This is a genomic window from Arthrobacter pascens, assembly GCF_017052465.1.
GTDB classification, from domain to species: Bacteria; Actinomycetota; Actinomycetes; order Actinomycetales; family Micrococcaceae; genus Arthrobacter; species Arthrobacter pascens.
On the sequence record NZ_JAFHKT010000148.1, the window covers coordinates 171,989 to 287,331 of the forward strand.

The window sequence follows — 115,343 nt, forward strand, 5'->3', positions numbered from 1 at the left end:
CAGCATGACCACGGCACCGGTGGTGCCGGCCGTGGCCGCCGATCCGAGGACCGACACGAGGGCGATCAGCACGTACTGGCTGAAGTCCAGCTGGATGCCGAAGAACTGGGCCACAAAGATGGCGGCGATGGCCGGGTAGATCGCGGCGCAGCCGTCCATCTTGGTGGTGGCGCCCAGCGGAACGGCGAAGGAGGCATAACCGCGGGGAACGCCGAGGTTCCGTTCGGTGACGCGCTGGGTCAGCGGCAGCGTGCCGATGGAGGAGCGGGAGACGAATGCCAGCTGCACGGCCGGCCACACGCCGGAGAAGTACTGCTTGACGGAGAGCCCGTGGGCACGCACCAGCGCGGGGTAGACACCGAAGACCACCAGGGCCAGGCCGATGTAGATCGCAACGGTGAACTTACCCAGGGAACCGATGGTGTCCCAGCCGTAGACGGCCACGGCGTTGCCGATCAGGCCGACGGTGCCGAGGGGAGCGATGCGGATGATCCACCACAGCACCTTCTGGATGACGGCCAGCGCCGAGGCATTGAGTGCCAGGAACGGTTCAGCCTGCTTGCCCACCTTGAGGGCCGCGATTCCGACGGCGATCGCGATCACCAGGATCTGCAGCACGTTGAAGCTGACGGCGGTGGTGACGGCACCGGATTCGGCCACCGTGGAGGTGGCGCCCAGGCCCAGGAAGTTCTTCGGGAAGAGGCCTGTCAGGAACGCCCACCAATCACCCGACTTGCCTGCATACTCCTTCGCCTCGCCCGCAAGGCCGGTGTTGGCGCCGGGCTGCAGCAGCACGCCCAGTCCGATGCCGATCAGCACGGCGATGAGGGACGTGATGGCGAACCACAGCAGGGTGTTCCAGGCCAGCCTTGCCGCATTGGAGACTTCGCGGAGGTTGGAAATGGAACTCACCACGGCGGTGAAAATCAGGGGCACGACGGCGGTCTGCAGCAGCGAGACATAGCTCGAGCCGATGGTCTGCAGCGTTGCGCCAAGCCCGTTCGGGCTGGCCTTGGTGCTGCCGGTGTACTTGGCCAGCAGGCCCAGTCCGAGCCCAACGATGAGGGCGGCGATGATCTGGAAGCCGAAGGAACCTGCCCACCGGGGCAGCTGGAAGCCGGTGCGCCCGGCCGAAGGAGAAGTGCTGGTTTGATTGCTCACCGAAACAAGCTAGGCCGCGCAAAATACAGCTTCCAGCTGGCATTGAGAAATATTACGCGGGAGTAGCAGGGTCCCACCGTCCACATGCCCTGAAATCCGGCTAAGAACCAGCCTTTTGTGAAGTTATTCCCGTAGCGCGTGTGGCAAAGATCTCCCCGGGTACGGCAGGGGAGACCTAGCCGAGCATCGCGCGCTTGAGGGTGTCGAGGCCCACGGAGCCGATGTCCAATGCCTTCGTGTGGAACGCCTTGAGGTCAAAGCCGGGCCTGGCTTCGAGCTCGGCACGGATCTGCTCCCAGAGCCGCTGGCCCACCTTGTAGGACGGCGCCTGGCCGGGCCAGCCGAGATAGCGTGCGAACTCAAACTGCAGCTGCCCCTCGCTGATGTCGAGGTTTTGCTTGAGGAAGCCGTAGCCCTTCTCCGGTGTCCAGCTGCCCGACCCCCACCGGGCGGGCATCTCAAGCTCGAGGTGGATGCCGATGTCGAAGACCACCCGCGCAGCCCGCATCCGCTGCATGTCCAGCATGCCCATGTGGTCGCCGGGGTCCTTGAGGTAGCCGAGTTCCTCCATGAGCTTTTCGGCGTAGAGTGCCCAGCCCTCGCCGTGTCCCGAAGTCCAGCAGACGTTCCGGCGCCAGCTGTTCAGGAGTTCGCGCCGGTACACGGCCGTGGCGATCTGCAGGTGGTGCCCGGGCACGCCCTCGTGGAAAACGGTGGTGGTTTCCGCCCACGTGGTGAAGGTGTCCTCGCCCGCCGGTACGGACCACCACATGCGTCCGGGCCGGCTGAAGTCATCGGACGGGCCCGTGTAGTAGATGCCGCCCTCGTCGGTCGGCGCGATAAGGCACTCGAGGGTTTTCATCACGTCCGGGATGTCAAAGTGCACGCCGGCCAGGTCGGAGATGGCCCGGTCCGAAAGCTCCTGCATCCACGCCTTCAGGGCTTCGGTTCCCTTGAGCTGCCGGTCGGGATCGCTGTTCAGGATCCGCTTGGCCTCCGCGACGGACGATCCGGGCCGGATCTCCCCGGCTACGGCCTCCTGGGCGGCGATGATCCGCTCCAGTTCACCGATGCCCCAGACGTAGGTTTCCTCCAGGTCCACCTCTGCCCCGAGGAAACCACGGGAGGCCAGGGCATAGCGTTCGCGGCCCACGGCATCCTTCGCGGGCGCCACAGGCAGCAGCTCGTCCCTAAGGAACGCGGCCAGCCCGGAGTAGGCGTTCCGGGCTGCGGCAGCACCGGCGTCGAGCCGTTCCTGAACGGCTGCAGGCAGCGGGCCGTCAGCCGTCTTGGCCCCGGCGGCGAGCTTCGCGAAGAAGCCGTCCGCTGCCGCGTACTTGGTGGTCTGCTCTATGACGATGGACACCTGGCGGACGGCCGAAACCCGGCCGGCTTCCTTGGCAGCACGCAGGGACTCGATGTAGCCGCTGATGGCGCCGGGGACGCTGTGCATGCGGCCGGCGATGTTCGCCCAGTGCTCCTCGGTGTCCGTGGGCATGAGGTCGAAGATGGAGCGGATGTTCTGTGCCGGCGATTCGATGTTGTTCAGCTCTGCCAAATCCCAGCCCGTGTCGTGGAACTCCAGCTCCAGCCCGAGGCGTTCGCGCATGGCGTCGAGGGTGACGGCGTCGACGTCGTCCACGGGCTCAAGCCCGTCGAGCGCGGCAAGGGTTTCGCGTGCCGCGGCAGCGAATTCCACGATGCCGGCGGGCGAGAAGTCCTGGAATTCCGTGTCGTGCCCCGGGATGCCGAGTGTGGTGGCCAGGCTGGGATCCAGGGCGACCAGGGTGTCCGTGTAGGCGTCGGCGACGGCGTCGATGGCAGTCCGGGGGCGCGATGGGGCGGCAGATTCAGTAGTCACCCCACGAGACTAACGGGGCGGTTCCGGTTATGAAAGACTCACTGAATTATTCAGCGCGTGCCACCGGCTTTTCAGCCGCGGCTGCGCTTCCAGGCTCCGGGCCCGGGCGTCGGGGCGAGACGCAGCTGCTGGCGCCGCACCCAGTGGCGGACGCTGGGCTTCCCGGCTTCAGCCGCTTCGGCTGTCCCGAGCGAAAGCACGACGGCGGTCAGCGCCGCCAGTTCTTCGGTCGTCGGGTCCCCCTTGACGACGGAGAAGAGCGGGGCTTCGTCGGTGTCAGCGGCCTTGGTTTCGACAGGCTCAACCACCGGCTGGGCGGCAGGCTTGGGCTGCGGGTCTTTCGGGTTCACAGTGGGATGTTTCCGTGCTTCTTGGTGGGGAGGCTGGCGCGCTTGTCACGCAGCGCCCGCAATCCCTTGATGATCTGGAGGCGGGTGTCGGACGGGGCGATGACCGCGTCCACGTAGCCCAGCTGAGCGGCCTGGTACGGGTTGAGCAGCTCCTCCTCGTACTGGCGGATGACCTCGGCACGCTTGGCCTCGACGTCGCCGCCGTTCTCTGACACCGCAGCGAGATCGCGCCGGTAGAGGATGTTGACGGCACCCTGTGCCCCCATGACGCCGATCTGGGCGGTGGGCCAGGCCAGGTTGAGGTCCGCGCCGAGCTTCTTGGAGCCCATCACGATGTAGGCGCCGCCGTAGGCCTTCCGGGTGATCACGGTCAGCTTGGGCACCGTGGCCTCCGCGTAGGCGTAGAGAAGTTTCGCGCCGCGGCGGATGATGCCCTGGAATTCCTGGTCCTTGCCGGGGAGGAAGCCCGGAACGTCCACCAGGGTGATGATCGGAACGTTGAAGGCATCGCAGTGCCGCACGAAACGGGCTGCCTTTTCGGATGCGGAGATGTCCAGCGTTCCGGCGAACTGCATGGGCTGGTTGGCCACGATCCCGACGGTGTGGCCCTCGACCCGGCCGTAGCCGATGATCACGTTCGGCGCATACAGGGACTGCATTTCGAGGAAGTGGGCGTCGTCGACGATCTGTTCGATGACTTTCCGCATGTCGTACGGCTGGTTGGCGGAGTCAGGGATGAGGGTATCCAGGGCGAGGTCGTCGTCGTCGAGTTCCAGCTCCTGCTGGTGATCCAGGACGGGAGCCTCGGAGAGGTTGTTGGAGGGGAGGAAGTCCAGCAGTTCCCGGACAAACTCAATCGCGTCGGCCTCGTCCGCGGCCAGGTATGTGGACGTGCCCGTTGTGGCGTTGTGCTGCCGGGCTCCGCCGAGGGTCTCCATGTCCACGTCCTCGCCCGTGACGGTCTTGATGACGTCGGGGCCGGTGATGAACATGTGCGAGGTTTTGTCCACCATCACGACGTAGTCCGTGAGGGCGGGGGAGTAGGCGGCACCGCCGGCGCACGGGCCCATGATGAGGGAGATCTGGGGGACGACGCCGGAGGCGTGCACGTTGTTGCGGAAGATGTCCGCGAACATGGCCAGCGAGGCGACGCCTTCCTGGATGCGGGCGCCGCCGCCGTCGTTGATGCCCACCACCGGGCAGCCGTTGCGCAGCGCGAATTCCTGGACCTTGACGATCTTTTCGCCGTTGACCTGGCTCAGCGAGCCGCCGTAAACACTGAAGTCCTGGCTGTACAGCGCAACGAGCCGGCCGTCCACGGTGCCGTAACCGGACACCACGCCGTCACCCAGCGGCTTCTTCTTCTCCATGCCGAATGCCGTGGAACGGTGCACGGCCAGGGCATCGAACTCCACGAAGGATCCCTCGTCCACGAGCAGGTCGATGCGCTCGCGGGCCGTGTTCTTGCCGCGGGCGTGCTGCTTCTCGATCGCTTCCGGGCCGGAGGGCTGCTCTGCGCTGGCCTGGCGGTCGCGGAAATCGGCAATCTTTCCCGCCGTCGTGGTCAGATCGTGGCTCATGAAGTGTCTCCGGCTCTGTAGCTGTTGTGTAGCTGATGCATGCTGTGGCAGCGTAATGCTGGGCGTCTGGCGTGGCGTGGCGAGCTGCCTTAAGTAGCTTCCACACAAATCAAAGGCCCTGATGGCTAGTCTAGTGACGCATATTCCGTGCGCTGCTGTAGGGATCCTACAATTTTCGCCGATCGTGTCGGCAGGGACGTCTATGTTACTCGTCGGTAACATTGAGCAGTTAGAGTGTCCCTATGACTTCAAGCAACGACGCTTTCCCTCCCTCCGCGACCCCCTACCACGCCACCGGATCGCTCCGCGGCCGGACGCTTTTGATGTCCGGCGGCAGTCGCGGCATCGGCCTCGCCATTGCCTTGCGCGCCGCCCAGGACGGCGCCAACATCGTCCTGCTGGCCAAAACCGGCGAGCCGCACGCTAAGCTCCAGGGCACCGTGTTCAGCGCCGCGGATGAGCTGCAGGCGGCCGGCGGAAACGCGCTTCCCCTGGTGGGGGACGTCCGCAATGACGACGACGTCGCCCACGCCGTCGATGCCGCCGTCGAACGCTTTGGCGGGATCGACATTGTCATCAACAATGCCTCGGCCATCGATCTGTCCCGCACCGACGACGTCGACATGAAGCGGTACGACCTGATGCAGGATGTCAACGTCCGCGGGACTTTCCTGCTGTCCAAGCTCGCCCTGCCTGCCCTGCGGAAGTCCGACGGCGGACACATCCTCACGCTCTCGCCGCCGCTGAATCTCGATCCCACGTGGGCGGGCAAGCACCTGGCCTACACGATGGCCAAATACGGCATGAGCCTCACCACGCTGGGCCTGGCCGAGGAACTCAAGGCGGACGGCATCCGCGTCAACTCCCTCTGGCCGTGCACCCTGATTGATACCGCGGCCATCCGGAACATGCCGGGTGGCGAATCGATGGTCCGTGCCGCCCGCGGCCCGCGGATCATGGCGGATGCGGCCCACGCCGTGCTCACCGGAGCCAACCTCACGGACGCCGCCGCACCGTCCGGAAACTTCTACACGGACGAACAAGTGCTCGCCGCCGCCGGAGTGCGGGACTTCCGGCCCTACAGCCTGGGTGCAGCCGAGGACCAGCTGGTACCTGATATCTTCCTCTGACTTCCCTGAGTGCCCGCCCGGATCGGCCGCGCCGGCCCGGCAACTCGATAGGATTCAAGCATGGATGCCGCACGCCCTGATGAAAGCCCTGAAGTGCAGGAAAACCTGTCCGGATCTAAGGGACTGCCGGAGCGGCCAGCGCTGGACCGCGAAGCGCTGTGCAGCGCCGAATTCCTGTCAGCGCACGGCATTTCGCAGCTGAAGGTCGTGGATGCCACCGGTTCCACCAACGCCGACCTCCTGCGCGCCGTCACTGTCGAGCCCAAGGCCTGGCAGGACCTCGCCGTCCTGACCGCCGAGCACCAGACCGCTGCCCGCGGCAGGCTGGACCGCACCTGGGAGGCGCCCGAGCGCAGCTCTGTCCTGGTCTCCATCGTCCTGCGCCCCGTCAACGCCGACGGGCGGCCGCTCCCCACCCAGACCTACTCCTGGCTCTCGCTGCTGGCTGCCCTCGCGCTCCGCGACGCGCTGCTGGAAACGGCCGGGCTGCGGGCGGACGTCAAATGGCCCAACGACGTCCTGGTCAAAGGCCGGAAGATCGCCGGCATCCTGGCCCAGCTCGGCCCGATGGGGGACGGCTCCGTGCCGCCGGTGATCCTTGGCACGGGGCTGAACGTCACCCTGACCGAGGCCGAACTGCCCGTCCCCACTGCCACCTCGGTGCAGCTCGAGGGCGCCGAAACGGTGGACCGCACCGCCCTCCTGAAGAGCTACCTGTCCAGGTTTTGCACCCTTTACCGCAGTTTCTGCAACGCCGACGGCGACCCCACCGCGGGTCTCGCGGGCGGCCCGTCCCTGCACAAGCGGGTGGAAGCCGTCATGGTCACGCTGGGGCAGCAGGTGCGTGCCCACCTGCCCGGCGACCACGAAATCATCGGGCACGCCTCGCGGCTGGACGACTCCGGCTCCCTCCTGGTGGTGGATTCCTCGGCCCGCGAGCATGTGGTGACGGCCGGGGACGTCGTCCACCTGCGCCCATGGACTCCGCCGGGGCAGTCCGCGGAAAGTGGCAATGCGTAAAGACCTCCTGCCGGGGGAGCAGGTCATCGTGATGACCCGCCCACAGCCCAGGATGCTGTTCATTCCGGCGGTGGTGTTTGTTGTGGCACCTGCGCTGGCCGCCTTCGCCAGCGCGTGGATCATCCGGGGCGGGCTGCGGGACATGTACCCGGCAGTTTCCGCTGACTGGACCTTCTGGCTGGTGGCGGGCTGCGTGCTTGCGGCCCTCTGGGCGCTGTGCGGATTTTGCCTGCCGCGGCTGTTGCGGTGGCAGGCCACCCGGTACTTCCTGACGAGCCGCAGGATTATGGCCCGCTACGGCATCCTCCGGCGGCGGGACCAGCAGGTCTTTCTGGCGTCCGTGCGTAACGTCACGGTCACCCAGACCCTGCTCCAGCGGATGTTGCGCTCCGGGACTATATCCTTGGATGCCGGGCACCAGTTCAGCGCCGTACTACGGGATGTGCCCGAAGTCGCCACGTTCCACAGGTTTGTGTTGGACGCGCTGGACGAACTTCCGAAGGATGAGTTTTTTGAATGGGGCCATGCGCAGGACGGATCCGACGCCGGATTTCCGCGGGATGTGAGAGAAGGTGGAAGAGATGAACGATGAGGATCACCGCGTGAGCCAGGAAAGCAGCGATGAGATGGCCGACGCCGCCGTCGAGGCTCCTTCCACCGGCACGATGTCCGCCGAAAGGATCGCCATCAAGGCCCTTGAAGCCAGGCTCCTCGGCGGCGAACGAAAGCTGCGCCGCCGCGAGGTGGCAGCCGGTGCGGGCCTGTCGCTGCTGTCGGCACGGAAGCTGTGGCGTGCCCTCGGGTTCCCCAACCTCGGGGACGACGAGGTCGCCTTCACCGAGCGCGACCAGGCCGCGCTGAACACCGCGGTGGACCTGGTCCGGACCGGCAAGCTCACCGAAGAGGCAGCCATTTCGGTCACCCGTGCCATCGGCCAGATGACCGACCGTATGGTGGTCTGGCAGATTGAGGCGCTCGTGGAGGACATGGTCCATGAGCAGGGAGTCACGGACCCGGTCGCCCGAAAACGGCTCGTGAATGAACTGCCCGCGCTGGTTGACCCGCTCGAGGAGATGCTTGTCTACTCGTGGCGTCGCCAGTTGAACGCCGCGGTGCAGCGCCTTGCCGTCCGGGCAGAGGCGGGACTCCAGGCCAGCGAGGAAGGCCGGGAAGGCGACGAGGATGACGCGCCGCTTCCCCTGGCCCGGGCCGTGGGTTTCGCCGACCTCGTGTCCTATACGAGCCTTTCCCGGCGGATGAACGAAAAGACCCTGGCCAAGCTGGTGCAGAGGTTCGAAAACAAGTGCGCGGAGATCATCTCCGTGGGTGGCGGCCGGCTGGTGAAGACAGTGGGCGACGAAGTCCTGTACATCGCCGAGACACCGGCCGCGGGCGCGGAGATTTCGCTGGCTCTGGCCGAGGCCTTTACCCGGGACGAGATCCTTCCGGAGGCGCGTGTGGCCATGGTGTGGGGACGGATTCTGTCCCGGCTGGGGGACATTTACGGTCCCACCGTCAACTTGGCAGCCCGCCTGACCACGCTGGCTGACCCCGGCACCGTGCTGGTGGACTCCATGACCGCCGCAGCCCTTGACCAGGACGAGCGCTTTGTGCTGATTCCGAAGGATGCGGAGAATGTCCGCGGCTTTGGCGAGATCATGCCGGTGATGCTCGCCCGGGGCCAGGGCAAGGGGCTCGTGCTGGACTGACGTTGGCAGTGCAACTCGTCCCGCCAGGGCGTGGGGGACTCCTCCCCATCGCCCATTGCACGTCAGGTGGGTAGTCTTGCACGGTAACGGAGGGCCCTGTGCGGGCTCTTCTTGGACAAGCCGTCCGAGCCCATGTAATAGTCGAAACTCAGAATTGTTCCGGCGTCTCTATGGGGGAGTGGCGGAATGTCACAGCCTCTGGTGCTCACCAGGGGCTTATAGGCTGCGCTCAGGCGGCTGTGATTTCAGGGGAATAATAACGCTGTGTCAACTTTGTTCGGCAGGCTGGGGCTAAGGAACCGCCGCAACAAGCTCATCACCGGTACCGCTTTTTCTGCGGCCGCCCTCGCACTCGTGGCAGGTGCGATCATCTACCCGGGCTTCAAGACCACCGAGGTGGACCTGAACGACGGCGGCGTGTGGGTGGTCAGCAAGTCCCGGAACGCAGTGGGCCGGCTGAACTATCCCTCACGCGTGCTTGACGGAGCAGTGACGCCCGCCAGCACCACCTTCGACGTGCTGCAGAACGCCGGCAAGGTCTTCGTCGACGACGAATCCGGCTCCACCCTGAACCAGGTTTCCGCCGCCAACATGCGGCTGGGCGGGGACAAACAACTGCCGGGCGCCGCCCAGGTCAGCTTCGGCTCCGAGGTCATCTCCGTCACGGACCCCGCCGCCGGCAAGATGTGGGCGATGTCGCCGTCGACAGTCAACGCCTTCGATGAGGAATCGAGCGAGCCGGCCGTAGACGGCTCGGAGGGCCTGGTGTCCGCCGTCGGCTCCGACGACCGGGTCTATTCGGCGGATCCGAAGACGGGCCAGGTGACGGTCACCGCCGTGGACGCCAACGGTGAGCCCACCGACACGGAGTCCAGCACCTGGGACGGGCTGAAGGGTGCCGGTGACCTGCAGCTGGCCGTGGTGGGGGACCAGCCCGTGGTCCTGGACCCGGCCCGGGGCCGGCTGTTCCTTCCCGGCGGCCGGGAAGTGGCGGTGCCGGACGCCCGGGAAGCGAAGCTCCAGCAGCCCGGTCCGGCGTCGGACGCCGTGGCAGTGGCCACGCCCAAGGCGCTGCTGAGGCAGCCGCTGGACGGTTCGACGGCGCGGCAGGTCACCACTGGTGGTCAGGGCGTACCCGCCGCGCCTGTCCAGCTGGGCGGCTGTATCCATGCAGCCTGGTCCGGGGTGAACAAGTACGTCCGCGACTGCGTCACCGACGGTGACGACAAAAACGTCGCAGTTCCGAAAGCCAGCGCCTCACCGAGCTATGTGTTCCGCGTCAACCGCGACCTCGTGGTGCTGAACGATGTGAACTCCGGAAATGTGTGGCTGGTCAACCAGAACATGCAGCTGGTCAACAACTGGGACGACGTGGTTCCGCCGAAGAACCAGGCGGATGACCAGGACGAGGAATCCGCGGACGACAACACCATCAACGTCCTGCCGGACCGCACCAAACCGAACCGTCCGCCGGAAACCAAGCCGGACGTCGTCGGCGTCCGGCCCGGCCGAACCACCGTGCTGAGCGTCCTGGACAACGACTCCGACCCCGACGGGGACGTCCTCACCGCCACCACTGCGGGCGAGGGCCTCCGGTCAGGAGGCCTCGAGAGCATCTATGGCGGATCGGCCTTCCAGGTCACGGTTCCGGCCGACGCCACCCCGGGCACCGAGTCGTTCGACTACAGCGCTGCCGACGGCCGGGGCCTGTCCGCAGGCGGCAAGGTCACGCTGAACGTCGTTGGACCGGACGAGAACCGGCCGCCCGCCTTCAAGCGGGGCGATCCCACCACGCTGCTCGTGGAGCAGGGGAAAACCGTCAGCCAGAACATCCTCACCGACTGGGCGGACCCGGACGGCGACGACCTCGTCCTCATGTCGGCGACTGCCGACAACCAGCAGGACCAGGTGAAAGTCCGCCGTGACGGGCTCCTGACGTTCCAGGACTCCGGCGCCACCGCGGGCAAGAAGAACGTTACCGTCACCGTCTGGGACGGACGCGCCACCACGACGGGCAAAGTGGTGGTCAACGTCCAGCCCCCCGGCGCCCTGGCTCCGGTTGTCAACGCGGACCACGTGACCGCCGTCGCCGGCCAGGACCTGGTGATCGCCCCGTTGAAGAACGACGTCGACCCGAACGGCGGCGCGCTGCGGCTCGCCCAGGTGGAGGCCAGCGGGCCGGCCGAACTCGGGCCCGTCACCGACGGCGGCACCTTCACCTTCCGTAGCCGGACTCCGGGGCCCGTCTACCTGACGTACATCGCCAGCAACGGCCCGCAGAGCAGCCAGGGCCTGATCCGCGTGGACGTCGAGTCAGGCAAGGACGCCGGCAAACCCGTTGCCGTCCACGACGTCGCCCTTTTGCCGGTCGGCGGCAGCGTCCTCCTGGACCCCCTGGCCAACGACTCGGATCCGTCCGGCGGCGTGCTGGTGCTTCAGTCCGTTTCCCTTCCGGAAAACGCCACGGCCTCGGTCAGCGTCCTCAACCACAGCGTCCTGCGGATCACGGACATCGCCGGAACCAAGGATCCGTTCCTCTTCCGGTACACCATGTCCAACGGCAAGGATTCCGCCACGGGCAGCGTTTCGGTGGTCCCGGTCCCGGCCCCGCCCGTCGTGGAGGCGCCGCAGCCGAAACCGGATGAAGTCAACGTCCGCGTCAACGACGTGGTCACCATCCCCGTGCTGGACAACGACACCCATCCGCAGGGCGAAAAGCTGACCGTTGATCCGGTCCTTCCCCAGCCGGTGGAGGCGGGGAACGGCACAAGCTTTGTTTCGGAGAACACGCTGCGCTTCATCGCCGGCAGCGAGCCTAAAACCGTGCGAGCCATCTACAACGCCGTGGACCCGCAGGGGCAGAAGAGTGCCGCGGCCGTCACCATCCACATCCTGCCCCTCGAGGGCGCCGAGAATTCCCGTCCGCAGCCCAGGAACCTGACGGCCCGGGTGGTGGCCGCCGGCACGGTGCGGATCCCGGTTCCGCTGGACGGCATAGATCCCGACGGCGACTCCGTCCAGTTGACCGGCATCGACAGCACTCCGGCCATGGGAACCGCGACGGTTGGAAGCAACTTCATCGACTTTGTCGCCGCCGGAGACGGCGCCGGAACGGATTCCTTCCGCTACAAGGTAGTGGACCGGCAGGGCGCCGTGAACACCGGCACGGTCACGGTGGGGATCGCGCCCCGCGGCGACACCAACCAGAAGCCCACGCCCGTGGACGACGAGGTCAAGGTCCGTCCCGGGCGGCAGATCGCCGTCGACGCCGCAGGCAACGACTCCGACCCCGACGGTGACCCGATCCGCATCCTGACCGACGGCATCGAGGCGGACGCCGCCCTGAAGGCCGAAGTCAGCAAGCACAGCGGCCGCATCCTCCTCCTCGCCCCGGCTGCCGAAGGCACCGTCAACGTCCGCTACGCCGTTGCCGACGAGCGGGGCGCCTCCGCCCAGGCCGCCATCAAAATGGTCGTGGACAGCCAGGTCCCGCTCCAGGCTCCCATCGCACGGGACGACCGCGTGACGTCCGCCCAGACCCTCGGCAAAACTGCCGTCGACGTTCCCGTTCTCAAGAACGACGAGGACCCCGACGGCGTCGGCGAGAACCTGAAGGTCACCAGCGGAAGCGAGACGGCTCGCCCTGGTCCGGACGGCAACGTGATCGTCGAACTGGCGGAGCAGCCGCAACTGGTGCCGTACACGGTGGAGGACGTGGACGGAAAGAAGTCCACCGCGATCATCTGGGTGCCGGGCCTCGGGCAGCAGGTCCCGACGCTCGCCAAGGACGAGGTCCTGGAAGTTGTGGCCGGCCAGTCCGTTACAGCCAACCTGGCCGAATGGGTGAAGGTCCGGGAAGGACGCTCACCCCGGCTGACCCAGACCGACCGGATCAAGCTCATTGGCGCCGACGGCGGCGACCCCGTGGCCGGCAACGGCACCGCGATCAAGTACACGGCCGGCAAGGATTACGTGGGGCCGGGTTCCATCACCTTCGAAGTAACCGACGGTACCGGCCCGGATGACGCGGCAGGACTGAAGTCCACGTTGAGCATCCGGACCAAGGTCCTGCCGGATCCGAACCGCAACAACCCGCCCACACTGCTGGGTGCCGCCGTCGACGTGCCGCAGGGGGAGTCCGCCGAGACGGATCTGGCCAGGCTGGCCTCCGACCCCGACGGCGACGATGCAGAGAACATGAAATACGAGCTCGTCGGCGGTGCTCCGGCAGGCTTCGACGCCAGGATCGAGGGCGCCTCGCTCAAAGTCTCGGCCAAGGACGGCGTGCGGCCGGGCAACGACGGGGCCGTGCAGGTGAAGGCCAGGGACCCCCGGGGACTGGAAGCTACCGCCACGTACCGGCTCTCCGTCACCGCCTCGAGCCGGCCCAAGCCGGTGGCCAACGACGACCTGGAACCCAGCGCCGCGGCCGGAAAGCCCGTGAGCGTACCGGTCCTGGCGAACGATGCCAACCCGTTCCCGGAGACTGCGCTGAAGATTGTGGCGGCGACGGCCGAGACCGGAACCGGGAACGTCGCCGTGGACGGGGACAACGTGGTGGTCACCCCCGCCTCCGGCTTCACGGGGACCATGGTGGTTGCCTACACCATTGCGGACAAGACCGGGGAAGCCTCACGGCAGGCTACGGCCAGGGTCCGGCTGACGGTCAAGGACGAGCCGCTGGCGCCCACGACGCCGCAGGCCCAAAGCGTGGGCGACAGCACTGCCTTGCTGAACTGGACAGCACCTGCGGACCGCGGGTCGCCCATCACCCACTACACGGTCTACGGCGAAGGCGGATTCAAACAGCAGTGCCCGGCCAACTCGTGCACGCTCAACAACCTGGTGAACAACTCCAAGTACCACTTCCAGGTGACGGCCACGAACGAATTCGGCGAGTCCGACCGTTCGCCGGCCTCGGCGGAGGTCCGCCCCGACGTCAAGCCGGACACTCCGTTCGCTCCGGCGCTGAAGTTCGGCGACAAGCAGCTGTCCGTCGCCTGGAAGGCCCCGGCCAGCAAGGGCTCGCCGGTCAAGTCCTATGATCTCGAAATCTCACCGGCTCCGAGCGGGCAGAATGCGCAGATCCAAAACCTGACATCCACCAGCTACCTCTGGAAGGGCCTCACCAACGGCGTGGCGTACAAGGTGCGCGTCCTGGCACGCAACGATGCCAAGGACCCGTCCGAGTGGAGCCAGTACCCGGCCGCGGAGATCCCGGCCGGAGTGCCGGTGACTCCTGCCGCGCCGAGCGTGGCCGGCGCCTCCCCGGTGGGAGCCCAGAGCCAGCTGCAGGTGAACTGGACCGCGCCGAACAACAACGGCGACGCCGTTTCCGCCTACACGCTGACCACGCTGCGCGGAGGCACGGTGGTGAAGAGCCAGCAGGTTTCGGGAACCTCCCAGAACGTCACAGTGTCCAACTCCGAGGCCGACTACGCGTTCACCGTTTCGGCCACAAACAAGGCCGGCACGTCCGGAACCAGCGCCCAGTCCGCCCCCATTCGGGCCGCCGGAAAGCCCGGGACGGTGAACGGCGGCACGGTGGCGGCGCCGGGAAACACCGGCCAGCTGAAGATCACCTTCACCCCGCTGACGCAGGCCCAGCGGAACGGATCGCAGGCATCGGAGATCGGCTACCGCTGGTCCACCGCGTACGGGTCCGGCCCGATCAACGCGCCGGGAGGCACCATCTACGGACAGCCGAACGGCAAGAACGTGACAGTAAACATCATTGCGTTCTCCACGAAAAACAACATCTCGGGGGATGCCAAGGCCATCGGCTCGGCGGTGCCCTACGGGGCGCCCGCTTCTCCGGTGGTTACCGGCGGCACGTCAGCCAAGGGAGACCCCCAAGTCCACTGGACCTGGAACCAGCCCTACGACAACGGCCGCGTCATCAACCGGTACGAGGTCAACTACGACGGCACCGGCTTCAGGTCCGTGGGCCTGGACCGGCAGTTCAGCCGCAACGCCGGAGGCTGGGACAGCAGGCACACCCTGGCGGTCCGTGCCTGCAACGGAACGGATGGCGACAAGGACTGCGGACAGCCGGATTCGGCAGTTGCCACTTCGGGTGCTGACCCCACCCCGCCGCCGCCCACGTCCTGGAGTATCCGGTCCACTCCCGTCCGCTCCTGCACCGAGCCGAACCGGACCACCGACAGCTACCGGAACTCCAACCCTGACCAGTGCATCAGCCCGGGACGGTGGTTCGATACCGGCATCACCGCACAGAGCGACCACTATGTGGTGTGGAGCAGGTCGACAAACAATCCCACGGGCGTGTGGTACCACCTGACGTCCGGTCCTGCTGCGGGCAACTACGTACGAAGTGACACCACGTCACTCGGCGGAAATCCGCCGCCTGGAATGCCGCGCCGGTAGGCCGCGTGTTTTCCGCACGCGCTGGGCACACGGCCCGGGCACACCGCATTGGGCACACCGCCTGAGCACAACAAAGACTCCACACAACGGAAGAGGAACCTCCCATGACCATGACAACCGAGCAGGCCGCCTGGTTTGCGGGCACGTTCGAAAAACTCGTCGCCAACGTGGGCCAGGCGGTGCTGGGCAAGGCCCACGTCATCCGGCTGACGTTCACGGCCATGCTTGCCGAAGGCCACGTCCTCTTCGAGGATGCCCCCGGCACCGGTAAAACATCACTGGCGCGGGCCTTGGCCGCCACGGTCCAGGGATCCAACAGCCGCATCCAGTTCACCCCGGACCTGCTGCCCTCCGATGTCACCGGCGTGACCATCTACGACCAGAAGACGCAGAAGTTCGAGTTCCACAAGGGGCCGATCTTCAGCAACATCGTCCTCGCCGACGAAATCAACCGTGCATCGCCGAAGACGCAGTCGGCCCTGCTCGAGGTCATGGAGGAATCCCGGGTCACGGTGGACGGCACCACCTATGAGGCGGGCCGCCCGTTCATGGTGATGGCCACCCAGAACCCGATCGAGCAGGCAGGCACCTACCGGCTCCCCGAGGCACAGCTGGACCGCTTCCTCATCAAAACGTCCATCGGGTACCCGGACCACGCCTCCACCGTTCAGCTGCTGGGCGGCAGCAACCTGAAGGACCGTTCGAAAGACCTGCAGCCGGTCATCACCACCCAGGCCGTGGCGGACATGGCCGACCTTGCAGCCACCACCCACGTGGACACCGCTGTGCTCGAGTACATCTCACGGCTGTGCGAAGAGACCCGCAACGCCCCCGAAAGCCGGCTGGGGGTATCCGTCCGCGGAGCCTTGGCCATGGTCCGGGCAGCCAAGGTCTGGGCGGCCGCGCAGGGACGGAATTTTGTCCTGCCGGATGACGTCAAGGACCTGGCCGCAGTTGTCTGGACGCACCGCTTTGTCATGGACCCCGAGGCGGAGTTCTCCGGTGCCACGGCGGAGGCTGTCCTGGCCCGTGTCCTGGCCGACGTCGCCGCTCCCCAGCAGCGCGCAGCCGTCTAGACCGCGGGCTTCCGCCTAGACTTCGGGCCCCGGCCCCGCATTTACGATTCCAGCGCCAACAAAAGGTTCCAAACATGTCCACCGGCTCTCCCTTTACCCGGCTTGCTGGCCGCCTTCGCCGGCCACTTTTCACGGATGGGCCGTTCCGCAAGCGCGGACTGCCTCTTGGCAGGAACAGCCGGCTTCACCCGTCGGCGGTGTGGACCGAAGCCGGCAAAACCGCCGGACAGGCTATTGCTCCGGCCTGGGATGCCGTCCGCGGCGCCTGGTCACGCCGCGTCCAGCCCGTGCTGGGCGTGGTGAGCGTCCTCGGCTGGTCTGTCCTCGGGGCGGCCGTGCTGCTGTGGGCAGCCGGAGAAGCCTACGGCTGGCAGGAGGCCAAAGCCGCGGCCGTCGCGGCGCTGGTTCTGTTTCTCATTGCCGTCGGCTTTATCCTTGGCAGGTCCTCCTATGGTGTCCTGCTGGACCTGGCCCGGACCCGTGTTGCGGTGGGGGACAGCGCGGTGGGAAGCATCGCCGTGTCCAACACTTCGGCGCGTCCGCTGCTGCCCGCAGACCTTGAGCTGCCGGTGGGGGCTTCCACGGCTGTCTTCCACCTGCCGCGCATGAAACCGCAGCAGGTGCATGAGGATCTTTTCACCATTCCCACCGCACGCCGTGCGGTGATCGCCGTCGGGCCGGTGCGTTCCGTCCGGGCCGATCCGCTGCGCCTCCTGCGCCGCCAGGTGCTCTGGACGAAGCCCCAGGACCTTTACGTCCACCCGAAGACGGTGGCGCTGGCAGGATCCGCCGCCGGCTTCATCCGTGACCTGGAGGGCATGCCCACCACCGACCTCTCCAGCGCGGATGTCTCGTTCCACGCGCTGCGCGACTACGTACCGGGCGATGACCGGCGCCATATCCACTGGAAGACCACGGCCCGGACCAACAAGCTCATGGTGCGCCAGTTCGAGGAGACCCGGCGCGCCCACCTCGCAATATCGCTGTCCGTCAACACCGATGAGTACGCCTCCGAACACGAATTTGAAATGGCCATCTCCGCTGCCGCCTCCATCGGCCGCCAGGCCATCCGTGAACAGCGCGAGCTGGACGTCCTCACCCAGGCCGGGCCGCTGCGCTGCGAGACCGGCCGCACCATGCTGGACGGCATGACCCGGATCGCCGGCACCCCCCTGCGGAAGACCGCCGTGGACCTAGCCCGGACGCTGGCCGACACCGTCCCCAACGCCTCGGTGGTCTTCTTCGTGGTGGGCAGCCAGGTGACGCCCACGCAGCTGCGGTCAGCAGGTGCTTCGGTGCCGCCGGGGGTCCGCAGCCTGGCAGTACGCGTCGACGCCGGTGCTGCACCCGCCCGCGCGAACATCGGAGACCTCACCGTGCTCACCCTCGGTGAACTCTCCGACCTTCCCGCTGTCCTGAGAAAGGCAGCCGCATGAGCCAGGCAACCAGTCTCCGTCCGCGCCGGCAGGCTCCGCCGCCGTCGGCCTTCTCCAGCGGCCAGCCGCCGTGGCACTTTCTGCTCGACGCCGGAGCGCTCACCGTCCTGCTGGGGCTGGGGGTCCTGGGCTTCAGTCTCAGCTTCGGAGGCGACCCGTACTATCTGGCCGCAGGGTTCGGCGGAGTCGTCCTCGGCCTCGCCATCGCCGCCTCAAATGCACACTTCCGCTTGGGGCTCCTGATCACCACCGCCCTGGCGCTCGGCGCATACCTGGTCCTCGGCACCGCGCTCGCAGTGCCCGGGGCGGCCATCGCCGGGGTCATCCCGAGCCTCGAGTCACTGCGTACGCTTCTGCTCGGCGTCGTGTTCGCATGGAAGGACATGCTTACGGTCGGTGTTCCGGTGGGTACCGCCGGGGGAGTGCTCATCGTTCCCTTCCTCAGCTCGCTCATTGCCGGACTTGTCGCCGGAATCCTGACCTGGCGGACGCGCAGCCCCTACTGGCCGTTGCTGCCCGTGCTGGCCCTGTTCGTCACCGGGATCGCCTTCAGCACCAACGCAGGGTTCCTGACCGTTGAAAGGGGCATTGCGCTGACTGTTGTGGGCATCGCCTGGGCCACCTTCCGCCGGGACTGCCTCCGGCGCAGCAACACCCTGAAGGTGTCCGTCAACCGTCCGCAGCACGACGCCGACACGGCCCGCCGCGCCAGAATGCGCAGGCTGGCCGCCGGGGCAGCGGTCATCGCGGTGACTGTCGGCATCACGGCCGCTGTTTCGCCCCTCATCTCCGCGGGCGACGAACGGAGGGTTTTGCGCAACGTCATTGTGCCGCCGTTCGACCCAAAGGACTACGTCACGCCCCTGGCGAGCTTCCGCAACTTGGTCAAGGACAAGAAGGACGACCCGCTGTTTGCGGTCAAGGGCCTTCCCAAGGACGCACGCGTGCGGCTCGGAGCGCTGGACGCCTTCAACGGGACGAACTACACCATGGATCCGAACGGGTCCGGCAACTTCAGCAAGGTGGGCGATGCTAAGTCCATCAATACGCTGGCGGATTCCGCCGGACCGGTTCCGACGAACGAGTACACCCTGGACATCACCGTCGAGGACTATCAGGGCTACTTCGTTCCCGGCGGCAGGAGGACCACCGGCCTCAGCTTCGCGCCGGGTTCCTCCGCCCCGGCCACAGGGCTGTACTTCAACTCCGGAACGGACACGGCTGTCACCACCCAGGGCCTGTCCACGGGGGATTCGTACAGCGTTCAGGTCTCGGAACCGGTGAAGCTCGAACACGGGCAGCTGACGCAGTATGACTTCGCCAAGATGACGCTCCCGGACGTCGCGGACATCCCTCCCGTTGTCGGTGCGCAGGCCAACGATCTGACAGCCGACGCCCCCACCGCCGTCGACCAGGTGCGCCAAATCGAAGCCCACTTCCAAAAGAAGGGCGCCTTCAGCAACGGGCTCATCGCCGACGGCCAGCTGCCGAGCCTCTCCGGCCACAGCGCGGCCCGCATCCGCGACCTGCTGACAGCCAAGCAGATGCTCGGCGACGACGAACAGTACGCCGTGGCCATGTCCCTCATGCTGCGCCACCTGGGCATCCCGTCCCGGGTGGTCATGGGCTTCTATCCAGACCCGAAGAGCCCCGAAAACGGCGCCGGGGAAATCAAGATCATGGGCAAGGATGTCCACGCGTGGGTCGAGGTCGCGTTCGACCGTGTCGGCTGGGTGCCGTTCGACCCCACGCCGCCCAAGGACAACATTCCCATTCCGCCGGACCCTGAAAACAAGTCGAAACCGAAGCCGCAGGTGCTTCAGCCGCCGCCCCCGCCGCAGGAGCCGGCCGACCTTCCGCCGGACTCTTCTCCGGACGCGCTGGACGCCGATGAGAAGAAGAACAACCCCTGGCTGTTTTGGGGACCCATCCTCAGCGCGGTCGGCATTGCCATGATTCCGCTTGGAATCCTGGCGCTCCCGCTGCTGCTCATCGCGCTTCTGAAGTCGCGGCGGCGCAAGTCCCGGTTCACGGACGGACATCCCGCGCAGCGCGTGGGTGGCGGGTGGAACGAGGTCCTCAGCCTTGCCACCGACATGGGCGCGGCCGTTGACACCCGCGCGACGCGGAGGGAATCCGCCGCCGTCGTCGCCGAGGCCTTCCCCGCCGCCAGCACTGCCACCACACAGCTGGCCCACAGGGCCGACGCGTCCATTTTCGGGGCCGGCCAGCCCAGTGAGGAAGAAGTCCGGGAGTACTGGACCATTGTGGACGGTTCGCTGAAGGACATGACGGCGACGGTCGGCTTCTGGCGACGCCAGCAGGCACGGTTCTCGCCGCGGTCCCTGCTGGCTGACGCCCGGGCCGCCCTCAGCCGCCGCGGCGCAGGATGGCGAGGGCCGAAGCGACCATGACTGACCCGAAGACTGAGGGCATGAAGACTGCCGGCGGCAGGCGCTGCGGCCACTGCGGACAGCCGCTTCGCGCCGGGGCGAGCTACTGTGGCGCCTGCGGGGCGGCAACGCAGCCCGTGAGGTTTCCCGGTAGCATCAAGCCCACGGGGCAGGGGGAGCGGCGGGGGGAGCCGCAGGGGGAAGGAACGGACATGGGAACGAAACTGGAGCTGGTCCCGGCGGCGCCCGGAAAACGCCTCGGGGCCGCAGTGCTGGACTGGCTTGCACCGGCGGTTGTCCTGGTGGTCCTTTTCTCCCTCGGCTTCGCCAGCGTCACAAGTTCCCGCAGCGCCGGCTTCATCGTCTACGACACCGGAACACTTGCCCTGTTGGGAGGCATCGCTGTCGGCCTGACGCTCGTCTACCTTTTCGTCCTCGCCGGCGTCGAGGGCCGTTCCGGGAGCACCATTGGCAGCCGGGCGATGGGCATCCGCACGACCGACAAGGACGGCTACGCGCCGGGGACGGGCGCCGTCGTCCTGCGCGGAACCGTCACGGGCGCCGGGGTGCTGCTGGCCGTTGCGGCCGCCGTCGCCGTGGTGATTTTCCGGTGGTTCGACGCCGCACTGTGGATCCTGGGCCCGCTGGCGCTGTTGGCCGCCGCGTGGGCCTTCCTCGTCGTCGTCTCCAGCTCCTGGGACAGGGACGGCGGGCTCCAGGGATGGCAGGACCGGGCCGCCAAGACGCTCGTGTTTGATGTTCATGCCGGGCGAAACCCGGTGACGTCAGGCGGCATCCAGGGGCCGTACAGCTTCGCCCCGCTGGACCTCCCTCCTGTCCAGCCGGTTTCTTCACCGGTGGCCGTCGCCGCCAGTGCCGCAAGCCTGCCCGTCGTCGATCGGCCGGAACCCAACCCATCCGACGCCGGCCACCCGGACGATGTCCTCGACCGCACGCAGCTGCGCGGTTCCGGGCAGGAGGCACCGCCCGTGGCGGTGCTCAGGATACGGCTCGACGACGGCCGCGACTTCCGTCTGGAGCGCAGCGTGCTGATCGGGCGTAACCCCGCCGCCGGTGCCGGAGAGTCCCAGGCGCAGCTGCTGGCCGTGCCGGATCCCGGACGGACCATTTCAAAAACGCACCTGCACCTGCTCACCGACGGCGCCGGCGTGTGGGTCACAGACCGCAACTCGACCAACGGCAGCGCCGTCACCACACCGGACGGCGTCCGCACTGCGTTAGTGCCCGGCGTCCCTTCATTTGTCAGCCCCGGGACCACCGTTCATTTCGGGGACCGCACCTTCAACGTAGGACAGGCATGAATTCACAGCAGGCGGCCCGCACCGAATCGGCCGGCGGAAGGCCAGGCCTCAACCTGAGCTACGGCTACGGAACGGACCGCGGCCTTCGCCGCGAGCTCAACGAGGACTCCTTTATAGCGTCCGACCCGATCTTCGCCGTCGCGGACGGCATGGGAGGCCATGAGGCCGGCGAAGTCGCCAGCGGCATGTGCGTGCGCGCCCTGGCAACGTTGCCCCAGCTGGCCACCGGAGAGCGGACAGCCACGGCCTCGGTGGTGCAGCAGTACCTGGCCATCGCGGACGACTCCATCCGCGCCGCCACAGGATCGCGCGCGGGTACCACGCTGACGGGCGTGGTGGTGGTGGAACAGATGGGCATCCCCTACTGGCTGGTCATGAACATCGGTGATTCCCGGACCTACCGGCTGAGCCAGGGCAGGCTCGCCCAGATCAGCGTGGACCACTCGGAAGTCCAGGAGCTGGTGGACACCGGAGAAATCACGGCGGAGGAGGCCACGGTCCATCCCCGGCGCCACGTGGTCACCCGGGCGCTGGGCACGGGCGATGAGACGGAGGCTGATTACTGGCTGCTTCCCATCGAGGAGGGCGACCGCATGATGGTCTGCTCCGACGGGCTCAACGGCGAACTCACGGACGACCAGATGTTTGACATCCTCAACACGGTGCCGGACCCCCAGGAAGCCGTTGACCTGCTGATCCAGGCGGCACTGAGGAGCGGCGGCCGGGACAACGTCACGGTGATTGTCGTCGACGCCAGGAATGTCCTGAACGAGGATGGCGTCTCCACCACGGCACCGAGGACTGCGGCTGCGGCGGAGGACGAGGATACGCTGCCGCGCCACGCGGGAAACGGGGAAACTGCACATGACGGCAGCTAGCTACGCTCCAGGCAGCTGGTTCGGGATCCTCCGCTCGGGGACGGCCGTCATTTTGGGCCCGGAGTCTCAGCCTGCCCTCGTCCGGAAGGTCTGGGACCTGCTGCAGGGCGCGCCGGAGGTCCACGAGGTACTGCACGCAGTAACGGGGGGTCTGGGTGTGCCGCTGTCCCGGTGCCCGCAGTTTGGCATCATCGGCTTCCGCGAATCCTTGCGGGTCTTCCTGCGCGGCGAGCTCGAGCTGAGTGTCCAGCTGCCGACCGGCACGGTGAAGCTGGACGGCCGGAACGTCACCACGTGGACGGAGCGGTGGCTTGACTCTCCGGAGTGGTTCAGCCTGGCCGTCCCCGGAGTGCCGGACAAGAACGGCAAGACCGATGAAACCGGCCGGCCGGCTGCAACGGACCTTGAGCTGCCCGTGGCTGAAGGCGTGGTTCTACTTCAGTCGCTGCGGCTGGCCGTGGCCGGAACAGGAACTGCGGGAACCGGAACTGCCGCCGCGGCCTTAGCGGCGGCGGAAACGTCAGCGGAAACCCTGGCTGCAATGCCGGCGGGGGCCGGTGAGACGGTGTCTGATGAGACGCGGGTGGATGCGGTGGTTCCTGAGGAGCCGTTGCTTGAAGAACCGCAGCCTGACGAACCGCAGGCTGACGAGCCGGTGCGGGAAGACGACGGCAATCCTGGGGACCTGCCGCAGCCGGCCAGCGAACTGACCAGTTCGTATGACCATCTGTGGGACAAGACCGTGGTGCGCAGCATCGAGGGTGCGGCGGTGCGGACCGGGGAAGACGCCGAGGAAGCACCAATGCACGGGGCTGCAGCCGCATCACAAGGTGCTGCAGACATTCCGGATGCGGCTGAATCTCCAGAAGCCGCGGCTCAAGATGCCGGGGCTGAACAGGCCGCAGCATCAGAAACCGGGCTTCCGGCAGCAGGCCCGGAAGCCGGCCCGCCGGCGGTCCCGGCGTCAGGCCCCGCGGCGGGCGGGCTGATCGATTCCGTGCCGTGGGCAACGCGCAGTGACAACGGCCAGCGTCCTCCTGCACCGCCGTCGTTCATCCCGTTGCCGGATCTCGGCACCACGGCGGCGCCCGAGCCGCAGCCCGGGCAGGGCCAGCCGGAGACGCCGGCCCGTCCCGCCGAGGGCGACCACGACGGCCAGACGGTTTTGAAGAGTGAACTCAGGGCCGCGCCCGACCAGCCCCCGGCGGCATCCGGCGCCGCGCCCGGCGGCGGTCCGCTGGCCGGCGGTCCCCTGGTACTGGCGCGGGTGTGCGCAGCGGGCCACGCGAACCCTCCCACCAACGGGCAGTGTTCCACGTGCGGTTCGCCGCTCCCCGACGTCGCTGTGCAGGTGCCCCGTCCCCGGCTGGGACAGGTGCGGCTCTCCACCGGCGAAGTGATTGGGCTGGAGGAGTCGCTCGTCATCGGCCGGCAGCCGTCCGTCTCCAGGGTCCAGGGCGGTGCCATGCCGCGGCTGGTCCAGGTGGCCAGCCCCGGCGGCGACATCTCGCGGTCCCACATCGAGGTCAGGCTCGAGGGCTGGCATGTGATGCTGTGCGACCTCAAGGCGACCAATGGCACGGTGCTGGTCCGCGAGGGCCAGCCGCCGCGACGCCTGGCCCAGAATGAAATGGCGATCGTCCTGGACGGGGACGTCGCAGAACTTGGCGACGACGTTTCGTTGCGTTTTGAGGAGATTCTTTGAGTTCCAAGCGGCCGGCAGCCCCGCCGCCCCACATCCCCGGTTTCACCTATGTCAGCCTGCTCGGATCGGGCGGGTTCTCCGACGTCTACCTGTATGAACAGGACCGTCCGCGCCGCAAGGTGGCCGTGAAGGTCCTGCTTTCCGGCCTCAAGACGGAGGGCGCCCGGCGGAGGTTTGAGTCCGAGGCCAACCTCATGGCCCAGCTGTCCTCGCACCCGTTCATCGTCACCATCTTCGAAGCCGAGGTCACGGATGACGGGCACTCCTACCTCGCGATGGAATACTGCTCACGGCCCAGTTTGGATGTCCGGTACCGGCGGCAGCGCTTCAGCGTCGATGAGGTCCTGGCCATCGGCATCCAGGTTGCCTCCGCCGTCGAGACCGCCCACCGGGCAGGCATAGCGCACCGCGACATCAAGCCCGCCAACATCCTGGTCACCGACTACAACCGCCCCGCGCTCACGGACTTCGGCATCTCCGGCACGCTCGGCGGCGCCGCGGACGAGGACGCGGGGATGTCCATCCCGTGGTCCCCGCCGGAACAGTTCCACGACGGAAACGTCGACGGCGTCCTGGTGGATGTCTGGGCGCTGGGCGCCACCCTGTACACGCTGCTGGCCGGCCGGTCACCGTTTGTCCTGCCGGGCGCGGACAACTCGCAACGCGAACTGATCTCGCGGATCACCAGCATGCCTGTGCCGCGCCTTGGCAGGGCGGACGTGCCCGAATCACTTGAGCTCGCCCTGGCAACGGCCATGGCAAAATCGGCGACCTCCCGCTATTCGTCGGCCCACGCCTTCGCCCTCGCGCTGCAGCGCATCCAGGCGGAGCTGAACCTGTCGGTCACACCGTTCGAAGTCCTCGAGGAGCGGCAGCAGGAGGACGACCACGCCGACGACGGCGTCGAGGAGACCCGGGTCCGCAACGTTGCTTCCATCGACCCGGAGAAAACGGGCAGCGCCCCGACCTTTCCGGCGCGGACGTGGCCGCTGATTGGCGGGCAGCAGAGTCCGTCTCCTGCGGCACAGCCAGCAGCGCCGCCGTCGGCCGTTCCGTGGACGTCGCCGTCGAAACCTTCTGCGGCGCCGGGCGCCCTGCCGGCGGCATTTCCGGCGCCGGCAGCGGACGACGGCGGTGACTGGGCTCAGGCCACCGTCCTCCGGAGCAGCCGGCCAGAGCCCGCACCGGGACCGGAGAACCCGGAGCCCGCACAGGACCACGGCAAACGGAACCTCTGGCTGGCCATTGCCGGAGGGACGCTCCTGGTGCTGGCCATTGTCGTGGGCATCATTGTCGCGTCCACCGCGCCGCAGCCCCAGGCGCTGCCGAGTGAGCAGCCCAGCAAGCCGCCGGCCGACGCCCTGGATGACGGCTCCGTGCCGGACGTCGCCAAACTCGCGGGCAGCGTCGGGGCCGGTGGCAAGGTGCGGTTCACCTGGACCAACCCGCAGCCAAAACAGGGTGACACGTACAAGTGGCGGATCAAGACCGTCAAGGGCGGCGGGAACTACCTGTCAACGACCGCGCCGCGCGTGGACGTCAGCGCCAATCCCGATGAACCCACATGCGTGCAGGTGATCATCGTGCGCAATGACGGCTCGGCATCTCCTGCCGGGGAAGATTCCATCGCGTGCGTCTGACGCCCGGCCCCGGACGCCCCGCGGGGCACGCCGGAGGCCCCGGGGCAAGACAGCCTGAACAGCTAACAAGGAGACACGGAAAAAATGGGAGATCTTGCGGTAGATTTCTGCGGCGAGTGGTACGAGCCATCGGACGACGACGTCTTCAGCATCGGCCGTGAAGGCGACTTGGAGGTGGACGACAACCCCTACCTCCACCGCCGCTTCCTCCAGATTGCCAGGTACGACGGCATCTGGTGGCTCAGCAACGTCGGCAGCATGCTCTCGGCCACCGTGGCCGACGCCTCCGGCGGCATGCAGGCGTGGCTTTCGCCGGGCGCCCGGCTGCCCCTGGTCTTCAGCCACACCAACATCATCTTCACGGCGGGTCCCACCACCTATGAATTCAGCGTTCACGTGAAAACGCCCACCTTCCGGCAGGAAACCCGCGGGGACGACACCGCCGGGGACACCACCATCGGCCCGGTCGTGTTCACCGACTCCCAAAAGGCACTGATCGTCGCCCTCGCCGAGCCCATGCTGCGCAGGGACGGCACGGGATTCAGCGCCATACCGTCGTCCGCGGCGGCCGCGAAGACCCTCGGCTGGGCACTGACCAGGTTCAACCGGAAGCTCGACAACGTGTGCGACAAGCTGGACCGGGTGGGCGTGGCCGGCCTCAGGGGAGGGGGCGGCAAACTGGCCACCAACCGGCGTGCCCGGCTGGTGGAGCATGCCGTGACCTCGCACCTGGTGACCCCCGATGACCTGTACCTGATCGACAAGATGAGAGGGGTCGACGAAGGATGAGAATCCGACTGACGCTGCGCCGTGATCCCGCCGAAGCCAAAGACCTTGCCGTCACAGTGGACGGCCTCGCCACCGTGGCCGACATCGCGGCGGAACTCTGGACCGCTGATCCGGGGCGGCGGAACGACCCCGCACCGCCGAACCTCTCGCTCCGCATCGACGAGGCGTTCGTGGCCGGTGGCATGCGCGGCCTCGTGCTCAACCGCGGCGACCACCTGCTGGAATCGGGCCTGCGGCCCGGATCGGTCGTATCCCTGACGCAGGTCAGCGAGCAGTTCGGCATCCCGGGAGCAGGCCAGGCGGCCGGCCGCGGCCCTGCCGCCGCGACGCTCCGCATCCTGTCGGGGCCCGACGTCGGGCGGGAGTTCTCGTTGCCGTCGGGCGCCAGCTACATCGGCCGGGACCGGGACGCGGACATCCGGCTCACGGACCCTCTCACGTCGAAGCGGCACGCACGCATCAGCGTGGGCGAGAGCGTGGAGATTGTGGACACGAACTCCGCCAACGGACTGCAGATGGGCGGGCTGCCCATCACCCGGGCCACGCTCAGCTCCTCGGACACCGTGACGCTGGGGGACACCGAGATCACGGTGGTGCCGCTGGCCCGCAGCGGCGCGGCAGCACCGACGTCGCCCCTGGTGGACTTCAACCGTTCGCCGCGGGTGGTGCCCCGGTTCGCTCCGGCCCGGCGGATGCCGCCGGCAGGACCGAAGCGCCCGGACCACCACGCCTTCCCCTACATCATGCTGATTGCCCCGCTGATCATGGGCGCCGTCCTCTTCACCGTGACGCAGAGCCTGCTGTCGATGCTCTTCGTGCTGATGATGCCGCTGTTCATCGTGGGGCACTACGTGGACCAGAAACTGCAGAGCAAGCGGGAACGAAAGGAACAGCTCAAGGAGTACCGGGAGTCCATGGCGGCGTTCCGGCAGGATCTCACCGCCCTGCAGCAGGTGGAACGGGCCGTCCGGCTGCAGGAGGCTCCATCGGTCAGCGACACAGTGGACTCGATTTACAAGCTCGGACCGCTGCTCTGGACCCATCGTCCTGAGCACCCCGGCTTCCTGGGCCTTCGCTTCGGGCTCGGGACCGCGCCGTCGCGGATTCCGATTGAGGAGCCGAACACCTCGGCGACGGACGCGGAGTACCGGCTCGAGATCCAGGCGTGCCTGGACCAGTTCCGGGAGATCGAGGGCGTGCCCGTGGTGTCCCAGCTGCGCTCGTCCGGCGCCTTCGGACTGGCCGGCCCGCGCGGGCTGGTGGACGATGTGGCCCGCGGCATGGTGCTGCAGCTGGTGGGACTCCATTCGCCCGCCGAGGTTGCCGTGGCGGCCATCACCTCCACCCGTTCGCGGGAACGCTGGAACTGGCTGCAGTGGCTTCCGCACGTCGGCTCGAGCCACAGCCCGCTCCCCGGCGACCACCTGGCCACGGGATCGGCCAGCGGGGCGAGCCTGCTGGCACGCCTCGAGGAACTGGTGGAATCCCGCGAATCCAAGCTGCAGTCGCCGGGCCCGGCTCCCAGGCCCGGCATCCACGGCGACGACGGGGAAATTCCGGCCCCGGTGCTGCCCTCGGTCCTGGTCATCATCGAGGATGACGCCCCTGTGGACCGTGGACGGCTCACCCGGCTGGTGGAACGCGGGCCCGACTCCGGAGTGCACGTTCTGTGGGTGGCCACCGGTGTGGAAGCGCTTCCCGCCGCGTGCCGCGACTTCATGGAGGTCGACGGCGAACACGGCACCACCACCGGGCAGGTGAGGCTGGGACGCCATACGTACCCCGTCAGCTGCGAAAGCCTCGACGCCGAACTCGCGGGCCAGCTGGCCCGCATGCTTTCGCCCGTGGTCGACGCCGGGAAGCCCCTGGAGGACGACTCGAACCTGCCGCGGGCCGTGTCCTACGCGGCGCTGATCGGCAAGGACTTCCTGGACAACCCCGACGCGGTGGTTGAACGCTGGCAGGAGAATAACTCCGTCCGGTCCACCGCTGTCGCGAACCGCAAGGACAACGGATCCCTGCGCGCCCTGGTGGGATCCAAGGGCGTCGAGCCGCTGTACCTGGACCTCAAGAACGAAGGGCCCCACGCGCTGGTCGGCGGCACCACCGGCGCCGGCAAGTCCGAGTTCCTGCAGTCCTGGGTGCTGGGCATGGCCACCGCCTACAGTCCGGACCGGGTCAGTTTTCTGTTCGTGGACTACAAGGGCGGCGCCGCCTTCGCGGACTGCCTGCACTTGCCGCACACGGTGGGCCTGGTCACCGACCTTTCCCCGCACCTGGTGCGCCGCGCGCTGACCTCCCTCCGCGCAGAGCTTCACTATCGTGAACGCCTGCTGAACCGGAAGAAGGCCAAGGACCTGCTGGCCCTGCAGCGCGACGCCGATCCCGAGGCGCCGCCCTACCTGGTGATCGTGGTGGACGAGTTCGCTGCCCTGGCCACGGAAGTGCCGGAATTCGTGGACGGAGTGGTTGACGTCGCCGCGCGTGGCCGGTCGCTCGGGCTGCACCTGATCCTCGCGACGCAGCGCCCGGCCGGTGTCATCAAGGAGAGCCTGCGCGCCAACACCAACCTCCGGGTGGCGCTGCGGATGGCCGATGAGGACGATGCCACGGACATCCTGGGCGTGCCGGACGCCGCCTACTTCGATCCCTCCATTCCGGGGCGCGGCGCGGCGAAGACCGGTCCGGGCCGCATCCAGGGGTTCCAGACCGGCTATGCCGGCGGCTGGACCACGGAGCGGCCGCAGCGCCCGCAGATCGACATAGTGGAGATGGCCTTTGGTTCCGGCCCCGTCTGGGAAACCCCGGCTCCGGAGACTGCCGTCAGGGAAGAACCCGCAGGGCCCAACGACATTGCCAGGATGACGGCCAACGTCATCCGGGCCGCGGACATGCTGGCCATCGAACCGCCGCGGAAGCCGTGGCTCAATGAGCTGGCCATGACCTATGACTTCTCGCTGCTGCCCAACCCCCGCACCGACGAGCGGCTGCTGCTCGGCGTCGCCGACGATCCTGCCCACCAGGATCAGCCCACGGTCTTCTACGAGCCGGATCAGGACGGCAACATGGCCATCTACGGCACGGGCGGTTCGGGCAAGTCGGCGGCCCTGCGGGGCATCGCCATCGCGGCGGCCGTGACGCCGCGCGGCGGCCCGGTCCATGTGTACGGCATCGACAGCGGTTCCGCCGGCCTGACGATGCTCGAGGAGCTCCCGCACGTGGGCGAGATCATCGACGGCGACGACGCCGAGCGTGTGGGCCGGCTGCTGCGCTGGCTCCGCGACCTCGCCGAGGACCGGGCCGCCCGCTTCGCCGAAGTCCGGGCATCCACGATCGTGGAATACCGGAAGCTGGCCGGCATGCCGGACGAGAAGCGCATCTTCGTGCTCGTGGACGGCATGTCCGCCTTCCGGGAAGCCTATGAATACACGCGGCTGTCCGGGCTGTGGGACATCTTCCTGCAGCTGGCAACCGACGGCCGTCCCCTGGGCATCCACCTGGTTGTTGCCGGTGACCGGCCCAACTCCGTCCCGCCGTCGTTGCTTGCCTCCATCCAGCGCCGGCTGGTGCTGCGGCTGTCCTCCGAGGATGACTACATGACAATGGACGTCCCGAAGGATGTCCTGGGCAAGGCCTCGCCTCCCGGGCGCGGCCTCCTCGGCGGCCACGAGGTGCAGCTGGCCGTCCTGGGCGGCAACTCCAACCTGGCCCTGCAGGCCCGGGAGGTCCACAAGCTCAGCGAGGCCATGCTTCGCCAGGGCGTCGAGCGGGCTCCGCGGATTGAGCGGCTGCCGGAGCAGGTGGACCTGGATATCCTGCCCGCCGGTCGGCCGGACCAGCCCGTCGTCGGCATCGATGACGAGACGCTCCAGCCCGCCGTCCTCATGGCCAAGGGCGCCCTGCTGCTCGCCGGGCCCCCTGGATCCGGGCGGACCGTGGCGCTGGTGACCCTGGCCTACGCGCTGCGCCGGTCGAACCCGGATGCCGAACTGGTGTACATCGCCTCGCGGAGATCGGCCGTGGCGTCATTGCCCGTCTGGAACCGTTCGCTGGTGGGGGCCGACGACGTCGAGGAGGCGGTCGAGGCGCTGACGGACCATTCCTCGGCCAATCCGGGGAAGCTGGCCGTCTTCATCGAGGGGCTCACGGAGTTCACTGGCACCCTCGCGGAATCCGGCGTCGAGCGGCTCGTCACGTCCTCGATCAAGGCCGACCAGTGGGTGGTGGGCGAATCCGAGACGTCCACCTGGTCCTCTGCATGGTCACTGGCCCAGCCGTTCAAGTCCGGAAGGCGCGGACTCCTGATCAACCCGGGGGACATGGACGGCGACAGCCTGCTCAACACCTCACTCGGGAGGGTCAGTTCCGACTTCATTCCGGGAAGGGGCTACATCGTCGGCAGGGGCAAGGTGCGCAAACTCCAGATCGCCCTGCCGCCGGAAAACCGGCAGTAGGGATTTGGTGATCCGCGGGAGCGTGTAGGAAGATACCCGGGACAAATTCCGGCGCGGGGGAGCCCCGGCTCGCCCAGCAAAGGTAACCACATGATCCGATCCAACAGCCTGCGCACCACTGTGCTGCCCGGACTGGCGGCCTCAATGCTGGCGTTCACCGCGTCCGTTGCGGCCGCCGGTCCGGTGCACGCCACAGATTGCCTGCCGGGACAGTGTACGGCGTCGCCAGCTCCGCCTGCTCCGAGCACGTCCGCTCCTGCGCCTCCAACGGCCGCTCCCGCTCCCGCGCCTGCACCGGCACCCGCGCCGGCCCCCGCGCCTGCGCCGGTACCAACGCGCGCCCCGGCACCCGCGCCGGCCCCGGCACCCGCCCCGGCACCGGAAAGGCCGAAGCCCGCAGAGCCGATTCCGTCTGTTACTCCGGAACCCGCGGCAACCACGGCCCAGCCACGCCCGTTGGTGCCCGCCGCCAACGGTGGGATCGCACCTGCGGTTGCTGCGGTCCCGGTGCCGGCCGCCACGGCCTCGTCCGCATCCACCACGGGCGCCCCGACGTCCAGCGCGGCGGCGGATTCCGCGTGGACCAAGCCCATGGCATCCCCGACGGAGGGGAGCCCCGAGGCGGTGGTCAGCGTGGAAGACAACGGGCCGGGAGTCGGGATATTCGGCCTCTTCGCCCTCATGGGAGGTGTCCTGCTGGTTGGCATCGGCGGACTCGTGTTCGCCTTCTGGATCCGGAACCGCCTCGCCTCCCACTGGTAGTGGCGTCGGCGCACAATGTCCGGGGTGTAAGGCAAGATAGGTCTGTGAGCACAGCATCAGGCCCCACAGCATCAAGCACAGCGTCAGGTCCCACTGACATGGCAGCATCCGGAACTGACCAGCTCGAGCCGGAAGCGATTCCGTCCGAGTCGGTCCGCGACGAATACCAGAACCTGGCGGATCTCGTCAGGAAGTACCGGTTCGCCTACTACCAGGAGGACGAACCGCTCGTATCCGATGCGGAGTTCGACACCCTGTTCCGGCGGCTGGAGGAGCTTGAAGCGCTCCACCCCGAGCTGGTGTCCAACGACTCGCCCACGCAGGAAGTGGGCGGGGAAGTGTCGGCGGCCTTTGCCGCCGTCGAACACTTGCAGCGGATGTACAGCCTCGAGGACGTGTTTTCCCTCGAGGAGCTGGAAGCCTGGATCACCAAGGCAGAGGCGGGCATCGCCAAACTTGGAAGTCCCACTGCGGCGTGGCTGACTGAGCTGAAGATCGACGGCCTTGCCGTCAACCTGCTGTACCGGGACGGCAAGCTGGTCCGGGCGGCCACCCGCGGCGACGGGACCACGGGCGAGGACATCACACACAATGTGCTCACCATCAAGGAAATCCCGCAGCAGCTCAACGGCAGCGGGTTCCCCGCCGAGATGGAGATCCGCGGTGAGGTGTTCATACCGTCCAAAGCCTTCGCCGAGTTCAACGAGGCGCTCATCGAGGCCGGAAAGGCTCCGCTGGCCAATCCGCGGAACGCGGCGGCGGGCTCACTGCGCCAGAAGGATCCGGCCGAGACCGCCAAGCGGCCGCTGAAGATGTTCGTCCACGGGATCGGCGCCCGCAACGGCCTGCCGGGCGCCAGCCAGTCCGAGACCTACAAGCAGCTGGCGGAGTGGGGGCTGCCCGTCAGTCCGTACTTCGAGGTGCTCGGCAGCCTGGCGGAAGTATTGGAATTCATCGCCAAGTACGGGGACAAGCGTCACAGCCTCCTGCATGAGATCGACGGCATTGTGGTGAAGGTGGACGACTTCGCCACCCAGCGCGCACTGGGCTTCACCACCCGTGTTCCGCGCTGGGCCGTGGCCTACAAGTACCCGCCTGAAGAAGTGCACACCAAGCTTCTGGACATTGCCGTGAATGTCGGGCGCACCGGCCGGGTCACCCCCTTCGGGATCATGGAACCGGTCAAGGTGGCCGGATCCACCGTGGGAATGGCCACGCTGCACAACCAGGACGTGGTCAAGGCCAAAGGCGTGAAGATCGGCGACATCGTGGTTCTGCGCAAGGCCGGCGACGTCATTCCCGAGATCGTCGGCCCGGTGCTGGCCCTGCGGGACCAGCAGGACCCTCCGGTGCGCGACTTCGTCATGCCCACAGAATGCCCGTCCTGCGGAACGCCGCTTGCTCCCGGGAAGGAAGGGGACGTGGACATCCGCTGCCCCAATGCGCGGTCCTGCCCGTCCCAGCTCCGTGAGCGGGTCTTCCACCTCGCCGGCCGGGGAGGGTTCGACATCGAAGCACTGGGCTGGGAGGCCGCCATTGCCCTCACCCAGCCGGCGGAACCGGAAGTTCCGCCGCTCACCACCGAAGCCGCCCTCTTCGACCTCACCCGGGAGGATCTCGCTCCGGTGAAGATCCGGCGCGAGAAGCGGTCCAAGGGGGTCGGCACGGGGGAGTACGAGCTCGTGCCCTACTTCTTCAGCAAGGGCACGGCGAAGACACCGTCCAAGCCCACGGCAACCACCGAGAAACTCTTCAAGGAACTCGACAAGGCCAAAACCCAGCCCCTGTGGCGCGTGCTCGTGGCCCTGTCCATCCGGCACGTCGGTCCGAGGGCATCGCGTGCCCTCGCCAACCACTTCGGAACCATGGACGCCATCCGGCAGGCTTCCGAGGAGGAGCTCGCCGGCGTTGACGGCGTGGGCCCAACCATTGCCGCCGCGCTTAAGGAATGGTTTGCCGAGGACTGGCACGTCGAAATCATCGACCGCTGGGCTGCTGCCGGAGTGCGCATGGAGGATGAGCGGGATGAATCCACCCCGCGCACACTCGAAGGGCTGACCCTCGTGGTCACGGGCACGCTGGAACACTTCAGCCGCGACGAGGCGAAGGAAGCCATCCTGATCCGCGGCGGCAAGGCGGCCGGTTCGGTGTCCAAGAACACCAGCTACCTCGTCGCCGGTGATAATGCCGGGACAAAGCTGGACAAGGCGGAACAGCTGGGCGTGCCCGTCCTGGACGAGGACGGATTCCGGGAACTGCTGGCAAACGGGCAAAACACCACGGACGCCAATGGTGGCGAAGATTCAGACCACCTGGCTGCCGCAGCCGGGGAGGATGCAGAGTGAGCCAGGACCTGAACGGACTGCTTGAGGTGGCCAAGGCCGCGGCTGCCGCCGGTGCCGCAGTCCTGTCCACCCGCAGCGACCGGCCCCTGGAGTCGGGCAATGTCAGCAACAAGGGGGCCGCAGGGGACTGGGTCACCGCCTTCGACCTGGCGGCGGAGAAGGCCGTCCGGGACACCATCCGGACGGCCCGCCCGCAGGACACCATTACCGGCGAGGAACAGGGCACCACACGCCCCGAGCATCCGAGCGGTCTCCGCTGGTCCATTGATCCGCTGGACGGCACCACCAATTTCATCCGCAACATCGTCTACTACGCCACGTCCGTGGCAGTTGCCGACGCCGACGGCGTGTGGCTGGCCGGAGTGGTGAATGCCCCGGCCCTGGGCCGCGTGTACTACGCGTCCCGCGGCCACGGCGCCTGGCTCGAACAGAACGGCAGCCGGACCCAGCTCACCGGACCGGTAACCGGGCGCCCGGGGCAGATCCTTGCCACGGGCTTCAGTTATGACCCCGCCACGAGGGAGGACCAAGCCAGTGTCCTCGGCGGCCTCATGGAGGGCTTCGCCGATATCCGGAGGCTTGGCTCTGCAGCCCTGGACCTGTGCCTTGTGGCCGACGGCACGCATGACGCCTTTGGTGAACGTGGCCTCAACGAGCACGATTTTTCGGCTGGAGCGCTGATCGCCGAGGAAGCCGGCTGCTGGGTGCGCAGGCCCCGGCTGACCAGTCCGCTCGACGGCGGGCCCTCCGACGAGGAACGGCTGGCAGCCTGGACCTGCGCGGGAACCCTGGAGCTTTCCGGCAAGTTCCCGCTCTGAGCGGAACACCGGCCCCAGCCCGGCCCGGTGATACTTCCGTCACGGAAACGCCTGTTTCGCGCGGGGCACCCGGCTGGCGGACCTAGCATTGACAGGTGCAGCCGCAGATCATTGTCCGTCCAGCCGTCCCCGCCGACTACGGGGCGATAGCGCGTATTACCCGCGACTCCTACTTGGCGGCGGGATACTTTGACAGCGCAGACCACCCGTACATGAAGCAGATCCAGGACGTGGCCAGGCGGGCGGCGCAGGCAACCATCTGGGTCGCCGAGCGGGACGGGCAGGTTGTGGGCTCCGTTACGCTGGCCGTCGCCGGCGAGCCGTATGCGGACATCGCACTCGACGACGAACTCGAATTCCGGATGCTGGTGGTGGACCCGGCGGTGCAGCGCAGCGGTGCGGGCCGGGCGATGGTTGAAGCCATCATCGGGCACGCCAGGTCGCTGGACGGCATCCGCGCCGTGGCACTGACCACCGGCGGGACCTGGGAGAGCGCCCACGGACTGTACCGGAAGACAGGCTTCCATCGCGTTCCCGAGCGGGACTGGTTCGTGCCGGACACCGACATAAAGCTGCTGGTTTTCCGGCTGGACGTCTGACCGACCTAGAGTGGTGCCGACTCATTCCCCGGCCCATGCCCAGGTGCGAAACCACCAGGCCGGCATGCGGCCCCAGTGAAAGGCGCACCATGCGCAAGACCTTCGGCACCGGCTCCGTCTGGGAACAGACGCTCGGCTATTCCCGCGCAGTCCAGGTGGACAACACGCTGTACATCTCGGCCACATCGTCGAGCGGCGAGAACGGCATCGTCGGCAGCGACTTCTACGAGCAGACCAGGTATATCCTGCAGAAGCTGGAGACGGTCCTGGCCGATGCCGGCTTCGGCCTCGCCGACGTCGTGCAGTCCAAGCTCTACCTGACCGACATCAGCAAGTGGGAAGACGCCGGCCGCGCCCACGGCGAGGTCTTCGGCGAAATCCGCCCCACGCTGTCCCTGGTTCACGTGCTGCCGTTCCTCGACCCCGAGATGCTCGTGGAAATCGAACTGGTCGCGCAGAAGAGCGCCAGCTAGCACACCGGCCCCCAGCCCCCAGCCCCCAGCCCCTCCGCGAACTGGCAGCTGATGCCCTTAAATCCAGGTTTTGAGGGCATTAGCTGCCTGTTCGCGCTGCTTGGGTTAGGACGTCGGGAGGCCGTAGCGGTGTTCCGGACGGCCCGTGGTCCCGTACCGGAGCTGGATTTCGACGGCGCCGTCATCGGCCAGCGATGAAAGGTACCGCTGGGCGGTGGCCCGGGAAACACCCACCCGTCCGGCGACGTCGGCTGCGGAATACTGCTCGCCCGGCACCAGCGACTCCAGCACTGCCGCCTCGGTGGCGGAGCGCGGCTTGGCCGACGGCGAGACATCTCCCGGGATCAGGGCACGCTTGGCCCGCTCCACGGTGTCCTGATCCAACGCCCCGGGCTGGCCAAGGATCCGCCGGTACCGGGCATAGGACCGAAGCTGTTGGGACAGGGACTCGGCGGTGAACGGCTTCAGCAGGTACCCGAGGGCGCCGCGGCGGAACGCCGTCCGCAGCGACGCGGCATCGGACGCCGCGCTCAGGATCATCGTGTCCACGTCGAGCTGGTGCAGGAGATCCAGGCCCGAGGCGTCCGGCAGGTACACATCCAGCAGTACCAGGTCCGGCCGCAGGCTGTGGATGGACTGCAGCGCCAGCGAGGCCGATCCGGCCGGCGGCAGCGCCAGGAAGCCCGCTACCGAATCCACGTAGGCGGCATGGAGCTTGGCCACGTGGAAGTCGTCATCCACGATCAGCACCCTGAAATCCTCAGACATCATCGTCCTATCTCATCCGTCGTTCCGCTTGGAAGCCTGCTTGTCGCCCGTGCGGCCATGCGCGTCCTTGCTGGAATTCGTCGTCCCGGGAAGCGTCGCCATGAACACGGCGCCGGGTCCGCCCTCGCCGCCGGGCTCCAGTACCCTGACGTCGCCGCCGCGGCGCCGTGCCAGCTGCCGCGCGAGGGCCAGCCCCAGGCCCTGGCCCCCTGCCGGCCGGACCCTGCCGGACGCCGTCGTGAATCCTTCGGCGAACACGTCTTCGGGATCAGTCCCGCCGGGCAGCCCGTCGCCTGAGTCGGCGACGACGATGTGCAGGGTCCCGCCGTCGTCCGACGGTTCGTCGAGGAGCTCAAGTTCCACCCAGCGCTCGCCGGCCGAGCCGGCCACCGCCGCGTTCACCGCGTTGTCGATCAGGTTGCCCAGGACGGTGGTCACGTCCTGCGGTTCCGTGACCTGGCCGCGCACCAGGGTTTCCGGCCCGATCCGGAGCGCCACGCCGCGTTCGTCCGCCTCAACGCCCTTCGCGCCGACGAAGGCCTGCAGGTAGGGGTCCTGCAGGAGCTCGGCCTGGTCCACCGGGAATTTCAGCGGCCCGGTGGCTGCAAGCCGGGCCAGGTATTCACGTGCCTGCTGGTGCTGGCCGATGCTCATGAAGCCGGCGATGGTGTGCAGCTGGTTGGCGAACTCGTGCCGCTGTGCCCGGAGCGCCGTGGACATGGTCCCGACGGCGTCCAGCTGGCGTGTCAGGTGCTGCAGCTCGGTGCGGTCGCGGAGCATGACCACCCAGCCGAGGTCCTCCTGGCGGTGCAGGGCCTTGCGGGCGCTCGCCACCAGGACCCGGCCGCCGGCGATCAGTTCGACGGCTTCGCCCTCCCTGGCGTCGGCCTCCGTCAGGGCCTTGAGCTGCGGCGGCACCGGCGCCCCGGACCACAGCGTGCCGGACAGGTCCGGCTGCCCCAGGAGCCGCTGGGCTGCGGCATTGAAGACGCTGATGCGGCCGTCGGCGGAGACGCCCACCACACCTTCGTCCACGCCCTCCAGCACGGCCACCTGGTCGTGCACCAGGGTGCTGATCTCCTCCGGTTCCAGGCCGAGCGTGAGCCGCTGCAGCCGGCGCCGGAGCAGGAACGAGGCCAGCACCCCGGCCAGCAGCGACCCCGCCGCCGTCATGGCGATCGGCACGATGTCGCGCGCGAGGCTCTGGCCGATGGTCTCGGTGGAATAGCCCACGCTGACTTCGCCCACCACAGTGCGCGGCCCGGCGGTGCCGGAGCCGGCCCCGGAGCCCACACCCGGTGCGAAAACCGGCACCTTGGCACCGGCCGACGGCCCCAGGGTCCCGGTGTTGCGCGTCGTGACTTCACGTCCCGCCAGCGCCTCCGAGGGGTCCGTGCTGACGCGTTCGCCAAGCCGCTCGGCCTCGGGGTGGGCCAGCCGGAGTCCCGTTTCGTCCGTGATCACCACGAACAGGGCACCGGTCCGGCTGCGCGCACCTTCCGCCGCCGCCATCAGCGGGCCGGCCAGCAGCTGGTCCCGCGGGGGAGTGCCGGGCAGCCGGCTGATGGCCGCCACGTCCGCGCGCACGGAGGGGTCCGAGGCCACGGTCCGGGCCAGCGTGAGCGCCTGGTTCTCCGCCTCGCGGCCCAGGCGTTCGAAGGTCAGCCAGGCATGGACGGCTCCGCTGAGGAGCACAACAAGGAGCACCACGCCCAGCTGCAGCAGCAGGGTCTGCGTGGAGAACCGCAGCGGCAGCCGCCGGGACGGTCCGGTCATGGCGCTCCTCCTCGAGGCAGGACAAGGCAGGCAGGGCTGCCAATGGTATGGGTCAGGCAATATCGGGGAATGTCGGGGAAACAACACAGCTTGTGCGCAGGCGGTCCGGGCGGCCGTGAGCACAATGCGCAAAATGCTCCCAATAAGCAGTATGCCAATCAATTGAGCCAAAGGCACGGCGGTGACGGACGCCACTCTAACGTCTGTAGTGCGCATCACATCGGGGTGGTGCCGTTCATCAAGAAGGAGCCGGCTGTGCTGGTATTACTTGGATTCGCCATGATCGCGGTTTTCATGGTGCTGATCATGACGAAGAAGTTGACGCCAGTGCTGGCGCTCATAATTGTCCCCACCGTTTTCGGCCTGTTCGCAGGCGCAGGCCTCGGCATCGGCGACATGGTCATGGACTCGATGAAGTCCATGACCTCCACCGCCGCCCTGCTGATGTTCGCCATCATCTACTTCGGCCTGATGATCGACGTCGGGCTGTTCGATCCGCTGGTCCGGTTCATCCTGCGCAAGCTGGGCAATGACCCGGCCAAGGTTGTGCTCGGCACCGCGCTCCTGGCGGCGGCAGTTTCCCTCGACGGCGACGGCTCCACCACCTTCATCCTCACCACGGCCGCCATGCTGCCGATCTACCTGCGCCTCAAGATGAGCCCCGTGGTCCTCACCTGCGTCGCCGGTCTGGCCAACGGCACCATGAACATCGTGCCGTGGGGCGGCCCGACCGCCCGCGCCGCCACCGCCCTGAAAATCGACGTCAACGACGTCTTCGTTCCCATGATCCCGTCGCTGATCGCCGGCCTCGCCGTCGTCCTCGCCTTCGCCTGGCTGCTCGGCCTGCAGGAGCGCAACCGCCTCCGCGCCACCCAGCCGGAAATCTGGGGGACGCCGTCCACGGCAGAACCGTTCACTACCGACGCGTTCGACGGCGGAACGTCCGCCGGCGGCAGCCGCACCGGCGGCTCCGGTTCCGCACCCGTCCCCGCAGCGGGAGGCCCCGGCGGCCTCTCCCCGGAGGGATCCTCCGTTGCCGTCCTGGAACGCACCGAAACCCTCGTGGATGACAGCGACACCGCCATGGCCGACACCGCCCTGGACCCCAACCGCAAGACCCTCCGCCCCAAGCTGCAGTGGTTCAACCTGGGCCTCACCGTCGCCGTGATGGGCATGCTCATCGCCGACCTCGTCCCCCTGCCGTACGTGTTCATGGTCGGCTCGGCCATTGCCCTGCTGGTGAACTTCCCCAAGGTCAAGGACCAGGGCGCGCAGCTCGTGGCCCACGCCCCGTCCATCGTTGCCGTCGTGAGCATGGTCATGGCCGCCGCCGTCCTGACCGGCGTCCTCACCGGCACCGGAATGGTCGAGGCCATGTCCGCCTGGCTCGTGCAGATCATCCCGTCGGACATGGGTCCGCTCATGGCCGTGATCACCGGCGTCCTCAGCATCCCCATGACGTTCTTCATGAGCAACGACGCCTTCTACTTCGGCGTGCTGCCGGTTCTGGCCGAGACGGCCGGTCACTACGGCATCAGCGCCGCCGATATGGCACGTGCCTCGATCACCGGGCAGCCGTTCCACATGCAGAGCCCGCTGGTTCCGGCGATCCTGCTGCTGGTTTCGCTCGCCAAGGTGGACCTGGGCGACCACCACAAGAAAGTGCTGTGGCGCAGCGCCGTCGTCTCGCTGGTCATGCTTGGCGTCGGGATGCTGACCGGGGCGATCGGCCTCGGCTAACCTGTAGCTGCCCGCGGCCCCGCCGCGCGGCCGGAAGTGCCCGCCTGGAGCCCGCTGGGGGTCGTCAGGCGGGCACTGACGTTTGCCACGTAGACTATGGGGAAACCAACTACATTGCAGGGGAGATCCATGGCTGCGATCAACCGTGACGACGTCGCGCACCTCGCGCGGCTCGCGCACATTGAGATGAGTGCTGAAGAGCTGGACAGGATGGCCGGCGAGCTGGCCGTCATCGTAGATGCGGTGAAATCCGTCAGCGAAGCCGCCGGAGACGACGTTCCGGCCACCTCACACCCGATTCCGCTGAACAACGTGTTCCGCGAAGACGTGGTGGGGCACACCTTCACCGCCGAGCAGGCACTCTCCGGAGCTCCGGATTCCGATGACAACCGTTTCAAGGTCCCGGCAATCCTGGATGAGGCATAAACACATGACTGAAAACAACAGCACCCCGCTGATCCGCCTCTCCGCAGCCCAGCTTGCCGCCAAGCTGGCCGCCCGCGAGGTCACCGCCGTCGAGGTCGTCCAGGCGCACCTGGACCGCATCGCCGCCGTCGACGGGGGAGAGCGGGGCGTGCACGCGTTCCTGCACGTCAACGCCGAAGAAGCGCTCGCCGTGGCCGCCGAGGTGGACGCCATCCGCGCCGCCGGCGGCGCTGCCGCCGAGGAACTCCACGAGCTCGCCGGCGTCCCGATCGCCGTGAAGGACCTCATCGTCACCATCGGCCAGCCCACCACGGCCGGCTCGAAGATCCTCGAGGGCTGGCACAGCCCGTACGACGCCACGGTCGTGCAGAAGCTGCGCGCCGCAAAAATGCCCATCCTGGGCAAGACCAACCTGGATGAATTCGCCATGGGCTCTTCCACGGAGCACTCCGCGTTCGGCCCCACCCGCAACCCCTGGGACCTGGACCGCATCCCCGGCGGCTCCGGCGGCGGATCGGCAGCCGCCGTCGCCGCCTTCGAAGCACCCCTCGCGCTGGGCACCGACACCGGCGGATCCATCCGCCAGCCGGGCGCCGTCACCGGAACCGTCGGCGTGAAGCCCACGTACGGCGGTGTGTCCCGGTACGGCGCCATCGCCATGGCGTCCTCCCTGGACCAGATCGGCCCCGTGTCCCGCACCGTCCTGGACTCGGCGTTGCTGCACCAGGTCATCGGCGGCCATGACCCGCATGACTCCACCTCGCTGCCGGACCCGCTGGCCGACCTCGCGGCCGCCGCCCGGTTGGGCAACGTGGACGGCATGAAGATCGGCATCATCAAGGAACTCCACGGCGAGGGCTACCAGGCCGGCGTCGAGAACCGCTTCAACGAGTCCCTCGAGCTGCTCAGGCAGGCGGGAGCGGAAATCGTTGAGGTTTCCTGCCCCAACTTCAAGTACGCCCTCGGGGCCTACTACCTCATCATGCCGTCCGAGGCCTCCTCCAACCTGGCCAAGTTCGACGGCGTCCGGTACGGCCTGCGCGTGCTCCCGGAGGAGCCGCCCCTGACCATTGAGCGTGTCATGGGGGCCACCCGGGCCGCCGGCTTCGGCGACGAGGTCAAGCGCCGCGTCATCCTGGGCACCTACGCCCTGTCCGCCGGCTACTACGACGCCTACTACGGGTCGGCGCAGAAGGTCCGCACCCTGATCCAGCGCGACTTCGACGCCGCCTTCGCCAAGGCAGATGTCCTGATTTCCCCGACGGCCCCCACCACGGCCTTCAAACTGGGCGAGAAGCTGGACGACCCCCTGGCGATGTACTTGAACGACGTCGCCACCATTCCGGCCAACATGGCCGGCGTTCCCGGGCTGTCCCTGCCCGGCGGCCTGGCGGATGAGGACGGCCTGCCCGTCGGCATCCAGCTGCTGGCCCCTGCCCGGGAGGACGCCCGCCTGTACCGCGTGGGCGCCGTGCTGGAATCCCTTCTCGAGGAGAAATGGGGCGGTCCTCTCCTGGACAGTGCTCCTGAGCTGACCGCTTCACCGGTGGTCGAGCCTGTCGAGACCCTCGTCGACGCCCAGGAGGCAAAATAATGAGCACCGACGCAATCCTGAGCTTCGAAGAGGCCATGGAGAAGTACGATCCCGTGCTGGGGTTCGAGGTCCACGTGGAGCTGAACACCAAGACGAAGATGTTCTCCTCGGCGCCCAACGTGTTCGGCGATGAGCCCAACACCAACGTCAACGAGGTGGACCTCGGCATGCCGGGCGTGCTGCCTGTGCTGAACAGGACCGCGGTGGAATCCTCCATCAAGATCGGCCTGGCGCTGAACTGTAAGATCGCCGACTACTGCCGCTTCGCCCGGAAGAACTACTTCTACCCGGACACTCCGAAGAACTTCCAGACCTCCCAGTACGACGAACCGATCGCGTACGACGGCTACCTGGACATCGAGCTCTCCGACGGCACCGTGTTCCGCGTTGAAATCGAGCGCGCCCATATGGAGGAGGACGCCGGCAAGCTGACCCACCTCGGCGGCTCGGCGGGCCGCATCCAGGGCGCCGACTACTCCCTGGTGGACTACAACCGGGCCGGCGTTCCGCTGGTGGAAATCGTCACCAAGCCGATCGAAGGTGCCGGTTCGCGCGCTCCCGAACTGGCCAAGGCGTACGTCGCCGCGGTCCGCGAAATCGTCAAGAACCTCGGTGTGTCCGACGCCAAGATGGAACGCGGCAACGTCCGCTGCGACGCGAACGTGTCGCTGCGCCCGCACGGCCGCGAACGCTTCGGCATCCGCTCCGAGACCAAGAACGTGAACTCGCTGCGCGCCGTCGAACATGCCGTCCGCTACGAGATCCAGCGGCACGCCGCCGTGCTGGACTCCGGTGAGCCGGTCATCCAGGAAACGCGCCACTGGCACGAGGACACGCGCACGACGACGTCGGGCCGGGCCAAGTCCGACGCCGATGACTACCGCTACTTCCCGGAGCCCGACCTCGTTCCCGTCGTCGCCTCGCGCGAATGGGTCGAGGAACTGCGTGCCACGCTGCCCGAACCGCCGGCAGCCCGCCGCAAGCGGCTCCAGGCGGACTGGGGCTACTCGGACCTCGAGTTCCGCGACGTCGTCAACGCCGGCGTGATGGACGAAATCGAGGAAACCATCGCCGCCGGTGCCACGGCGTCCGTGGCACGCAAATGGTGGATGGGCGAGATCGTGGGCCGCGCCAAGAATGCCGACGTCGACCCCGGCCAGCTGGGCGTCGAGCCAGCCACCATCGTCGAGCTGAGCAAGATGGTGGAAGAGGGCAAGATCAACAACAAGATGGCCACCGAGGTGCTCGACGGCGTGCTCGCCGGCGAAGGCACCCCGGCCGAAATCGTCGAGAAGCGCGGCCTCGCTGTCGTGTCCGACGACGGTCCCCTCCTGGAAGCCATCGATGCAGCCCTCGCCGCGCAGCCCGACGTCGCGGACAAGATCCGCGCCGGCAAGCTGCAGGCCATCGGCGCCATCGTCGGCGGCGTCATGAAGGCCACCCGGGGCCAGGCCGACGCCGGCCGCGTCAAGGAGCTGATCCTGGAGAAGCTGGGCGTCAGCGCCTGACGCCTCCCCTCCACCCAACTGGGTCGCAGCTACGCCGTTCTGAATGCCTGGAACCGCGCGGGCTGTGACCCAGTTGGGGGTTAACGGGTTTTTGGCTCCATGTTCTCCACAAGGTCGCGGCCTTAAAGTGTGGACTGAGGGCGCCGGAGTCCCGCCGGTGCGGCGGAAGGACATGCCATGCCGGTTCCACACCCGAAAACATTACGTCGGGCCCTGCTTGCAGGCGCCGTGGTACTCGCCCTGTGCGGTGCAGGGCCAGCCATGGTCCGGGCTGCCGAGGAGACCGCCGGGCGCGGGGACGCTGACCCACAGCGCGTTGCCTCGCAACCTACGGCCACTCCGCCAGCGCCTGGTGACCGGGGAAAAGCGGAGGAAGCCAAAAAGGGCCAGGGCAAGGGGCGCGAGCTTCACAGCGAAAGCGTGGTCAAAAAAGGCGACGGAAGCCTGGAAACGCGGATAACACAGTTCGGCACCGTGGAGTCCGTGAGTGACACGTCGATCACGGTCAAGAGCGAGGACGGCTACACCCTGGCCTATGCCATCAGCGCCGACACCAAGATCCGTAAGCGGCCCGCAGCCGCTGCCGACGGCACCCCACCAAGCGAGGGCACCGCACCAGCACCCCAGGACGACGCCGGCAAGCGAGTGAAGCCGTCCGCCGCCACCGCCGCGGACCTCAAGCAGGGCGACACCGTGCGCATCAGGGGCATCAAGAACGGCACGTCGATCTCAGCGACGGCGATCGTCGAAGGCGCCGCTGCCAAGGGAAAGGGGCTCGGCCAAGGAAAGGGGCTCGGCCAAGGTAAGGGAGCCGGCCAAAGGCAAGGGCAGAGCCAAGGCAAAGGACTCGGTCAGGGCAAGGCCAAAGGCGAAGGCCAAGGCCAAGCCGATGATGCGCCTTAGTCGTGGACCAGGCGGGCCATGATGTCCTCCAACGCCTCGCACACCATCATCACGGACGCCCGCTTGAGGTTCTCCGGCCGGGCCAGGATGTCGATCCTGCGGCGCGTGCTGATCCCCCTGAGCGGGCGCAACACAATGTCCGGATTCAGCACGGGCCGCGCCGTATGCCTGGGCAGCAGCCCGATCACGCCGCCCGCCGCCACCAGGGCCGCCACCGTGGAGTAGTCGTTGATGCGGTGCACAATGTTCAGCTCACGGCTGGAAACGGCGGCAACAGCGGACAGCACGTCCGCGGGTGAGTAGCCCGTGCGGCTGGTCACCCAGGGTTCGCTGACGACGTCGTCCGGTTCCAGTGACGGCTGGGCGGCGAGCCGGTGTCCCGCCGGAAGGGCCACGTCGAGGGGCTCATGCGCGAGGGGAATCACCGCCACCCGCTCAGTGGGCCAGCGCGGGCTGTGGTCCATGCGGTGGGCTAGCACCAGGTCGTACCGTGCCGTGAGGGCGGGGAAATCCTGCTGAGCCACGTCCTCGTCAAACAGCTGGACCTTCGGCTTGTCGGACCCGTCCAGCAGACGCGCGAGCGGGGCGAACAGCGCCTGCCCTGCGCTGTGGAACCCGCTCACCGTCACCGGCGCCACCGTGGATCCACGGTAGGCGCCGATCGCCATGCGGGCATCGGCCATGGCGCTGACGACGGCGGCCCCGGCGTCCGCCAGCACCTGGCCGGCCTCCGTGAGGACCAGGTTCCTGCCCTCCTTGCGCGTGAGCGGAACCTCCACGCTCTTCTGCAGCTGTGCCAGCTGCTGGGAGACCGCCGACGGCGTGACAAGCAGTGTGTCCGCCACGGCTTTGACACTTCCGAGGGCCCCAAGCTCGCGCAGCATTTCAAGCTGGTGGATTTCCATGGCCCCATCCTATGCCTTAGCAATTCCTAAATCGTCGATTGAGAAGAATCCCCTTGTGCTAACGCGTTGGAGTGGCTCTAATGAAGGGAGATTCCGCCCCGCATGCCGCTTGAGCGCATGCCCAACGTAAGGATGCCAATGAAGGCCCTGTACAAGGCCGGCGCTCACGCCGGGTTCGAGCTGGTCGACCGTCCGGAGCCTGAGGCGGGCCCCGATGACGTTAAAATCCGTGTGATGACCACGGGCATCTGCGGCACGGACCTGCATATCCAGTCGTGGGACGCCTGGGCCCAGGGCATCATCCAGGCGCCCCTCATCGCCGGGCACGAGTTCTACGGCGAGGTGGTGGAAATCGGCGAAGACGTCCGGGACGTCAAGGTGGGGGACCGTGTTTCCGGCGAGGGGCACGTGGTCTGCGGCATCTGCCGGAACTGCCGCGCGGGGCGGCGTCAGATGTGCATCCACACGGTGAGCGTCGGCGTGCAGCGGGACGGTGCATTCGCCGAATACGTGGTCATTCCGGAAACCAACGTGTGGGTCCACCAGGATCCCTCCGTGACGCCGGAGCTCGGGGCGATCTTCGACCCCTTCGGCAACGCCGTCCACACCGCCCTGAGCTTTCCCCTGGTCGGCGAGGACGTGCTGATCACCGGCGCCGGGCCCATCGGTCTCATGGCCATCGCGGTGGCCCGCCACGCCGGCGCCCGCAAGATCGCCATCACGGACGTTTCGGCCCCGCGGCTGGAGCTGGCCCGCCAGCTCGGCGTTGACCTGGCCATCGACGTCTCCAAGACGCGTGTCCGGGAGGCACAGCGCGAGTTGGGCATGCGCGAGGGCTTCGACATCGGACTGGAAATGTCCGGCCACCCCACCGCCCTGCCGGAAATGATCGACAACATGAACCACGGCGGCCGCATCGCCATGCTGGGCCTGCCCAGCCAGTCGATCGACATCGACTGGGGCAAGGTGGTCACCCACATGCTGACCCTGAAGGGTATCTACGGCCGCGAAATGTTCGAGACCTGGTACGCCATGAGCGCCATGCTGTCCTCCAACCGCACCCTGCACGCCAACATCTCCGCCGTGGTCACGGACGTGCTGCCGGCGGCGCAATGGGAGAAGGGCTTCGAAATTGCCCGCGCGGGCGTCGGCGGCAAGGTTGTGCTCGACTGGTCAGACGTCTGAACCGACCTCCCGCAGCGCCGCACCCATTCATCAAGAAAACACGAGACTTACCACGAGCCGAGGAGCACCCCATGTATTCAGCCATCAAGGACCAGCTGCGCAGCGAACTGGATGAGATCCGCGCTGCCGGCCTCTACAAGACCGAGCGGCACATCGATTCCCCCCAGGCCAACCGCATCGCCGCAGGCCAGATCGGGCAGGACACCTCACAGGTCCTGAACTTCTGCGCCAACAATTATCTCGGCCTGGCCGACCACCCGGACATCATCGCCGCGGCCAAGGCTGCCATGGACGAACGCGGCTTCGGCATGGCCAGCGTGCGGTTCATCTGCGGCACCCAGGACCTCCACCTGCAGCTTGAAGCCCGTGTGTCCACGTTCCTCGGAACGGAGGACACCATCCTGTTCTCCAGTTGCTTCGATGCGAACGGCGGCGTCTTCGAATCGCTCTTCGGACCGGAAGATGCCGTCATCTCCGACGCCCTGAACCACGCGTCGATCATCGACGGCATCCGGCTCTGCAAGGCGCAGCGCTACCGCTACGCCAACCAGGACATGGCAGACCTGGAGGCGAAGCTCCTGGAGGCCAAGGACGCCCGCCGCAAGATCATCGTCACGGACGGAGTCTTCTCGATGGACGGCTACCTGGCGCCGCTGGCGGCCATCTGCGACCTCGCCGAAAAGCATGATGCCCTGGTCATGGTGGATGACTCCCACGCCGTGGGCTTCATGGGCGCCACCGGCGCGGGAACCCCGGAGCACGCCGGTGTGTCTGACCGCGTGGACATCTACACGGGTACCTTCGGAAAGGCACTCGGAGGGGCATCGGGCGGCTATGTCTCCGGCCGCCGCGAAGTCATTGCCATGTTGCGGCAGAAGGCCCGCCCTTACCTGTTCTCCAATTCCGTGGCCCCCGCCATCGTGGCTGCCACCATCAAGGCCCTCGACCTCGTGGAGACCTCCGGCGAACTGCGGACCCGCCTGTTCGAGAATGCGGCGCTGTTCCGCCGCCGCATGACGGAGGAAGGCTTTGAACTGCTCGACGGCGAACACGCGATTGTTCCGGTGATGTTCGGCGACGCCGTCCAGGCGGCGAAAGTTGCCGATCAGATGCTGCAGAACGGGGTCTTCGTCACGGCCTTCAGCTTCCCTGTGGTGCCGCGGGGAGCGGCCCGCATCCGCGTGCAGCTGTCGGCGGCGCACAGTGCCGACGACGTCGAGACCTGCGTGCAGGCCTTCGTCAAGAGCCGGAATGCGGTCGCTGCCTAGCAGCAAGCCGAGGGAACCCACGATGCGTCTGCAAGGATGGAGCCATGGCAGCAACCTATGACGTGGTCATTATCGGCGGCGGGATCGCGGGCCTGTCCCTGGCGTCCGCCCTGGCAGGCAAATGCAGCGTGGCGCTGGTCGAAGCCGAGCAGCAGTTGGCGTACCACACGTCCTCCCGTTCGGCCCGGCAACTGATCCCCAGTTATGGCCCGCCCGTGGTCCAGGAGCTCACGGTGCGCACCCTGGAGCTGATCGCGGCGAGGGACGCCGAGCTTCCCGGCCCCGTGTTGTCCCCGCGGAGCTTCATGCTGATCGGCGACGACGAAACCGTCAGGTCGGAAGCCAGCGGGCAGATGCGAATAATCAGCCACGCCGAAGCCCTGGAGCTGTGCCCGGTCCTGAAGCCCGGAAGCTTCTCGGCGGCGGGCCTGGACACCGGTTCCTTCGGCTGCAACGCTCCGGTCCTGCTCGAAGACCACCGGGCGCGGGCCGTGGCCGCGGGTGCGGACATCATCACCGGCGCCCGGCTCCATTCGGCCCAGCGCCTCGGCAGCGGCTGGGAGGTCGGTGCAGGGCAGGAGGCTTTCCAGGCCGGCGTGCTCGTCAACGCCGCTGGAGCCTGGGCGGACGAAGTGGCGGTCATCAGCGGGGTGGAGAAGCTCGGACTCCAGCCGTACCGGCGCACGGCGGCGATTGCCGCCGTCGAGCATTCCCTTCCCGAGGGGAGCCCCATGGTGGCGGCAGCGGACGACTCCTTCTACTTCCGCAGGGAGGGGGCGGATGTCCTGGTCTCGCCGTCGGAACACGTTGCCAGCGCAGCGGAGGACGCCCGGCCGTTCCCCGGCGATGTGGAGCGGCTGATCGCCCGGCTCAATTCCCTGACGACGCTGGGGATCGGCGCCGTCCGCACGGCATGGACGGGCCTGCGCACCGAAGCGGCCGACGGCGTGCCGGTAGCGGGGTTCGACGCCGAAGCAGCGGGTTTCTACTGGCTCGCCGGCCAGGGCGGGTACGGATTCCAAACGTCGTCCGCGATGGCCGAAATCGCCGCTGCCCAGATCCTTGCGGGACGCGGCGGCAGCGCGGGGGCGAGTCCGGAATCCCGGACAGCAGACGCGCTCGCCGCCACGCGGTGGTCCATCCGGCGCTGAAGAATGGAGTCATGAGCACCCTCCTCACCAATCTCGGCGAACTGATGACCCAGGACAGCGAACAGCGTGTGCTACGGAACGCCGCGGTGGTGATCGAGGGGGAACGGATCGCCTGGCTCGGAGCCGCCGCGGACGCGCCGGCGGCTGACGATTCCTACGACGCCCAAGGCCGTGCCCTGCTGCCCGGCTGGGTGGATTCGCATACGCACCTGATCTTCGCCGGTGACCGGACCGCAGAGTTTGAGGCGCGGATGGCGGGGGAGCAGTACAACGCCGGCGGCATCGCCGTCACCACCGGGGCCACGCGCGGCACCGGGGACTATGACCTCACCCGGCTAGCACTGGGGAGGGTCGCGGAGGCGGTTTCGCAGGGCACCACGTATCTGGAGACCAAGACGGGCTACGGCCTGGACGTGGAGCAGGAGGCGCGGAGCGCGCGGATCGCGTCCACGGTGGCCGACGAAGTCACTTACCTCGGGGCGCACCTGGTGCCGGCGGGCATGGATGCCGACGAGTACACGGAGCTTGTCTGCGGTGCCATGCTGGAAGCGGTCCGCCCGTACGCGCAGTGGGCCGACGTGTTCTGCGAACGGGGCGCCTTCACCGAGGAGCAGTCGCGCCGCGTGCTGCAGGCCTGCCGCGCCGCCGGCCTCGGGCTGCGCGTCCACGGCAACCAGCTGGGTCCCGGAGCGGGCGTCAGGCTCGCCGTCGAGTTCGGCGCCGCCAGCGTGGACCATGTGAACTACCTGTCCGACGAGGACGTCGAGGCGCTGGCCGCCAGCTGGTCCGGGTGGAATGGCGGCGCCGGCGTCGACTCGCGCGGCACGGTGGCGACGTGCCTGCCGGCCTGCGATCTCTCCACCCGCCAGCCGCTCGCGCCGGCGAGGCGGCTTTTGGACGCCGGAGTGCCCGTGGCCCTGGCCTCCAACTGCAACCCGGGGACGTCCTACACGAGTTCCATGGCATACTGTGTGACCACCGCCGTGCTGCAGATGGGACTCAGCGTCCACGAGGCCGTCCGCGCCGCGACGTACGGCGGCGCCCTGGCGCTGGGGCGTGAGTCGGGGAACGACGCCGACGGTGAACGCGCAGTGGGGTCGATCGCCGTCGGGAACCGTGCAGACCTGCATCTGCTCAATGCGCCCTCGGTCACGCATCTGGCCTACCGCCCGGGAATGCCGCTGACTCACGCCGTGTGGCGCGCCGGGGTGCGGGCACGCTAGCACCGGGGATCCAAACCCGCCACTTGACGTTAGATGATCGTTTGCGGTCTGTTACAATCAAAAAACGTCATTTTATGATGGCAGTTTGATCACCGAGAGGCTAGCATGACCCGCACCGACCGACTGACGGCGATCCTGGATCTCCTTGCCAAAACCGGGCAGGTGGAGGTGGACGAAATCGTCACCCGGCTCGGAGTCTCGCCGGCCACGGCCAGGCGCGACCTGGACAGCCTGGCCAAGCGGCGGCTGCTGACCCGGACCCGGGGCGGCGCTACCACCGGTGCCCTCGCTTACGACCTCCCCGGACGGTACAACCGCGACGACCACGCGGTGGCCAAGCAGGAGATCGCCTTGGCGGCCTCGGCCCTCATCTCGCCGGGCATGGTCATCGGGCTCTGCGGCGGCACCACGAGCACCGCCCTGGCCCAGATCCTGGCCACCCGTGAGGACCTCAACTCGCCGTCCAACCAGCCCACCCTGACAGTGGTCACCAACGCCATCAACATCGCCGGACAGCTGGCGGTGCGGCCCAACATCAAGGTCATGGTGACCGGCGGCGTCCTCAATCCGCGCTCGTACGAGCTGGTGGGGCCGTACACGGACATCATCATGCAGAAGGTGGTGCTGGACATCGCGTTCATCGGCGTCAACGGCATTGATCCCGAGGTGGGCCCCACCAACACCGGAGAGGGTGAGGCTTCCGTCAATGCGCTGCTGGCCAGTCGCGCCAGCGTGTCCTACGTCATTGCGGACTCCTCCAAGGTGGGGCGCCGGGCCTTCGCCACCATGGACGGCTACGCGTTCACCAAGCTGATCACCGATTCCGGCATCTCCGCCAAGGACAAGGCCGCCTTCGAAGCCATCGGCACCGAAGTGATCGTGGCACCGGAAACGCCGCGGACCCGGCAGGCCTGAGCACGTAGAACCCCGGCGCCCGGTGGAAGGCCCTAGAAGACCACGGGCGGGGCGTCGAGGACGGTCTCGTCCACCCGGCGGTCCACCCACTGCGTGAACGGCTGGTCCAGTTCGTACTTGCCGTCCCCGGTGCGCACCAGCATCCGGATCTCGGCGTTGTCCGGGTTGTTCAGCGACTCGAAGTACTCCACGGACCAGTGGAACCAGCGCATGCAGAACAGGCGCATCGTCAGGCCGTGCGTGACCAGGAGGGTGTTGGGGGAGTAGTCCGGCTTGGCCCAGTGCCGGTAGAGGGTCTCCATGAATGACGAAATACGGTCATACACGTCCGAACCGGACTCGCCCTCGCGGAACCGGTAGAAGAAATGGCCGTAGGCGTTGCGCAGCTCCTTCTGGTCCTCGATGTCGCCGGAGATCTGGAAATTGGCCCAGTCCTGCTCGCGGAGCCGGGGTTCCTCGATCACCCGCTCTGTGAGGGAACCAAGGTTGAGTGCTTCCAGCGTCTGGTAGGCGCGCAGGTAGGGCGAGACATAGACGCTGACCTGCTGGCCGTCGAGCTCGCGCCGGATCCGTTCACCGGCGGCCTTTGCCTGGTCCACGCCCAAAGGCGTCAATGGAATCCGGTAGTCGGGCACCCGGTTGTAAATGGACGTGTCGGCATTGGCGGCGGACTGGCCGTGCCGGATCAGGATGATTTTCCCGGGCGCACTCATAGTTTCCCAGCATAGGGCCAGCCGGACACCAGGCAGCGGCAGTCACGTCCTGAAGCCCAACAGGTAAGTACCAGCAACAGCAGGCAAGATAGGAACATGTTGGTTCCTTCCCGCCGTCGCCTGCGGATCGAAATCTGGATAGTGCTGGGACTGTCCCTGGGGCAGTCGGCCGTCTACTCCGTGGTGCAGCTGCTGGACAAGATGACCCAGGCGCCGCTGGCCCAGGGCACATCCACGCTGAACCGTTCGCAAAGCACGCGCGAGTATTTCGACCTGACCTACCAGCTCCTCGACATCATTTTCGCGCTGGTGCCAGTACTGCTGGTCATCTACTTCATGACGGAGCAGCGGCAGCCGAAGGCCGGCACGGGGTATGACAGCGGCTCGGCGTTCTGGAAGCTCGGGTTCGACTTTGCCCGCCCCGGACGGGACCTGCTCCAGGGACTGGGGCTGGCGGCCCTGATCGGCATTCCCTCGCTGGGGCTCTATGCGGCGGGCCGGGCGCTGGGTATTACGACGGCGATCATCCCCAGCGCCCTGGACGCGTACTGGTGGACCATTCCGGTCCTTATTCTTTCCGCGATGCGCCACGCCGTGGTGGAGGAAGTCATCGTGGTGGGCTATCTCCTGGACCGCTTCGGAAAGCTCGGCTGGTCCGTGCCGCTGGCCATCTTCGCCAGCTCCATGCTCCGCGGCAGCTACCACCTCTACCAGGGCTTCGGGCCGTTCATTGGCAATGCCGTCATGGGCGTGGTGTTCGCATGGATCTATACCAAAACCCGGCGGGTGATGCCGCTGGTGATGGCTCACGCGCTGCTGGACATTGTGGCGTTTGTCGGCTTCAGCCTGTTCGGAAGGAGCGTCGGGCTGGGCTAGCCGCCGTGCAGAAGGTAATTCGGTGCGGAAAGTAATTCGGCCGCCATCGGTGGGTGACGACATTGGCACCCGCTGATGGCGGCCGAAGTGTAGCGGCAGCATGCTGCCAAAGCGCGTCAGATAATGACGGCGCCTGCTGCGGTTTCGAACGTGACGGACAGGATGCCGGGGGTGCCGTGCGGAGCCACCCAGTTGACGGCGACATCCTCCAAGGGCCTTTCGACAGGCTCTCCGAGCCACTCGGTGACCCGTTCGGCGGACCCCGCGATGGTGAGGCTGGACATCTTGACGTTGCTGTCATAGGCGTTGGACGGGTGAAGGGAAGGATCGCCCTCCCACTTCAGCATGTACGGAACCTGCGGGTCTGCAATGAGGCCCAGGATTCCGATTTGCTTCCACACAAGTTCGCGGCCATCCGGGAACTTGCGGTTGCCGTTGACCGCGGCGCGTCCGAGACGCTCCTCGAACGGGGCGAGGTCGTCCACTTCGACGCACCAGCCCATCCAGCCACCGCCGGCGGCAGAGCGTGCACGCACGGCCTGCCCGAACGGGGCCTTGTCCGACGCCGGGTGGTCCAGGACCTCCACGACCTCCAGATATTTGTGTCCCGCGAGCGGGATAATCATGTTCCGAGTTCCGAAACGGGGGTGTACTCCACCCTTCACGGCTTCAACGCCGAGGGCGGACGAAATACGTTCAGTGGTGGCCGCCAAGCCATCGTGTTCACAGGCGTAAGAGACGTGATCCATGCGCATGCCCTCATCTTGGCATCTTGTGACGCGGCTCTCAGCTAAGGGTGCCCTAACACAATGGGATGTCTGCAAAAGAGTCGATTGCCGAGGCCTGCGCGCCCCTCGCTGCCAGCATCCAGGCGCCTCCGGAGTCACACAACCGTCACAATCTTCGCGCGGGCGGCGGCCCTTTTCGTAAGCTTGGTCCAGGTCATGAGTGCCAGCGACAGCCCCGGCTTGCTGGCCGGCAACCCTCCTTCCGCGGTGGGGTGCCCCGGGTGAAGACCTGGCCTGCCGGTCAACTGGCGGCAGGCAAGCGCGTAGAAGAGGTATACCGATGACGATTTCCGTCACCCGCACCGACGTTCCCGATGGCCAAGCTCCCGACGGTCAGGCTCCTGACTGTGAACGCCGTGACAGCCGCGTTCCCGACGGCACCGTCCAGTACATCAACATCGGCGGCATCGAGCTGGAGGCAGGCGGATTCCTCCCGGACGTGACGCTGGCCTACGAAACCTGGGGGACGCTCAACGCCGACGGCTCCAATGCCATCCTGGTGGAGCACGCCCTCACCGGAAGCACCCATGTGACGCGGGGCGACGGGGACGAGGAAGGCTGGTGGGAGCAGCTCGCCGGGCCGGGTGCACCGGCGGACACCGACAGGTTCTTTGTCGTCTCCATCAACATCCTGGGCGGTTGTTACGGATCTACGGGCCCGGCGTCGACAGCTCCGGACGGCAAGCCGTGGGGCTCGCGCTTCCCGCTGGTAACCCTCCGGGACTCCACTGATGCCGAAGCGCGCCTGGCCGACCGGCTCGGCATCAGCAGCTGGTTTGCCGTTGTAGGCGGTTCCATGGGCGGCGCCCGCGCGCTGGAGTGGGCAGTCAGCTACCCGGACCGGGTGCGGCGCTGCGGTGTCATCTCCGTGGGCGCGAGCAGCACCGCCGAGCAGATCGCCTTTGCGCAGGCGCAGACCCTCGCAATCCGCCAGGACCCCAACTTCAACGGCGGCGACTACTACGGGGGCCCGCTCCCCGAAGCCGGACTGGCCCTGGCCCGCCGGATCGCCCACATCACCTACCGTTCGGCGCACGAGCTGGACTTCCGGTTTGGCCGGAACGCCCAGGACACCGAAGCTCCGCTGCAGGCGGATGCCCTCGGGGACCGCGGCCGCTACCAGGTGGAAAGCTACCTGGACCACCAGGGGAACAAGCTCGTCCAGCGCTTCGACGCCAACAGCTACATTGCCCTGACCGAAGCCCTCATGAGCCATGACGTCTGCCGCGGGCGCGGAACCTTGAAGGAAGCACTGGCGCGGACGACGGCGGACTTCTTTATTGCCGCCGTCGACTCGGACCGGCTGTACTTCCCGTCCCAGTCCCGTGAGCTCGCTAACGCCCTCCCCGGTGACGTGGACGTCCATGTCATAGAGGCACCCATCGGCCACGACGGCTTCCTCACCGAGATCGGGCAGCTGAGCGCGCAGCTCCGCGAACATTTGCTGGCCTGAACCGTAGCCTGAAATCCCGCTCCAGGGACCGGCTCCGGCGCTGCACACGGTAGCGCCCGGACCCGCTGCATGTGCATTTATGCAGATGCCTTCTGCACTATTTGTCGTTGAGCTTGCAGCAGGGGCAGACCATACTCGTTGGAAACGGCGGCCCGTGGCACACATCACAGGTCCGTCAGAGTCTGTCCCATGTGGTGTCGACGAAGACGCCGAAGGAGTTCACAAAATGAGTACGGAAAACTCCGCCGCAAGGCGCGTAGGGGAAACCGATGTCAAGGCCTCTGGCCTGAAGAAAGTCGTTACGGCCTCCATGGCCGGCACCGTGGTCGAGTGGTATGAGTTCTTCCTCTATGCCTCCGCAGCCACCCTGGTGTTCGGCAAGATGTTCTTTCCCAATTCAGGGACGGAACTGGACGGCATCATTGCGGCGTTCGTCACCTACGCGGTGGGCTTCGTTGCCCGTCCGATCGGCGGCATCGTGTTTGGCCACTTCGGGGACAAGTTCGGCCGTAAGCAGCTGCTGCAGCTGAGCATCATCCTGGTCGGTGTCTCCACCTTCCTCATGGGCTGCCTCCCCACCTTCGCGCAGATCGGCTACTGGGCTCCGGCGCTGCTGGTCTTCCTGCGCTTCGTGCAGGGCTTCGCCGTCGGCGGTGAATGGGGCGGCGCCGTGCTGCTCGTTGCCGAACACAGCCCGAACAAGTCGCGCGGATTCTGGTCCAGCTGGCCGCAGTCCGCCGTTCCCATGGGAAACCTGCTGGCCACCGGCGTCCTGTTCACCCTTTCCTCCACCCTGTCCCAGGAAGCGTTCCTCGGCTGGGGCTGGCGCGTGGCCTTCTGGCTCTCTGCCGTGATCGTCATCGTCGGCTACTACATCCGCACCAAGGTCCAGGACGCGCCGATCTTCCTTGAGGCCCGCAAGGAAGTCACCGTCGAAAAGAAGGGCTACGGCGTCGCCGAAGTCTTCCGCCGCTACCCGCGCGGTGTCTTCACCGCCATGGGCCTGCGCTTCGCGGAAAACATTCTCTACTACCTCGTGGTGACGTTCTCGATCACTTACCTGAAGGTTGTGGTCCAGACCGACACGTCCCGGATCCTGCTGCTCCTGCTCGTGGCGCACTTCATCCACTTCTGCGCCGTGCCAATGGTCGGCAAGCTGTCCGACTCCTTTGGCCGCAAGCCGGTCTACATGGCAGGCGCCATCCTCGGCGGAACCTGGGGCTTCTTCGCCTTCCCGATGATGGACACCAAGAACGACATGGTCATCCTCGCGGCGATCACTATCGGACTGCTGTTCCATGCCCTGATGTACGCGGGGCAGCCATCGATCATGGCGGAAATGTTCCCCACCCGGATGCGCTACTCCGGCGTGTCACTCGGTTACCAGGTGACGTCCATTGTTGCCGGTTCGCTGGCTCCCATCATCGCCACGGCGCTCCTGAGCAGCTTCAAGTCTTCGGTTCCTGTGGCCCTGTACCTGCTGGCAGCCTGCGTCGTGACCGCTGTCTCGGTGTACTTCCTCAAGGAAACCCGCGGCATCTCCCTGCACGACGTCGACGCCGCCGACGCCCAGGGCACCGCCGACCTTCTGGCCGCCGGCAAAAAATAGCCAGCCAGAGCAGCTGCCCGGACCCGCGAGCGCGCAGGTCCGGGCAGCTGTGTGCCAGCACTTCACCAAAAAGGCAGGATTTTCCATGCGAGCAGCAGTCCTCTACGCCACCGTTCCCTCCGGAACCAGCTACACCGAAGCCCGTCCACTCGTGGTGCAGGAGCTGAACCGGCCCGCGCCCCGGGCGGGGGAGCTCGGCGTCGCCATCACCTACTCCAGCCTGTGCCACTCTGACCTGTCCGTGGTTGACGGTTCCCGGGTCAGGCCGCTTCCCATGGCACTCGGGCATGAAGCCGTGGGGCGGGTTGACGCCGTCGGCGACGGCGTCACGGACGTTTCCGTCGGAGACCACGTGGTGCTGGTTTTCGTGCCAAGCTGCGGTGCCTGCCGGGCCTGCAAGGCCGGGCGTCCCGCGCTCTGCCACCGTGCTGCTGAGGTCAACGGGTCCGGCGACCTCCTGCACGGTGAGGCTCTGCTCCGGACGCCGTCCGGCGAACGGATCAACCACCACCTCGGCGTCTCGGCCTTTGCCGATTACGCCGTGGTGGCCCGCGAATCGGTGGTGGTGATTCCCGACGACGTCCCGGACACGGTTGCGGCGATGTTCGGGTGCGCCGTGCTCACCGGGATGGGAGCGGTCCTGAACACGGCGGCGGTCGACGCCGGCCAGTCGGTCGCGGTTTTCGGCCTCGGGGCCGTCGGGCTCTCGGCAGTGATGGCGGCGGCGCTCGCGGGCGCCGCGGCCGTTATCGCCATTGACCCCAATACGAGCAAGCACCAGCTCGCGCTGGACTGCGGCGCAACCGCCGTCGGCACGCCCGAGGAGGCAGCGCGGCTGATTGCGGAGGCCACCGGCGACGGCGTGGACACCGCCGTCGAAGCAGTGGGCTCCGCCCGCGTCATTGCCTCGTGCCTGGAGCACGTGACACGCGGCGGTGCGGTGGTTTCGGTGGGCCTGCCGCATCCCTCCGCGGAGCTGACGGTGCCCGCCCTGCAGTTCGCCGGCGCGGGCAAGCGCCTGCTGGGCTCCTACATGGGCGACGCCGTGCCCGAGCGGGACATTCCCCTCTATCTGGGGTACTGGCGCGAGGGCCGCCTGCCCGTCGAACTGCTGTACACCGATACGAAGCCGCTGGACGATATCAACGAGGGGCTTGACGCCCTTGCCGCGGGACACGTGGTCCGGCGGCTGTTCCAGGCCTGACCGCCTGTGCCTGACGGGCGGGTCATGCCGCGAGCACGTCCTGACGTTCCTGCACCTCGTCCTTCAGGGCAGCGATGACGGCCTGCACCCTGCCCGACCTCAGCGATTCGGGGCGCGCCACGGCCCAGATGGAAAGCTGGCGCTGAAAGTCGTCGGGGAGCACCGGAACGAAGCCGGGCCTGCCGGCCACCATGAAATTCGGCAGCAGCCCGATGCCCGCACCCCGGCGTACCGCCTCCACCTGGGCAAAGATGCTCGTGGCCTGGAAGCTGGACTTCGGCATGGGCAGCTGCGAGGCCCGGTGGCCCAGCTCGGCCACCTGGAGCGCCGACTCAACGTAGGAGACAAAGCCGTGCTGCCCGACGCCGTCGAGCGTTTCTGGCAGCCCGCGCTCTGCAGCGTAGCCGGCGCCGGCGTAGAGCCGCAGGAAGTAGTTGGCCAGGAAGATCGGCTGGGCGTTGCTGACGTCGGTCCGGCCCACCACGATTTCCAGATCCACTCCGGACCTGTTCTGGCTCACCTTCCGGGTGGCGCTGAGCATCTCCACATTCAGCAGGGGGTTCCGGCGCTGCAGGCGCACGAGCGCGGGTGCAACGAACTCGGCGCCGAAGCCGTCAGAGGTGCTGATCCGCACGAGGCCTGAGAGCGCGTTCTTGTCCTGCCCGATGAGGCCGGAGAGCGATCCAAGTGTCGCTTCAATGGCTTCGGCCGCGGCAACAGCCGACGCACCGAGCTCCGTCAGTTCCCAGCCGTGCGGGCTTCGTTCCAGGGTGCGGCCGCCCAACTGCTTGTCGAGCGCGACGATTCTGCGGGAAATGGTGGTGTGCGTTGTGCCCAGGGTTTCCGCGACGGCGTTGAACCGGCCCAGGCGGGCGACCGTCAGCAAAATCAGTAAATCGTCAGGACTTGGAAGCCGACCCACGTGGCACGCCTTTCACCCTATGTGCATCTGTGCACATGCCATCTGTAATTTTTCCCCTTGATTGCACTCTAGCAGGGTGTGATGGTTGACACAGAACGTCCGGCCCACCGGGCCGGGACCCAAAGCAAAGGAGCTTATGCCATGGCAGTAGTCGGTTGGATCGGTCTGGGAAACATGGGCGGTTCCATGTCAGCGAATCTGGCAAAGGCCGGGCATGACGTCCGCGGATTCGACCTCAATCCGGCTGCTGTCGCCGCCGCGGAGGCCGGCGGGGTGAAGCCCGTGCGGAGCATCGCTGAGGCCGTGGACAACGCCGACGTCGTTTTCACCATGCTCCCCAAGGGCGATCACGCCAAGGCCGTCTACCTTGGCGAGGGCGGAGTCCTGGCGCACGCCGATACGGCCACCCTCCTGGTGGACTCCTCCACGATCGACATCGCGTCGGCCCAGGAACTGCACGACGCCGCGGCTGCCGCCGGCTTCCGCTTCGTGGACGCCCCCGTCTCGGGTGGCATGAGCGGAGCGAAGGCAGGAACCCTCACGTTCATGGTCGGCGGCGAAGAGGGCGCGGTGGCTGACGCCACCGGCTACATCGGGCCGATGGCCTCCAACATCATTCCCACCGGTGGCGCGACCACTGGCCAGGCAGCCAAGATCTGCAACAACCTGATGCTCTTCATCAACCTGGCCTCCACCGCCGAGGGCGCCGTCCTGGCCGACCGGCTCGGCCTCGACAAGCAGGTCTTCTGGGACATCGCGTCCGTCTCCTCGGGGGACAGCTGGGCCCTGCGCACCTGGTATCCCGTTCCCGGTGTGGTCTCCACCGCGGCCTCCAACAACGATTTTGCGCCGACGTTCACCACCGAGCTGGCCAACAAGGACATCGGCCTCGCCATCAGTGCGGCCGAGGACACCGGAACCCCCCTTGAAATTGGCAGGCACGTACAGCAGCTGTTCCAGCAGCTCATTGACGCGGGGGAGTCCGGCAAGGACTGCTCAATGATCATCAAGCTGGTCGACGGTTCGCTCGAGACCTCCAACTAGCACCAGACGGCACTACGAAAAGGACTTACTCCATGGAAACCATTCCCCATTTCATCAACGGTAGCCGCGTCAGCGACGCCGAACGGTTCGGCCCCGTCTTCAACCCCGCGACCGGAGAGCAGGAGAAGGAAGTGGCGCTTGCCTCGGGCGCCAGGGTTGAAGAGGCCATCGCGGCCGCCAAGGCCGCCCTGCCGGCATGGCGGGCCACGAGCCTGGCGAAGCGCACCAATATCTTCTTCCGCGTCCGCGAAATCCTGACGCAGCGCAAATCCGAGCTCGCGGCCATCCTGACCAGCGAGCACGGCAAGGTGCTCTCCGACGCCGAGGGTGAGATCTCCCGCGGCCTCGAGAACATCGAGTTCGCCACCGGACTGTCCCACATGCTCAAAGGTGAGCGGTCAGAGCAGGTCTCAAGCGGCGTCGACGTCCACTCGGTCCGGCAGCCGGTCGGGGTCGTGGCGTGCATTACGCCCTTCAACTTTCCGGCGATGGTGCCGCTGTGGATGATCGGCAGCGCGCTGGCCTGCGGCAACACCGTGTTGCTCAAGCCCAGCGAGAAGGATCCGTCCTCAGCCGTCTTCATCGCGGAGGTCTTCGCCGAAGCAGGACTGCCGGCCGGCGTGCTGAACGTCGTGCAGGGTGACAAGGAAGCCGTTGATGTGCTGCTGGAACACCCTGACGTGAAGGCCGTCAGCTTCGTCGGGTCCACGCCGATCGCCCAGTCCATCTACAAGCGGGCGGCCGATCACGGCAAGCGCGTCCAGGCCCTGGGCGGCGCCAAGAACCACATGGTGGTCCTGCCCGACGCCGACCTGGACATGGCAGCCGATGCAGCCATCTCAGCAGCCTACGGTTCGGCGGGGGAGCGCTGCATGGCGGTCAGCGTGCTGGTGGCTGTCGGCAACATCGCCGACGACCTGGTGCAGGCCATCACCAGCCGGATGGCTACCCTCACCATCGGCCCCGGAACCGACCCGTCGTCCCAGATGGGGCCGCTGATCACGGCGGAGCACCGGGACCGCGTCGCCTCCTACGTGGCCGGCGCGGAGGACGAAGGCGCCACGGTCGTCGTCGACGGCCGCTCGCAGCAGTTCGATTCGAACGGTTTCTTCATCGGCGTCAGCCTGGTGGACCACGTCAAACCCGGCATGAAGGTGTACGACGACGAAATCTTCGGCCCGGTCCTCTCGGTGGTGCGCGTCGACACCTACACCGACGCCGTCCGGCTGGTCAATGAGAACGAGTTTGGCAACGGGGTGGCCATCTTCACCCGCGACGGCGGAGCCGCCCGGCAGTTCGAGTTCGACGTCGACGCCGGCATGGTGGGCGTCAACGTGCCGATTCCCGTGCCAGTGGGAACGTTCTCCTTCGGCGGGTGGAAGAACTCCCTGTTCGGCGACACGCACATGTACGGGCCGGACAGCATCCGCTTCTACACGCGAGGCAAGGTGGTCACCACCCGCTGGCCGGACCCGTCCACCTCCGTCATCGACCTCGGGTTCCCGCAGGTCGACTAGCCCGAAGCCTGCCCCCGCCTAGCCGTTCATGATGTCGTTGCGCCGGGTCATGTACTCCTCCATGGAGATTTCCCCGTTGCTGTATTGCTGGTCCAGTTCGGCCAGTTTGCGCGCGCGGTATCCCTGTGGGGCGGATGGCGGCGGGGGAGTCACCGGGCCACTCTCCTGTTGCGGAGGGCGTGTCTGCTGGGGCTGTGGCGGGTTGCCGCGGTACTCGGGGCTGTCCTCGTAGGGGACGCTGCCGGGCTGGAGGAACTGGCCGGCCTGCGGGAACTGGGGGTACGGCGCGTTCGGGTATGGCTGGTCCAGGGGCGGAAGCTGTTCCCGGTCACGGGCCGGCGGAAGGCCTAAGCCGCCGCTCATGTAGTCCTGCTGGGTGTAGCCGTCCCGGGGCGCGTTGTTCGGCCTGCCCTGGCCCGGGAACCCGCCCGGATCCTGCCCGTAGAAGTTCCCGCCCTGCTCCCGCTTTTGGACCGACCTCCGGTACATGCGCAATCCAATGGGAATCAGGAACGACAGGATGATGATCCAGAAGAACAGGTTGTTCATAGCGGTGCCGGGCCTCTCATGAGTGTCAATCCAGCTTAGTCCCCGAAGCTGAAGGGAGGCTGGCCGGCCTGGTCTCCACCGCAAGGGGGCACGGATGGCAGCAGGTCAATACGTCGTCGGCATCCCGAGGAAGGCGCCGTATCTTGCCACCGCGTCGTCCAGCCCGGCACTCTGGGTTTTGTCCTGCCATATCCGGACATCAAGTTCGCACGTCTGGCCGCGGGATCCGGGCCGGAGTATGCGGTGCCTCCACGCACCGGCCATGCGGCCGTCCAGCAGGATGACATGCATCGGATCGCCGTTATACGGGAAGACAGGTCCCTTGCCGCCCAGGTAGCCGCGCGAGGCGGAGTACCCCATGACGTACTCGTCGTAGCACTGGATCAGATCAATGCGCCCGGCCGGGTCCGTCTCGTCTCCGGCGGGGAAACCGGGACTGGAAGGCTGGGCGAGCTCCGGACTGAAGTAGAACGGGACGCCGTCAATCTCTGTGCTTTCGAGGGCTGCAGGGTTGTCTTCCAGGGCCAGTGCCAATCCGAGCCGGACGTCAGCCATGGTCATCCCGGACCAGTCGGCGCAGTCCTTCACGGTGGCCGGCCCGCGGCTACGGAAGTACCGCGCGGCCAAGGCGGCCAGGGACTCGTCCTTGGGCAGGGGGGTGGTTGCGGCCGGGCCGACCCGTTCGCCGAACGCGGCATACGTCTGCCGGAGGGCCCCGGAAGCACTGCGGACAGGTGCTCCGCTGACGATCACACCATTAAGTTCCGCGTGCATGATGAAGTACGCCAGCGCCAGGCCGCTGGCGGCGAATCCCGCATGCTGCAACTCGGACGCCAGTTGCTCACGGCTCAGGTGCCGGCCGCCTGCCACCGCGGCGGCGAGCACCCCGTCGCCCCGCGCTGCTGCCGCGGCATCGATCCCCGTCCGCCGGTACGTGGCGGCGTTTGCCTGGTGCACGCGCGGTGCAGAAAGCGCGCGGAGCCAGGGTAGATCGGTCCGATGCACGAAATGCCACGTCGGCCGCAGGAGGTGCGTCCGCAGGATCCGGCCCTCCGCCACTGCTTGCCCGACGTCGTCCGCCGTCGCCCCGGCGGTCCGCTGCCCCAGGGACCAGCATGCGTATGGATACTCCTGCGCCTGGATGGCGAGCAGGTTCTTCAGGGCATCCTCCGCGGAGGCTGCCAAGGGGGCGCGCAGCTGCTGGCTTGCCAGCCGGGTCCCTACCACGGCCTCAGCGTCCATGCTCACATCCTGCCTGTCCCCGCGGCGCTCCGCCACCGCCGGGAGCCGCCGAAGACAGTCAGCCGGCCGTTAACTGTAAGAATGGACCCATGACTTCAGCCGACTCATTTCCTGCTCCCGTTGTCCAGTGGTCCAAGCCTGAGGAAGACCGGGCCGGCAAGCCCCTGCTCGTCCTGCTGCACGGCTACGGCGCCAACGAGCAGGACCTGCTCAGCCTGGCGGACATGCTCCCGGACGACTTCGCAGTGGCCTCAGTCCGTGCGCCCATCGCCATGGGACCTGGCTTTTCCTGGTTCCCGCTGACCGGCACCGTCGATTACTCCCTTGACGCGGTGAAGTCCGCAGCGGGATATGTCCTCGACTGGATCGATACCGTCAAAGCCAACCACCCGTCCATCACGCTCCTCGGGTTTTCCATGGGCATGGCCATGGCCACCACACTGCTGCGGAAGCGCCCGGCAGACTTTGCCGCCGTCGTCGGACTGTCGGGTTTTGTGGTCAATGCGGGATCCGACGGCGAGTTCCGCGACGCCGAACTCAACGGGACGGTGCCGTTCTTCTGGGGCCGGGACCAGCAGGATCCGGTCATCACCCAGGACAAGATCGAATACACGATGGGCTGGGTCCGCAGCCACGTGAAGCTGACGAAGGTTCTGTACACCGGAATGTGGCACGGGATCAACGCCCAGGAGATCGGCCACGTGTCCGAGTTCCTCACGCACGAAGTGCTGAACAAGTAGTCCTTTGCGGCACCCCGTCCGAAGTCCCCGGGGTCAGGCGCCCGGCGCGCTGATCCGGACGGTGCGGTTGTTGAGCGTCACCGTGTCCCCGTGGTGGAGCTGACGGCCGCGCCTGTCATCGATTTCGCCGTTGACCTTGACCAGGCCGTTCTTGATCAGTTCGGTGGCCTCGACTCCGTCCTCGACCAGATTCGCGAGTTTCAGGAGCTGACCCAGGCGGATCATGTCGTCGCGGATGGGGATGTCTTCGATTTCCTGGTTGCTCATACAAGCAATGATGCCTGACGTTAGGTAAACGCAATGACCCACGCACCGCGGCTGCCCCTTGCCGCAGGTCTTCCGATGGCCGTGGCCGCCGGACTCGCCATCCCGGCACAGGGACGGATCAACGGTGCCCTCGGCGCCCGCCTCGGAGACGGAATCGCCGCCGCCGTGGTCAGTTTCAGCACCGGCCTGGTGCTGATGATTCTCGTCTCGCTGGTCCTGCCGCGCGGCAGGGCCGGGCTTGCCCAGATCATCCCCGCCGTGCGCGAGCGGCGGTTCCCGCCCTACTACGTCCTGGCCGGCGGCATTGGGGCCTTCTTCGTGTTCGCCCAGTCGTTCACGATCGGCCTGCTGGGCGTTGCGCTGTTCACCGTGTCCACCGTCACCGGACAAACGGTCAGCGGGCTGCTGGTGGACAGGCTGGGCATCGGCCCGGGCGGCAAGAAGGCGGTGACCGGCATCCGCGTGATCGGCTGCATCCTCACCATTGCAGCCGTGGCGTGGGCGGTATCACCGCGCTTCGGCGCAGGCTCCGGAGCGTCCGGTGCCGGGGCGTCCGGTGCCGGAGGCGACCCGGCCCAGCTCATCCTGCCGGTGATCCTGCCCGTCCTGGCAGGCTTCCTGATGAGCTTCCAGCAGGCGATGAACGGTACCGCCACCATGCACTACGGCACCCCGATCGCGGCGACCCTGGTGAATTTTGTGGCCGGCACCTGCGTGCTGTGGGTGGCCTGGCTCGTCAAGGTGGCCGTGGCCGGCGCGGGCAACCCGCTGCCGGGTGAGTGGTGGTACTACCTCGGCGGTCCGATGGGCTGCGTGTTCATCGGCCTCGGAGCCCTGCTGGTCCGCAGCCTGGGCGTGCTGGTGACCGGGCTGGGGATGATCGCGGGCCAGCTCCTCGGTTCGCTCGGCCTCGACCTGCTGGTTCCGGCGCCGGGCACCGTGGTGGAGGTACCCACGGTTCTCGGCACCGTCCTGACCCTGGGGGCCATCGTCGTCGCCACGCTTCCCTGGCCGCGGGGAGCCTTCCGCCGGTAGCGCCCGGTAGGCTAGGACACGCAGCTTCCTGCACCGTTTCCCCTTCGCATATCCCCGCCCGGCAACCAGCCGGGGTTCCGGGGCCACAAACCGCGGACCGCACCCAGCGGCCCTGTAGAAAAATTGGAGTTCCCCATGGCACCAAAATCCGTCCTCGACCAGGTCATTTCCCTCTCCAAGCGGAGAGGCTTCGTTTTCCAGGCCGGCGAGATCTACGGTGGTTCGCGTTCCGCCTGGGACTACGGACCCCTCGGTGCTGAGCTGAAGGAGAACATCAAGCGCCAGTGGTGGCAGTCCGTAGTGCGCGGCCGTGAGGACGTTGTGGGCCTGGATTCCTCGGTGATCCTGCCCCGCCAGGTCTGGGAAGCCTCCGGCCACGTCGACGTCTTCTCCGACCCCCTGGTTGAGTGCCTCTCCTGCCACAAGCGCTACCGTGCGGACCACCTCGAGGAAGAGTACGAGGAAAAGAAGGGCCGCCCGGCCGAAAACGGCCTCAAGGACATCGCCTGTGCCAACTGCGGCACCCGGGGCGAATGGACCGAGCCGCAGGAGTTTTCCGGCCTCCTCAAGACCTTCCTCGGCCCGGTGGCCAGCGAGGAGGGCCTGCACTACCTCCGCCCGGAGACCGCCCAGGGCATTTTCGTGAACTTCAACAACGTGCTCACCACGTCCCGGAGGAAGCCGCCGTTTGGCATCGGCCAGATCGGCAAGTCCTTCCGCAACGAGATCACGCCCGGAAACTTCATCTTCCGCACGCGCGAATTCGAGCAGATGGAGATGGAGTTCTTCGTCGAGCCCGGCACCGATGAGGAATGGCACCAGTACTGGATGAAGGAGCGCATGGCCTGGTACACCGGCCTGGGAATCCGCGAGGAGAACCTCCGCTTCTTCGAGCACCCGCTGGACAAGCTCAGCCACTACTCCAAGGGCACCACGGACATCGAGTACCGCTTCGGGTTCCAGGGTTCCGAGTGGGGCGAGCTTGAGGGCATCGCCAACCGCACCGACTTCGACCTCTCCACCCACGCCAAGGCATCCGGCACGGACCTGAGTTACTTCAACCAGGCCACCAATGAGCGCTACACCCCCTACGTCATCGAGCCCGCCGCCGGCCTGACGCGTTCCTTCATGGCTTTCCTGGTGGACGCCTACACCGAGGACGAGGCCCCCAACGCCAAGGGCGGCGTGGACGTGCGCACCGTGCTGAAGCTTGACCCGCGCCTCGCGCCGGTCAAGGCAGCAGTCCTTCCGCTGAGCCGCAACGAGGACCTGTCCCCGAAGGCCAAGGACCTCGGCGTGCAGCTCCGCAAGAACTGGAACATCGATTTCGACGACGCCGGCGCGATCGGCCGCCGCTACCGCCGCCAGGACGAGATCGGCACCCCGTTCTGCATCACCGTGGACTTCGACACCCTGGAAGACCAGGCCGTCACGATCCGTGAGCGCGACACCATGAGCCAGGAGCGCGTCTCCCTGGACAAGGTGGAAGGCTACCTGGCCGCACGGCTGATCGGCGCCTGACCGTGGCGATCCAATACCGCGAATGGCGCGAGGGCGACGACCTCACGCTCCTTCAGATCTGGGGCGATCCGGAGACGGTCCAGGCCGGACAGTTCCGCGGGACGCTTGCTCCGTCCAGCAACGCACCCTGGCGGCGCTGCATCGTGGCCGAAGACGTCGTTGACGGCGTCGGGATCCCGGTGGCAGCCGGTGTGGTCCACGAGGCGGCCCTGCATCCGGAACGCCTCTGGGTGTACGTCGAGGTGGCGCGCGACCACCGCCGCTCCGGCATCGGTTCCACGCTGCTCATGATGCTGCGCCGAGAAGCCGAAGGGTCGCCGTCGGGCATCACCCGGCTGCGCTGCAAGGTGGAGCCGGGCACACCCGGCGCGGCCTTCGCCGAGGCGGCAGGCCTCACCGCAATCCAGCGCTCGCAGCTCGTGGTGGTGGAACCCGGAGCCCTGAAGCTTCCGGTGTTCGGCGACGGTTCCGAGGAAGCGGCGTCGGAACGCATCGAGGACCTGGCCACCGGCTCCGTCGAGCTGTCCGATGTGGTGGGCCGGTACTACACGTCCGTCCACGGCTGGGACAGCCCGGGTGACCTGGGCATCCCCACGGTCCAGCGCCTGTTCCTGGACGAACTGAGCGGCGCCCACGGGGCGATCGTGCTGCGGGCGCCGAAAGCCAGTGCCTTCGGCGCGGGTGTCCCGGCGTCGAAGAAGGGCAAACTGCAGGCATTTGCCATCAGCTACGCCCAGCCCGGCACGGAGCACGACGAGTCCGGCCAGCCGTCGGATGTGTTCCTCGGCCATGAGCCGGAGCTCAACACCGACGAGGCGCAGGCCGCCGTCCGTGACCTGCTTGCCCTGATTGCGTACCAGTACCCGGTCCTCATGGAACTGGACGATTCGATGACGGCGCTGCGCGCCGTCGTCGAGCCCCTCATGGAAGAAGGCAGGGCCCGCCGCCAAGGCGCCGAGACGTTCGTCGTCTCGGACTAGCTGCGAACCGCCGGCCGGCAGCTAGCTGCCGGGTCGGGGACCGGACAGGTCCGGTCCCCGACGGCGGCCCCTTGCCACATCCTCGGCGTCCAGCCTTTGGCGTTCCGCCTCGGAAATGGCGCCGCCGCCCTGATCTGCCGGCATCCACCAGCTTCCCGGTTCGGGGCGGAGCGGGAAGCTGGCCATGCAGGCATCGATTCCGGACTGCAGCGTCTGCCGGAGCGCTGCCGTTTCAGCGTCCGCATCGGCGTGTGGCGCCGGCCTGACCGGCGGGCCAATGTGAACGCGGACCGGTGCCCGCCACGCAAGCCGCGCCGAAAAACCGTGGCCACGGGTCAGGACGCGGTGCGCGCCCCAGATCGACACGGGAACGACCGGAACCCCCGCCTCGGCCGCCATCCTCACGGCGCCGGTTTTGCACTCGCGCACCTTGAAGCTGCGGCTGACGCCGGCCTCCGGAAACACGGCAAGGTATTCCCCGGCGCGCAGTTTGGCCACGGCCGCATCATAGGCCGCAGTGCCGGACCCGTAGCCCACCACGACGTGCCCGGTGGCGCTGATGGCGGGGCCCGCGACCGGGTGGTCCGCCGCGCCCTGGTGGATGAGGAACCGCAGCTGGGCACGGGCATGCTTCCAGACCACGAGTTCGGCCACGGCAAAGTCCAGGTAGCCGAAATGAGTGATGGCCATAACCGCCCCATGGCCGGGCTGCACGCCCCGCGACGCCCCCTGCCGCGGACCAGGGGCGGGCATGTTTTCGGCGCCGGTGACGACGACGCGGACCCGGAAGATCCACCGCAGGAACAGGCCGGTCCGGACGAACAGCCGGTAGAGGCGGTCGTTCGGCGGAGGAGCCCAGGCCATGGCTAGGCCCCGCTCCGCCGGTTCCGCGGCTTTCCCGCTTGCCGCGGTGCCCAGGGGATGAACCCGCTCGTGGACTCCACGTATTCACGGTAGCCGGGGCGGCCGGACATGGCCTTCTCCGTCAGCGGCTTGCCGGTCTTGCCCGCCAGCGTCCAGATCATCAGCGCCGGCGAGAGGACCGTCAGGACGCTGGGCCAGGAGTCGGCGGCCACCAGGAAAAGGCCCGCCCACACGCAGGCGTCGCCGAAGTAGTTCGGATGCCGGGTATAGCGCCACAGCCCGGTGTCCAGGACCGTTCCCTTCCGTGAGGGGTCTTGCTTGAACTCCGCAAGCTGCCAGTCGCCCACGGTTTCGAAGAGGAAGCCAACGATCCAGCACAGCGTTCCGGCGAGGGCAAGCCACCCCAGCGGTCCGGTGGCGAACATGCCCACCTGGACGGTCAGGGAAACAAAGAACATCACGACGCCCTGGGGCAGGTAGACGCGGCGGAGGGCATAGGTGTTGCGCGACGCAGGGGCATCGTCCAGCATGGCTGCGTACCGGGGATCCTCGTGGCCGCCGGCAGCCCGCCGGCCGATGTGAAGGCCGAGCCGCAGCCCCCAGATCCCTGTGAGTGCGAGCAGCAGCAGGCGCCGGGCGTCGTCCCCGGCACCGGATGACAGCACAAATGACACCACCGCCACGGCGACGAAACCCGGACCCCACGCCACGTCCATCACCGAGTGCCGGCGCTGGGCCGCTGCCACCGCAAACGTCACGGCGAGCACGAGGAGGACGGCGCCCGCCGTCCACGGGAGGCTGGTCAGGAATCGGTCCAGGGGGAAGGCAGTCACAGCACAGCCGTCCTCACAGCACAACAGTCCCGGCGGACGGCGGCACCAGCCGGTCAAAGGCCCCTGCCTGCCGCGCGGCGCGGTCAGCGGGGGTGCCGTCACGTTCGCCGAAGGCCTTCATCAGGAACCCGGTGGCCAGGGTGTGCCACAGGCGCACGCGCCGGAACATGAAGTGGCCGGAACCCCTCAGCGATACGTACTGCAGCACCGCGGCGGCAGGCGCCGCGCGCCGCGCAAACCGCAGGGACGCCGTCGGGCTGGTCCAGCGGTCCTGGTCGCCGTGCACGATCAGGACCTTCCGCCCTGCCAGAGGGGCGGCCGGTGTTGCATCGTCGAGCCACGGGGCGAGTGCCACCACGGCGTCCACCTGCGGATCGTCGGCCGCGCAGATGGCAGTCAGGCCCCCCATGGAGTGGCCCAGCAGGTAAACGGGCACGCCGGGGTGCCGGTCCCGGATCTTCGCCAGGGCCCAGCGGGCATCCCTCAGGGGCGACATTTCTTCGCCGTTCCAGCCGCGGACCCGGTTCCGGAGGATCCAGACTTCCAGGCCGTGCTTCCTGCCTGCCCGGTGCAGGTGCCGCGCGAACGGCACCATCCGGGCCGGGCTGAGGTGACGGGCCTGGACGGGTTCGAACGAGTGGGAACGTCCGCCGTGGAGGACCAGGGCCACTCCGCGCGTCGCGCCGGAAGGCGCCAGGACGGTCAGCATGGCTTCCTGCGCGGCACCTGGCGCTTCAGGTTTGGCGGTCCTGCGGTGGTTCACTCCGGCTTCCTCCGACTTCCTGTCGTCCATTTATCAACACTATGGCGACCGCCGTAGAGTTCAAGCATGAGGTTTTGCTGCTGATGGGCTCCGGTCACTCCCACGGTCACACGGGTCATTCGGAGCCGACGCCCCAGGCGATGGCTGCCCGGCGGAAGGCCAACCGGATTCTTGCCGCCGTGCTGATTCCGTTGACCCTCCTGACGTTGGCCGCCATGGCGGCGCTCTGGCCCTCCGGCAGCAAGGAGGGCCTCACACTGGCCAACCCTTACAACGCCGCTCCGGGCGTGACGTTCGACACCGGGCGGATCCAGCGGGTGGTCACCGAGAGCTGCACGGCAGCGGCCAGCCAGGCACCTCAGCAGGGGACCCAGGGAGCCCAGCAAGAGGGGCAGTCCGACGGCGGATCCCAGTGCACCTTCGCCTTCACCGAGCCGGACAAGGGCGGCAACCCCGTCAAAGTGGTGATCAACCCGGACGTCGCCAAATCGCACGGTGTGGACGTGGGGGACAGCATCCGCTATCTCAACCTCACCAACGCGCAGGGCGCTGCGGCCGCCGGCCCGAACGGCCCGGCCGCCAACGGTGCCCCCGCGTACATCTTCGTGGACTTCGTCCGGACCATGCCCATCATCCTGCTGGCTGCCCTGTACGCCCTCGTCGTGGTGGCAGTGGCGCGCTGGCGGGGGCTGCGTGCCCTGATCGGCCTTGTCGGCGCCTACTTCGTGCTAGTGAGCTTCATGCTGCCCGGCCTCGTGGAGGGAAAGCCGCCGCTGCTGCTGGCCCTGGTGGGCTCCACGGTGATCATGATCGGGGTGCTGTACTTCGCCCACGGCTTCTCGGCCCGGACCTCCACCGCGCTGCTCGGCACCATCTTTGGCCTGGGCATCACCGCGCTGCTGGCAGCCTGGGCCACCGACGCCGCCAACCTCGCCGGGGTGGGAAGCCACGACGCCGCCACGCTCGCCAACATCTCGGGCAACATCTCCATCTCGGGCATCATCCTGTGCGGCCTCATCATCTCGGGGCTGGGCGTGCTCAACGACGTCACCATCACGCAGTCCTCCGCGGTGTGGGAGCTGTACGAACTGGCCCCCGCCACGAGCGCCCGCAAGCTGTTCACATCCGCGATGAGGATCGGCCGGGACCATATCGCCTCGACCGTGTACACGATTGCCTTCGCGTACGCCGGCGCCGCGTTGCCCATTCTCATCATCGTGATGCTCTACGACCGGCCGCTGGGAGAGGCGCTCACGAGCGCGGAACTGTCCGAGGAAGTCATCCGGACCCTCGTCGGCTCCATCGGCCTCGTGCTGGCGATCCCCGTCACCACGCTGATCGCGGTCCTCGTGGTCAAGGCCACCGGCATCCGCGTCGGTGGCCAGCCTGCCGTGACGCCCGACGACGTCGAGGACACCGGCGCGCTTGCGGCGGCAGCCGCCGTTGCCGGGGAACGGACGACGGCGGGCGGGGCCTCCGGGCAGCCGGCGGAGACCCGGCGGGGCAGGCGGGCCGCCCAGTCCGGCTGAACGCCGTCGTCAGCGGTTTATGCCCGATTTGCCCGGCTTTGAGACAATGGACGGGTGACTGCTGTAGCAACGCCTCCCGCCCCGAAGCTGGAACTTCCGCCGCTGAAACTCGGGCCCATCACCGTGGACACCCCGGTGGTGCTGGCACCCATGGCCGGAATCACCAACACCGCCTTCCGCAGGCTCTGCCGTGAGTATGGCGGCGGCATGTACGTGGCGGAGATGGTCACCTCCCGCGCCCTCGTGGAACGCACGCCGGAATCGCTGCGCATCATTTCCCACGACGAGGACGAAAAGGTCCGGTCCGTCCAGCTCTACGGCGTGGACCCCGTCACGGTGGGCCAGGCCGTGCGGATGCTGGTCGATGAAGACCGTGCCGACCACATCGATCTCAACTTCGGCTGCCCCGTGCCCAAGGTCACCCGGCGCGGCGGCGGCTCGGCCCTGCCCTGGAAGATCGACCTCTTCACCTCGATCGTGCAGACCGCGGTCAAGGAGGCCTCCAAGGGCGGCATCCCGCTGACCATCAAGATGCGCAAGGGCATCGACGATGACCACCTGACGTACCTCGACGCCGGCCGCATCGCCCGCGATGCCGGCGTCGCCGCCGTCGCCCTCCACGGCCGCACGGCCGCGCAGTTCTACTCCGGCCAGGCAGACTGGTCAGCGATCGCCCGTCTGCGTGAGGCACTCCCCGACATCCCCGTGCTGGGCAACGGCGACATCTGGTCCGCCGAGGACGCCGTGCGCATGGTCCGCGAAACCGGCGTGGACGGCGTGGTGGTGGGCCGGGGCTGCCAGGGCCGGCCCTGGCTGTTCGGCGACCTGCAGGCCGCCTTCGAAGGAAGCGACGAGCGGCACCGCCCCGGCCTGCGCCAGGTGGCCGAAGGCGTCTACCGCCATGCCGAGCTCATGATCGAGACCTTCGGCAACGACGAATACAAGGCGCTGCGCGAAATCCGCAAGCACATGGCCTGGTACTTCAAGGGCTACGTGGTGGGCGGGGAACTGCGCGCCAGACTGGCCACCGTGCCCACCCTTGAGGTGCTGCGCGAACTGCTGGACCAGCTGGACATGGACCTGCCGTACCCGGGCATCGATTCGGAAGGGCCCCGCGGCCGGGCAGGCTCGCCCAAGAAGCCGGCCCTGCCCAAGGACTGGCTGCTCAGCCGGCAGATGGACGCGGACCAGACCCGGGACATCTCCGCCGCGGAACTGGACGTGTCCGGTGGCTGAAAGCAGGCTCGCCGAGAACCAGATAATCCCTGCACGCGGGTCGTCCCACTCCCTGCCGGGCTACGGCCCGCACGACTCGGCCCGCTGGGTGGAGGAACCCCCGAAGAGCACGTACCGCTCCGACTTCGAGCGGGACCGTGCCAGGGTGCTGCACTCGTCGGCGCTGCGCAGGCTCGGGGCCAAGACCCAGGTCGTGGCGCCGGATACGGACGACTTCGTCCGCACTCGGCTGACGCACAGCCTCGAGGTGGCACAGGTTGGGCGTGAACTGGGGCGTGCCCTGGGCTGCGATCCGGATGTCGTGGACACCGCGTGCCTCAGCCACGACCTCGGGCACCCGCCGTTCGGGCACAACGGGGAGTCCGCCCTGAACGAGATGGCACACGCGATCGGCGGTTTCGAGGGCAACGCCCAGACCCTGCGGCTGCTCAGCCGGCTCGAGCCGAAGGTCCTGGATCCCGAAGGCCGGCCGGCTGGCCTGAACCTGACCCGGGCGAGCCTCGACGCGGCGGCCAAATATCCGTGGTCCGCCCTGGACGCCCCGGTGATCCACGGGCAGCGGACCAGCAAGTTCGGCGCTTACGAGGACGACCTTCCCATCTTCAACTGGATCCGCGAAGGGGCGCCCCTGAGGCGGTCCTGCCTCGAAGCCCAGGTGATGGATCTCGCGGACGACATTTCGTATTCGGTGCACGACGTCGAAGACGCCATTGTGGCAGGGCACTTCCAGCTGCGCTGGATGGACAACCCGGACCACAGGGCGCGTGTGGTGGGCTACGCCAAGCAGTGGTATCTCCCGCACAACGACCCCGCCGCCATCGACGCCGCCCTGGGCCGGCTGGAAGCCACGGACGTGTGGGTCCGGGAGGCCGACGGCAGCCGCAAATCGATGGCCGCCCTGAAGAACATGACCAGCCAGCTGATCGGCAGGTTCTGCCAGAGCGCGCTGGAAACCACGCGTGCCGTGTACGGGCCGGAGAAACTGACCCGCTACAACGCAGAGCTCATGGTCCCGGACGAGACCGTCATGGAGATTGCCGTGATGAAGGGCCTGGCCACCACCTTCGTGATGACCACGGACCACCGCCAGCCCATCTACGAGCGGCAGCGCGAAGTCCTCCATGCCCTGGTCACGTCGCTGAACGCCTCCGGGGACCGCCACCTCGAGCCGATGTTCGCCGCTGACTGGCGGGACGCGCCCGACGACGGCGCCCGGCTGCGGGTGGTCATCGACCAGGTGGCCTCGCTGACTGACGGCTCGGCGCTGGCCATGTACGAGCGGCTCGTAGGCAGCCTGCCGTCCCTGTGGTGATGCGGGCCATAGGCCGCTCACCGCGGTTCGTCCCCGGGACTAGGATGGCTTCGTGGCCGGCCTGATCAAACGCGAAGACATCGATGAAGTCCGGCAGCGCACGGACATCAAGGAAGTAGTCGACGGCTACGTCACGCTCAAGGGCGCGGGCCTGGGTTCCTTCAAAGGCCTGTGCCCCTTTCACGACGAACGCTCGCCGTCGTTCACCGTCCGGCCGCAGGTCGGCCGCTACCACTGCTTCGGCTGCGGGGAGGACGGCGACGTCATCTCCTTCGTGCAGAAGCTGGACCACACCTCCTTCCACGAGGCCGTGGAGAAGCTGGCGGCACGGATCGGCTACGAGCTCCGCTACGAGGACGGGGGCACCGGCCCCAGCCGCGAGGAAGTGGGCAAGCGCCAGCGGCTCCTGGACGCCCACAAAATCGCCGACGAGTTCTTCCGCGCCCAGCTGCTGACGGCCGGCGCAGCCGAAGGCCGCAGGTTCCTGCAACTGCGCGGGTTCGACCGCGGCGCCGCTGAGCATTTCGGCGTCGGCTACGCGCCGCAGGGCTGGGACGCCCTCCTCAAGCACCTCCGCGGGCGCGGATTCACCGATGCGGAGCTGAAGCTGACAGGGATGTTTTCTGCCGGGGGACCCGGTAACCAGCAGAGGATCTACGACCGCTTCCGGGGCCGCCTCATCTGGCCCATCCGGGACATCGCGGGGGACACGATCGGTTTCGGCGCGCGCAAGCTCTACGAGGACGACCAGGGCCCCAAGTACCTCAACACCCCGGAAACCACGCTCTACAAGAAATCCCAGGTGCTGTACGGCATAGACCTTGCCAAGCGGAACATCGCCAAGGACCGCCAGCTGGTGGTGGTTGAAGGCTACACGGACGTCATGGCCTGCCACCTCGCGGGAATTCCGACGGCGGTGGCCACCTGCGGCACCGCGTTCGGTGCGGACCACATCAAGATCGCCCGTCGGCTGCTGTCCGACGACGGCACCGGGGGAGAGGTCATCTTCACCTTCGACGGCGATGCCGCCGGCCAGAAGGCCGCCCTGCGGGCCTTCGAGGAGGACCAGCGCTTCGTGGCCCAGACCTACGTCGCGGTGGAGCCCACCGGCGCGGACCCGTGCGACCTGCGGCAGACGAGGGGGGACGCAGCTGTCCGGGAGCTGATCAGTACCCGGCGTCCGCTGTTCGAGTTCGCGATCCGGGCGGCCCTGAGGAGGCACAACCTGGACACCGTGGAGGGCCGCGTCGCCGCCCTGCGCGAGTCAGCCCCGGTGGTGGCCCAGATCCGCGACGCCGGCATCCGGCCTGCCTATGCCCGGGAGCTGGCCGGCTGGCTGGGCATGTCCGTCGAGGACGTGGGCGGTGCCGTGGCCGCTGCCGCAAAGCGGGGCTCCCAAGGCCCGCCGCAGAACTCTGCCCTGAATTCTGCCCAGAACTCTACCGTTGGCCTCGCCGCGCTGCCGGCCTCGGGCGTCACGCCGTCCTATTACCGCCCGGATCCCCGCGATCCGGTGGCGTCCATGGAGCGGCAGGCGCTGGAAGTCGCACTGCAGGAGCCGGGGATGCTGGGCGGCGGCATCTGGGAACGGTTCGCCGCAGTCCGGTTCGCCACACCCGCCTACCAGGCGATCCACGACGCGATCCGCGCCACCGGGCTGGCGCATGCGGATGATTCCGTGATGTGGGTCGAAAAGCTGCGCCAGGAGGTGCCCGAACCGCTGCAGCCGCTTGTTTCGGAGCTGGCGGTGGTTCCCTTGCCGGCACACACGGCCGAGGCCGTGCAGAAGTACTGCCGGGATATCCTGGCCAGGCTTTTTGAACTGCAGATCACGCGCGTGAAGGCAGACAAGATGGGGCAGCTGCAGCGTCTGGATGCTGCAGCCCACCCGGAGGAGTTCCAGCGGCTCAACCGGGAACTGATGATGTTGGAAATGGAACGCCGCGCGCTGCGGTCGGACGCCTGAAAAGTGTTCGCAGCAGCGGGCGGAACGGACGGCTGATCCGCTCGATTTCGTTTCCCGGCGGGGTGTTTGCTAGGCTTATATCCGCTTCATTCCTCCTTAGCTCAATTGGCAGAGCATTCGACTGTTAATCGAAGGGTTGCTGGTTCAAGTCCAGCAGGAGGAGCGCACAGTCCCCGTTCCGGATGTCCGGAACGGGGACTTTTTTATACCCTGGCGGGGTATTTCCGGCCGCCGCCGCGCCGATTTCCCATAGCGCCGGAACCTTTGCTAATGTCATACCTGCTTCATTCCTCCTTAGCTCAATTGGCAGAGCATTCGACTGTTAATCGAAGGGTTGCTGGTTCAAGTCCAGCAGGAGGAGCGCACAGGTCCCGCGGCCGGCTCACAGCCGGCTGCGGGACCTTTTTTGTGTCAGGTTTTGTCTCGGCGATTTCTTCGCCAGACGAGGGTCCGCCTCAGACGAAGTCCATCTCAACCTGGAGGAACCGCTCGGCCTCCGCGACGGCTTCCGCGAAGGCCTCGCTCTCGGTGGGAGACGTGCGCGGCTGCCGGGGATGCCACTCGTGCGGAGAAGAGTGCACGCGGGTGAAGCCGCCGTCGGGCGGGGCGTAGAAGATGCCGAAGCGCTGCACCGGCCATTCCGGTGAGGTCTCCGGGGCCACCAGCAGCGCCGCATTGACCGCGGGGTTGTACCACTGCGCGATGGGGCGCCTGCGGTCCTCGGTGAAGAGCCCGGCGGCATAGAGAGCTGCCGACTGCGCACTGGTCTGTGTGCACAGCCGGTCCCACCACAACGGCAGTATGCCGGTGTCGCACCGCTGCCACGTGGCCGGAAGGGGAGGATGATCCTGCCAGTGGGGCACGTATCAACTTTAACTCTCAGCGGGCGGTGCGGAACAGATGCCCCTGTCGTCAGTTGCGGTTCCAGGGCCCCGGGTTGACCCGGTACAGCAGCGCCGAGCCCACTACAGCGCCCAGGAGGACGCCCACAGCTGCATTGCCCACCGCCCGGCCCACAAAGTAGCCCGCCAAGGCACCAAGGATCGCTCCGAGGAAGAGCCCACGGCCGTTGCGGTGCGGTTTTCGCGTCATGCGGCAAGCGAACTAGTGGATGGACGGCACGGTTTTGGGCCGGACCACGAGCCACAGCGCTGCGGCGGCCAGGAAGATGCAGCAGGCCTGCACCGCCCCCATCGGAGTGGCGGAATTCCCGCCGAGCCAGCCCACCACGGGTGAGATGATGCCGGCCATCAGGAACGTGGAGGCGCCCAGCAGTGAGGCGGCCGTGCCGGCCTGGGCGCCGTGGCTGGCCAGTGCCAGGACCTGCACGCACGGAAAGGTGAAGCCTGTTCCCAGAATGTAGAACCAGAGGGGCACCATGACGCCCCAGAGCCCGAACCCCAGCTGGTCGAAGAGGACAATGAGCAGGGCCATGAGGAACATCCAGGCGGTGGAGCCCGCCAGGATCCACTGCGGCGGCACCTTTTTGATCAGCCGCGAACTGGTCTGCACCCCGGCGACGATGCCCAATGAATTGACCCCGAACAGCAGGCCGTACTGCTGGGGCGTGAAACCAAAAATGTCCTGGAAGAGGAACGGGGAAGCTGAGAGGTACGTGAACAAGCCTCCGAAGTTCATGCCGCCGACGAACAAAAGGCCAACGAAGATCCGGTCGGAAAAGAGCGTCGCGTACCGCTGGCGGGCGGTCATCCCGGACTTGCCCCGCTGTCCGCGCGGCAAGGTCTCCCGAACCAGGAACAGGGCCGCGATGATCACTGTGGTGCCGTAACAGGCGAGGAATACGAAGATGCCCGGCCACTCCATGACCAGGAGCAGCTGCGATCCAATCACCGGTGCCAGGATGGGGGCCAGTCCGTTGACGAGGGCCATCCGGGAGAACATCCGCACCATCGCGTAGCCGCTGAAGAGATCGCGCACCATGGCCATTGCTACAACGCCACCGCCTGCCGCGCCGATCCCCATCAGGACACGGAACAGGCCGAGCGTGCCGATGTCCGTGGACAGCGAGGCCCCAACCGACGCGGCGATGTGCACCGCCGTGGCCAGAATGAGGGGCATTCGCCGGCCGAACTTGTCGCTGAACGGGCCCACCACCAGCTGCCCCAGGGCGAAGCCGACAGTGGTGCCGGTCAGGGTCAGCTGAACCGCGGCCTCAGACACGTTCAGGCTGGACTCCAAGGCGGGGAAGGCCGGCAGGTAGAGGTCCACGGTGAAGGGCCCCAGGGCCGTGAGGGCGCCGAGGAGAAGGATGTAGAGGAATTTCTGTCGTCGGCTCAGGGCATCGCCCGGGTTCGTGAGGGTCACAGGGATCAATCCTAGGGCGCTTAGATCATACTTTTACAGCGTTGGAGGGCACGCCGTGAAGTATTTCCAGAAGTTGGGGATGACCCTGAATGATAGTTTTGTCAGCGGGGGCGTGCCGAACCAGGTGCGGGCGCCGCATAACCGAAGAAGAATCGACTATGGAACCAGTTAGGCGGAACCTATGAGCGGGCGTCACAGCGGGCGGGCCAACCAGGGATTGCGCATTACTGCGCTGCCGAAAACGTTGAAACTGATCTTCAAACTGGCGCCGCGGCAGCTCAATGACGAGATCGCCATGGCCAAGTTTGAGGTCAAGCGCAAGGGCAAGCTGTTGGGTGTGGCCGGAGCGTTCCTCGGCGTGGCCGCAGTGTTCCTGGCTTTCCTGGTCACCGGACTGATTGTCGCTGCCATCATGGGCCTCGCCACCATCATGCCCGCATGGCTCGCGGCGCTTCTCGTCTGCGCCGTGTTCCTGCTGATCGCCCTCATTGGCGGGCTCATTGGTCTCCGGAAGTTCAAGCAAGCCATGCCGCTGGTACCGGAAGACACCATCCGGGGCCTGAAGCATGACCTGGGAATCGCCAAGGAAGGCTCGGACTTCGACGCCGCCGTCCTGGATCCCAACTCACCGCAGGCCAAGGCGGCCAAGGAGGCCAAGGCTGCGGCCAAGGCACAAGCCAAGGCTGAGAAGGAGGCCAAGGCAGCCGCCGAGGCCGTCGAGATCCCGCCCGTCTCTGAGCCTGAGGTCCAGCGGCGCCTGAAGCAGCGGCGTGACCACCTCACGAGCGTGCGTGACGACCTTGGCGAAGAACTCGACGTCAAGACCCAGGCCCAGGCTCTGCTCGGCGTGGCCAGGCACCGCCTGGACGAAGGCAGGGACAGGCTCAAGGACAGCAGGGAGCGGGTTGGTGAGCGCCTGGCGGCCCGGTCCGCCTCCTCCGGGGGCGCCGGCGCGGGGTCCGTTCCGGAGCGGCTGGAAGCCCGGTGGAAGCCCCTTCTGGCACTCGCCGCGTCCACTGCCGTGCTGCTTGCCCTGCTACGAAAATTATTCAAGAGCTGAGCGTTGTCCTGAACTCTGACAGGAGAACGCCCCCGGCGGAGGAGAGGGGGACCGGATGAGGTTCATCGGCGCTGGTTCCCGCCCCGGCCAGCCGCACGTCGATCGTGACCTGGTCTTCACTGTCCCCAACTTCCTCACGGTCCTGCGCTTCATGGGCGTGCCGCTGTTCGTCTGGCTCGTGCTGGCGCAAAAAGATTATGGGTTCGCCGTGCTGGTGCTGGCAATCATGGGCAGTACGGACTGGGTGGACGGGTACGTGGCGCGCCGGTTCAACCAGGCGTCCAAGCTTGGCAGGGTGCTGGACCCCATCGCAGACAGGATTGCCCTGCTCGCCGTTGCGGTGACGCTTCTCATCGCGGGAGTGGTCCACTGGTGGTACCTGGCGGCGCTGGTCATTCCCGACGCCGTGCTGCTGGCAATGTCGCTCTTCTATTTCCACAGCCATCCTGATCTTCCCGTCAGCCTGATCGGGAAGGCGCGCACCGGCCTGCTGCTGCTGGGCACGCCGCTTCTGGTGCTCTCCAAACTGGACCTTCCGTCTGCCGATGCCTTTTTCGTTGCCGCCTGGATCGTGCTCGGGCTGGGGCTGGTCGGCCATTGGGTAGCGGCCTACTACTACTTCTGGGCCATCCGCCGCAAGGGTAAAATGCTGGCCGCCGGCGACGGCGGGGGCAGCTGATGGTGTGGCTGGCGGTTCTCCTGGCCGTCCTGGGCGCGTTCTGCCTCGCCTTCGGTGCCCAGCGCCAGGGGAGTGCCGTCAAAGCGGATACCGGCGGGCTGGCCCTCAGCTCCAACGGATTCCTGCGCCTCCTGCGGAACCCCAGATGGGTCTTCGGTCTCCTGCTGTTGTGCCTGGGAATGGGCATGAACGCTGTTGCGCTGGTGACCGCCCCGCTGACGGTGGTGCAGCCGATCGGCGCCATCGCGCTGGTGATCACCACCGTGGTCAATGCCAAGGACCAGGGCCTGAGCATCAACCGGGCCACAGTGGTGGCCATCTCCGCCTGCGTCACAGGCTCCGCCTTGTTTGTCCTGCTCGCCGTCTTCGTCACGCAGGAAAACCACCACGTCAACCCCGACGACGAACTCACCATCGTGCTGCTGCTCGCTTTGGCTGTGGGCGTCTTTGGCACCCTGGCGGCGATGTTCAAGCACCGCATGAGCGCTTTCATCTACATTCTTGGCGCGGGTGTCCTGTTCGGTTTTGTCGCCGTCCTGACCCGGATCATCGGCAAGCACCTGCTCGATCCCAACGGCCTGGCGCTCCTGAATGTCCCGTGGTACTCCGTCGTCGCTCTGGTGGCAGCCGGAGGGCTCGGATCGTGGTTCGTGCAGAGTGCGTACTCCACAGGGCCGCCTGACCTGGTCATCGCAGGACTGACTGTCATCGATCCGATTGTGGGCATCGCGATCGGCATCGTCATCCTCGGCGAGTTGCGCCCTGACGTCCACGCCGTGATGGCAATTGCCATGGGTACGGCGGCGACGCTTGCTATCGTGGGGGTAATCGCCCTCTCCCGGCACCATCCCGAGGTGACCAAACGGAAGAAAGACGCGCGGAAAGCTGCGGGCAGGGCGTCCCACTAGCCGACTTTTACAAAGCGGGCCAGGCGTGAACATGCCAGCGCTATATGTGCCAGTGCCAGCCGGTGTGGACAGCAGCAGCTGACCGCGCCGTGACCCCCAGGAGCTCTCCACGTGACCATGCCCGATGCCCAGCGCCCACTGACCATCCTGATTGCTGCCGACACGTATCCGCCGCACGTGAACGGGGCCGCGCAGTTCGGCTACCGGCTGGCGAAGGGCATGACCGGCCGCGGCCACAACGTCCACGTCCTGGCCTGCCGCCAGGACAAGGGTAAGAGCTTCACCGAGTTTCGCGCGGAAGGCACCGTGCATCGGATCCGTTCCCATTCCGTGCCCACGCACGAGTACTTCCGGATCACCTTCCCCTGGGAAATCAAGAAGGAGATCAGCCTCCTCTTCGACAAGGTCCAGCCGGACGTGGTGCACATCCAGAGCCACTACATGATCGGCGAGCACGTGCTCTACGAGGCCGAGCGGCGCGGCGTCAGGATTGTGGCCACCAACCACTTCATGCCGGAAAACCTCAACCCGTTCCTGCCCTTCCCGCAGTGGTTCAAAGACATCATCGGGAAAATTTCGTGGAAGGACATGGGAAAGGTGATGGGCAAGGCCGACGTCGTGACGACGCCGACGCCGCTGGCGGCCAAGGCCATGCACCGGCATGCCTTCCTGCGGAAGGTCCTGCCGCTGTCCAACGGCATAGATTCCGCAGCCTACGAAGTACAGCCGGGAGAACTCATCGAGCCACATGCCAACCCGACGGTCCTCTTTGCCGGCCGGCTGGCAGAGGAGAAGCACGTGGATGTGCTGATCAGGGCGGTGGCGGCTACCCCCGCGGATCTGAACGTCCACCTCGAGATCGTGGGCGGCGGCGAGGTACGCCCGGACCTGGATGCGCTCGTGGAGCGGCTCGGGCTGCAGGACCGGGTGAAGTTCCTGGGCCTCGCCAGCGACGAGGATCTGCGCCTGGCGTACATCAGGGCTGACATCTTCTGCATGCCCGGTACGGCCGAGCTGCAGTCCCTGGTGACGCTGGAGGCGATGTCCGCCTCGACGCCTGTGCTGCTGGCTGACGCCATGGCCCTCCCGCATCTGGTGCGCGACGGCGAGAACGGCTACCTCTTCACACCCAACGACAGCGCGGACCTCGCGGGCAAAATCACCCGGATCTTGCGGCTGCCGGCCGCGGAGCGCGAGGCCATGGGCCAGGCGAGCCGCTGCATGGTGGAGCCGCACAGCATCCAGGGAACCCTGCAGACCTTTGAGGATCTGTACCGGGGCGCAAGCTACGACGACAAGGTCGTGTGAGAGGCAAACTCGTCCAAAAGCCGTTCGCCAGTTTGCTAGAGTGTTTTTGCCCCGCAGATGAGGGCCCGGGGACCCGGGCGCCAGGCATGCGGGACACCTCCCAGGTGCAAGGGGCTATAGCTCAGCTGGTTAGAGCGCGGGACTCATAATCCTAAGGTCCTCGGTTCAAGTCCGAGTAGCCCTACCTGTTCACAGGAGCCGCGGCCGACGTTTCGACGTCGGGCCGCGGCTCCTTTTGTTTTCCCCGCCACCTGCGGTATGTTACTCGTCAGTAACATACCGCAGGAAGATGCCTCAAGCGTCTGCCTGAACCTCTCTGGTCACTGCCGATCACCGCGAAGGAATCTCATGTCCACTGCAGCAACCGACATCAACAACCTTCCCTACGCCGACGGCGACTTTTTCGCCTTCGAACAGCTGCTCGGCAGCAAGGAGCAGGACCGGCTGGCGGAGGTCCGGGACTTCCTCGCCCGAGAGGTAAAGCCCATCGCCGTGGACTGCTGGAACCGCGGGGAGTTCCCCATGGAGCTGATTCCCAGGCTGGCGGAGATCGATCTTGTCAGCCCCGTGCGGCGCCAAGGCCACTCGAACCTCTTCGCCGGCATTCTTCATGCCGAGGTCACCCGTGCCGACACGTCGATTGCCACGTTCATGGGCGTTCATGACGGCCTGTTCACCGGGTCCATCGAAGCACTCGCCTCACGCGAGCAGCAGGACGCCTGGCTGCCGGATATCTACTCCCTGAAGAAGATCGGTGCCTTCGGCCTGACCGAACCGCTGGGCGGCTCCGACGTCGCCGGCGGCACGCGCACCACGGCCCGGCGCGACGGCGACCACTGGATCCTCAACGGCGCCAAACGCTGGATCGGCAATGCCACGTTCTCGGACTGGGTGGTCATCTATGCCCGGGACCTGGCCGACAACCAGGTGAAGGGATTCCTCGTGGACACGGCCCTACCCGGGTTCAGTGCCACCAAGATCGAGAACAAGATCTCACTGCGCACCGTCCAGAACGCGGACATCACCCTTCAGAATGTGGCCGTCCCGGACTTCTGCAAGCTGGCACATGCCAACAGCTTCCGGGACACGAACAAAGTCCTCAAGGTCACGCGCCTCGCCGTAGCCTGGCAGGCTGTTGGCCAGCAGCTGGCGGCCTTCGACGTCGCCCGCCGCTACGCCGTCGAGCGCCACCAGTTCGGACGCCCGCTGGCCTCCTTCCAGCTGGTGCAGAGCCAGCTTGTGCAGATCCTCGGCAATGCCGTCAGCTCCATGGGCATGATGGTCCGCCTCTCCCAGCTGGAAGACGCGGGACAGGCCAAAGACGAACAGTCCGCGCTCGCCAAGGCCTTCACTACTGCGCGGATGCGCGAGAGCGTGGCGATCGGCCGCAGCCTGCTGGGCGGCAACGGCATCGTGACCGACTTCGAGATGGCCAAGATCTTCGCCGATGCGGAGGCCATCTACTCCTACGAAGGCACGCACGAGGTGAACACCCTGGTGACCGGACGCGCAATCACTGGCGTCTCGGCCATCGTTTGACCGCGGTTCACTCCCCGGCCAAGGGCAGCAGCACCGATGGCCTCAGGTCCAGAACGAATTCCAGCGGATTCAGGTATTCGTCGCCCCGGCGCACGCCCCAATGAACGCAGGGAGCAGCTCCGCAATGCCCGGTGACCAGTGCTCCAAGGACGTCCCCCTTGGCCACGGCGTCGCCTTGAGCCAGGCTGCTGCGCACGGGTTCGAAGCTGCTCCGCAGGCCGTTCCCGTGGTCGACGGTGATGACCGGCCGGTCCACCACAACGCCGACGAAGCTCACGGTGCCGGACTCCGGCGAGGTTACCGGGCCGCCGTCGGACGCCGCCTTCAGGTCCACCCCGCGGTGGCCGCTCAGCCACGGCTTGTCCGGCGGATCGAACGGCCGCAGGACGGGCGGGCGGGGAGCGAGCGGCCAGCTCCACGAGGGAGCCGGAGGCACAGCGTAGGCCGCGCCCAGCTCTTCCGGCACGGCGTATTGCATACCTGACGGCACGGCTGACGGCACGGCTGACGGGGCGGCGGCCATAGCGGAGAGCAGGAGAACGGCCGGGAGCGCGGGGATCTTCATCTCTCCAGCCTGGCGGTGGTGCCGTGCGCCGAAAACCTGCCTTGCGGGCTATGTGGAAAACCCCGGCAGTGAGGCAAGGAGGGCGGCAAGAATGGTGCGGAGGCAGGGGAGTGCTGTAGTACACTTGACGGAGCAGTTTGCTGTGCCCTCAACGCATTCCAATCCCATGGGTAGCGTCAGCACGCCCCATTCAGGAGTGCGGGGGAACGGCAGCTGACTACGCGCATCCAGCCCTCCACCCCCGGAAGCCTCAGGTTCCCGGAGGAGGATTGTGCCTCCTGCGGTCCGTTCCATATGGAACGGATGGGAAGTGCAATGGATGCCAGGAGCATCGCCCGCCTTGGGTGAAGCTAATTAACCGTCAACTATTGGCAGGGTAAGAGCGGCCTCCGGGTGCTCTCATGAATGACCTGCCGGAAGGAGCGTCGGCATGCCCGTCGTAACTATGCGCCAGCTGCTTGACAGCGGCGTCCACTTTGGACACCAGACCCGCCGTTGGAACCCGAAGATGAAGCGCTTCATCTTCACGGAGCGCAACGGCATCTACATCATTGACCTCCAGCAGTCGCTGTCCTACATCGACCGCGCCTACGAGTTCGTCAAGGCCACCGTTGCACACGGCGGCACCGTACTCTTCGTCGGCACCAAGAAGCAGGCCCAGGAAGCAATTGCCGAGCAGGCAACCCGCGTTGGCCAGCCCTACGTCAACCAGCGTTGGCTCGGCGGTATGCTGACCAACTTCCAGACGGTTGCCAAGCGTATCCAGCGCATGAAGGAACTCGAAGAGATCGACTTCGACGACGTCGCCGGTTCCGCTTACACCAAGAAGGAACTGCTGCTCCTCCGCCGCGAACTCACCAAGCTTGAGTCCAACCTCGGCGGTATCCGCAACCTCACCAAGGCGCCGTCCGTGCTGTGGATCGTGGACACCAAGAAGGAACACCTGGCTGTTGACGAGGCCAAGAAGCTCAACATCCCCGTTGTGGCCATCCTGGACACCAACTGCGACCCGGACGAAGTCGACTTCCCGATCCCGGGCAACGACGACGCCATCCGCTCCGTGAACCTCCTGACCCGCGTTGTTGCTGACGCCGTTGCAGAGGGCCTGATCGCCCGCAACCAGCGTGCAACCGGCACCACCGAGACACCGGAAGAGCCGCTGGCCGAGTGGGAGCGCGAACTCCTCGAGGGCAGCAAGGCTGAGGCCGCTGCTGCTGAGGCTCCCGCCGCTGAAGCTCCGGCCGCCGAGGCGCCCGCCGCTGACGCTGCTCCTGCCGCAGAGGAAGCCCCGGCTGCTGCCGAGGCCACCGACGCCGACAAGTAAACAACTCCACCGGGATTTCCCGGCGCCCTCCGGCGCCGGGGCAACTGACAGGATGGCGGCTCACCATGTGGGCTGCCGTCCTGTCGGTCCGTACACCACATAAATTTTCTAGACAGAGGGGTTCACATGGCGAACTACACTGCCGCTGATATCAAGGCTCTGCGCGAGCGCACCGGCGCCGGCATGATGGATGTCAAGAAGGCTCTCGACGAAGCCAACGGCGACGCCGAGAAGGCGATCGAGATCATTCGCATCAAGGGCCTGAAGGGCGCCACCAAGCGTGAAGGCCGTTCCACGGCCGAAGGCCTGGTTGCCGCCAAGGTCGATGGCAACGTCGGCGTTATGATCGAGGTCAACTGCGAGACCGACTTCGTCGCCAAGGCTGATAAGTTCATCCAGCTCGCCGACAAGGTTCTGGCCGTCGCCGTCGAGTCCGGTGCCGCCGATCTCGAGACCCTGCTCGCCACCGACGTGGACGGCAAGCCGCTGTCCGAGGTCGTCATCGAAGAGGGCGCTGTCCTTGGCGAGAAGGTAGTGGTCCGCCGCATCTCCCGCATCGAGGGCGCCACGGTCGACGCTTACCTGCACAAGACCTCCAAGGACCTCCCGGCCCAGGTCGGCGTCCTGTTCGCCGTTGACGGCGAAGGCGACGCTGCTGCCACCGCCGCCCACGACGTCGCAGTCCACATTGCCGCCATGGCCCCGAACTACCTCTCCCGCGAGGACGTTCCGGCTGAACTCGTCGAGTCCGAGCGCCGCATCGCCGAGGAGACCGCCAAGGCTGAGGGCAAGCCCGAGGCTGCCATGACGAAGATCGTGGAAGGCCGTGTTACGGGCTTCTACAAGGGAGAGGTCCTGGTTGACCAGGCCTTCGCCAAGGATGCCAAGAAGTCTGTGGCTCAGGTCCTCGAAGAGGCCGGCGTCAAGGGAACCGCCTTCACGCGTTTCCGCGTCGGTTCCTAGTCAGACACGCAAGGGGGTGGTCACTTCGGTGGCCGCCCCTTTTGCATGCACCGGCCAGGCAAGAATATGAGCTTTGGCCGCCCAGCACGATAATCTTTGCTCAGAACCCACCAACCGGAAGGCATCATGGAAGCCGTCAACACCTCAGTACAGTCAGAGAAGAGCAGGCGCCGGGTCCTCCTGAAGCTGTCCGGTGAGGTCTTCGGCGGCGGCAAGCTGGGCGTTGACCCGGACACCGTCCGGGCAGTCGCCAAGCAGATCGCCGCAGCCGTGCCCGAGGTCGAGGTCGCCATTGTGGTGGGCGGAGGCAACTTCTTCCGCGGAGCCGAACTGTCCCAGAGCGGCATGGACCGCTCACGCGCCGACTACATGGGCATGCTCGGAACGGTCATGAACTGCCTTGCCCTGCAGGACTTCCTGGAGCAGGCGGGCGTTGAGACCCGCGTCCAGAGCGCCATCACGATGGGGCAGGTAGCCGAGGCCTACATTCCCCGCCGGGCCATCCGCCACATGGAGAAGAACCGCGTCGTCATCTTCGGCGCAGGCGCCGGCCTGCCGTACTTCTCCACGGACACGGTGGCGGCCCAGCGTGCCCTGGAAGTCCATGCGGATGTGGTCCTGATGGCCAAGAGCGGCGTTGACGGCGTTTACACCGCCGACCCGAAGAAGGACCCGGCCGCCGAGAAGCTCGAAAATCTCAGCTACGACGACGCCCTCCGCCGCGACATCCGTGTCATGGACCAGACCGCCATGACCATGTGCAAGGACAACAACCTCTCCATGGTGGTGTTCGGCATGGAAGGCGAAGGCAACGTCACCCGGGCCATCCGCGGCGAGAAGCTGGGAACGCTGGTCACCCCCTAGTTACAGCTAGGATATTTCTAGGAAGGTTCCGTCCATCGGGCGGAACCCGGATTGTGAAATGCCCCGCTTCGCCGGGAACCAATTTCTGAGGAGAGATCGTGATCGAAGAAACCTTGCTCGAAGCCGGGGACAAGATGGACAAGGCGGTTGAGGTAGCCAAGGAAGACTTCGCCTCGATCCGGACCGGCCGGGCGACTCCGGGCCTGTACAACAAGGTGATGGTGGAGTACTACGGCACCCCGACGCCGCTCCAGCAGCTGGCCTCCTTCGCGGTCCCCGACGCCCGCACCATCCTCATCACGCCGTATGACAAGACGGCACTGCGGGATATCGAACGTGCCCTCAGCGATTCAGAGGTCGGTGCCAACCCGTCAAACGACGGAAACGTCATCCGCATCACCATTCCGGAGCTCACCCAGGAGCGCCGCAAGGAATACGTGAAGATCGTGAAGTCCAAAGGTGAGGACGCCAAGGTCTCCATCCGCAACATCCGCCGCAAGGCCAAGGAAACCCTGGACCGCCTGGTCAAGGACGGCGAGGCCGGCGAGGATGAAGGCAGCCGCGGTGAAAAGGAACTCGACGCCATCACCAAGCAGCACGTCGACGGCATTGATGAGCTGCTCAAGCGCAAGGAAGCAGAGCTGCTCGAAGTCTGATGGGTCAGGCACAGCAGGCCCCCGGAGCGCGGGCCCGATCCCAGACCCGCAAGCCGCGGCAGCCGAGGCCTAATCCCACCCCCGGAGCGGGGCGCAACCTTCCCGCGGCCACCGCCGTCGGGCTTGCGATGCTCTTCGCGGTTCTGGGCGGGCTGCTGTTCCTGCCGCTGGGCTTCGTCGCCGTCACCACCACCTTCGCCGTGTTCGGTGTGTGGGAGATCTTCCGCGCCCTGGAGGCCAACGGCACACGGTTGCCCATTGTTCCGGTCATGGTCGGCACCGTTGCCATGCCGTTTGCGGCGTACTTCGGCGGCCTGGAAAGCCTGCTGTTCGCGATGTTGGCCAGCAGCGTGGCCGTGCTCCTGTGGCGTTCCATCGAAAGCGCCACGGGCTCGGCGCGCAGCATCTTCGCGGGTGTCTTCACCCTCGCGTGGGTGCCCTTCCTGATAAGTTTCGCCGCCCTGCCGCTCCATGTCGCCGGCGGTGTGACGCCCGTGGGCCTCTGGCCGGGAGGGACTGTGCCGGAGGGCGCCTGGCAGGTGGCCATCCTGCTGCTGCTCGTGGTTTCCAACGACACCTTTGGATACATCGTGGGGGCCTCCCTGGGCAAGCACCCCATGGCGCCCAAGATCAGCCCGAAGAAGTCGTGGGAGGGATTTGCCGGGTCAATAGCGGGAGCGATGCTCATCGGCATCCTGGCCTGCACCTTCGTTCTGGGAAAGCCGTGGTGGGTGGGTGTGGTTCTTGCCGTGGGGATGGTGGCGTCCGCCACCGCCGGCGACCTCGCGGAATCCATGGTCAAGCGCGAACTCGGCATCAAGGACATGAGCAGCATCCTTCCGGGGCACGGCGGGGTCATGGACCGGCTGGACTCGATCGTGTTCGCATCCCCGGTGGCCTACCTGCTCTTCGTCTTCGTTTCCGGGGCCTGACAACTGCCCGACCGTAGAATGTTGCGGTTACAACCCAGCTGAAAAGCATTGAAGGATACAGAGTGAGAGTGGACAGCAAACGGCAGATTCCCGCCGCTTTCGAGCGCGTGCCCCGCAGCGAATACGGCTACAACGCCAGGCAGGTGGATGAGTTCCTGCAGAGGGCGCGCGTCTCCCTGGAGACGCCCGCCGCCGCAGCCCGCCCCATCAAAAGCCTCGACGTCCGCGCCGTCTCCTTCGACCCGGTCAAGGGCGGCTATTCCGCCACTACCGTGGACGCGGCGCTGGACCGACTCGAAGATGCCTTCGCACGCCGTGAGCGGGACGAACTCATCGCCGAGCAGGGCGAGGAGGCCTGGTTGCGGCAGATCGGGCAGCTTTCGGCCACCCTCCGTGGCCGCCTGCACCGGCCCGACGGCGAGCGCTTCCGGCGCCCGGCCAAGAAGAAGACCCGCAGCTACAACACCAGGGACGTGGACAGGCTGTGCGCGGATCTGATCGGCTACCTCGAAGAGGATAAGCCGCTGAGCGTGGATAACGTCCGCCGTGCCGTGTTCCGTCCAGCGGTGGGCCAGGACGGTTACGAGGAAACCCAGGTGGATGCTTTCCTGGACCGCGTGGTCGAGCTGATGGCCGCCATCGACTGACGCAGCCCGGCGGCTCCGCAGCGCGTTAGGTCAGCACCAGGCGGGCTCAGCGCCGCGTCACGTCAATGCCCGTGGCCAGCGGTCGTTCGGGCGTATGAAGCCTGGTCATCACCCTCGTGGTGGTGCGGGGGACCCGTGACTTCGTGGCGCGCGACGCCAGGACCATGACGGCGAAGGCGGCAGGCACGGTCCATGCGGCCGGCTGCGCGAGCCACACGGGCGTGCCGGCACCGAGCGCGGTGCCCGCAACCATCGCCCCGCCGCACAGCAGGCCGCCGGTCACCATGCCCGCTATCGCGCCGGCGTCGGTCAGTCCCCGCCACCAGATCCCCAGCAGCAGCACCGGACAGATGGTGGAGGCCGTAAAGGCGAAGACCAGGCCGACGCTGCCGGCCAGGGCCAGCGAGTCTGTCATGAACGCCAGGCCCAGCGGGACCGCCGCGGAAATGAGCGCAGCGAGCCGGAAGCCGCGGACGCTGCCTCCCAGCACATCCTGGCTGATCACGCCGGCGAGCGACACCACGAGTCCCGAGGTGGTGGACAGGAACGCGGCAAAGGCGCCGGCCACCACGAGGGCGGAGAGCAGTTCGCCGCCCGGTCCGCCGATGAGCCGTCCGGGCAGCAGCAGGACGAGGGCGTCGGCCTGCCCGGCCTGGGCGAGTCCCGGCGCGAACATCCGCCCGGCGAGGCCGTACGCAGTGGGGAAGAGGTAGAAGACGGACAGCAGGCCCAGCACGATCAGCGTGGTCCTCCGGGCTGACTGCCCATCCGGGTTCGTGTAGAAGCGGACCAGCACGTGCGGCAGTCCGAGCGTTCCGAACAGCAGGGCGACCAGCAGCGATATGTTTTGGTAGGGGCCGGCGGGTGCCAGGCCGGTGGGGTTCGCAGACGCTGCGGCCACGGCGGGGGAATTGTTTTCCGCCAGTACAAGGACGATGAAAACGAGCGGCACCGCCAGCGCGGTGAGCTTGAGCCAGTACTGGAAGGCCTGCACGAACGTGATGGAGCGCATCCCGCCCGCCACGACGGTGAGGCACACCACCACCACGACGGCGGTGGACCCCACCCATGAGGGCAGGCCCGTTGTGGTCCGGATCGTGAGGGCAGCGCCGTGGAGCTGGGGGACGATGTACAACCACCCGACAATGACCACCGCAAGGCTCGTCACCCGCCGCGCGGCGCGGGAATCCAGCCGGGACTCGGTGAAATCCGGGATGGTGTAGGCCCCCGAGCGGCGGAGCGGCGCGGCCACGAACAGCAGGAGCATCAGGTATCCCGCGGTGTAGCCCACGGGGAACCACAGGGCATCGGTACCGGACAGCAGGATGAGCCCGGCCACGCCCAGGAAGCTCGCCGCAGACAGGTACTCGCCGCCGATCGCCGACGCATTCCACCATGGCGGGACCGTGCGCGAAGCGACATAGAAGTCGCCGGTGGTCCGGGAAATCCTTAGTCCATAGAAGCCTATGACCGCAGTGGCGACCGATACAGCCGCAAAGGCCGCGATGCCGACAGCCGGGTTCACCGGCACCTCACCTGTCCTCGGCGAGGTCGCGGTAGCGGGCCTCGTTCCGCGCGGCACTTCGGATGTACAGCCAGGCACTGATCCCCGTCACGGGGTAGATGCCGGTGCCGAGCAGCAGCCAGTCGAGGGGGATGCCGGCAATCCGCGACTCCGCGAGCCCCGGGATGGCGGCCAGGAGCGGAAACGCCCCCAGGACCAGCAGGAAGCCGCCCGCGACCACGAGGGCCAGCCGCAGCTGGGAGCGGATCAGGGACCGGACGAAGACCTGGCCGACGGCTGATTCCTCTGCCGCTTCCCGGGACTCCACGGCAGGCCTTGCCGCGGAGCGCGGGGCGGTCACCCTGACCCGTGTCATGCCTGCGGCCTGATCCGGGTGGCTTCGAGTTTCTCCCGCACGGACGGCAGGTGGCGGCGGCTGATCGGCAGCTCGGCCGCTTCCACCGTGACGCTGGGACGCACGGCGGCCAGTTTCAGGTGCGAGACGTGGGACAGGGAGATGAGATAGGAACGGTGCGTGCGGATGAATCCGGCGTCTGCCCACTGCTGCTCCAGGTCCGCCAGCGGAACGCGGATGAGGTAGCTGGCGTCGGCCGTGTGGAGCCTCGCATAGTCGCCCTGTGCCTGGACGTACGTGACGTCGTCGCGCCTGATCATTTTCGTTGTGCCGCCCTGGTCCACGGTGATCATCTCCGGTGCGGCGCCGCCGTCGCGGATCAGCTCGCTGATCCGGCCCACGGAGCGGGCCAGGCGCTCGGCGCGGACGGGTTTCAGGAGGTAGTCCACCGCGGCCAGGTCGAACGCCTCGAGGGCGCAGTCCTCATCTGCCGTGACAAAGACGACGGCGGGCGGGCGGCTGCTGCGGGAAATCGCCGCTGCGACCTCCAGCCCGGAGACAGCCGGCATGTGGATGTCGAGGAAGACGGCATCCACTGCCTGGGTTTCCAGCGCACGCAACGCTTCGGCGCCCGACGAGGCGCGGAGGATGGTGCCGATGCGGTCATCCTTGCCCAGCAGGAAGGCGAGTTCTTCAATGGCGGGCAGCTCGTCGTCGGCGACGAGGACGTTAATCATGGTTCAAGGTTAACTGCAGGTCCATGCCGGCCGGGCACGGGCGCTTCAGGCGTCATGGCCGGGCTGGGACTTCGGGACCCGCATGGTGATCAGCGTGCCCTCCCCGGGCGCCGTCTCAATCACCAGGCCATGATCGTCGCCATAGACCTGGCGCAGGCGCGCATCCACGTTCCGCAGGCCAACGTGTTCCCCGTCCGTGTGTCCGGCGAGCATGGACTGGAGTTGCACCGGATCCATCCCCACGCCGTCGTCCTCGATGGTGACTTCCGCGAACGCGCCGGAATCATTGGCAGCGATGGTGATGTGCCCGGGTCCCTCCTTCGCTTCCAGGCCATGCCGGACGGCATTCTCGACGAGTGGCTGGAGGCTCAGGAACGGAATGACCGTGCCCAGCACCTCGGGGGCGATCCGCAGGCTGACCTGGACCCGTTCGCCGAAGCGGGCGCGCTCCAGCAGGAGGTACCGGTCGATGCACCGCAGTTCCTCGGCGAGGGTGGTGAAGTCGCCGTGCCGGCGGAACGAGTAGCGCGTGAAGTCGGCAAATTCCACGACGAGTTCACGCGCCCGGGCAGGGTCAGTATTGATGAAGGAGGCGATCGCGTTAAGGGAGTTGTAAATGAAATGCGGGCTGATCTGGGCACGCAGGGCCCGCACCTCCGCCTCCATCAGCAGCGTCCGCGACGCATCAAGTTCGGCCAGCTCCACCTGGGCCGCGACCCAGTCGGCCACCTCGCTGGTGGCGCGCACCAGGCCCGCACCGGCCGACGGCGCAAACGCCGCAACCACCCCCACCACCCGGGACCCGGCGCGGATCGGTGCGATGACGGCGGAACTGACGCGCCCGGCGGCCAGCGCCGGAAAATCCCCGGCAGTGATCACCTGTGTCCGCCCGCCGGCGAGGACATCGGCGGCCAGCGGCATCAACTGGGGTTTGAGCTCCTCGGCCGCGCCGTCCCATGCCAGCACCCCGGAGACGTCGGTGATGGCCAGGGCGTCGCATCCCAGCAGCCCCCGCAGCTGCCGGCTGGCCTTCGCGGCGCCTGCGGGGTTCAGTCCCGTCCGCAAGTGCTGGCCGGCTTTCGACGCCGCGTGCAGGGTGTTGTAGGTGGCGCGCTCGGCGTCGGTGCCCAGCTCACGGAAGGAGCGGAGCACCTTGAGCCCAACGCCCACGACGACGGCAATCGCCAAGGCGATCACCGCAACTGCGGCCGCGGCGTAGAGAGGGGAGTCGGGCATGCTGCCAGCGTAGCGCGTGCCGTTTGTCGCAGCATCGCGACCGCTAGGCGACCGGGGGCCCGCAAATACTGGAACCCTGCCCCGGAGCGGAGCACAGTGATGGGAGTCACACTGCCGTGGAAGCATCCGCTCTGGAAGCGTCAAGGCCGGTGTGGAAGACAGTCTCAACGAGGAGGAATCATGGGTAATGATGCCCGAACTCCGGACGTAGCGGCGTCCGCGGACTTCGAGGAAGTCCAAGCCACCGCGCAATTCCAGGAGCTGCGCAAGCGCCACCGCAGCTTTGTGTTTCCCATGGCGGCTGCGTTCCTGCTGTGGTACTTCGCGTACGTCCTGCTGGCCGACTACGCGGTGGGCTTCATGTCCACCAAAGTGTGGGGCAACATCAACATCGGGCTGATCATGGGGCTGCTCCAGTTCGTCACGACGTTTGCGATCACCGGCTGGTACGTCAGCTACTGCAACAGGAAGCTGGACCCCGTCGCCGCGGAGATCCGTCACGGCATTGAAGGGCACGAATTCGACAAAGCGGCCACGGGAGTGTCCGGCGGCGCAGCGGGCGGAGCAGCCAAATGATCAGCATTCCCACAGCGGTTGACGTTGCCGCGCTCAAGGAGACAACCCTCCTCAACATGGGCATCTTCGGCCTGTTCGTCGCGGTCACCATGGTGATCGTCCTGCGGGCGAGCCGGAACAACAAGACGGCGGCTGACTACTACGCCGCCGGCCGGTCGTTCACCGGATCGCAGAACGGCACCGCCATCGCGGGGGACTACCTGTCCGCCGCCTCCTTCCTGGGGATCACCGGAGCCATTGCCATCAACGGCTACGACGGCTTCATGTACTCCATCGGGTTCCTCGTCGCGTGGCTTGTGGCACTCCTGCTCGTGGCCGAACTGCTGCGCAACACCGGCAAGTTCACCATGGCCGACGTCCTTTCCTTCCGCCTTAAGCAGCGTCCCGTCCGCATCGCCGCCGCCATCTCCACGCTGGCTGTCTGCTTCTTCTACCTGCTGGCCCAGATGGCCGGCGCCGGCAGCCTCATCTCGCTGCTGCTTGGCATCAGCGACTGGGGAGGCCAGGCCCTCGTGATCATCGTGGTGGGCGCACTCATGATCATGTACGTCCTGATCGGCGGCATGAAGGGCACCACCTGGGTGCAGATCATCAAGGCCATCCTGCTCATCGCCGGAGCAGCCGTGATGACGCTCTGGGTCCTGGCCATCTACGGCTTCAATCTGTCCAGCCTGCTGGGCGCGGCCGTGGACACCGCCAACAATCCTGCCGTGCTCAACCCCGGCCTGCAGTACGGCAAGACCGAAACATCCAAGCTGGACTTCATGTCACTCGGCCTGGCCCTGGTGCTCGGCACCGCGGCCCTGCCGCACGTGCTCATGCGGTTCTACACGGTGCCCACCGCCAAGGAAGCCCGGAAATCCGTGGTCTGGTCCATCTGGCTGATCGGCCTGTTCTACCTCTTCACCCTGGTCCTCGGCTACGGCGCTGCTGCCCTCGTGGGCGCGGCCACCATCAAGGCAGCCCCCGGCGGTGTCAACTCTGCGGCTCCGCTGCTGGCCTTCCACCTCGGCGGCCCGCTGCTGCTGGGCTTCATCTCCGCGGTGGCCTTCGCCACGATCCTCGCCGTGGTGGCCGGACTCACCATCACTGCAGCAGCGTCCTTCGCGCACGATATCTACGCCAGCGTCATCGCCAAGGGAAAGGCCGACGCCGACACCGAGGTCAAGGTGGCCCGGCGCACGGTGGTGGTCATCGGAGTCCTGGCGATTGTGGGCGGCATCTTCGCCAACGGGCAGAACGTGGCCTTCCTGGTGGCGCTCGCGTTCGCCGTGGCCGCCTCCGCCAACCTGCCGACGATCATCTACTCGCTGTTCTGGCGCAGGTTCACCACCCAGGGCGCCATCTGGAGCATGTATGGGGGCCTGGGCTCGGCCATCCTCCTGATCGCTTTCTCCCCGGTGGTTTCCGGAGCCGCGACGTCCATGATTCCGGGCTCCAACTTTGCCGTCTTCCCGCTCAGCAACCCAGGCATTGTGTCCATCCCGCTGGCCTTCCTCCTCGGCTGGCTGGGTACGGTCCTGGACAAGAAGACGGAAGACCCCGCCAAGCAGGCCGAAATGGAAGTCCGCTCGCTGACCGGCGTGGGCGCGGAGAAGGCCGTCGACCACTGACCGACTTCTGCCCCGACCGACCCCTGCACTGACTGACCCCCGCACCAAGAGGCGGGGATAGCAGAAGCCCCCGTGCACTTCACCGTGAAGTGCACGGGGGCTTCCGCTGTCCATGCCTGTTCAGCCCTTTGGTTTGAGCCGGATGGTGACCATCTTCAGATCGTCCGTTCCGGAAAATCGGTAAACGAGCTCCACGTCTTTGCCGTCGCACTGGATGACGCCGACAACGTCTGCGATGTTGGAGCCGTTCTCGCCGCTGACCTTGAGGTCGTCGAATGCTGTGGTGCAGGACGGATCGAGATTCAGGCTCTGGACGCCTGATTCGAAGGTCTCGCGCGACAGTTGCTGTTTCAGCGCCGGGTCCAGGAAGTCGTCGTATGCCTTGCCTGTTTCACCGGAGATGACGAGCTTGGTGAAATTGTCAGCCAAATCCGAGGCCTGGCGGGTTGCCCCGCCCACCAGGTTCAGCAGGAGCGCGACACCCACGGCCACCAGGAGCAGGACGCCTCCCACGATGCCCAGCACTATCCAGAGTCCTTTGCGGCTCTGTGCCGGCGGCTGGATGGGAGGCTGCAGCCTCCGATGCCGCCGCTGGTACGGGTCCTGGGTGTTACTCACTGGCGGGCCTTTCATTCTTCTGCCGAACCGCGGTCCAGGAGCGGTTGGATCCGGAACGGAATCAGCTCTCCCATGGCCAGTGCGGTGTCCGTTCGTTCCACCCCGTCGCAGGCAAGGATTTTTCCGTTGATCCGGAACAGGTCTTCGGCGTCAAGGGCCACCACGCGCAGCAGCAGGTCGGCAGAGCCCGTGAGCCCGTAGCCTTCGAGGATCTCAGGAATACTTGCCAACTGTTCGGCCAGGCTGCCGAGCTTCTGCTGCTGGACGTGGACCGAGATGAAGGCCATCAGCGGATAGCCCAGGGAGACCGGATTGATGCGGCGCTCAAAGGACAGGAAGACATGCTTCTTTTCGAGCTGGGCCATCCGGGCCTGGACCGTGTTCCGGGACAGGCCCAGCTTCTGGGCCAAGGCAACGACCGTCCGGCGGGGGTCCCGCGCCAAGGCCGAAAGCAGGCGGGTGTCGGTGCCATCCAAAGCTTGCATAATGCGCAAGACTAGCACGGTCCAGGGCCTTGAAATGGTGCATTCTGCTCACTTTTTTAGGCAGTGGTTGTACCCCCTGAGCATTGTGAGTATGGTCACAATTATCCGGAGCAACGGCGCCCGGAAGGCCGGAAGCGGAAGGATCACGAGTCCTTTCGCGGCACGGTGACACGACGTCAGAAGGTTGCGGCAACAGTGGTGACAGACGATGCGGGCCAGGGCGGAACAACCGCCGGCCGGGACAACAAGACAGGGCACCAGGGCGGCGCAGGCCACAACCTGGTTCAGCTGATCACCCCCGCGGGGGAGCGCGTCAGCCATCCGGAATATGACCCCTGGGTCAGGGACGTATCAGACGAGCAACTGTGCTCGCTCTACGAGGACCTGGTGGTGGTCCGGCGGATCGACCAAGAGGCAACTGCACTGCAGCGCCAGGGCGAACTGGGCCTCTGGCCTCCGCTGCTGGGCCAGGAGGCCTCGCAGGTGGGATCCGTGCGCTCGCTGCGCGATGATGACTTTATTTTTCCCAGTTACCGTGAAAACGGCGTGGCCTACTGCCGCGGGGTGGACCTGACGGACATCCTGCGCGTCTGGCGCGGGAATGCCTCCGGTGGCTGGGACCCGTACACCGTCAACATGGCGATTCCGCAGATCGTCATCGGCGCGCAGACGCTGCACGCCACGGGCTACGCCATGGGAATCCAAAACGACGGTGCCGATTCCGCGGCAATTGTGTACTTCGGCGACGGTGCCACAAGCAAGGGCGATGTCAACGAGGCCATGGTCTTCGCGGCCAGTTACCAGGTGCCGCTGGTGTTTTTCTGCCAGAACAACCACTGGGCCATTTCCGAACCCGTGCGCCTCCAGTCCCACACCCACCTCGCGGAACGAGGTACCGGCTTCGGCATGCCCAGCATGCGCGTTGACGGCAACGATGTGCTGGCGGTCATGGCTGCCACGCGCGTGGCACTTGACCGGGCCCGCCGCGGCGGCGGCCCCACCTTCATCGAGGCCGTCACGTACAGGATGGGCCCACATACGACGGCGGATGACCCCACCCGGTACCGTGACGCCAACGAACTCGAGGACTGGGCGGCAAAGGATCCGATCGGCCGGGTCCATGCGCTGCTTGACCGGAAGGGCCTGTTCACCGAAGAGTTCGAATCTTCCGTGCGGACTAAAGCGGACTCAGTCGCCAGGGAGCTGCGTGCCGGCTGCGTCGGCATGCCGGACCCCGAACCCCTGGACGTCTTTAAGCATGTGTACAGCACTCCCAACTCCTGGCTGGACCGCCAGCAGGACCACTACTCCCGTTACCTGGCCAGCTTCGGCGATCCCGCAGGGGCCATTACTGAAGAAGGTGCACGCTGATGACGCAGCTGACCTTTGCGCGGGCCATAAACTCCGGCCTTCGCAAATCCCTCGAGAACGATCCCAAAGTGGTCCTCATGGGCGAGGACATTGGCACCCTGGGCGGTGTTTTCCGTGTGACGGACGGGCTGCAGAAGGACTTCGGCAAGCACCGCGTCATTGATACACCGCTCGCCGAATCCGGGATTGTCGGGACGGCGGTGGGGCTGGCCTACCGCGGTTACCGGCCGGTGGTGGAAATCCAATTCGACGGTTTTGTCTACTCCGCCTTCGACCAGATCGTCTCGCAGTTGGCGAAGATGCATTACCGCACCCGCGGCGCCGTGAAGATGCCCATCACCATCCGCATCCCGTTTGGCGGCGGCATCGGATCTCCGGAGCACCACTCCGAGTCGCCGGAGGCCTACTTCGCCCATACGGCAGGTCTTCGTGTGATAACCCCGGCCAGCCCGCAGGATGCGCACACGATGATCCAGCAGGCCATTTCCTGTGACGACCCCGTGATCTTCTTTGAGCCCAAGCGCAGGTACCACGACAAAGGCGAGGTGGACGAGTCACTCGATCCCAATTCCGCCCCGCCGATGGGCCAGGCGCGGGTGGTCACGGACGGCCGCGACGTCACGCTCGTTGCCTACGGGCCGCTGGTGAAGACGGCCCGAGATGCAGCCACCGCGGCCGCCGATGAAGGTGTGTCGGTTGAAGTCATCGACCTGCGGTCTCTGGCCCCCGTGGATTTTGCCACGGTGGAGGCCTCGGTGCGCAAGACCGGCCGGCTCGTGATCACACACGAGGCCGGGCAGTCAGGCGGGCTCGGCGCGGAAGTTGCGGCCAGCATCACTGAGCGCTGCTTCTACCACCTGGAGGCGGCCCCCGTCCGCATCACAGGTTTTGACGTGCCCTACCCGTACTCCAAGCTGGAGATGCACCACCTCCCCAGCCTGGACAGGATCCTCGACGGCGTGGACCGGGCGCTCGGCCGGCCGAACTCGCTGAGCGGGCTGGAAGGATGACCGCCACCATGATCAAGGAATTCCGGCTCCCCGATCTCGGCGAAGGCCTGACCGAATCCGAAATCGTCAGCTGGAAAGTGAATGTTGGAGACACCGTAAGCCTGAACCAAATCATCGCCGAAGTGGAGACCGCCAAGGCCGTGGTGGAACTTCCCTCGCCGTTCGCCGGCGTGATCACCGCCCTGCACGAGCAGCCGGGCACCGTGGTGGAGGTCGGCAAACCGATCGTTTCCTTCGAGGTGGAGGGCGACGCCGGCGGGCAGCCTGCCGCCGCCGCCGAAAGCGTGGCGCCCCCTGCCAAGAGGGAACCGAACCTCGTGGGGTACGGCGCCGTCGTCGAAAGCACCGGCCGTCCCGTGCGCCGGCAGCGCAACTTCGCCGCAGCGCCACCGGTGGTTGAGCCTGTCGAAACCGGGCCTGTCGAAACCGGACGCCCGGTGGTTGAGCCTGTCGAAACCGGGCCTGTCGAAACCGGACGCCCGGTGGTTGAGCCTGTCGAAACCCGGCCTGTCGAAACCACAACCGACGAACGCCCCCGTTCCACTCCGCCGGTGCGGAAGCTCGCCAAGGACCTTGGCGTGGCGCTGGAGGATGTCCGGGGCACCGGCCCCGGCGGCCTCATTACCCGTGACGATGTACGGAATTTCGTGGGCGGCGAGGGCCTGCCTGCAGCGTCCGAGGAGCCCGTGGCTGCTGCGGGGCAACCCCAGCGCGCCGTGCCAGGGCAGGGCGAACGCGAAACGCGCACGCCTATCAAGGGGGTCCGCAAGCTCACGGCGGCAGCCATGGTCTCGAGTGCGTTCACTGCTCCGCATGTCACGGAATTCCTCACCGTTGACGTCACCCCGGCCATGGAACTGCTGGCCCGGCTCAAGTCAGGCAAGGCGTTCGCCGGGCTCAAGCTCACGCCGCTCACGCTGGTGGCCAAGGCCGCGCTGCTTGCCCTGCGGCACAACCCCACGCTTAACTCCAGGTGGGACGAGGACAGCCAGGAGATCGTGCAGTTCAACTACGTCAACCTCGGGATCGCGGCGGCCACACCCCGCGGCCTCATGGTGCCCAACATCAAGGAAGCGGACAGGTTGACACTGGCCGAGCTCTCGGCTGCGCTGACGGAGCTGACCGAGACCGCCCGGGCCGGGAAGACGGGCCCGGCGGATCTCACCGGCGGCACCATCTCGATCACCAATATCGGCGTGTTCGGCATCGACGCCGGCACGCCCATCCTCAACCCGGGCGAGGCCGCCATCCTGGCCATGGGTGCCGTGCGGAAGATGCCGTGGGAATACCAGGACCAGATCGCCCTCAGGCAGGTCATGACCCTCAGCCTCTCCTTCGACCACCGGCTGGTGGATGGGGAGCAGGGCTCAAGGTTCCTGGCGGATCTCGGCGCACTCCTGGCGGACCCCGGCATGGCGCTGGCGATGGCCTGACCCGGCACCGGACAGCCCGCACGGGCCACCCTGCACGGACCACCCTGCACAAAAGCGGCCCCGGCCCTCATAACCGCTGTTGACCAGCGACGGTTAAGCGGGCCGGGGCCGTCTGTGCGGGGGTTGGGGTGCGGGCTGGGCGTGGGGGAGGGGCTAGGCCGGTGCCGTCAGGGCCGCCAGCGCCATGTTCTCCAGCAGCGGGCGGGCCGACTTGATGGCCATCCTGCGGCCATGGTTCCGGACGGAGTGGGGCGTGGAGTTGATCAGGCCGAAGGTCGCATGCGCCCGCATCCGGAGGTCGGCCGTGTCCGTTTCGCTGTGGATGCCGGCAAGAACATCAACCCAGAGCTCCACGTAGCTGCGCTGGAGTGCCCGGACCTGCGCCTGGTCGTCCGCGGAGAGGTTGCTGAAGTCCCTGTCCTGGACGCGGATGACGTCCGGGTTGCTCAGGGCAAAGTCCACGTGGAACTGCACCAGCCGGGCCAGGGCTGACGCCGGGTCGCCCGCAGCCGCCACCACGCTCTGGCCGCCGTCGAGCAGGTCCTGGCTGACGCTGAGCAGCAGGGCGCCCAGCACGGCCTGTTTGCCGGGGAAATGGCGGTACACGGCGGGTCCGCTGACGCCTGCCGCGGCGCCCAGGTCCTCCAGGGACACCCGGTTGAAACCGTTGACGGCAAAGAGGGATGCAGCGGCGGACAGCAGCGCCTGCCGCCGCGTTTCCTTGGCGCGGCTGCGCTGTGTCGCCCCGGTGGCGTGGGCGCCCCCGGCCAAGGCCTCGGGGGGTGCGGCGGGGTCGTCCCCGGCAAGCCTGTCCTGCTCTGTGATCGGCACATTTCCTCCTCGAACCAGCAAACTCTAACAAGCCGCGGGTGTGTTGGACATCACAGTTAATAGAGACTAACCTAAATCTCAGTTACACGGCACTAACCGAAAGTGGCCGGCCCGGTTCTCCGGGCCGTGCCCGGGAACGGAAGCGGTCAATGGAGACACTCGCCAGCCGGCTGGATCCCACCAGCGAGGCCTTTGAAGCCAACAGCCTTGCGCAGCAGGCGCTCGCGGGCGACCTGCGGAAGCGCCTCGCGGAGGCAGCCCTGGGAGGACCGGCAAAGTCCCGTGAGCGCCACGTGGCCCGCGGCAAGCTGCTCCCACGGGAACGCATCGACCAGCTCCTGGACGACGGCAGCCCCTTCCTGGAGATCGCGCCGCTCGCTGCCAACGGCATGTACAACGACGATTCACCGGGCGCCGGCGTGATCGCGGGCATCGGGCTGGCCCACGGCCGCCAGGTCCTGGTCATCTCCAACGACGCCACGGTCAAAGGCGGCACCTACTATCCGATGACCGTGAAGAAGCACTTGCGGGCCCAGGAGATCGCGCTGGAAAACCGGCTGCCCTGCATCTACCTCGTGGATTCCGGCGGAGCCTTCCTCCCCAAGCAGGACGAGGTGTTCCCGGACAAGGAGCACTTCGGCCGGATCTTCTACAACCAGGCCAAGATGTCAGCGGCCAAGATTCCGCAGATTGCGTCCGTCATGGGCTCCTGCACCGCCGGAGGCGCCTATGTGCCTGCCATGAGCGATGAAACCGTCATCGTCAGGAACCAGGGGACCATCTTCCTGGGCGGGCCCCCGCTGGTGAAGGCCGCCATCGGCGAGATCGTCACCGCCGAGGAACTGGGCGGCGGCGACGTCCACTCGAGAATCTCCGGCGTCACCGACCACCTCGCCGAAAACGATGAGCATGCCCTGCAGATTGTCCGGGACGTCGTCGCCACGCTGCCCCGGCCCGCCGCGCCCGCCTGGGATGTGGGCACCGCCGTCGAGCCCGTTGTTGATCCGGGGGAGCTCTACGGTGCCGTCCCCACGGACGTCAACGCGCAGTACGACGTCCGTGAGGTCATCGCCCGGCTCGTCGACGGCAGCAGGTTCCACGAGTTCAAGAAGAACTACGGCACCACCCTCGTGACCGGATTCGCCAGGCTGCACGGCCATTCCGTGGGCATCGTGGCCAACAACGGCGTGCTCTTCAGCGAGTCCTCGCTCAAGGGCGCGCACTTCATCGAATTGTGCGACCAGCGCGGTATTCCCCTGATCTTCCTGCAGAACATCTCCGGCTTCATGGTGGGCAAGGACTCAGAACAGGGCGGCATCGCCAAGAACGGGGCCAAGATGGTCACCGCCGTCGCCACGGCGCGCGTGCCCAAGCTGACCGTGGTGATCGGCGGATCCTTTGGCGCCGGCAACTACTCCATGTGCGGCCGCGCCTACTCACCGCGTTTCCTGTGGATGTGGCCGGCGAGCCGCATCTCCGTGATGGGCGGCAACCAGGCCTCCAGCGTGCTGGCCACCGTGAAGCGCGACCAGTACGAGGCCGCCGGCCAGGAATGGTCCGCCGAGGACGAGGAAGCGTTCAAGGCCCCCATCCGGCAGCAGTACGAGGACCAAGGCAGCCCCTACTACTCCACCGCCCGCATCTGGGACGACGGCGTGATCGACCCCGCGGACACCCGCACCGTGCTGGGACTGGCGCTCGACGTCGTCTCCCGCGCCCCGTTGCCGGAGACTTCCTTCGGCCTCTTCCGGATGTGAGCCTGCAGTGACCAGTCCAGCAGTTACCAGCAAAGCAATGACCAATCTGTTCCACACCGTCCTGGTGGCCAACCGCGGAGAGATCGCCTGCCGCGTGATCCGGACGCTGCGGGCCTTGGGTATCCGCTCGGTCGCCGTCTACAGCGATGCCGACGCCGGTGCCCGGCACGTGCGCGAAGCGGACGCTGCCGTGCGGATCGGGCCGGCAGCCGCGGCGGAGAGTTACCTCAACATTGAGGCGATCATCCGGGCCTGCAAGGACAGCGGCGCCCAGGCGGTGCACCCCGGCTACGGATTCCTGAGCGAGAACGTCGAGTTCGCCCGCGCGCTGGCCTCGGCCGGCATCGCCTTCATCGGTCCGGGCGTCGAGTCCCTGGATGTCATGGGGGACAAGATCCGTTCCAAGAACCATGTTGCGGGCTACGGCGTCCCGGTTGTTCCCGGCATCGCCGAACCCGGCCTGACGGACGGGCAGCTGGCCGAGGCTGCGGCGGGTGTCGGCTTTCCGCTGCTCATCAAGCCGTCCGCCGGCGGCGGGGGCAAGGGCATGCACATCGTGGAGCGCCCGGAAGACCTCTCCGCCACCCTGGCCACGGCCCGGCGCGTGGCAGCCGGTGCGTTTGGCGACGACACACTGTTCCTGGAACGCCTGGTCGCGGCTCCCCGGCACATCGAGGTCCAGGTCCTGGCTGACACCCATGGCAACGTCATCCATCTCGGCGAGCGCGAATGCTCCCTGCAGCGCCGGCACCAGAAGGTGATTGAGGAAGCACCGTCGCCGCTGCTGGAATCCCTGAAGGACGGGGGCGCCACGCGTGCGCGCATCGGTGAAGCGGCGTGCCAGGCGGCCCGCAGCGTGCACTACACCGGGGCCGGAACGGTCGAGTTCCTCGTCTCGGACAACGCCCCGGACGAGTTCTTCTTCATGGAGATGAACACCCGCCTCCAGGTGGAGCACCCCGTCACGGAAATGGTCACCGGAGTGGATCTCGTGGAGTGGCAGGTGCGCATCGCCGCCGGTGAGGTGCTCACCGTGGCGCAGGACGACGTCGTGCTGAACGGCCATGCCGTGGAGGCGCGCGTGTACGCCGAAATTCCGGAGCGGAACTTCCTCCCGTCCTCAGGCGAAGTGGTACTGCTCGATGAACGCGGCACTGTCTTTGGGGCGATGCCGGATGCCGGGGCCCGCCAGGCTCCGGCGGACGGGAACATCCGCATCGACTCCTCGCTGCTGCAGGGGCTGGACATCACCAGCGACTACGACCCCATGCTGTCCAAGGTCATCGCCTGGGGCCAGGACCGCCAGTCGGCGCTCGACCGGCTGGACGCGGCGCTGGCCCGGTACACCGTTCTCGGGGTGGGAACCAACGTGGAGTACCTGAGGCTCCTGATCAACGACGACGACGTCCGGGCCGGCCATCTGGATACCACGCTGATCGACCGCAAGATGCCGGGCCTCTCGTTCCGGACCGCGGGCGACCCCGAGCTCATAGCCGCCGCCATGCAGTTCTGGGTCCGGGACAAGGGCACGGCGGGCGTAGCTTCCCCCTGGGACAGTGTCCGCGGCTGGCGGCTGGGCCGTGCGGCGGCCCGGAGGATGAGTTTCGGCCTCCCGGGCGGGGCCATTGCCACCGCCGCGGTCATCTGGCTTGGTGACAGTGACCATGACCCCGGCCACGTCCTGGTCCGCGTCAACGACGGGCCCGAACACGAGGTCCGCGTCCTGGGGCTTACCGGCGAGTCCATTCACCTCGACATCGACGGGCAGCAGCGCATCTTCGCCCTCGGGTGCCACTGGGAGGGCCACCCCGGGGACGGCCGCCCGCAGGCCGTCTACGTGGGGAGCGGAGGCTGGGGCTGCGGGCTGGACGTACTCAGCAGGGAGGCCCGCCTCGAGCGTGTGCTGGCCGCCATCGAGAGGGAAGCCGGTGCGGCCGACCCCGAAGTCCGTTCACCCATGCCGGGGACCGTCGTCTCGGTGTCCGTGGACAACGGCGACGCCGTGGCGGCCGGACAGGTGCTCCTCTCCGTGGAGGCCATGAAGATGGAGCACCAGCTCGTCGCGGAGGTGCCCGGCACAGTTCACATCACGGTGAAGATCGGAGACCTGGTGAAGGCAGAGCAGGTGCTGGCCACCATCCACGCCGAACCGGCCTCCCACGGCGACGAACCACCCACCCAAGAACCAGCCACCCAAGAACCAGCCAATGAACGTAAGGGAGCCTAGCTATGGCCGATTTTGAGCTCAGCGAGGAATACCAGGACCTCAGCAACACCGTGCGCGAGTTTGCCGACGAGGTGGTTGCGCCGGTCTCGGCCAAGCACGATGAGGAACACAGCTTTCCGTATGAGGTTGTCTCGCAGATGGCGGACATGGGCCTGTTCGGCCTGCCGTTCCCCGAGGAGTACGGCGGCATGGGCGGGGACTACTTCGCCCTGGCCCTCGCGCTGGAACAACTGGGCCGCGTTGACCAGTCCGTGGCCATCACTCTGGAAGCCGGAGTGTCCCTCGGCGCCATGCCGATCCACCGTTTCGGGACCGAGGCGCAAAAGGAGGAGTGGCTGCCGCTGCTCGCCTCGGGCAAGGCGCTCGCCGCGTTCGGCCTGACCGAGCCGGAGGCCGGCTCGGACGCCGGCGGCACGAAGACCACGGCCAGGCTGGAAGGCGGCGCAGACGAAAAAAACTGGGTCATCAACGGCAACAAGGAATTCATCACCAACTCGGGCACCGACATCTCCCGGCTGGTGACCGTGACCGCAGTGACCGGCCAGCAGGAGCGCAAGGACGGGAGCGTCAAGAAGGAAATCTCCACGATCCTGGTGCCCACCGACACGCCCGGCTTCACGGCGCAGAAGGCCTACAACAAGGTCGGCTGGAACGCCTCGGACACGCATCCCCTGACCCTCAAGGATGTCCGCGTCCCCGAGGCCAACCTCCTCGGCGTGCAGGGCCGCGGCTACGCGAACTTCCTGTCCATCCTCGATGAGGGACGCATCGCCATCGCGGCCCTGGCCACCGGCGCCGCGCAGGGCTGCGTGGATCTCTCCGTCCGCTATGCCAAGGACCGCAGCGCTTTCGGGAACAACATCGGCAAGTACCAGGCCATCGCCTTCAAGATCGCCCGCATGCAGGCACGCGCCCACACGGCCCGCCTGGCGTACTACGACGCCGCCGCCCGGATGCTTGCCGGGAAGCCGTTCAAGACCCAGGCGGCCATAGCTAAGATGGTCGCAGGCGAGGCGGCCATGGACAATGCGAGGGATGCCACCCAGGTATTCGGCGGCTATGGCTTCATCAACGAGTTCACCGTGGCACGCCACTACCGCGACTCCAAGATCCTTGAAGTCGGGGAGGGCACCACGGAGGTTCAGCTGATGCTGATCGCCCGGGAACTCGGGCTCTAAACGGCCCGGTGGCCGAGTCTGTCTGGACCCTGAAAGGATCAATGATGATTGACAAGGTTGTTGCCAGCGCCGACGATGCGGTCGCCGATATTTCCGACGGCGCCTCGCTGGCTGTCGGGGGTTTTGGTCTTTGCGGGATCCCGGTGGCGCTGATCGACGCGCTCCACCGCCGCGGAACCAGGGAACTGGAAACGGTGAGCAACAACTGCGGCGTGGACGACTGGGGCCTCGGAATCCTGCTCCGCGACGGGCGCATCCGACGGACTGTCAGTTCCTATGTCGGGGAAAACAAAGAGTTCGCCCGCCAGTACCTTGCCGGTGAACTCGAGGTGGTGCTCACTCCGCAGGGAACGCTCGCCGAAAAGCTGCGTGCCGGCGGCGCAGGCATCCCCGCCTTCTACACGAAAGCGGGCGTCGGCACCCAGGTTTCCGACGGCGGCCTGCCGCAGAAGTACGACGCCGACGGCGGCATTGCGGTCGCCTCCGCTCCCAAGGAGGTGCGCAGCTTCAACGGGGTGGACTACGTCCTTGAGGAATCCCTCGCTCCCGACTTCGGCTTGGTTCACGCCTGGAAGGGTGACCGCCACGGAAACCTGGTCTTCCACGCCACTGCCATGAACTTCAACCCGCTCTGCGCCATGGCCGGACGGATCACCATCGCCGAGGTGGAAGAGCTGGTGGAACCGGGGGAGCTGGACCCCGAGCACGTCCACCTTCCCGGAATCTTCGTGCAACGTGTCGTGGTGGCGCCGCAGGGCGAGAAACGCATCGAAAAAAGGACGGTGGCACTGTCTGCACCATCCACCCCGTCACCATCCAACTCTGCACCATCCACGACGGGTATCACCGATCAGGCAGGAGCGTAGCCATGGAGTCGATCAGTTCGCCGGGGGCACCTCCCCGCCCCGAAGGCGTCCGTCCCGAATACCGGCGTGCGGCGACGTCCCATCCCGAAGGCAAGGGCTGGACCCGCAATGAGCTCGCGGCCAGGGTGGCGCACGAGCTCAGCAACGGGCAGTACGTCAACCTGGGCATCGGCATGCCCACCCTGATTCCCAACTACATCCCTGCCGGCGTGGAAGTCGTCTTGCACTCGGAAAACGGCATCCTGGGCGTCGGGCCCTACCCCGGCGAGGACGAGGTCGATCCTGACCTCATCAACGCGGGCAAGGAAACCGTCACCGTCAACAAGGGGGCGGCCTTCTTCGACTCCTCCCTGTCCTTCGGCATGATCCGCGGCGGCCACGTCGATGTTGCCGTGCTCGGCGCCATGGAGGTGGCCGCCAACGGGGACCTGGCCAACTGGATGATCCCGGGCAAGATGGTCAAGGGCATGGGCGGCGCCATGGACCTGGTCTTCGGAGCCAAGAAGGTCATCGTGATGATGGAACACGTGGACCGGAACGGCAGGCCCAAGATTGTGGAGCAGTGCACGCTGCCTCTTACGGGGAAGGCCTGCGTGGACCGCATCATCACCGACCTCGCGGTGATTGATGTGGTCGCCGACGGCGGTGTGTCCCGGCTGGTGTTGCGCGAACTGGCACCGAACGTATCCGTCGAGGATGTGGCCGCGGCCACCGGTGCCGAGCTCTTCGAGGAAGACCAGGAACTGACCGTATGACGGGGAATCCTGAACAAGGCGCTGACGGGGTTTCGGCCGGCTCAACCACTGGCAGCCAGCGCGTGATAGAGCAGCGGGGCCTGTACTTCGAGGAACTCGAGGAGGGCGTCGTGTACGCCCACCGCCCCGGCCGGACGGTCACGGAAACCGACAACGTCCTGTTCACCACGATGACCATGAACACACAGGGCCTGCACCTGGACGCAGCGTGGAGCGCCGGGCAGCCGTTCGGGCAGCGGCTGGTGAACTCGATGTTCACCCTGGCAACCGTCGTCGGGCAGTCCGTCCCGCAGCTGACCCAGGGCACCATCATCGCGCAGCTGGGACTGACCGATGTGTCCTTCCCCGGCCCGCTGTACCACGGGGACACGCTGTACACCGAGACTGTCGTCACCGGAAAGAGGCTCTCGGGTTCCCGCCCCGGCCAGGGGATCGTCACCATGCGGCATACCGGACGCAACCAGGACGGCGCGGTGGTTGCCCTGGCGACCCGCAGCTGCCTGATGTGGATGCGGGAGGCACATCTGGAGGCACAGCGGAACGGGGAAGCGCAGACGGAAAAATAATCGGACAATGACAGTATGACTTTCGTGATGGGTCCCGCCCTGCTCTTCTGCCCCGCCGACCGCCCCGAACGCTTTCAAAAGGCAGCAGAGCGTTCGGACGCCGTCATCATTGACCTGGAGGACGCCGTGGCGGCCCCGGACAAGCAGCGGGCCAGGGGCGCTATTCTCGCGCAGCTCGGCAGCACGGGTGAGGGGCCGGAGCTCGATCCCAGCCGGACCATCATCCGGATCAACCCTGCCGGCACCGAGGACTTTGAAAAGGACCTGCATTGCCTGACGCATACGCCGTACCGCACGGTGATGCTGGCCAAGACGGAAAACGCCGGGCAGCTGCGGGCGCTGGAGGGATTCCATGTGATTGCCCTCTGTGAAACGGCAGCCGGGATCTTGAACGCTCCGGCCATCGCCGCTGCCCCCAATGTCGTGGCGCTGATGTGGGGGGCCGAGGACCTCCTCGCGTCCCTCGGCGGCACCTCCAGCCGGAAGGACGACGGCGGCTACCGCGCCGTTGCGCTGCACGCCCGGTCGTCCGTGCTGCTGGCAGCAGGAGCCTTCGGCAAGGAAGCCGTCGACGCCGTCTACGTCAACATCCCCGATCTTGAGGGGCTCGGTGCCGAGGCCCGCGACGCCGTGGCGTCCGGATTCAGCTCGAAGGCGTGCATCCACCCCAGCCAGGTGGCCGTGGTGCGCGGCGCCTACGCCCCGACCGAGGCGGACGTGGCAGCTGCCCGGCAGCTTCTGGACGCGGCGCACGCCTCGGGCAGCGGCGTGTTCCAGTACGACGGCAAGATGATCGACGGGCCCATCCTCAAGCACGCGGAGTCCACCATCAGGCGGGCAGGCGCCAGCACCTAGCTTGAATGACTGCCGCAGGAACTATTGCCGCCGCCCCGGCGCGTGCCGCAGCGAGAGCGGCGGGATGGCCTCGTACAGCGGGGTGCGGATCCAGCGCTGGCCGGTCTCGCGGTATTCTGCCCGGCTGGAGAAACGGTAGAGGTAGGTGCGCGCGCGAACCCAGCGGGGGCGCTCGCCGTCGAACGGGTCCTGGCGCAACAGGCGCAGCACCGCCCGGTCGGCTTCCAGGAGCTTTGCCAGGAACGCGTAGAACCACTCGTCATGGACAGTCCGGAGCGGCAGGAACCACATAAGCCAGTCGAGCCGCAGATGGTAGGGGGCGAATTGCCGCGGCAGCCGTCGGACGTCCCCCGGTTTGCCCTTGAACCCGTACTCCCTCCAGTCCGCCGCATCGTCCGGATCCTGATCCAGTGTTCCCTCCACGGCAACCTCGATCCGCTGCTTCGTGACCGTGCCGAACGCGCCGTAGGTGTTCACGAGCTGCCAGCGGTTGAAGCTGGCGTTCATCAGCTGGTGGTGTGAAAACAGGTTGCGGATGGGCCAGTAGCTGAGCGCCGCCAGCAGCGCCGTCGCAGCCAGCGTGATGACCAGCCACCACAGCGGCGTCTGCAAGCCTGCACCGCCCGCCGTGTGCCAGTCCAGCGGCAGGACCGGCAGCACGGCATGCGCCACGGGATCGCTGACCGCGGCGAAGGCCAGCACGATGGCGATCCAGTTCAGCCACGCGAAGTTGCCGCTGGCCACCAGCCAGAGCTGGGTGAAGATGATGATCCCGGCAGCGATGCTGGCTATGGGCTGCGGGGCGAAAAGGAAGAACGGCACCACGAGCTGGGCGAAGTGGTTGCCCAGCACCTCGATCCGGTGGAACGGCTTGGGCAGCAGGTGCGCCTGGCGGCTGAGCGGGCCAGGCATGGGCTGCGTCTCGTGGTGGTAGTACAGCGCCGTGAGGTCCCGCCACTCCCGGCCGCCGCGGATCTTGATCATGCCCGCGCCGAATTCCAGGCGGAACACCAGCCAGGCCACGAGGATCAGGATGGTCCGGGGCGGATCGGTCTGGTCCGAGCCAAGAAACGCCACGGTAAAGCCGGCTTCGAGGAGCAGCATTTCCCAGCCGAAACCGTAGAACGTCTGCCCCACGTTCACGATCGACATGTACAGCAGCCACAGTGCCAGGAAGGCTATGAGGGGCAGCCACGGGGGACCGAGCTGCGGAAGGCCGGCAACCAGGACCGCGGAGATGGCCAGCCCCGTCCCGCAGACCGCCCGCAGCAGCCGGTCTGAATAGCGCCAGCGGAACAGCGTGGGCCGCCTGAGCCTGCTGAACGCCTCCAGGTAGTCCGGAACGGGCAGGAGGCCGCGCTCGCCGAGCAGGGCCGGAAACTGGTTCAGGGAGGAAAGGAACGCGACGAAGTACAGCGCCGCGACGCCACGCTGCAGCACTTGCCGGGCGAATTCGTAGTCCGGCGCGTTAAACCAGTCAAGCCACGCGACCCAGTCCACGCTTCCACGTTACTCACGGCAACCAACGCGTCAAGGTGCAGCACGGCTTAGTTTGTGACGCTTGACACGTGTTAGGTCGTTGATCTACAGTTCCTAACACGTGTTAGGAAGGAAATTGACATGACCGGAGCCACAAACGGGCACCTGCGGGAATTCACCCGCCGTACCGCCCTTGGTGCCCTCGGCGCGGGAATTATCGGAGCAACCGTGGCGTCGTGGCCGCGTCTCTCCGGGACGGACATTCCGGGCCGCGGGGACAACAGCCTCAGCATCGCCATCATGGGCACCGCCGCGGACGCCGCCGCCCGCCAGCGCGCCATCGACGCTTTCACCCGACTCCACCCCGGGATCAAGGTCAAGGTCCAGGCCATCCAGGCCGTGGACTGGAAGGACTTCTTCACCAAGATCCTCACCATGGTGGCCGCAGGCACCCCGCCGGATGTGGTCTACGTGGCCACCGAAGGCGCGCAGCTGTTCGCGGAAAAGCTTGCCCATCCACTGGACGAGTACGTGCGCCGCGACGCCGCGGACATGGCCGAGTTCTTCGCCGACGTCCACCCCAGCCTGGTGGAGGCCTTCATGTACAAGGGCAGCCTGTACCAGCTCCCCATGGACTGGAATGCGGCCAACATGTACTACAACACCACCGCGTTCGCGCAGGCAGGGCTGGAGCGCCCGGCGGACGACTGGACCCATGTGGACTTCCGCAACAGCCTCGCTGCCATGCGCAAGGCACGCACCTCGGACTTCACCCCGTACTACTGGACCAACCGGCTCTTCGGCGGTGTGGTGCCGTGGCTCTACGCCAACGACACCAGCTTCCTGAAGGAGACCAGGTCCACCGGCGGGGAGTGGCTCTGGGACGGCTTCTACGCCAACGATCCTTCCCGCAGCCTGCGTTCCGGCGGGTACCAGTGGCTGGAGCCCAACGCCAATGACGACCGCGTGTTCGAGTCCTTCGACTACCTCCGCGGACTGGTCAAGGACGGGCTCGGTGTCCGTCCGGAGGAAGGCGGCGGCAGCTCCCTCGTCGGGCTGTTCGCGTCCAACCGCATCGGCACCACGCCCGCAGGAGGCTACTGGGTTGAGGGCCTGCACGAAGCCGGGATGGGGGAGAGGGACTTCGACGTCCAGTTCTTCCCGCGCTGGAAGACCCAGCGCCACCAGTTCGGCACGGCCGGCTACGCAATCATGAAGACTGCCAAGGACAAGGACGCCGCCTGGGAGTGGATCAAGTTCAGCTCCAGCCGCGAGGCGATGGAACTGATCTTCCCGAACCCGATCACCACGCCGGCGCGACGCTCCATGGTCAACGAACAGCTCTACGCAGGCAAGGGACCGGCCCACTGGAAGGTCTTCTACGACACCCTGGACCGGTTCCCCACCACCGGTCCCATCCCGGCGCCGCCGCAGCAGGCCGCCGTCGAAACGGCACTGATGAAGAACGTGTCGCTGGCTGTCAGCGGCGACGAGCGCCAGCTCAAGCAGGCCCTCGCCTCCATGCAGCGCGACCTTGAACTGGCCCTGAGGAGGCAGTCATGAGCGCCACCACCCCGCCGCGGGAGCGCCCGAGGCAGGCGGCCGGGCCAGCCACGGAGGCCCAACACCAACCCACCGCCAAGTCACGGCACAGCCAGCGCTGGCTGGCTTGGATCTTCCTGGCCCCCACCATCCTCGGCATGGGCCTGTTCACCCTGATCCCGATCGTGGCCTCCGTGGTCCTGGCCTTCTTCCGGTGGGACATCATTTCGGCGCCGACCTTCGTGGGCTTCGACAACTTCTCCGAAGTGGTCCAGGACCCCACCGTCCGGGTGTCGTTCCTGAACACCATCGCGTTCGTAGTGGTGGCCGTGGCCCTCCAGCTGGGGCTCGCCCTCGCACTGGCCATCATGGTGCAGGAGAAGATGCCGGCCTGGCTGCGCGTATTTTTCCGCTCGGCCTTCTTCTTCCCGCTGATCCTGTCCGCGGCCTCGGTGTCCATCTTCATGCGGTATCTCTTCAACGAACAGTTCGGCGTGGTCAACTGGTTCCTGTCCCTCGTGGGCATCCCCGCGGTGCCGTGGCTGACCACGCCGGGCGGGTCCGCCGCCGTCGTGATCCTGGTGTACGTGTGGCAGAACTTCGGGTTCTCCTTCCTGCTGTTCATCGGAGGCCTCGCCTCCATCTCCGTGGAAACCTACGAAGCGGCATCGATCGACGGCGCCACCGGCTGGCGCAAGCACCTGCATGTGACGCTGCCCCTGCTGAGCCCCACCACCCTGGTGGCCTCGGTGATGGCCATCATCAGCGCCCTGCAGGTGTTCGACCAGCCCTACGTGCTGACCCGCGGCGGCCCCGGCGACTCCACCCGCACCGCCGTCATGGTGATCTTTGAATCGGCGTTCCAACGCCTCGAGTTCGGTCAGGCGTCCGCCGTCGGCGTGCTTCTCACCCTGATCATCATGGCCATCACGGCCGCGCAGTTCCGGCTCAGCAAACGATTCGTCTTCTACCAGTAAGGCCAGCCATGACCACCACAACAGACCACGGCCTGGCTGGGCATTCCCCCCGGCTTTCGGAAGGCCTCCCGGAAACGTCGCCCAACCGGCGCCGGTTCAGCTGGGCGTTCGCCATCCGCATTATGCTGCTTCTGCTCGCGGCCGCCCTGACGCTGGGCCCGGTGATGTGGACCCTGTCCACGTCGCTGCGGTCGCCGTCGGAGTCCTTCAAGCTACCGCCGTCGTTCATCCCTTGGAATCCGGACTTCACGTCCTACGGTGAAGTATTCCAGCAGCTGAATATCTTCTTGCTCGTCCTCAACAGTGCCCTCGTGACCGGGCTCATCGCGGTGGGCCAGATGATCTCCGCGGCGCTGGCGGGCTATGCGTTCGCGCACCTGAAGTTCCGCGGACGCGGCGCACTCTTCTCCATCGTGCTGGCCACCATGATGGTGCCGGTGCAGGTCACGATCGTGCCCGTCTTTATGCTGATCCGCGGCATGGGCCTCTCGGACACGCTGCTTGCGCTGATCCTGCCGGCCATTCCGACGGCGTTCGGCACCTTCCTGATGCGCCAGTACTTTATGGGGCTCCCTGCCGAACTGGCCGAGGCCGCGGCAATCGACGGCGCCTCGCCCTGGCGGACGTTCCGCTCTGTGTACGCACCGCTGGCGATACCCGGGATGGCGATCGTGGGAATCCTCGCGTTCAACTTCCACTGGAACGAGTTCTTCCGCCCGCTCATCCTGACCATCTCCGAGCAGAACTTCACGCTCCCGCTGGGCCTTGTTTCGCTCCAGGGAAACCTGGGAACCGGAAGCATCTCCGTGGTGCTCGCAGGCGTGGTCCTGTCCATGATTCCGGCGCTGGTGGTCTTCATGTTCGGCCAGCGCGCACTGCAGGACGGCCTCACGGCCGGCACCGGAAAATAACCTACTCACCGAAAGACCTCACCATGCCCTCCCAGGACCTTGCGCCCGTCCACTTCGACGATGTCGCCGCCGCCCATGCCGACCCAGCCTTCCCGCGGTTCCACCCGCGTCCCGCGCAGGGGTGGATCAACGACCCCAACGGCGTCAGCCACATCAACGGCCGGTACCACGTGTTTTTCCAGTACAACCCGGACTCCGCCCGGCACCACCGCATCGCCTGGGGCCACCTGAGCTCCGCCGACCTGGTGCGCTGGGAGGAACACCCGGTGGCGCTGCGCCCGCAGGACGGCGGGCCGGATGAGTACGGCTGCTGGACCGGGGTAGTCACGGACGACGGCGGTGTTCCCACCGCGGCGTACTCGGGCGTCCGCGGCGACGGGGGCCACTCACAGGTGGTCATCGCCCGCGGCTCCCAGGACCTGGTCCATTGGGAGCAGACCGGCCACGTGGCGGCCACCATGCCCACCGACGGGCAGGT

At 67.0% G+C, this 115,343-nt stretch carries 98 protein-coding genes, 3 tRNA genes and 1 riboswitch (2 of these 102 running past the window's edge); of the genes, 73 read left to right on the plus strand and 28 right to left on the minus strand.

The features are described from left to right. From JYA52_RS16935 to JYA52_RS16950, 4 genes are all read right to left on the minus strand, one after another. A protein-coding gene (locus JYA52_RS16935) for a dicarboxylate/amino acid:cation symporter (protein WP_205654358.1) crosses the window boundary here: on the minus strand, window positions 1–1,161 show its 5' portion. 276 nt of this gene lie to the left of the window's left edge; the window shows 1,161 of its 1,437 coding nt (coding positions 1–1,161); it begins with the start codon at window positions 1,159–1,161; its stop codon lies beyond the left edge, outside the window. Window positions 1,162–1,336: 175 nt separating this feature from the next. Further along, window positions 1,337–3,022 carry a DUF885 domain-containing protein gene (locus tag JYA52_RS16940; protein ID WP_205654360.1) on the minus strand — a complete coding sequence of 562 codons (1,686 nt, stop codon included), beginning with the start codon at window positions 3,020–3,022 and terminating at the stop codon, window positions 1,337–1,339. A gap of 71 nt (window positions 3,023–3,093) precedes the next feature. Continuing rightward, window positions 3,094–3,330 (minus strand): acyl-CoA carboxylase subunit epsilon, encoded by a 237-nt coding sequence (locus JYA52_RS16945; RefSeq protein ID WP_205654540.1) that lies wholly within the window; start codon window positions 3,328–3,330, stop codon window positions 3,094–3,096. Window positions 3,331–3,368: 38 nt separating this feature from the next. Then, a complete protein-coding gene (locus JYA52_RS16950; protein WP_205654362.1) occupies window positions 3,369–4,952 on the minus strand; it encodes an acyl-CoA carboxylase subunit beta in 1,584 nt (527 codons plus the stop codon). Between the two features lie 242 nt (window positions 4,953–5,194). Here JYA52_RS16950 and JYA52_RS16955 point away from each other — a divergent pair, with 242 nt between their 5' ends. The 19 genes from JYA52_RS16955 (at window position 5,195) to JYA52_RS17045 (ending at window position 35,888) form a co-directional block, all read left to right on the plus strand. Next, complete coding sequence (locus JYA52_RS16955; protein ID WP_205654364.1) at window positions 5,195–6,082, plus strand: SDR family oxidoreductase; 888 nt, start codon at window positions 5,195–5,197, stop codon at window positions 6,080–6,082. 60 nt (window positions 6,083–6,142) lie between these two features. Continuing rightward, entirely contained in the window at window positions 6,143–7,102 is a 960-nt protein-coding gene (locus JYA52_RS16960; RefSeq protein ID WP_205654366.1) for a biotin--[acetyl-CoA-carboxylase] ligase, read from the plus strand. Continuing rightward, window positions 7,095–7,694, plus strand: a complete 600-nt coding sequence (locus tag JYA52_RS16965; protein ID WP_205654367.1) for a PH domain-containing protein — start codon at window positions 7,095–7,097, stop codon at window positions 7,692–7,694. The genes JYA52_RS16960 and JYA52_RS16965 overlap by 8 nt, the downstream gene beginning before the upstream one ends. After that, the gene (locus JYA52_RS16970) at window positions 7,684–8,811 is read left to right on the plus strand and encodes an adenylate/guanylate cyclase domain-containing protein (protein WP_205654369.1); all 1,128 of its coding nucleotides are present in this window, start codon (window positions 7,684–7,686) and stop codon (window positions 8,809–8,811) included. The genes JYA52_RS16965 and JYA52_RS16970 overlap by 11 nt, the downstream gene beginning before the upstream one ends. Window positions 8,812–9,075: 264 nt before the next feature. Continuing rightward, complete coding sequence (locus JYA52_RS16975; RefSeq protein WP_205654371.1) at window positions 9,076–15,198, plus strand: Ig-like domain-containing protein; 6,123 nt, start codon at window positions 9,076–9,078, stop codon at window positions 15,196–15,198. A gap of 104 nt (window positions 15,199–15,302) precedes the next feature. Further along, window positions 15,303–16,274: an AAA family ATPase gene (locus tag JYA52_RS16980; protein ID WP_205654373.1), complete on the plus strand. Its 972-nt coding sequence runs from the start codon at window positions 15,303–15,305 to the stop codon at window positions 16,272–16,274. Window positions 16,275–16,348: 74 nt separating this feature from the next. Then, window positions 16,349–17,710 (plus strand): DUF58 domain-containing protein, encoded by a 1,362-nt coding sequence (locus JYA52_RS16985; RefSeq protein ID WP_205654375.1) that lies wholly within the window; start codon window positions 16,349–16,351, stop codon window positions 17,708–17,710. Continuing rightward, window positions 17,707–20,124: a transglutaminase TgpA family protein gene (locus tag JYA52_RS16990; RefSeq protein ID WP_205654376.1), complete on the plus strand. Its 2,418-nt coding sequence runs from the start codon at window positions 17,707–17,709 to the stop codon at window positions 20,122–20,124. The genes JYA52_RS16985 and JYA52_RS16990 overlap by 4 nt, the downstream gene beginning before the upstream one ends. A 191-nt stretch (window positions 20,125–20,315) precedes the next feature. Continuing rightward, window positions 20,316–21,425, plus strand: a complete 1,110-nt coding sequence (locus JYA52_RS16995) for an RDD family protein (protein WP_205654378.1) — start codon at window positions 20,316–20,318, stop codon at window positions 21,423–21,425. After that, entirely contained in the window at window positions 21,422–22,303 is an 882-nt protein-coding gene (locus JYA52_RS17000) for a PP2C family protein-serine/threonine phosphatase (protein ID WP_205654380.1), read from the plus strand. The genes JYA52_RS16995 and JYA52_RS17000 overlap by 4 nt, the downstream gene beginning before the upstream one ends. Further along, window positions 22,290–24,008: a hypothetical protein gene (locus JYA52_RS17005; RefSeq protein ID WP_205654382.1), complete on the plus strand. Its 1,719-nt coding sequence runs from the start codon at window positions 22,290–22,292 to the stop codon at window positions 24,006–24,008. The genes JYA52_RS17000 and JYA52_RS17005 overlap by 14 nt, the downstream gene beginning before the upstream one ends. Next, window positions 24,005–25,648: a serine/threonine-protein kinase gene (locus tag JYA52_RS17010; protein ID WP_205654384.1), complete on the plus strand. Its 1,644-nt coding sequence runs from the start codon at window positions 24,005–24,007 to the stop codon at window positions 25,646–25,648. The genes JYA52_RS17005 and JYA52_RS17010 overlap by 4 nt, the downstream gene beginning before the upstream one ends. Before the next feature lie 84 nt (window positions 25,649–25,732). Beyond that, entirely contained in the window at window positions 25,733–26,437 is a 705-nt protein-coding gene (locus JYA52_RS17015) for an FHA domain-containing protein (RefSeq protein ID WP_205654386.1), read from the plus strand. Beyond that, window positions 26,434–30,891: a type VII secretion EssC family protein gene (locus tag JYA52_RS17020; protein WP_205654388.1), complete on the plus strand. Its 4,458-nt coding sequence runs from the start codon at window positions 26,434–26,436 to the stop codon at window positions 30,889–30,891. Before JYA52_RS17015 ends, JYA52_RS17020 begins: the two co-directional genes overlap by 4 nt. 90 nt (window positions 30,892–30,981) lie before the next feature. Continuing rightward, entirely contained in the window at window positions 30,982–31,653 is a 672-nt protein-coding gene (locus JYA52_RS17025; RefSeq protein ID WP_205654389.1) for a hypothetical protein, read from the plus strand. Window positions 31,654–31,751: 98 nt separating this feature from the next. Beyond that, window positions 31,752–33,998, plus strand: a complete 2,247-nt coding sequence (gene ligA, locus JYA52_RS17030; RefSeq protein ID WP_372433904.1) for an NAD-dependent DNA ligase LigA — start codon at window positions 31,752–31,754, stop codon at window positions 33,996–33,998. Beyond that, complete coding sequence (locus JYA52_RS17035; RefSeq protein ID WP_205654391.1) at window positions 33,995–34,816, plus strand: inositol monophosphatase family protein; 822 nt, start codon at window positions 33,995–33,997, stop codon at window positions 34,814–34,816. The genes ligA and JYA52_RS17035 overlap by 4 nt, the downstream gene beginning before the upstream one ends. Before the next feature lie 95 nt (window positions 34,817–34,911). Continuing rightward, window positions 34,912–35,415, plus strand: coding sequence for a GNAT family N-acetyltransferase (locus JYA52_RS17040; RefSeq protein WP_205654392.1), 504 nt, complete (start codon window positions 34,912–34,914; stop codon window positions 35,413–35,415). An 89-nt stretch (window positions 35,416–35,504) separates the two neighbouring features. Beyond that, window positions 35,505–35,888 (plus strand): RidA family protein, encoded by a 384-nt coding sequence (locus JYA52_RS17045; protein WP_205654394.1) that lies wholly within the window; start codon window positions 35,505–35,507, stop codon window positions 35,886–35,888. Between the two features lie 105 nt (window positions 35,889–35,993). On the opposite strand, the gene JYA52_RS17050 is transcribed toward JYA52_RS17045, so the two are convergent. Further along, window positions 35,994–36,656, minus strand: a complete 663-nt coding sequence (locus tag JYA52_RS17050; RefSeq protein ID WP_205654396.1) for a response regulator — start codon at window positions 36,654–36,656, stop codon at window positions 35,994–35,996. 12 nt (window positions 36,657–36,668) lie between these two features. Then, the gene (locus JYA52_RS17055; RefSeq protein ID WP_205654398.1) at window positions 36,669–38,432 is read right to left on the minus strand and encodes a sensor histidine kinase; all 1,764 of its coding nucleotides are present in this window, start codon (window positions 38,430–38,432) and stop codon (window positions 36,669–36,671) included. Between the two features lie 255 nt (window positions 38,433–38,687). Here JYA52_RS17055 and JYA52_RS17060 point away from each other — a divergent pair, with 255 nt between their 5' ends. The 5 genes from JYA52_RS17060 (at window position 38,688) to JYA52_RS17080 (ending at window position 44,603) form a co-directional block, all read left to right on the plus strand. Continuing rightward, window positions 38,688–40,172 (plus strand): CitMHS family transporter, encoded by a 1,485-nt coding sequence (locus tag JYA52_RS17060; RefSeq protein ID WP_205654399.1) that lies wholly within the window; start codon window positions 38,688–38,690, stop codon window positions 40,170–40,172. A gap of 129 nt (window positions 40,173–40,301) precedes the next feature. Continuing rightward, complete coding sequence (gene gatC / locus JYA52_RS17065) at window positions 40,302–40,598, plus strand: Asp-tRNA(Asn)/Glu-tRNA(Gln) amidotransferase subunit GatC (RefSeq protein WP_205654401.1); 297 nt, start codon at window positions 40,302–40,304, stop codon at window positions 40,596–40,598. A 4-nt stretch (window positions 40,599–40,602) separates the two neighbouring features. Further along, window positions 40,603–42,192 carry an Asp-tRNA(Asn)/Glu-tRNA(Gln) amidotransferase subunit GatA gene (gene gatA, locus JYA52_RS17070; protein WP_205654403.1) on the plus strand — a complete coding sequence of 530 codons (1,590 nt, stop codon included), beginning with the start codon at window positions 40,603–40,605 and terminating at the stop codon, window positions 42,190–42,192. Continuing rightward, entirely contained in the window at window positions 42,192–43,700 is a 1,509-nt protein-coding gene (gene gatB / locus JYA52_RS17075) for an Asp-tRNA(Asn)/Glu-tRNA(Gln) amidotransferase subunit GatB (protein WP_205654405.1), read from the plus strand. Before gatA ends, gatB begins: the two co-directional genes overlap by 1 nt. Window positions 43,701–43,877: 177 nt before the next feature. Next, the gene (locus tag JYA52_RS17080; protein ID WP_205654407.1) at window positions 43,878–44,603 is read left to right on the plus strand and encodes a prolipoprotein diacylglyceryl transferase; all 726 of its coding nucleotides are present in this window, start codon (window positions 43,878–43,880) and stop codon (window positions 44,601–44,603) included. On the opposite strand, the gene JYA52_RS17085 is transcribed toward JYA52_RS17080, so the two are convergent. Continuing rightward, window positions 44,600–45,508 (minus strand): LysR family transcriptional regulator, encoded by a 909-nt coding sequence (locus JYA52_RS17085; RefSeq protein WP_205654408.1) that lies wholly within the window; start codon window positions 45,506–45,508, stop codon window positions 44,600–44,602. The genes JYA52_RS17080 and JYA52_RS17085 overlap by 4 nt on opposite strands. A 138-nt stretch (window positions 45,509–45,646) precedes the next feature. Here JYA52_RS17085 and tdh point away from each other — a divergent pair, with 138 nt between their 5' ends. The 5 genes from tdh to JYA52_RS17110 all read left to right on the plus strand — a co-directional run bounded on the left by tdh (window position 45,647) and on the right by JYA52_RS17110 (window position 51,250). After that, complete coding sequence (gene tdh, locus JYA52_RS17090) at window positions 45,647–46,693, plus strand: L-threonine 3-dehydrogenase (protein ID WP_205654409.1); 1,047 nt, start codon at window positions 45,647–45,649, stop codon at window positions 46,691–46,693. A 71-nt stretch (window positions 46,694–46,764) separates the two neighbouring features. After that, window positions 46,765–47,961 (plus strand): glycine C-acetyltransferase, encoded by a 1,197-nt coding sequence (locus JYA52_RS17095; RefSeq protein WP_205654411.1) that lies wholly within the window; start codon window positions 46,765–46,767, stop codon window positions 47,959–47,961. Window positions 47,962–48,005: 44 nt separating this feature from the next. After that, complete coding sequence (locus tag JYA52_RS17100) at window positions 48,006–49,112, plus strand: NAD(P)/FAD-dependent oxidoreductase (protein WP_205654413.1); 1,107 nt, start codon at window positions 48,006–48,008, stop codon at window positions 49,110–49,112. An 11-nt stretch (window positions 49,113–49,123) separates the two neighbouring features. Continuing rightward, window positions 49,124–50,335 carry an imidazolonepropionase gene (hutI, locus tag JYA52_RS17105; RefSeq protein WP_205654415.1) on the plus strand — a complete coding sequence of 404 codons (1,212 nt, stop codon included), beginning with the start codon at window positions 49,124–49,126 and terminating at the stop codon, window positions 50,333–50,335. A gap of 105 nt (window positions 50,336–50,440) precedes the next feature. Then, window positions 50,441–51,250, plus strand: a complete 810-nt coding sequence (locus JYA52_RS17110) for a DeoR/GlpR family DNA-binding transcription regulator (RefSeq protein WP_205654417.1) — start codon at window positions 50,441–50,443, stop codon at window positions 51,248–51,250. A gap of 32 nt (window positions 51,251–51,282) precedes the next feature. Here JYA52_RS17110 and JYA52_RS17115 read toward each other — a convergent pair whose 3' ends face one another. Beyond that, window positions 51,283–51,963: a histidine phosphatase family protein gene (locus tag JYA52_RS17115; RefSeq protein WP_205654419.1), complete on the minus strand. Its 681-nt coding sequence runs from the start codon at window positions 51,961–51,963 to the stop codon at window positions 51,283–51,285. Window positions 51,964–52,059: 96 nt separating this feature from the next. On the opposite strand from JYA52_RS17115, the gene JYA52_RS17120 reads away from it, so the two are divergent. Then, complete coding sequence (locus tag JYA52_RS17120) at window positions 52,060–52,839, plus strand: CPBP family intramembrane glutamic endopeptidase (RefSeq protein WP_205654421.1); 780 nt, start codon at window positions 52,060–52,062, stop codon at window positions 52,837–52,839. 116 nt (window positions 52,840–52,955) lie between these two features. Here JYA52_RS17120 and JYA52_RS17125 read toward each other — a convergent pair whose 3' ends face one another. Next, the gene (locus tag JYA52_RS17125) at window positions 52,956–53,594 is read right to left on the minus strand and encodes a VOC family protein (RefSeq protein WP_205654423.1); all 639 of its coding nucleotides are present in this window, start codon (window positions 53,592–53,594) and stop codon (window positions 52,956–52,958) included. 185 nt (window positions 53,595–53,779) lie between these two features. Further along, window positions 53,780–53,895, plus strand: a riboswitch (SAM riboswitch). A gap of 12 nt (window positions 53,896–53,907) precedes the next feature. Here JYA52_RS17125 and metX point away from each other — a divergent pair. The 3 genes from metX (at window position 53,908) to JYA52_RS17140 (ending at window position 57,893) form a co-directional block, all read left to right on the plus strand. Beyond that, window positions 53,908–55,080, plus strand: a complete 1,173-nt coding sequence (metX, locus tag JYA52_RS17130; RefSeq protein WP_205654425.1) for a homoserine O-acetyltransferase MetX — start codon at window positions 53,908–53,910, stop codon at window positions 55,078–55,080. Window positions 55,081–55,306: 226 nt separating this feature from the next. Then, window positions 55,307–56,689: an MFS transporter gene (locus JYA52_RS17135; protein ID WP_205654427.1), complete on the plus strand. Its 1,383-nt coding sequence runs from the start codon at window positions 55,307–55,309 to the stop codon at window positions 56,687–56,689. Window positions 56,690–56,774: 85 nt separating this feature from the next. After that, window positions 56,775–57,893, plus strand: coding sequence for an alcohol dehydrogenase catalytic domain-containing protein (locus tag JYA52_RS17140; protein WP_205654429.1), 1,119 nt, complete (start codon window positions 56,775–56,777; stop codon window positions 57,891–57,893). Window positions 57,894–57,915: 22 nt separating this feature from the next. On the opposite strand, the gene JYA52_RS17145 is transcribed toward JYA52_RS17140, so the two are convergent. After that, window positions 57,916–58,815, minus strand: a complete 900-nt coding sequence (locus JYA52_RS17145; RefSeq protein ID WP_205654431.1) for a LysR family transcriptional regulator — start codon at window positions 58,813–58,815, stop codon at window positions 57,916–57,918. 141 nt (window positions 58,816–58,956) lie between these two features. On the opposite strand from JYA52_RS17145, the gene mmsB reads away from it, so the two are divergent. After that, entirely contained in the window at window positions 58,957–59,859 is a 903-nt protein-coding gene (gene mmsB / locus JYA52_RS17150; RefSeq protein ID WP_205654432.1) for a 3-hydroxyisobutyrate dehydrogenase, read from the plus strand. Window positions 59,860–59,891: 32 nt separating this feature from the next. Continuing rightward, complete coding sequence (locus JYA52_RS17155) at window positions 59,892–61,376, plus strand: CoA-acylating methylmalonate-semialdehyde dehydrogenase (RefSeq protein WP_205654433.1); 1,485 nt, start codon at window positions 59,892–59,894, stop codon at window positions 61,374–61,376. An 18-nt stretch (window positions 61,377–61,394) separates the two neighbouring features. Here the strand turns inward: JYA52_RS17155 and JYA52_RS17160 are convergent, their stop codons facing one another. Together JYA52_RS17160 and JYA52_RS17165 are read right to left on the minus strand one after the other, a co-directional pair. Further along, entirely contained in the window at window positions 61,395–61,925 is a 531-nt protein-coding gene (locus JYA52_RS17160) for an SHOCT domain-containing protein (protein ID WP_205654434.1), read from the minus strand. Window positions 61,926–62,030: 105 nt separating this feature from the next. Next, window positions 62,031–63,167, minus strand: a complete 1,137-nt coding sequence (locus JYA52_RS17165) for a winged helix DNA-binding domain-containing protein (protein ID WP_205654436.1) — start codon at window positions 63,165–63,167, stop codon at window positions 62,031–62,033. An 89-nt stretch (window positions 63,168–63,256) separates the two neighbouring features. Here JYA52_RS17165 and JYA52_RS17170 point away from each other — a divergent pair, with 89 nt between their 5' ends. After that, window positions 63,257–63,907, plus strand: a complete 651-nt coding sequence (locus JYA52_RS17170; RefSeq protein WP_205654438.1) for an alpha/beta hydrolase — start codon at window positions 63,257–63,259, stop codon at window positions 63,905–63,907. 33 nt (window positions 63,908–63,940) lie between these two features. Here the strand turns inward: JYA52_RS17170 and JYA52_RS17175 are convergent, their stop codons facing one another. Then, window positions 63,941–64,174 carry an RNA-binding S4 domain-containing protein gene (locus tag JYA52_RS17175; protein ID WP_205654439.1) on the minus strand — a complete coding sequence of 78 codons (234 nt, stop codon included), beginning with the start codon at window positions 64,172–64,174 and terminating at the stop codon, window positions 63,941–63,943. Between the two features lie 33 nt (window positions 64,175–64,207). Here JYA52_RS17175 and JYA52_RS17180 point away from each other — a divergent pair, with 33 nt between their 5' ends. From JYA52_RS17180 to JYA52_RS17190, 3 genes are all read left to right on the plus strand, one after another. Continuing rightward, window positions 64,208–65,209 (plus strand): DMT family transporter, encoded by a 1,002-nt coding sequence (locus tag JYA52_RS17180; RefSeq protein ID WP_205654441.1) that lies wholly within the window; start codon window positions 64,208–64,210, stop codon window positions 65,207–65,209. A gap of 135 nt (window positions 65,210–65,344) precedes the next feature. Continuing rightward, entirely contained in the window at window positions 65,345–66,730 is a 1,386-nt protein-coding gene (locus JYA52_RS17185; RefSeq protein WP_205654443.1) for a glycine--tRNA ligase, read from the plus strand. A 2-nt stretch (window positions 66,731–66,732) separates the two neighbouring features. After that, entirely contained in the window at window positions 66,733–67,710 is a 978-nt protein-coding gene (locus JYA52_RS17190; RefSeq protein ID WP_205654445.1) for a GNAT family N-acetyltransferase, read from the plus strand. 21 nt (window positions 67,711–67,731) lie between these two features. Here JYA52_RS17190 and JYA52_RS17195 read toward each other — a convergent pair whose 3' ends face one another. Genes JYA52_RS17195 through JYA52_RS17205 form a run of 3 tightly spaced genes read right to left on the minus strand, consistent with a single transcriptional unit; the run spans window position 67,732 to window position 70,116 of the window. Further along, a complete protein-coding gene (locus JYA52_RS17195; protein WP_205654447.1) occupies window positions 67,732–68,574 on the minus strand; it encodes a lysophospholipid acyltransferase family protein in 843 nt (280 codons plus the stop codon). Between the two features lie 2 nt (window positions 68,575–68,576). Continuing rightward, window positions 68,577–69,407 (minus strand): DUF1295 domain-containing protein, encoded by an 831-nt coding sequence (locus tag JYA52_RS17200; protein WP_205654449.1) that lies wholly within the window; start codon window positions 69,405–69,407, stop codon window positions 68,577–68,579. A gap of 13 nt (window positions 69,408–69,420) precedes the next feature. Beyond that, window positions 69,421–70,116, minus strand: coding sequence for an alpha/beta hydrolase (locus JYA52_RS17205; RefSeq protein ID WP_205654541.1), 696 nt, complete (start codon window positions 70,114–70,116; stop codon window positions 69,421–69,423). 137 nt (window positions 70,117–70,253) lie between these two features. Between JYA52_RS17205 and JYA52_RS17210 the strand changes: the two genes are divergently transcribed. From JYA52_RS17210 to JYA52_RS17235, 6 genes are all read left to right on the plus strand, one after another. Continuing rightward, window positions 70,254–71,699, plus strand: a complete 1,446-nt coding sequence (locus tag JYA52_RS17210) for a YibE/F family protein (RefSeq protein ID WP_205654542.1) — start codon at window positions 70,254–70,256, stop codon at window positions 71,697–71,699. A 54-nt stretch (window positions 71,700–71,753) separates the two neighbouring features. Then, window positions 71,754–72,935, plus strand: a complete 1,182-nt coding sequence (dusB, locus tag JYA52_RS17215) for a tRNA dihydrouridine synthase DusB (RefSeq protein ID WP_205654451.1) — start codon at window positions 71,754–71,756, stop codon at window positions 72,933–72,935. Between the two features lie 22 nt (window positions 72,936–72,957). Continuing rightward, on the plus strand, window positions 72,958–74,247 hold the full coding sequence (locus JYA52_RS17220) for a deoxyguanosinetriphosphate triphosphohydrolase (protein WP_372433915.1): 1,290 nt from the start codon (window positions 72,958–72,960) through the stop codon (window positions 74,245–74,247). Between the two features lie 52 nt (window positions 74,248–74,299). After that, the gene (gene dnaG, locus JYA52_RS17225) at window positions 74,300–76,213 is read left to right on the plus strand and encodes a DNA primase (protein ID WP_205654453.1); all 1,914 of its coding nucleotides are present in this window, start codon (window positions 74,300–74,302) and stop codon (window positions 76,211–76,213) included. A gap of 90 nt (window positions 76,214–76,303) precedes the next feature. Next, window positions 76,304–76,376, plus strand: a tRNA-Asn gene (locus JYA52_RS17230). 125 nt (window positions 76,377–76,501) lie between these two features. Beyond that, window positions 76,502–76,574: transfer RNA gene (locus tag JYA52_RS17235), tRNA-Asn, on the plus strand. 94 nt (window positions 76,575–76,668) lie between these two features. Here the strand turns inward: JYA52_RS17235 and JYA52_RS17240 are convergent. From JYA52_RS17240 to JYA52_RS17250, 3 genes are read right to left on the minus strand one after another with little or no spacing between them, the layout of a single operon-like run. Next, window positions 76,669–77,076: a hypothetical protein gene (locus tag JYA52_RS17240; protein WP_205654454.1), complete on the minus strand. Its 408-nt coding sequence runs from the start codon at window positions 77,074–77,076 to the stop codon at window positions 76,669–76,671. Window positions 77,077–77,125: 49 nt separating this feature from the next. After that, window positions 77,126–77,305, minus strand: a complete 180-nt coding sequence (locus JYA52_RS17245) for a YMGG-like glycine zipper-containing protein (protein ID WP_205654456.1) — start codon at window positions 77,303–77,305, stop codon at window positions 77,126–77,128. A 12-nt stretch (window positions 77,306–77,317) separates the two neighbouring features. Then, the gene (locus tag JYA52_RS17250; RefSeq protein WP_205654458.1) at window positions 77,318–78,538 is read right to left on the minus strand and encodes a multidrug effflux MFS transporter; all 1,221 of its coding nucleotides are present in this window, start codon (window positions 78,536–78,538) and stop codon (window positions 77,318–77,320) included. 181 nt (window positions 78,539–78,719) lie between these two features. Between JYA52_RS17250 and JYA52_RS17255 the strand changes: the two genes are divergently transcribed. The 6 genes from JYA52_RS17255 to JYA52_RS17280 all read left to right on the plus strand — a co-directional run bounded on the left by JYA52_RS17255 (window position 78,720) and on the right by JYA52_RS17280 (window position 84,032). Beyond that, window positions 78,720–79,598 carry a phage holin family protein gene (locus JYA52_RS17255; RefSeq protein WP_205654460.1) on the plus strand — a complete coding sequence of 293 codons (879 nt, stop codon included), beginning with the start codon at window positions 78,720–78,722 and terminating at the stop codon, window positions 79,596–79,598. Window positions 79,599–79,653: 55 nt separating this feature from the next. Then, window positions 79,654–80,277, plus strand: a complete 624-nt coding sequence (locus tag JYA52_RS17260; protein ID WP_205654462.1) for a CDP-alcohol phosphatidyltransferase family protein — start codon at window positions 79,654–79,656, stop codon at window positions 80,275–80,277. Continuing rightward, on the plus strand, window positions 80,277–81,185 hold the full coding sequence (locus JYA52_RS17265) for a DMT family transporter (protein WP_205654464.1): 909 nt from the start codon (window positions 80,277–80,279) through the stop codon (window positions 81,183–81,185). Before JYA52_RS17260 ends, JYA52_RS17265 begins: the two co-directional genes overlap by 1 nt. 111 nt (window positions 81,186–81,296) lie before the next feature. Beyond that, the gene (locus JYA52_RS17270) at window positions 81,297–82,493 is read left to right on the plus strand and encodes a glycosyltransferase (protein WP_205654466.1); all 1,197 of its coding nucleotides are present in this window, start codon (window positions 81,297–81,299) and stop codon (window positions 82,491–82,493) included. Window positions 82,494–82,603: 110 nt separating this feature from the next. Further along, window positions 82,604–82,677, plus strand: a tRNA-Ile gene (locus tag JYA52_RS17275). Window positions 82,678–82,841: 164 nt separating this feature from the next. After that, window positions 82,842–84,032 carry an acyl-CoA dehydrogenase family protein gene (locus JYA52_RS17280; protein WP_205654468.1) on the plus strand — a complete coding sequence of 397 codons (1,191 nt, stop codon included), beginning with the start codon at window positions 82,842–82,844 and terminating at the stop codon, window positions 84,030–84,032. A 7-nt stretch (window positions 84,033–84,039) separates the two neighbouring features. Here the strand turns inward: JYA52_RS17280 and JYA52_RS17285 are convergent, their stop codons facing one another. Beyond that, complete coding sequence (locus JYA52_RS17285; RefSeq protein WP_205654470.1) at window positions 84,040–84,597, minus strand: M23 family metallopeptidase; 558 nt, start codon at window positions 84,595–84,597, stop codon at window positions 84,040–84,042. 430 nt (window positions 84,598–85,027) lie between these two features. Between JYA52_RS17285 and rpsB the strand changes: the two genes are divergently transcribed. The 6 genes from rpsB (at window position 85,028) to JYA52_RS17315 (ending at window position 89,983) form a co-directional block, all read left to right on the plus strand. Continuing rightward, window positions 85,028–85,921, plus strand: a complete 894-nt coding sequence (gene rpsB / locus JYA52_RS17290; RefSeq protein WP_205654471.1) for a 30S ribosomal protein S2 — start codon at window positions 85,028–85,030, stop codon at window positions 85,919–85,921. Between the two features lie 126 nt (window positions 85,922–86,047). Then, complete coding sequence (tsf, locus tag JYA52_RS17295; RefSeq protein ID WP_205654472.1) at window positions 86,048–86,884, plus strand: translation elongation factor Ts; 837 nt, start codon at window positions 86,048–86,050, stop codon at window positions 86,882–86,884. A gap of 126 nt (window positions 86,885–87,010) precedes the next feature. After that, window positions 87,011–87,748 carry a UMP kinase gene (gene pyrH, locus JYA52_RS17300; RefSeq protein ID WP_205654473.1) on the plus strand — a complete coding sequence of 246 codons (738 nt, stop codon included), beginning with the start codon at window positions 87,011–87,013 and terminating at the stop codon, window positions 87,746–87,748. Between the two features lie 98 nt (window positions 87,749–87,846). Further along, window positions 87,847–88,404, plus strand: coding sequence for a ribosome recycling factor (gene frr, locus JYA52_RS17305; RefSeq protein ID WP_205654474.1), 558 nt, complete (start codon window positions 87,847–87,849; stop codon window positions 88,402–88,404). Beyond that, complete coding sequence (locus JYA52_RS17310; protein WP_205654475.1) at window positions 88,404–89,336, plus strand: phosphatidate cytidylyltransferase; 933 nt, start codon at window positions 88,404–88,406, stop codon at window positions 89,334–89,336. Before frr ends, JYA52_RS17310 begins: the two co-directional genes overlap by 1 nt. Before the next feature lie 68 nt (window positions 89,337–89,404). Next, window positions 89,405–89,983 carry a DivIVA domain-containing protein gene (locus tag JYA52_RS17315; RefSeq protein WP_372433907.1) on the plus strand — a complete coding sequence of 193 codons (579 nt, stop codon included), beginning with the start codon at window positions 89,405–89,407 and terminating at the stop codon, window positions 89,981–89,983. A gap of 46 nt (window positions 89,984–90,029) precedes the next feature. On the opposite strand, the gene JYA52_RS17320 is transcribed toward JYA52_RS17315, so the two are convergent. The 4 genes from JYA52_RS17320 to JYA52_RS17335 are packed head-to-tail and all read right to left on the minus strand — an operon-like array spanning window position 90,030 to window position 93,815. After that, window positions 90,030–91,508, minus strand: a complete 1,479-nt coding sequence (locus JYA52_RS17320) for a sodium/solute symporter (RefSeq protein WP_205654477.1) — start codon at window positions 91,506–91,508, stop codon at window positions 90,030–90,032. Between the two features lie 7 nt (window positions 91,509–91,515). Then, a complete protein-coding gene (locus JYA52_RS17325) occupies window positions 91,516–91,863 on the minus strand; it encodes a DUF485 domain-containing protein (RefSeq protein WP_205654478.1) in 348 nt (115 codons plus the stop codon). After that, entirely contained in the window at window positions 91,860–92,579 is a 720-nt protein-coding gene (locus JYA52_RS17330; protein WP_205654479.1) for a LytR/AlgR family response regulator transcription factor, read from the minus strand. The genes JYA52_RS17325 and JYA52_RS17330 overlap by 4 nt, the downstream gene beginning before the upstream one ends. Window positions 92,580–92,624: 45 nt before the next feature. Further along, window positions 92,625–93,815, minus strand: coding sequence for a sensor histidine kinase (locus JYA52_RS17335; RefSeq protein ID WP_205654480.1), 1,191 nt, complete (start codon window positions 93,813–93,815; stop codon window positions 92,625–92,627). A gap of 180 nt (window positions 93,816–93,995) precedes the next feature. Here JYA52_RS17335 and JYA52_RS17340 point away from each other — a divergent pair, with 180 nt between their 5' ends. Together JYA52_RS17340 and JYA52_RS17345 are read left to right on the plus strand one after the other, a co-directional pair. Continuing rightward, the gene (locus JYA52_RS17340; RefSeq protein WP_205654481.1) at window positions 93,996–94,391 is read left to right on the plus strand and encodes a DUF485 domain-containing protein; all 396 of its coding nucleotides are present in this window, start codon (window positions 93,996–93,998) and stop codon (window positions 94,389–94,391) included. Beyond that, on the plus strand, window positions 94,388–96,004 hold the full coding sequence (locus JYA52_RS17345; protein ID WP_205654482.1) for a monocarboxylic acid transporter: 1,617 nt from the start codon (window positions 94,388–94,390) through the stop codon (window positions 96,002–96,004). Before JYA52_RS17340 ends, JYA52_RS17345 begins: the two co-directional genes overlap by 4 nt. Before the next feature lie 120 nt (window positions 96,005–96,124). Here the strand turns inward: JYA52_RS17345 and JYA52_RS17350 are convergent, their stop codons facing one another. Next, window positions 96,125–96,622 (minus strand): hypothetical protein, encoded by a 498-nt coding sequence (locus JYA52_RS17350; protein ID WP_307869419.1) that lies wholly within the window; start codon window positions 96,620–96,622, stop codon window positions 96,125–96,127. 11 nt (window positions 96,623–96,633) lie between these two features. After that, on the minus strand, window positions 96,634–97,107 hold the full coding sequence (locus JYA52_RS17355; RefSeq protein ID WP_205654483.1) for an Lrp/AsnC family transcriptional regulator: 474 nt from the start codon (window positions 97,105–97,107) through the stop codon (window positions 96,634–96,636). Window positions 97,108–97,302: 195 nt separating this feature from the next. Here JYA52_RS17355 and pdhA point away from each other — a divergent pair, with 195 nt between their 5' ends. Genes pdhA through JYA52_RS17370 form a run of 3 tightly spaced genes read left to right on the plus strand, consistent with a single transcriptional unit; the run spans window position 97,303 to window position 100,921 of the window. Beyond that, window positions 97,303–98,478 carry a pyruvate dehydrogenase (acetyl-transferring) E1 component subunit alpha gene (gene pdhA / locus JYA52_RS17360; RefSeq protein WP_205654484.1) on the plus strand — a complete coding sequence of 392 codons (1,176 nt, stop codon included), beginning with the start codon at window positions 97,303–97,305 and terminating at the stop codon, window positions 98,476–98,478. Beyond that, complete coding sequence (locus JYA52_RS17365) at window positions 98,478–99,488, plus strand: alpha-ketoacid dehydrogenase subunit beta (protein ID WP_205654485.1); 1,011 nt, start codon at window positions 98,478–98,480, stop codon at window positions 99,486–99,488. Before pdhA ends, JYA52_RS17365 begins: the two co-directional genes overlap by 1 nt. 8 nt (window positions 99,489–99,496) lie before the next feature. Continuing rightward, window positions 99,497–100,921 carry a dihydrolipoamide acetyltransferase family protein gene (locus JYA52_RS17370; protein WP_205654486.1) on the plus strand — a complete coding sequence of 475 codons (1,425 nt, stop codon included), beginning with the start codon at window positions 99,497–99,499 and terminating at the stop codon, window positions 100,919–100,921. 153 nt (window positions 100,922–101,074) lie between these two features. Here JYA52_RS17370 and JYA52_RS17375 read toward each other — a convergent pair whose 3' ends face one another. Next, window positions 101,075–101,692 (minus strand): SACE_7040 family transcriptional regulator, encoded by a 618-nt coding sequence (locus JYA52_RS17375; RefSeq protein WP_205654544.1) that lies wholly within the window; start codon window positions 101,690–101,692, stop codon window positions 101,075–101,077. Window positions 101,693–101,901: 209 nt separating this feature from the next. On the opposite strand from JYA52_RS17375, the gene JYA52_RS17380 reads away from it, so the two are divergent. The 7 genes from JYA52_RS17380 to JYA52_RS17410 are packed head-to-tail and all read left to right on the plus strand — an operon-like array spanning window position 101,902 to window position 109,956. Next, window positions 101,902–103,509: a carboxyl transferase domain-containing protein gene (locus JYA52_RS17380; RefSeq protein WP_205654487.1), complete on the plus strand. Its 1,608-nt coding sequence runs from the start codon at window positions 101,902–101,904 to the stop codon at window positions 103,507–103,509. Between the two features lie 37 nt (window positions 103,510–103,546). Beyond that, entirely contained in the window at window positions 103,547–105,736 is a 2,190-nt protein-coding gene (locus tag JYA52_RS17385; RefSeq protein ID WP_205654488.1) for an acetyl/propionyl/methylcrotonyl-CoA carboxylase subunit alpha, read from the plus strand. 2 nt (window positions 105,737–105,738) lie between these two features. Further along, complete coding sequence (locus JYA52_RS17390) at window positions 105,739–106,914, plus strand: acyl-CoA dehydrogenase family protein (RefSeq protein ID WP_205654489.1); 1,176 nt, start codon at window positions 105,739–105,741, stop codon at window positions 106,912–106,914. A 44-nt stretch (window positions 106,915–106,958) separates the two neighbouring features. Next, complete coding sequence (locus tag JYA52_RS17395) at window positions 106,959–107,780, plus strand: CoA transferase subunit A (protein WP_205654545.1); 822 nt, start codon at window positions 106,959–106,961, stop codon at window positions 107,778–107,780. Between the two features lie 2 nt (window positions 107,781–107,782). After that, window positions 107,783–108,535, plus strand: coding sequence for a CoA transferase subunit B (locus JYA52_RS17400; protein ID WP_205654490.1), 753 nt, complete (start codon window positions 107,783–107,785; stop codon window positions 108,533–108,535). Next, window positions 108,532–109,101, plus strand: a complete 570-nt coding sequence (locus JYA52_RS17405) for a MaoC family dehydratase (protein ID WP_205654491.1) — start codon at window positions 108,532–108,534, stop codon at window positions 109,099–109,101. Before JYA52_RS17400 ends, JYA52_RS17405 begins: the two co-directional genes overlap by 4 nt. 15 nt (window positions 109,102–109,116) lie before the next feature. Further along, window positions 109,117–109,956, plus strand: coding sequence for an HpcH/HpaI aldolase/citrate lyase family protein (locus JYA52_RS17410; protein ID WP_205654492.1), 840 nt, complete (start codon window positions 109,117–109,119; stop codon window positions 109,954–109,956). Between the two features lie 21 nt (window positions 109,957–109,977). Here the strand turns inward: JYA52_RS17410 and JYA52_RS17415 are convergent, their stop codons facing one another. Continuing rightward, the gene (locus JYA52_RS17415) at window positions 109,978–111,456 is read right to left on the minus strand and encodes a lipase maturation factor family protein (protein WP_205654493.1); all 1,479 of its coding nucleotides are present in this window, start codon (window positions 111,454–111,456) and stop codon (window positions 109,978–109,980) included. Window positions 111,457–111,576: 120 nt separating this feature from the next. On the opposite strand from JYA52_RS17415, the gene JYA52_RS17420 reads away from it, so the two are divergent. The 4 genes in view from JYA52_RS17420 to JYA52_RS17435 are tightly spaced (at most 23 nt apart) and all read left to right on the plus strand, a layout consistent with a single transcriptional unit that may run on beyond the window. Beyond that, window positions 111,577–112,998, plus strand: a complete 1,422-nt coding sequence (locus JYA52_RS17420) for an extracellular solute-binding protein (RefSeq protein ID WP_205654494.1) — start codon at window positions 111,577–111,579, stop codon at window positions 112,996–112,998. Further along, the gene (locus JYA52_RS17425; protein WP_205654495.1) at window positions 112,995–113,954 is read left to right on the plus strand and encodes a carbohydrate ABC transporter permease; all 960 of its coding nucleotides are present in this window, start codon (window positions 112,995–112,997) and stop codon (window positions 113,952–113,954) included. Before JYA52_RS17420 ends, JYA52_RS17425 begins: the two co-directional genes overlap by 4 nt. A gap of 8 nt (window positions 113,955–113,962) precedes the next feature. Beyond that, window positions 113,963–114,865 (plus strand): carbohydrate ABC transporter permease, encoded by a 903-nt coding sequence (locus JYA52_RS17430; RefSeq protein ID WP_372433909.1) that lies wholly within the window; start codon window positions 113,963–113,965, stop codon window positions 114,863–114,865. A 23-nt stretch (window positions 114,866–114,888) separates the two neighbouring features. Beyond that, window positions 114,889–115,343: the 5' portion of a glycoside hydrolase family 32 protein gene (locus JYA52_RS17435; RefSeq protein ID WP_205654496.1), read on the plus strand. Its footprint extends 1,003 nt past the window's final position; only the first 455 of its 1,458 coding nucleotides appear in the window; it begins with the start codon at window positions 114,889–114,891; the stop codon falls past the right edge of the window.

Excerpts from the sequence above, each read along its gene's own strand:
- JYA52_RS16950 (WP_205654362.1), bottom strand. The coding sequence starts at position 4,952 with ATGAGCCACGATCTGACCACGACGGCGGGAAAGATTGCCGATTTCCGC.
- JYA52_RS16955 (WP_205654364.1), top strand. The coding sequence starts at position 5,195 with ATGACTTCAAGCAACGACGCTTTCCCTCCCTCCGCGACCCCCTACCAC.
- JYA52_RS16960 (WP_205654366.1), top strand. The coding sequence starts at position 6,143 with ATGGATGCCGCACGCCCTGATGAAAGCCCTGAAGTGCAGGAAAACCTG.
- JYA52_RS16965 (WP_205654367.1), top strand. The coding sequence starts at position 7,095 with ATGCGTAAAGACCTCCTGCCGGGGGAGCAGGTCATCGTGATGACCCGC.
- JYA52_RS16970 (WP_205654369.1), top strand. The coding sequence starts at position 7,684 with ATGAACGATGAGGATCACCGCGTGAGCCAGGAAAGCAGCGATGAGATG.
- JYA52_RS16980 (WP_205654373.1), top strand. The coding sequence starts at position 15,303 with ATGACCATGACAACCGAGCAGGCCGCCTGGTTTGCGGGCACGTTCGAA.
- JYA52_RS16985 (WP_205654375.1), top strand. The coding sequence starts at position 16,349 with ATGTCCACCGGCTCTCCCTTTACCCGGCTTGCTGGCCGCCTTCGCCGG.
- JYA52_RS16990 (WP_205654376.1), top strand. The coding sequence starts at position 17,707 with ATGAGCCAGGCAACCAGTCTCCGTCCGCGCCGGCAGGCTCCGCCGCCG.
- JYA52_RS16995 (WP_205654378.1), top strand. The coding sequence starts at position 20,316 with ATGGGAACGAAACTGGAGCTGGTCCCGGCGGCGCCCGGAAAACGCCTC.
- JYA52_RS17000 (WP_205654380.1), top strand. The coding sequence starts at position 21,422 with ATGAATTCACAGCAGGCGGCCCGCACCGAATCGGCCGGCGGAAGGCCA.
- JYA52_RS17005 (WP_205654382.1), top strand. The coding sequence starts at position 22,290 with ATGACGGCAGCTAGCTACGCTCCAGGCAGCTGGTTCGGGATCCTCCGC.
- JYA52_RS17015 (WP_205654386.1), top strand. The coding sequence starts at position 25,733 with ATGGGAGATCTTGCGGTAGATTTCTGCGGCGAGTGGTACGAGCCATCG.
- JYA52_RS17020 (WP_205654388.1), top strand. The coding sequence starts at position 26,434 with ATGAGAATCCGACTGACGCTGCGCCGTGATCCCGCCGAAGCCAAAGAC.
- JYA52_RS17025 (WP_205654389.1), top strand. The coding sequence starts at position 30,982 with ATGATCCGATCCAACAGCCTGCGCACCACTGTGCTGCCCGGACTGGCG.
- ligA (WP_372433904.1), top strand. The coding sequence starts at position 31,752 with ATGGCAGCATCCGGAACTGACCAGCTCGAGCCGGAAGCGATTCCGTCC.
- JYA52_RS17045 (WP_205654394.1), top strand. The coding sequence starts at position 35,505 with ATGCGCAAGACCTTCGGCACCGGCTCCGTCTGGGAACAGACGCTCGGC.
- JYA52_RS17050 (WP_205654396.1), bottom strand. The coding sequence starts at position 36,656 with ATGTCTGAGGATTTCAGGGTGCTGATCGTGGATGACGACTTCCACGTG.
- JYA52_RS17055 (WP_205654398.1), bottom strand. The coding sequence starts at position 38,432 with ATGACCGGACCGTCCCGGCGGCTGCCGCTGCGGTTCTCCACGCAGACC.
- gatC (WP_205654401.1), top strand. The coding sequence starts at position 40,302 with ATGGCTGCGATCAACCGTGACGACGTCGCGCACCTCGCGCGGCTCGCG.
- gatA (WP_205654403.1), top strand. The coding sequence starts at position 40,603 with ATGACTGAAAACAACAGCACCCCGCTGATCCGCCTCTCCGCAGCCCAG.
- gatB (WP_205654405.1), top strand. The coding sequence starts at position 42,192 with ATGAGCACCGACGCAATCCTGAGCTTCGAAGAGGCCATGGAGAAGTAC.
- JYA52_RS17080 (WP_205654407.1), top strand. The coding sequence starts at position 43,878 with ATGCCGGTTCCACACCCGAAAACATTACGTCGGGCCCTGCTTGCAGGC.
- JYA52_RS17085 (WP_205654408.1), bottom strand. The coding sequence starts at position 45,508 with ATGGAAATCCACCAGCTTGAAATGCTGCGCGAGCTTGGGGCCCTCGGA.
- tdh (WP_205654409.1), top strand. The coding sequence starts at position 45,647 with ATGAAGGCCCTGTACAAGGCCGGCGCTCACGCCGGGTTCGAGCTGGTC.
- JYA52_RS17095 (WP_205654411.1), top strand. The coding sequence starts at position 46,765 with ATGTATTCAGCCATCAAGGACCAGCTGCGCAGCGAACTGGATGAGATC.
- JYA52_RS17100 (WP_205654413.1), top strand. The coding sequence starts at position 48,006 with ATGGCAGCAACCTATGACGTGGTCATTATCGGCGGCGGGATCGCGGGC.
- hutI (WP_205654415.1), top strand. The coding sequence starts at position 49,124 with ATGAGCACCCTCCTCACCAATCTCGGCGAACTGATGACCCAGGACAGC.
- JYA52_RS17110 (WP_205654417.1), top strand. The coding sequence starts at position 50,441 with ATGACCCGCACCGACCGACTGACGGCGATCCTGGATCTCCTTGCCAAA.
- JYA52_RS17115 (WP_205654419.1), bottom strand. The coding sequence starts at position 51,963 with ATGAGTGCGCCCGGGAAAATCATCCTGATCCGGCACGGCCAGTCCGCC.
- JYA52_RS17120 (WP_205654421.1), top strand. The coding sequence starts at position 52,060 with ATGTTGGTTCCTTCCCGCCGTCGCCTGCGGATCGAAATCTGGATAGTG.
- JYA52_RS17125 (WP_205654423.1), bottom strand. The coding sequence starts at position 53,594 with ATGCGCATGGATCACGTCTCTTACGCCTGTGAACACGATGGCTTGGCG.
- metX (WP_205654425.1), top strand. The coding sequence starts at position 53,908 with ATGACGATTTCCGTCACCCGCACCGACGTTCCCGATGGCCAAGCTCCC.
- JYA52_RS17135 (WP_205654427.1), top strand. The coding sequence starts at position 55,307 with ATGAGTACGGAAAACTCCGCCGCAAGGCGCGTAGGGGAAACCGATGTC.
- JYA52_RS17140 (WP_205654429.1), top strand. The coding sequence starts at position 56,775 with ATGCGAGCAGCAGTCCTCTACGCCACCGTTCCCTCCGGAACCAGCTAC.
- mmsB (WP_205654432.1), top strand. The coding sequence starts at position 58,957 with ATGGCAGTAGTCGGTTGGATCGGTCTGGGAAACATGGGCGGTTCCATG.
- JYA52_RS17155 (WP_205654433.1), top strand. The coding sequence starts at position 59,892 with ATGGAAACCATTCCCCATTTCATCAACGGTAGCCGCGTCAGCGACGCC.
- JYA52_RS17160 (WP_205654434.1), bottom strand. The coding sequence starts at position 61,925 with ATGAACAACCTGTTCTTCTGGATCATCATCCTGTCGTTCCTGATTCCC.
- JYA52_RS17165 (WP_205654436.1), bottom strand. The coding sequence starts at position 63,167 with ATGGACGCTGAGGCCGTGGTAGGGACCCGGCTGGCAAGCCAGCAGCTG.
- JYA52_RS17170 (WP_205654438.1), top strand. The coding sequence starts at position 63,257 with ATGACTTCAGCCGACTCATTTCCTGCTCCCGTTGTCCAGTGGTCCAAG.
- JYA52_RS17175 (WP_205654439.1), bottom strand. The coding sequence starts at position 64,174 with ATGAGCAACCAGGAAATCGAAGACATCCCCATCCGCGACGACATGATC.
- JYA52_RS17180 (WP_205654441.1), top strand. The coding sequence starts at position 64,208 with ATGACCCACGCACCGCGGCTGCCCCTTGCCGCAGGTCTTCCGATGGCC.
- JYA52_RS17185 (WP_205654443.1), top strand. The coding sequence starts at position 65,345 with ATGGCACCAAAATCCGTCCTCGACCAGGTCATTTCCCTCTCCAAGCGG.
- JYA52_RS17195 (WP_205654447.1), bottom strand. The coding sequence starts at position 68,574 with ATGGCCTGGGCTCCTCCGCCGAACGACCGCCTCTACCGGCTGTTCGTC.
- JYA52_RS17205 (WP_205654541.1), bottom strand. The coding sequence starts at position 70,116 with ATGCTGACCGTCCTGGCGCCTTCCGGCGCGACGCGCGGAGTGGCCCTG.
- JYA52_RS17210 (WP_205654542.1), top strand. The coding sequence starts at position 70,254 with ATGGGCTCCGGTCACTCCCACGGTCACACGGGTCATTCGGAGCCGACG.
- JYA52_RS17245 (WP_205654456.1), bottom strand. The coding sequence starts at position 77,305 with ATGACGCGAAAACCGCACCGCAACGGCCGTGGGCTCTTCCTCGGAGCG.
- JYA52_RS17255 (WP_205654460.1), top strand. The coding sequence starts at position 78,720 with ATGAGCGGGCGTCACAGCGGGCGGGCCAACCAGGGATTGCGCATTACT.
- JYA52_RS17260 (WP_205654462.1), top strand. The coding sequence starts at position 79,654 with ATGAGGTTCATCGGCGCTGGTTCCCGCCCCGGCCAGCCGCACGTCGAT.
- JYA52_RS17265 (WP_205654464.1), top strand. The coding sequence starts at position 80,277 with ATGGTGTGGCTGGCGGTTCTCCTGGCCGTCCTGGGCGCGTTCTGCCTC.
- JYA52_RS17280 (WP_205654468.1), top strand. The coding sequence starts at position 82,842 with ATGTCCACTGCAGCAACCGACATCAACAACCTTCCCTACGCCGACGGC.
- JYA52_RS17285 (WP_205654470.1), bottom strand. The coding sequence starts at position 84,597 with ATGAAGATCCCCGCGCTCCCGGCCGTTCTCCTGCTCTCCGCTATGGCC.
- rpsB (WP_205654471.1), top strand. The coding sequence starts at position 85,028 with ATGCCCGTCGTAACTATGCGCCAGCTGCTTGACAGCGGCGTCCACTTT.
- tsf (WP_205654472.1), top strand. The coding sequence starts at position 86,048 with ATGGCGAACTACACTGCCGCTGATATCAAGGCTCTGCGCGAGCGCACC.
- pyrH (WP_205654473.1), top strand. The coding sequence starts at position 87,011 with ATGGAAGCCGTCAACACCTCAGTACAGTCAGAGAAGAGCAGGCGCCGG.
- JYA52_RS17310 (WP_205654475.1), top strand. The coding sequence starts at position 88,404 with ATGGGTCAGGCACAGCAGGCCCCCGGAGCGCGGGCCCGATCCCAGACC.
- JYA52_RS17325 (WP_205654478.1), bottom strand. The coding sequence starts at position 91,863 with ATGACACGGGTCAGGGTGACCGCCCCGCGCTCCGCGGCAAGGCCTGCC.
- JYA52_RS17330 (WP_205654479.1), bottom strand. The coding sequence starts at position 92,579 with ATGATTAACGTCCTCGTCGCCGACGACGAGCTGCCCGCCATTGAAGAA.
- JYA52_RS17335 (WP_205654480.1), bottom strand. The coding sequence starts at position 93,815 with ATGCCCGACTCCCCTCTCTACGCCGCGGCCGCAGTTGCGGTGATCGCC.
- JYA52_RS17340 (WP_205654481.1), top strand. The coding sequence starts at position 93,996 with ATGGGTAATGATGCCCGAACTCCGGACGTAGCGGCGTCCGCGGACTTC.
- JYA52_RS17345 (WP_205654482.1), top strand. The coding sequence starts at position 94,388 with ATGATCAGCATTCCCACAGCGGTTGACGTTGCCGCGCTCAAGGAGACA.
- JYA52_RS17355 (WP_205654483.1), bottom strand. The coding sequence starts at position 97,107 with ATGCAAGCTTTGGATGGCACCGACACCCGCCTGCTTTCGGCCTTGGCG.
- JYA52_RS17365 (WP_205654485.1), top strand. The coding sequence starts at position 98,478 with ATGACGCAGCTGACCTTTGCGCGGGCCATAAACTCCGGCCTTCGCAAA.
- JYA52_RS17370 (WP_205654486.1), top strand. The coding sequence starts at position 99,497 with ATGATCAAGGAATTCCGGCTCCCCGATCTCGGCGAAGGCCTGACCGAA.
- JYA52_RS17380 (WP_205654487.1), top strand. The coding sequence starts at position 101,902 with ATGGAGACACTCGCCAGCCGGCTGGATCCCACCAGCGAGGCCTTTGAA.
- JYA52_RS17385 (WP_205654488.1), top strand. The coding sequence starts at position 103,547 with ATGACCAATCTGTTCCACACCGTCCTGGTGGCCAACCGCGGAGAGATC.
- JYA52_RS17390 (WP_205654489.1), top strand. The coding sequence starts at position 105,739 with ATGGCCGATTTTGAGCTCAGCGAGGAATACCAGGACCTCAGCAACACC.
- JYA52_RS17395 (WP_205654545.1), top strand. The coding sequence starts at position 106,959 with ATGATTGACAAGGTTGTTGCCAGCGCCGACGATGCGGTCGCCGATATT.
- JYA52_RS17400 (WP_205654490.1), top strand. The coding sequence starts at position 107,783 with ATGGAGTCGATCAGTTCGCCGGGGGCACCTCCCCGCCCCGAAGGCGTC.
- JYA52_RS17405 (WP_205654491.1), top strand. The coding sequence starts at position 108,532 with ATGACGGGGAATCCTGAACAAGGCGCTGACGGGGTTTCGGCCGGCTCA.
- JYA52_RS17410 (WP_205654492.1), top strand. The coding sequence starts at position 109,117 with ATGACTTTCGTGATGGGTCCCGCCCTGCTCTTCTGCCCCGCCGACCGC.
- JYA52_RS17420 (WP_205654494.1), top strand. The coding sequence starts at position 111,577 with ATGACCGGAGCCACAAACGGGCACCTGCGGGAATTCACCCGCCGTACC.
- JYA52_RS17425 (WP_205654495.1), top strand. The coding sequence starts at position 112,995 with ATGAGCGCCACCACCCCGCCGCGGGAGCGCCCGAGGCAGGCGGCCGGG.
- JYA52_RS17430 (WP_372433909.1), top strand. The coding sequence starts at position 113,963 with ATGACCACCACAACAGACCACGGCCTGGCTGGGCATTCCCCCCGGCTT.